The sequence below is a fragment of the Aliiroseovarius sp. PTFE2010 genome, from assembly GCF_049943335.1.
Lineage (GTDB): Bacteria > Pseudomonadota > Alphaproteobacteria > Rhodobacterales > Rhodobacteraceae > JBNFVY01.
The window spans coordinates 280,906-394,429 of record NZ_JBNFVY010000003.1 but is presented as its reverse complement, the minus strand read 5'-3'; the positions used below and the strand labels follow the sequence as shown (position 1 = coordinate 394,429).

Below are 113,524 nucleotides of genomic sequence, written 5' to 3'. Positions count from 1 at the left end.
CGGTGGCAGACATGATTCCCCCTCGCCGTTGGGCGTTAAGGCTCATAACAGCACATCAGATTGCATGTGCAAGGTCGGATTGCGGTCAGTCAAACCGCAGATGAGTATTATAATACGTCGCACCAAAATACGCGATAGGTTCTTTACTCGCGGATGGACATCCGCGTTGTTTTTGCAAGGAATCTCAAGCGCTACCGCCAACTGCGCGGGCTGACACAGGCCGCGTTGGCGGCGGCGATGGATGTCGACCGCGCCCATGTCAGCGCAATGGAACGCGGTCAGCAGAACGTCACATTGCAGACCCTTCAACGGGTCGCGGCACATCTGGATGTGGCACCGGCGAAGCTGATCGAAGAACGCGCCGAAGGAGATGTGCGTTCCCGATCATCGTGATCGATCGTCTGGGCGGTCAGCTTTCCGGGCGAAACGTGCAAGGTCAGGGCAGGGCATTAATTGGTTTTATTTCGCCATGCAGACTGCTTCTCGATAGCATCAATCCGCTATTCAGCGCAGAGTTCGGTCAGCTTCTGGCCAAGGCGGCGTTGCATCAAATCATCGCCGGGTGTGGTCTCCAATAGTCGCTGAAATGCCGTAATGGCCCAGTCCCGACGGTAGATCAGCGTGCTGCCGGTCAACAGGTGATCGACCGCTTCATCGATGTCGAACGGGCTGGGTTCATAGCCACGGCCCGCCAGCAGATGCCTGATGGCATGCAGAGCGACTTCGGCGGCGAAGGCGGGTTCCTTGATCGCGAAATCGCGGGCAGCCCGGATGAGCGTGTCCGGGGCGGTCTCATGATCGGCCGCGCAGTCGAGCGCGATGTCGAAATACGTCGCGGTCTTTGCCGCGGCGAACCATTTGCCCTTGCGCCCATGGAACGCGATCAGGTCTTACAGTAATGCACGAGCATCCCGGTCTGGGTAGCGTTTGACCAGATCGCGCCACATCGCCAGCCAGGTGTTTCCGCTCGCTGTGGGAAGGCCGAAACGGCGATAGGCCTCGTCTGCTTTGCTTTGGCGTACCAAAATCGCCTCGCAAAACCGGCAGATGTCGTGATGGCCCCATGCCTGCCGATCCCCCTCCAGAAGCGCCTCGGCATAGGCCAATGCGTCATCCTCGCGGCCCTGTCGAAGCAGGGCTTCTGCCCCGAACTTGTCATCGAACCACAGCCGTGTCTTCTTGACCGCGAGGAGCGCCAACAGTTCGTCATACCGTTCTGCCTCGAGCAGACAGGACAGCGTGAGCGTCGCGGTGCCGACGTGGGAATACCGCTCCCAATCCGACCAGGCGCGATGGATCAGGGCTAGATCACGGTCGGCATGCAGGGTCATGAGCGCGGGATACGCCGCGATCTCGCCGAACCGCTCCGAGATCGGGGCAAGGTAGTCGACGCCATCGTCCTCGATCGCAGTGCGCAAATGCTCCAGCCATTTTGCGCGCTTCTTTTCATCGGCAGGGGCGGCGATCAGGATCGGCACAAGGTCGTCCAGCGTGCGGCGCACGGCGGTGCCAAGCGCGCCCGAGGAGGTGTCGATATGCTCAAACGCGGGCCAGATCCGCGCGGCCAATGCGACCACGCCGTCCGCCGCTGTGACAGGATCCGCGCGATTGACGGCCCGGATTTCCGCTCTGGCCGATTTCAACCACTGGGTCGCCTTGGCGAAGCCGCGCCATCCAAAAGCGCTTGCGCGCGTGCCGGGTTTGCAGGCCCATTTGTGGACGGGTTTGCGTGCCATCCTGCTACCGCCCGCGCACTTTGCTGCGCGCGATCCATTCGGCCCCGGCATAGGTCACGGCGTGGATATGATCCTCGCGGGCATAATCGTCGACAGTGAAGGCGATCACGGCCTTGCGGCCTGCAGGGATGGCGCGAAGCTCGGGGGCGATCTCGTCCCGGCGGCTGCCCTTGTGCGGCAGGTCTGACGGGCTGGCGATGGTGGTTTGGATCTCGTCCAGTCGACGCGCGGCGGACTGCGGGCCGGCATAGTCGACCAACCAGCGCGTGATCGCGTCGAGATCATCCGCGACCGCCGGATGGAACCGGATGCGATAGCTCACGCCCTGCGCGCAGCCTGTTGTCGTGCCCTTGCAGCGGCAAAGGCGTCTTCGGCCGAGACATAATCGGCGCGCCAAGTGTCGAGCCGCGCCCGAATTTCCTCGGCCATCGCGTCAAGGGCCAGCTCGCGTTCTTCTTCATCGCGCATCATCTGTTCCAGCGCCGCTGCCACAGCCGCGCTTTGCGAGGCAAAGACGCCTTGGCCCACCTTGTCGGTCAGGAACCGGTGGTGACGATCGGTGAAGCTGAGGGTTGTCTTGACTGTCATTCTAGGCTCGGCGGTATGACCTAGTCATCTTAGCGAAGGCCTGTAGATTCGCAACATCGTCGGGGAGGATGGAGAACAGACCTGCGCGGCGCTTCAAACGTGCGGACTGGCAGCTTCATGGCGATGAATGAAAATAAGGAGAAACGCCCTTTTGCCATGGTTCGATCCTCCCGAAATTCTACCCTTGGGGAGCGGTGCATTGGACTGCCCCTTTTCCGGTAGACAAGCCCTGCCTCGTAAGGTGGGTTTGGATGGGTGACGCAGTTGTCTTGCTTTGTCAGTTTGGTAACATTCGCGCCTTTGCGAGCATCAGTTTTGTGTCAACTGGCGACGAATTTATCTTCCCGAACACAACCAATGATTGCTACCATCTCCGCAACTTACGGGGGACTGGATGCGTCTAGATAGTATAGCCATTCGAAATTTTCGGCGCCTGAATGATGTGTCTGTTGATTTCGAAAGCAAGGAAACTGTTTTTGTTGGCCCGAACAACAGCGGCAAGACTTCTGCGACGGCTGCCATTCGCAGCTTTCTCGGGAACCGGGAATTCAAGATTCATGACTTCTCCATTCTCGCAATTGCCTCTATCGACGCATACTCTCCGGGGAACGAATCCAGCCTACCCCAAATAGAACTTGATCTCTGGTTTCAGATCGATCCGGACTCAATTGCGTTTGGCCGGGTCTTTGCCCTGGCAACGAGCCTTTCCGCTGATTTCTCGGAAATCGGGATGCGCTGTTCGTTCGCTGTGGATGACCCAGCAGAACTCTGGAAGCATTACGATGCAGCTTTCCCGACAAAGGAAGACGGTAACCGCAAGCGCCCTTTGAGCTTCTTTCTTGGAATGGAAGGCAACTTGAAAAAGCATTTTGGCATCAAGGTGTCTTCGCTGGAAAAGCTGGAACAGGAATTCGTGGCAACGCCACTCTCCGCGCAAGAAGGCAAGAAGATTCTCAATTCTCTGCTGCGCGTCGATTTCGTTGATGCCCAGCGGAATATTGACGACGAGAATGCCGCGAGGAGCAACAGGCTGTCAGACGCCTTTGCGACGTATTACCGGAGAAACCTGGAGCAGGCGGAACTGGCCGAAGAAGCTATCGCGATCATTGAACAGAATAATGAAAATCTGACTAGGCACTACGACGAACGCTTCAGACCCCTGATGACAATGATCGGAGGTCTTGGCCTTCCATCCGACAATGACCGCGCGATGAAGGTCGTTTCGACACTCAGTTCGGAGGTTGCGTTACGTGGTAACACCGAACTCTTCTATGTAGATGCCAGCACCAGCCATGAGCTTCCCGAAGCCTATAACGGACTTGGTTTCAAGAACTTGGTGTTCATGGCCATTCAGGTGGATCATTTTTATCGGCAATGGCTCGCGACCGAAGACAGCCGTCCGTTGTGCCAGATGATCTTTATCGAAGAACCGGAAGTGCATTTGCACGCTCAGGTTCAACAAACATTCATTCGCCAGATGTGGGACGTGCTCACCGCCGACGCACCAGAAGGCGAAAGCAAACCCCAGCTCACAATCACGACCCACTCGTCGCACATCCTGGATACCGTAGATTTCTCAAAAATCCGCTGCTTCCGCCGGTGCCAGATCAACGGTGAACAGGAGGGAGTGACCTATCAGGGAACGACCGTGCACAGCCTTCGCCAATTTCAACCTGAGCCACTCGAATTGGGCGGCGATGTGATTGAGCCAGAGGAGTCACTTGCTTTTCTCAAAAAATATTTGAGACTAACGCACTGCGACTTGTTTTTCTCCGATGCTGCCGTACTCGTTGAGGGGTCTGCTGAAAAACTGCTTTTGAAGCGCATGATTGACATATCGGCGCAGGGACTGAACAAGAAGTATCTGACAATTCTGGAAGTAGGTGGAGCTTACGGGATGCGCTTCGCCGGATTGTTGGAATTCCTCGAAATTCCCTATTTGGTCATCACCGACATCGACTCCGTTGATCCCGCGACAAACCGGGCGAGTTGCGTCGCCACCCATCCGGGAGCCGTTTCGTCGAACGCGACTCTGGGATATTTCTTTGGAGAGACGGGAGTCGCCGCACTCTCCAGCAAAACCTTCGATGATTGTCTGCAAGCTGAAGGGATGCGTTTTGTAGCCTATCAAAAACCGGTAGAAGTTAACCGTCAGGACAATGCTCAAATCTTCCACGGGCGAACCCTTGAAGAAGCCTTTGTCTTCGAAAACCTCGACCACTTCCATGCCAATGGACTCAGTATCGGTATTGAATTTCCGGATGGTCGAGCCGAATTGCAGGAGGCTGTTTGGCGACGCATCAAAAGCGATACTTTCAAAAAAACCGAATTTGCTATGGATGTCCTTGCCTTCGAAATACCGGTAGGCGAGGACGAAGAACTTAATGCGGGACAGAACCAGGACTGGAATGTCCCCCATTACATCGACGAAGGCCTAAAATGGCTGGAGACACGTCTCTCCCAAAACCAGGGAGCCGGTGAATGACGGCAAAACTCAAGTCAACTGAGGCCGATAAGAAAATAGCTGAGTGCATCGCCAAGAACGTTTCATTTTCGGTTATCGCAGGCGCTGGGTCAGGCAAAACCACATCGCTCGTTGAAGCTCTGAATAGAATTCAGAAGTCTCGTGGAAACGACCTTCGGAAAAACGGTCAGCGCGTGGTGTGTATCACATACACAAACCGTGCTGTTGGAGTGATTTCGTCGCGTCTAGGTTTCGATGACCTTTTTTACGTTTCCACTCTGCACGGGTTTCTTTGGGCAGAAATCGCGCGCTTTCAAGATGCTATTCGTGAGGCCCTTCGTGATGTAATCATCCCGCGGCATATGGAAAAAGCCCATGAGAAAGACAACGGTGGAACGTCTCAGACCGCTCAAAAAGCGAGGAAAGACCTTGAGCGCCTGACCGCCCAACTTACTGCGCTAAACGCGAATAAACCGCCGGTATCCTACGAAGAAACCGTTATCAGCGACTATTCCAAATGTGTCCTGAACCATGATGATGTTATTGACGTTGCGGCCTGTCTGATCAGGAGACAACCGCTCTTGCGTGAAGGCCTCGGGTTCAAATACCCCTATATCTTTTTAGATGAAGCTCAAGACACCTTCCCGCAGGTCGTCGAGGCGCTCAATGCTGTTTGCGCGGGTGAGGGGTTACCAATCGTCGGATATTTCGGTGATCCAATGCAGCAGATTTACGATAAGCGTGCCGGAGATTTTGCCGGTCCAAAAGGCTCCGAAAAGATTCCGAAGGAAGAGAATTTTCGGAGCTCAACCTCGGTGATCGACCTTCTCAACAACTTCAGAACCGATCTGAAGCAGGTTGCGGGTGGGAAAAACGCCGACGTTAAGGGCAGCGTCTTGATTGCGGTCGCGCAGGCTCCCGACCCTGCCGGTCCACGGAAAACCTATACCGCTGAACAACTTCATGAAGTAACGGCCAAGTTCGAGGAGGCCGTCGAACAATGGGGATGGACCGATATCACTCCTGTAAAGAACCTTTTTCTGGCACGCCAGATGATCGCCCGGAGGCTCGGATTCGTCACACTGCACAAGCTCTTTACAGGTGACTATTCGTCGTCCAGATCCCAATCCGACTATGAAGACGGCACGCACTATCTTCTCAAGCCCTTTGTGGACGGCATTTTTTCGTTGATCGATGCATCCCGCTACAACGATCCTAAGAAGCTGATTGAAACACTCCGAAGAATAAGCCCTGCTTTTGACGACACTGGAGCGAATAAGAACAAAACCCTCAAACAGATGCTCAAAGAAGCTTCAAAACACGCCACTGCGTTGGCGGAAAAATGGGAAGGCAAAACGGTCAAAGAAATTCTGGAATACTGTAGCGCGAACGCGCTTTATCCAATTTCGGAGCGCCTTGCAGGTCAGTTGGCTCGCGTTCCCCGCGAAACTTATGACTCCAGCAATGAGGATCACCAAAGGGAGAAAGGCGATTGGCTGGCTGATGAATTCTTCAAGCTGAAGTCTGACGAACTCGAAGAATACATCGGTTTTCTGGATGATAATTCTCCTTTCAGTACGCAGCACGGCTCGAAAGGCGAAGAGTATGAAAACGTGCTGGTCATGATCGACGATATCGAGGCAGCTTGGAATACCTACAGCTTTTCGAAAGTTCTGACCCCTGGTGTTGCGGGCAATCCAACAGACCGGCAGCAAGAACTCACTCAAAAACTGGCTTACGTCTGTTTTTCACGGGCGGAAGTGAACCTCAGGATCTTGATGTTTTCGAGAGATGCAGACGCGGCAAAAAAAGAACTGGTCGAGCGCGGTCTGTTCCAGGACGGCCAGATTTCAATTTTGTAGGTGCCGGACAGATCCTTATGCAGATTCATTTTTTCACATCGATCATTTTCAGGAAGATTTAAAATCTATGCGTGTCCTCGTTTCAGCCGACATTCATCTTGGGTCGCCGATCCGCTCGGCCGCGATGCGCAATCCGGATCTGGGTGACCATCTGAAACAGGCAAGTCGGGACACGTTCATTCGCATTGTTGACCTGGCAATCTCGGAAAGAGTCGATGCACTGATTCTCGCTGGCGACATATTTGATAATGACCAACCAGACCTGAAGTCCCGGGCATTTCTGATCTCGCAGTTGGCACGCGCCGCTGACGCGGGTGTTCCCACAGTACTAATCCGCGGCAACCACGATGCCCTTCTCGATCACCGAGCCCACGGTAACCTGGGCCCGAATATTCATTTGCTGCACAAGAACGAGCCCAGCGTGGAAATCGGTGGCGTGTGGTTCCACGGGCTGTCTTTCGACACGGCGCATGTCTCAAAAAGCTTACTGCCCGACTACCCGGCGCCGGTGGCTGGCCGGAAAAACGTCGGACTGATGCATACGTCGCTGGATGGCTCGCCAGGTCACGATCCCTATGCTCCCTGCTCCGAGCAGGATCTGCTGGCACATGGCTATGACATTTGGTGCCTCGGCCACATCCATGCCCCCTTTGAGCGCACATCAGGCCCAGTTCTCGCTGTCATGCCGGGCATTCCGCAACCACGCCACTTCGGAGAACTTACCGGCGGTACGGTCGCGATTGTCGAGCTTGATGACGACACTCCGAATATCGAACGGCATCAGGTTGGACATCTGAGATTCACCGAATGCGCTCTGGATCTCAGTCAATCTTCAGATGTGCAGGAGGTGTTGAGCGCTCTTCGGTCCGCACTCCGAGGGGCACAGCATCCCGAACACCAAACAGCAGTCCACCTGCAGGTGACCACAGGCCATCATACCGCTGAGACGCTGACAGCCCTTGCGAGCGAATTGCTCGAAAACATAGAGCGCGTATTTATCGACAAAATCAAAGTGGCCGCCCCTAAGCAGCAGTTCGACGCGAAGGCGGATGACCTGGTGCGGCTGATGCGGGCCGAGCTCACCGAACCCGGCTTCCAGCTGGCAACCAAAGAGATCCTCGAAGAACTCAGAAACGCATTGCCCCGTGACATTGCCGACGAATTATCTGAAGACGCCTTGGATGACCTTTTGGAAGAGGCCATCATTGAAGTCACGCTGTCTCTGCACTCAGGAGCCGTGGAATGAGACTGAACCGACTTGATCTCATTCGCTATGGCCGTTTTGACGGCGCCGAGATCGTGCTTCCGGCACCAGCCCAGGGCAAACCTGATGTCACCGTAATCTATGGACCGAATGAATCGGGAAAATCCACGGCCTTTAACGGGTTTCTGGAACTTCTCTTCGGTATGAAATCAGGAACCCACCCGTACGCTTTCAGGTTTGAACGCAATGACCTTTTGGTCGGAGCGGAGCTGGGTATCCCCAGACGCGGTGTGACGGTTTTGCGCCGCAATGGCAAACGCACCCAGTCCCTGATTGATCATCAGGACCGCCCGGTCGACGAAGCCATTCTCTCGAGTGCGCTCCATGGCCTTAACATGGAGGGTTATGTCGAAAGGTTTTCACTCAACGACGAAGGACTCCGCAAAGGCGGTGAACGGATTGCTGAGGCAAAAGGCGATCTGGGCCAGCTTCTGCATGCGGGTGTATCAGGCCTGACCAGTATGGCGACGACATTGGAAGACATGACAGCCCGCGCCGAAAGGTTTCATAAGAAGAGTGGCCGAGGTACGGCGCTCAAGACCGGCAAAGACCGCTTGAAAGAGATCAATCATGCACTGCGAAAGGAACGTCTCACGCCGGATCGGGAACGCACTCTTCGGAAAGACAGAGAGACCGCGCAAAAGGCATTCGAACAGGCGGACACCGACCTCACGCGGGCCCGAAAACGGCAGGCAGCAGGAGCAGCGGCGCAGACCTGGTATGACAAATCGGAGGAAATTCGGAAAATCGACGGATTTTTTGCCAGTTTTCCGGAAGGCCCGAATTTGAAGAAGGGCACGGACGGGCAAGTCGCCACACTCGTGACAACCCTGTCGGAGAAAGCAGAGAGTATCGCAGGTGCCGATGACAGAATTGCGCGCCATGAAGCGGTCATTTCAGAAAATGAGGCTGACCCGGCTGCCAGTCATCTCGAAGCGGAACTCACAGAACTAGATCAAATCAGGATCGATGGGGCTTCCCTCACCTCCCGGGCGGACACGGCCAGATCGGATCTGGAAAAGCGCTCCGGTGAGCGCGATGACGCGGCACGCCAATTAAAACAGATTTTGACAGCGTTGGCGGTAAGTAACGAGCCTGCAGAGGCCTTGGTCCTGAAGACCGAAGAACTGGAGACACTCGCGGATGCGGTACAGGCCTGTCAGACCAGTGAAGGCGAGCTGCGAGCGGCTTCAAACGTGTTGAAGACGGCACGCGATCAGCTGGGGGATGCTCCAACTGAACCGAAGGACTTGTCTCACCTGCAGATCGCGTTTGACGCATGGCAGAAAGTTTCGGACGTGTCAGGTCTTGAACATAACCTCGCATCGGAACGCGCCCGGCTAACCAAAGCATTGTCGGGTCTGCCTGCTTCCTGGCAGACACTTATCGAGAACGGCCTGCCTGCCCCTGAAAGTCTCGATGAAATCCTCAGGGAATGGAACACCCTGTCTGCCACCATCGTTTCCGCCACAGAAGATTTGGAAGGTCGCGAAGCGGACTACAAGGCCGCGCGCGCGAAACGCGAATCCGACGAAAGCGCACCGGATTCGATTGACGCGGCAGCGACGGAAGAAACCCGTCGTCAGCGTGACACAGCTTGGCAATCCCATCGTGGCAGTCTCTGCGACGAAACCGCGGAGCGTTTTGAGGAGGCCATGTATGCTGATGATGGCGCACGAACGAGTTATCTGATGGGCACGGAGGCGCGTAAACAGCTTGCAAACTCGCGCGTACATGAAAGCGCCGCAAAAGCCGCACGTGACACGGCGAAAGACAAGCTCGAAGCACTCACCGGAAAACACGATGCTTTGACCAACCGGTGCGGCTCACTCGCGACGGCCCTGGGCTTTCCCGCCGCTACGGGGCCGAGTGCGTTTGCTGCGAGATTTACCAGCCTGACGGCAGCGGCTGAGATCGCAACTGAGGTCACGATTGCGGAGAATGCCTTTAAGGACCGCGCCAAGCGCCGCAAAGCAGCCTTTGACGAACTGCTGGCAGCAGCCCGCCTAGTCGCTATTGAAGGTGAAGAAAGTGACCTCCCTGAGCGGGTTGGCAAGGCTCTCACACTTCAGGAAAGTGTCCGTAGGACATGGGAGAACTGGTGTCGCGGGGAACGTAACATTGCCGACTACCAGAAAGCCGTATCCCAAGCCGAGACAGATCATAAGGTAGCCTTGAACCGGCTGGAAACGCTGACCTCGGCACTGCCTCTTTCTGATCGCTCGGCCATGGGTGTGAAGGCAGCGCTGCCGCAGCTGCGCTCGCTGCAACAGGTTCACAGCAATCACAGAAGCCTGGCGGGACGTGTTGAAGCCCTAGAACGCGCCGTCGCCACCCTGGCAAGGAGTGCCGCACGATTGGCGGAGATCCTGGAGGAGCCTTGCAATCCGAAAGACGATCCACTTCCCATCATCAACCGCGCTCGTGCGCGAGTAACCAAAGCCGCTGAAGCGGATCGGGTGAGAAAACGAGAAGAAGAGCTTCTCGGCGAAGAGGTCACAGGCCGAAAGCGTGCGCTAACTGCCCGCGACGAAGCGCAAACCCGGTTGGACGAGCTGTTTGAAGGACAAGGCGGTGATGATCTTTCACCGACTGAGCGCGTCGCGCTTCTGGCTGAACGCGACGAGTTGCGCAAAGACCGGGCCAATGCGGACAACAGCCGTAATGATGCGCGCGACGGCGTGGATCGTACGCTCTTTGATGAAGAGCTGACGCGATTACCCGATATAACGCGAGAAGCGGAACTACAGCAAGAACTTGACGATGCGCAAACGGCACGAGATGCCGCTTTGAAGGTATGTAATGAAAAAGAACGCCTCTATGAGGAAGCCTACAATTCCGCTGACAACAGCGATCTGATTACGGAACAAGCCACAATCCTCGAAGAGTTGCGAAACGGTGCACGGCAGGCGGCTGTCGCAAGGCTCGGGATCCTAGCAGCGAGGGGTGCCTTGAAGCGCTTGGCCACTGAACGAAGCAGCGCAATGCTGAAAGACGTGGAAGAAGCCTTTGTCACCATGACATCCAAGGAATGGGAAAAAGTTGTTGTATGGAGTGAGACCGAGGGCGAGAAGCTGGTCGGCATCAAACCTGGTGGCGACCCCGTGAAGGTGGAAAACATGTCCACCGGAACCATGGGCCAATTGTATTTTGCCTTGCGTCTGGCCGGTTACCGCAGCTTCGCGCGCGATCCGGGCCCCCTCCCCATGGTTCTCGACGATATTATGGAAACCTTCGACGATACCCGCGCATCTGCCGCATTGAGTCTCTGTGCCGAGATCGGACGGAGCGGTCAGGCAATCATTTTCACACACCATGCCCACCTTGTGGAGCTTGCTCGCAAGAGCATTCCGGGTGTTTCCGTCGTGGAGATGCCGCATTAGCATTCCGCTGATCACTCTTTCACCTGACATTCATCAATAAGCGCCGAAATGGCAGCAATGCGCCGAAATTGTCAGTTTCAGACATGACCCCGAGCCACTCGGCACCTGATAAGCGAGAGCAAAGTTCACCCCGCCCGGTGATCCCGGGCGGGGCGGTCTGTTGTCAGTCGCCGTTGCGGCGGGTGTTGGGGCGCGACCAGATGAGGCTGAAGGTCTCTTCGCCGCCTTGGATCACCGTGTCGTCGAAGAGGTTGGCGTAAATCGGCTGGGTGAAGCTCGGGTCGTCGAGCTTGAGGCTCAGGTAGTCTCGGCCCTCGGTCGAACGCTTGGACCAGGCGGCGCCGATCTCGGCACGGCCGACGAAGACGCGGTGGGAGGGGGCGTTGTCGTTCGGGGTGCTGTCCTCGGGGACGATGCGGACGGCTTTCGCCTGAACACTGAGGGTGACGATTTCTCCGACGTATTCGCGGCCGGTCTTCTTGAAGGTTCCGATGGTGGCCATGTCATATCTCCTTTTGGCTTGTCCGAGCCCGCGCCCTTCGCGGCCTCGATGGCGATCGTAAGGACCGGGGCGATCCGCCGACGCAGCCCCTGTGGCCCGCAGCGCCAGCGGAGGACGGCAAGACTGGTCTTTCTTGCTCCGCGAGGAATGGCGGGTATCCGCCAGGGGAAGAAAGTCCGGACGCGCTGTTGCGTTCAAGGCGGTCGAGGCGTCAGCCGGTCCCGGTCAGATCAGCCGCTGAGAGGCCCGCAAGGGACGCGTGGCGCAAGGCATGGGAGAGGGAATGACAGGCTACCTTTGGACCGCGCAAGACCCTGGCAGCATGCGTCGTGCAGAGACAGGTTTTAGCGTGCAGGCGGAAACGGTGCATGTCCCGCACGTGCCCCAAGATTCCGCGATTGCGCCCTCGCACCGTGTCTGTGCTTGTCGGCCGTGATGTTCGGTCTGCAGACGATCTAGGTGCATGCGCGACCGGGGCCATGTGCCATGACGTGGGGCTCAGTGATCTGGCTTTACTCAGCCGGTCCTGCCCAACTGCAATGCTGCGGTGACGGCGAGGATCGAGACCTCCTGCAGCAACCGGTTGCGGCGCACGCTGACGATGTGGCGGGCGGCACGCACCGGCGCGAGCTTCATAGAGCGTTCAGTGTTCGTCGAAAGACCTGTGCGGATGCGGGTCGGACATGGCGTTGACCTCGGACCAGCCCGATACCCGCGCCCACGCGGTCCCGCCCACAACCAGCGCGCCCAACCAGGACAAGAAGGTGATGGTCACAGCGCCCGCGCTGCCGAATTCAGCAAGACCCTTTGCTGCATGAAACCCGGCGATCCCGGCCGGGACCGCGTAGATCAGACCGATGGCGAGTTTGAGCGGGGCCCAACGGATGCGGTCGAAGGCGAATTCGCCGAGAGCGGCGATAAAACTGCCGATGAACAGGCCCGCAATGATCGACAGGAAGACGCCTTGGCCGGTTTCATACAGATACATGCCGGATGTCAGCCCGATGGCGAAGGGCAGGGCGTAGACAGCCAGATTGAACAGGATCCAGCAGAGGGCACCGAGGCCGAACAGCGTGAAGAGGGTGGATACAAGCATAGGGCACTCCTTTCGAGAACAAGGATCGCGCCGCCACCTCCTCCATTGGCACGGGCAGATCATAGCAGAAAACGGCCCGCCCCGGGAGAGTCCGGGGCGGGCGTCGGCGGAAAACCGGTCATGCCGGTGGGGCGGCTTTCGGCCGGAAGTCGAAGAGGGGAATACCCATCGCGCGGGCCTTGTCGGCGAGGTTTTCGGTGATGCCCGAGCCCGGGAAGACGATGAGGCCGATGGGGAGGGTGTCGAGTAGATGGTCGTTGCGCTTGAAGGGGGCCGATTTGCCGTGCCGCGTCCAGTCGGGCTTGAAGACGATCTGCGTTACGCCGCGTTTGTCGGCCCAGGCGGCGGCAATCCGTTCGGCCCCGCGCGGCGCGCCGCCGTGCAACAGGACCATGTCGGCGTGTTTCGCGTGGACGCGGTCGAGCGCCGCCCAGATGGCCGCGTGATCGTTGCAGTCCAGCCCGCCGGTGAAGGCGATCTTCGTGCCTTGGGGCAGGAGCGGTTCCAGATCGACCCGGCGCTTGGCGGCGATGTGATCGCGGCTGTCGATCAAAGAGGCGGTCAGGGTGCGGCGGTTCACATGGCTGCCCGTGCGCGGATGCCAGGTCTGGCCGAGATGCGCCTCGAAGCCCTCGGCCGCGAGATCACGCATGGCCTCAAAGGCATTGCGCCGCTCGATGAGCGTGAGGCCCTCCGCGATCAGGGTTTCCAGTTCGACCGAGCGGACCTCGGATCCGTCCTGCTCGCGCTGCGCCCGTTTCTGCGCCTGTTCGTTGCTGTCGAGTTCGCGGCCGGTGCGGGTCGCCATGCGGTGAAACATGTTCGTGGTGGACCAGAGCAGGTCTTCGAGGTCGGGCTCCAACCGCGTGTCGGACAGCGTCGAGACGAGCGCGTCGAAAATGTCGGCGACGGCGGTGCGAATGGCGTTGGGCTCCGGCAAGGGGCGGGGATCGGGTTCGTCGGTGAAGGGGCGCCAGCCGTAGAGCTGCAGTTCCTCGAGCACGACGGCGGTGGAAGATCGGGTTTGAAGATGTGTGTCGGTCATGATGTCGTCTCCGGTTGTCGAAGCCCGCGCCTCTCGCGGCCTTCCCGGGCAACGGAAAAGCGGGGGCCGGGCGGGTCTGCATTCTCAGGGGTCCCCGTCGCGCCCGCGCGATGGGGTGGAACCGGAGCGCAGCGGAGGACGGCCATGGCCGTTGCGGGCCCGTCCGGGCTCTGCTCCGTCTCGACCGCTCTCGGAAGGACGGAAGGCGTGGCTCTGCGGGTGGAGGCGCTGGCCGACTGCACCGATCCCGATCAGTCGATGGCGTGGTCGAGGAAGGTCACGGCATCCTCGGGAGCCAGTTGCGGACGCAGATGCGCGCGGAACGCGTCGCGGCCAATTGCCCGCAGATCGTCATTGAAATCGCCGAGACAGGGGGAGAGATGGACGGCGTCGATTCCGGCCTGTCTTGCGCGATACGCCAGTTGGTCCGCGGCGGACAGGCCTGCCGGGTCGGCATCGACGGCGATGTAGAGGCGGCGAAGATCGGCGGGCAGCTGCAGGGCTGCGAGATGATTGGCGGACAGAGCCGCTACCGCAGGCAACTTCGGCAGCGCAAGATGCAGGGAGAGCATGGTCTCCAGCCCTTCGCCTGCGGCCAGCATGCCGTTCGGTTCGCCTATGCGGACACCATGGCCGAGGAGATTGCCCATGGCCTTGCGCGGTGGAATGACCGGGGCCTTGTCCGCAGTGGCGGGGTCAAGCCAGGTTCGGTGCAGGCCGGTAAGCTGTCCATCGAGGTCCGTCACCTTGGCGAGCAGGGCGGGCCAGGCCTTAGGCGGGACTGTCAGCGCGTGATCCTCGCGCCAGTAAAAGCAACTCGGGTGAAACCGGAGACTATCGAGATCGCCCAGCCCAGTGAGGCCGCGCCCTGTGAGATAGCGTTCTACCAAGGTGCCATACATGGGCTGGCCCATGGCCCAGAGCCGCCGCGCCGCCTCGGGTGAGCCACGAGAGGCTGGCGGATTGGCGGCGCGGTCCCTGTCCGTCTGCGGCAGGCTGAGAAACCTGCGCGCTTCGTCCAGCGTGTCCCTCAGGTTGGTGATACCCATGTTCAGGGCGATCAGATCCAGAAGGTCCCCGTGCTGCCCGGTTGCGGAATCGGTCCATTTTCCGGCGGCACCGCGACCATAGATCGGACCGGTCAGTCTGACATAGAGGCTGCGGCCCGGTGTGTTCTGCACATCACCGACGATCCAGTACCGGCCCTGTTTGCGGCCGTTCGAGAGGTAGTGGCGGCAAACGATCTCCGCCTCCTCGGCAAGGCGGCGCGCGATGTCTGCGGCGGGGCTGTGCATGCTCTGGGCCTCCTGTCGTGGATAGATAAAGGGGCCCGCCATTTCTGGCGGACCCCGGCTGCCGGAGTTCGGGGGGAAGGAACTCCGACCTGCTCGTAGGTCACTCGGCGGCTGTCTTGGCGAAGGCGTCACCGGCGACGGGATCATCTTCCTCCATCGGGTGGGAGTCTCCGATAGCCGGTTCGCCGCCGTCTTCCGCCGATTGCGCTTCGCTAGCGTCGGTATCGTCTTCCTAAGGGTCATCGTCGGTGCGGTTCGCCTCGTCGACCAGCTCGATCTCAGGCGCGTCCTCTTCCGGCAGGGACGGCGTGCGCAGCGGGTCGGGTAGCCAGCCGGTGCCCGCAAGCAGGTCCTCTGCGGCAGTGACCATCTCCGGCTTCTTGAGGCCTGCGATGCGGTCCGCAGCGTCCGCCCCCTTCGCTTCGTGAACGGCCTCGAGGATGCGCGCCTTGGTCACGCGGCCCAGATAGCTGTCGCCGGTTACCACCCAGCCCGTCTTGGCCATGTCGAGCCCGACGGTCCCGGCCAGAACATCTGCATGCACAATCGCACGGGGGCGGCGCTGGTACGGATCATGGACGGCGTTGACGCTCATCGCCACGCAATGGGCGAACAGCGCCTCGCGGCTGCAGCTGTCGAACTCGGTCAAGGCCTCCCAAAGGTCTTCCGACGCTTTGGGCAGGTTGCGCGCCCAGGTCTCGTGCCGCTGGTCGATGGCCTGCGCATAGGCCATGTCGCCAAGGCCCGGCACCTGCGATCCGAAGGCTGCGTTACGAGGTTCGATCTCCACGCAGCTGTCGAGCCCGTAGCGGTAGAACAGGCGCAGGGTCATCGCATGGAGCGCCGCGAGGTAGGCGACCTGCGGGTCCTGCGCGAGTGCATTGCGCAGCGCCAGCGTGCGATGCGCCGTCAGTTCCATAACAAGGCGGTCAGAAAGTGGCTTGAGGCCGTCTTCTTCCTCCTCGTCTTCAGTGGTTGACGAGGCGAAGTCATCTGCATCCTCGACAATCGGCGCTTCGGCATCGGTGTCACCGGTCTCTTCCGATTGCTCAACCGGCTCGTCCTCAGCCCGGACATGGCCGCGCTCGACGCGAAGCCGGCCAGAGCTGTCGATGCTGACGAATGCACCCGCCAAGGCCAAGTCTTCCGCCTCGAACCGGATCGGGCGGTCCTGTAATGCTTCCATCGCCGTCTCGATTTCCCCGAGCCGTGCGTCGACCTCATCGGGCAACTCATCCACCTCGGCATGGTCGGCCTCGATCGCGTCGTATTCGGCTTTCAGTGCCTGATAGTCGGCGGCCTCAACGTCGCTCATCGGCTCTGCCTCGCCATGAATGCGCCGCATGCCAAAGGTGTGCCCATAGGGAAAGTCGATGTCGACCTCGACCCACTTCCAGCCCTCGGCCCGGATCACTGCGGCTTCCTCGGCCAGCTTTTCGGTCACCATGACGTCGAGTAGGCTGGCGTCTTGCAGCCAGCCGCCGTCATCCTGCTGGAACAGGTCGCGCAGGATCTCGCCCCCGGCTTCGACGTAATTGTCCAGCCCGACGAATTGCGCCCGCTTGTCCGAAGCCCGCACCGCGCCCTCGGTCAGCATGCGGCGGATCTCGTAGGGCTGCCGCGAATAGTGCCGCTGCAGCGCCTCCCAGACCTGTTCCTGCCGCGCGTGATCGGGATTGACAGTGAAGGCCATGAGCTGGTCGAGCGTCATTTCCTCCTCGGCATAGGCATCATGCAGCGATGGTGCCACGGCGGCGAGCTTCAGCCGCTGTTTGACCACGCTGGCCGCTACGAAGAAGGCCGCGGCGATTTCCTCCTCGGTCCGACCCTTCTCGCGCATCGCCTGGAAGGCGCGGAACTGGTCGAGCGGGTGTAGAGGCGCGCGCTGGACGTTTTCGGCGAGACTGTCCTCCTCGGCGAGGCCATCGGTGCGCACGATGCAGGGCACCAGCGCGGTCTTGTTCATGCGCTTCTGCTTCACGAGCAGTTCCAGCGCCCGGAACCGCCGCCCGCCGGCGGGGATCGTGTACATGCCGGTCTCGCCGCCGCTGTCGTCCAGCACGGGGCGCACGGTGATGGAGCTGAGCAGCGTCCGCCGCGCGATGTCCTCGGCCAGTTCCTCGATCGACACGCCCGCCTTGACGTGGCGCACGTTCGACTGGCTGAGCATCAGCTTGTTGAAGGGGATGTCGCGCGAGGCGCTGAGGGTGATCTTCTGTTGCTTGGTCATCGGGATATCTCCGCGACAGGCCAGCCGGGAGCCTCTCTCCCGACCTCCAAACCCGTCACGGAAAACCCGGCACCCCTCTTACTCTGGAGGCACCAAATAGGCCATATGGACTTGCAATACGATCCATATGGTCTTATATCATTTTTCACGCTAGGAAGGAGTGCCAACACATGGAAAACGTTGTTCTGGAACGTCCTGCGCCGGATCGGCAGGGGGTCGCGCTCAAGGCCTTCACGCGGATCGCGGACGCCTGGTCACTCACCTTGCGGGAGGCCGCGGCGCTGGCGGATATGTCGGAATCCACTTGGAAGCGGGCCAAGAAGCCTGATTTTGCCGGAGATCTGACGCGCGACCAGATGCTGCGCCTGTCCGCGCTCATCGGCCTCTACAAGTCGCTCGAGCTCTATTTCAATGAGCCGATCTCGCGCGACTGGGTGAAGCTGCCCAACCGGGGTCCCGAGTTCGACGGTGCGCGGCCTGTGGACGCGATGATCGAAGGGGGATTGCCCAAGATCCTGCGCGTGCGGGGCTATGTTGATGCGCTGCGGGGCGGGGTTTGAGAATCACGTCGGTCAATGACCGCGCCCTTGTCCGCCTGATCTCAGAGACCCATCACAAGCCGCCGGTGCTGCGGGGGCTGGTTGATAGCGACGAGGAGGCCGCGGTTCTCGCCGAGATCGAAGGCGAGACCAGTGCCCGCCTGATCGCCGAGCGCGAGGGCAGCCCCGCGCTCGATCGCCGGGAATTGGCCTTCGCGCGGCGGTCGCATGATCTGGCTCTCTACGGTCAGAGCCACATCAACGCGGCATTCACCTACACGCGACCCTCGGGCAACCGGTTCAACACCGGCGACCGCGGCGCGTGGTACTGCGCCTGGGATATGATGACGAGCGCGCAGGAAGTTGGGTTTCACCGGACCCGCGAGTTGGGCTTCATCGGCCGCTACGAAGACGAGGCGCGCTACGTCGAGTTGCTGGCGGACTTCATCGGGGATTTCCCGGATCTGCATGGCGAGGCCCATCCAGCGCTCGACCCAGACCCCGGGCATGGCTACCCGGCAGGGCAGCACCTCGCGGCGGATCTGAGAACAGAGGGGCATCGCGGGCTGATCTACCCCTCAGTCCGTCATTCGGGCGGGCGGTGCTTTGTCGCCTTCGATCCGGGGATCATCCAGAATGTCCGTCCGGGCGCGAGCTGGAAGCTTGTCTGGAAAGGTGCGCCCGAGTTTGCGATCGAGGGGCTGTGACGCCCCTCGAAATCTTCATTCAGTACTTAAGATTATATCTATAGCGCGTTGAATGTAATGTAAATTCAACGAATTCACGCGTGCTCCAGCAACAACTTTGCCTTCCCCTCCATCGCCAGCCGCGCATCCTGCTGCGGCTTCGAACGAGCCACCGCAGTGATCCCCTGCACGAAGTCGAAGACGCTCTCGGGCGGGCGGCCTTCCTCGGCCAGGACTGTCTCGACGATCCGCCCGGTCTCCGCCTTCGAGAACCCACGCTTGCGCAGGAAGTCCTGACGGTCCTCGTCCGACCGCGCGACGATCTTTTCCCGCGCCGCGCGGATGCCGTCGATGAAGGGCGCGGGAGAGGACTCGGCGAACCGGCTCAGCGCCGGGGCGGCCTCATGGGCGAAGCGGGAGGCAGCGTATTTCGAATGCCTGATGGTAATCTCCTGGAAGTCTTCGACGCCCCACAGGTTCCGGTTCTGGCAGACGGCGCGCAGGTAGAAACTGGCGATGCCGAGCGTCTTGGCACCCACCTCGGAATTCCAGCAATAAAACCCCCGGAAATAGAGGTCGGGCGAGCCGTCGGGCAGCAGCCCCGCCTCGATCGGGTTGAGGTCGTCGACGAGGAACAGAAACACGTCGCGGTCGGAAGCATAGAGCGTCGTCGTCTCCTTCGTGACGTCCACGCGCGGATTGTAGATGCCCGTCGACCAGTCGAGCACGCCGGGGACCTTCCAGCGGGTGTCGCCCGTGCCGTTGCCCGCGATGCGCTGCACGGCGGAGACCAGTTCATGGTCGTAGATGCGGCCATAGTCGGGGCCGGTCACGGCGCGCAGTTCGGTGCGGCCATCCGCGACCTCCATCGTCTTGATCTGCTCGGCCCGATGGTTCGTCAGCCCGTATTGCAGGTTGATCCCCGCGAGCGGCGCGGGCAGTTGCCGAAGATAGGCCGCGGGCGCGCCGACGAGGCTCGAGAGCTGGCCGAAAGACCAATGCGTCGGCGCGATGGGTTCATCCGCACCTGGCAGGACAAGGCCCAGCTTCTCCGGGTCGTCGCGATTGGCTTCGACCCGGATCGCCGCACTCTCCACCGTGCGCGTCCGGCTGCGATCGGCGCGGCCTTTTACGGATGCAAAGAGATCGTCGAGTGACAGGAACCGCTCGTCCTCGGGCCGCGAGAACCATTCGGACGACACGCGGTCCACATTCGTGCCGCGCGACACATCCACCTTGTAGCCGCGGCTGATGTCACGCCCGGCATCGATAATCTCGGTATTCATGGGTTTTCTCCCGCGACGGGCGGCCGAAAGCCTCTCTCTCAACCTCCAAACCCGTCACGGGCCGGGACGGCACCCCTCTGACTCTCCGATCACTCGGCTGCGCGGGTCGCAAGCGGGGAAGGGGCACGCGACGCGGCCAGCCGGTGCAGCGTTTCCGGGCGTATATGTGTGTACCGGCGCAGCATTTTCCAATCCTTGTGGCCGGTTACCAGCGAGACCTGTTCGATCGCGAATCCGGCCTCGAACAGGCGGCTTGTGCCCTCATGGCGCAAATCGTGGAAATGCAGGTCTTTTACGCTGACCTCGACGCAGGCGCGCCGGAAGGCTGTTCCGACGGATCGCGAATTATAAGGGAATATCCGGCCCTTGGCGCGGCTCAGCTCCTTGGCCTGAGCCGTGACCAGCGCCCAGGCGTCGAACCCAGTGGCGGCAAAGAGCGGGATCCGCTGGTCGTTGCCAGTCTTGTTGCGTGGGTCTTTCCGGTCGCGGATCAGGAGCATGCGCCGATCAAGGTCGAGATCCGTCCATTCGACCCGGCAAATCTCGTCGAGCCGCATCGCTGTGGCTACTGCAAACTGCACGATCCTAGTCATTGGCATGGTTAGCCGTTCGTTGTCATCGAAGCAGCGGAAGAGCCGGTTCAACTCATCTTTGGTGGGTCGGCGATCCCGCTCGGTGCCCTTGCCGATCAGCCCGAGACGCTTGAGAGCAACACGAGCCAGATCAACGGGTTCCGACGAGATGTCGAGGCCATGGACAGCAGCAGCATGGTTGATGATCATCTTGGTCACGCCGATATCGATGCCAAGCGTCACCGGACCCGCGCCTTGCTCCGCACGCATCTTGCCATAGTCGATCATCTTTAGGCGATCGAGGTGTCCGATCCGTTCCTTGCCCAGATCGCGCTTCAAGGCGGCAAGGGTCGCGGCCTTGCTGCGGCGCGGCGGTTTGCCTACCTCGCACATATCGATTATGTGAAGATCGATGAGATCGCCAAAAGTTGCGAGGCGGGACACGGATGATTTATTCGGGGCCAACCCCTGATCCACCCGGGTCTCCGCCTGACGCGCCCAGCGATGGGCGTCATCGCGCAGGAGAAACGTCTCGCTCGCGTAGCGGCCCTTTCGTCTGATCTGGACCCGGTACGCACCGGAGGGAAGTTTTGTGATGGAGGCCATTTTCGTGTGCGCTGTGTGTGCAATGAGTCGTCGTAGAGGGGCAAATTCGGGGATATTGGGGCGTAGTGCAGCGTAGCATCAACCGCCGCCAACAGTTTGAAGATACACAAAAAATGCAAATAAATCAACACGCTAGATTATCTATTGCCCCTATGATGGATTGGACAGATCGCCATTGCCGGTATTTTCACCGCGTGATGACGCGCGGGACGTTGATTTATACTGAAATGGTGACGGCGCCGGCGCTGGTGCGGGGCGGGGCGCGGCATTTGCTTGCGTTTTCAGAGGCCGAGCATCCTGTGGCGCTGCAGCTTGGGGGATCTGATCCGGCTGAACTGGCTCAGGCCACGCGAATGTGCTGTGACGAAGGCTATGACGAGGTGAACCTGAATGTCGGCTGTCCGTCCGACCGGGTGCAGTCCGGCACGTTTGGGGCGGTCCTCATGAAATCCCCTGACCTTGTGGCAGACTGCGTTGCGGCGATGATCGATTCTGCGTCGGTCGAGGTGACGGTGAAATGCCGGATCGGGGTGGACGATCAGGACCCCGAAGTCGTTTTACCCGAGTTTCTGCGCAAGGTGTCGGCGGCGGGCGTCAAGCGTTTCACGATCCATGCGCGCAAGGCGTGGCTGCAAGGTCTCAGCCCCAAGGAAAACCGCGATGTCCCGCCGCTCGATTATCCACTGGTGAACCGCATGAAGGCCGCGTTCCCGGATCTGCACCTGTCGATCAACGGCGGGATCACGGACCTGAGCCAAGCGCAGGCCCATCTAAAGGATCTGGATGGGGTAATGATCGGGCGGGCAGCCTATCACGATCCCGGTCTGTTGCTGGATGCGGATCGGCGGATCTTTGGCGTCGAACGCGCCCCCATGAGCCGTCACGAGGTGGTTCAAGCGATGGAGCCGTATATCAGCGACCACCTTGCATCCGGCGGTAAGCTGGCGCAGGTCACCCGTCATATGCTGGGGCTGTTTACAGGGCAGCCCGGCGCACGCCAATGGCGGCGCATCCTGTCCGAGCAGGGCCACAGGCCCGATGCAGGGTTGGATGTGCTGCGCGACGCCGCAGCGCAGGTGGCTGTTGCTGCTTGAGCTTGCGGCGCCTTGCCGCCAAGTTGCCGCAAACGGAGGGGCAGCGTGTTGGATATTTCGATCCTTTTGGTGATGGCGGGCCTGTTGCTGGCCATCGGGGCTTTGGCGGGCGTGCTGGCGGGGCTGCTGGGTGTGGGCGGCGGGATCGTCTTGGTCCCGGCGTTCTATTATGTTTTTGCGGGCCTGGGGTATGACGGCCCGCAATTGATGCAGATCTGTCTGGCGACATCGCTTGCGACCATCATTGTCACGTCGCTTCGGTCGGTCCACAGCCATAACAAGAAGGGTGCGGTCGATTGGGGCATTTTGCGGACCTGGGCACCGGGCATCGCGATCGGTGCGGCGATCGGCGTGGCAGTCGTCGCGCAGCTGCGCACGCCGGTCCTGCAGGCGATTTTCGGCGGTTTGGCAATCGTCGTGGCGCTTTATATGGGGCTGGGTCGCAGCGACTGGCGGCTTGCGCCTGCCATGCCCACCGGGGTTCGTCGCGCGCTGTATTCACCATTGGTCGGTGTTTTGTCCGTGATGATGGGCATCGGCGGGGGATCGTTCGGCGTGCCGCTGATGGCGCTGCACAACGTGCCGATGCACCGCGCCGTCGCAACGGCGGCGGGGTTCGGCGTGCTGATCGCGGTGCCGTCGGTCATTGGGTTCTTGCTGTTCGATCCGGTGCAAGCGGTGCCGCCCCTGACGGTCGGGGCGGTGAATATCCCGGCTTTTCTGTTGGTCATTTCGATGACGTTGATGACAGCGCCGCTCGGCGCGCGTCTGGCCCACGCCATGGACCCAAAACCGTTGAAACGTGTCTTTGCCGCGTTTCTGCTACTGGTGGCATTGAACATGTTGCGCAAGGCGCTGGCAGGTTAGCGTTTGAGGCGCGGTGCGGGACCGTCCTGCGGGCCGCTCAGGCGCGGGGCGCGCGTTGCAAGTTCGTCCATGATCTTGTGGCGCGCTGCGGGGCTCATCCTGCTCCAACCCGTGATCTCGTCGATCGACCGCAAGCATCCTCTGCACAGGCGGCTTTCAGGGTCGATGACGCAGATATCCACACAGGGGGTTTCGATCGCGCTCATGCCAGGTTTCCCAACCGGTCCAGTGCGCCTTGCAGGATCAAGCCGGCGGCGACCTGGTCAATCAGTTCAGCGCGCCGTGCACGGGACGCATCGGCCTCGAGCAGGGCCCGTTCAGCAGCCACCGTGGTCAGGCGTTCATCCCAAAAGGTGATCGGCAAATCGCTGGGTCCGGCCAGATTGCGGGCAAAAGCGCGGGTTTTCTGGCACCGTGGCCCTTCGCTGCCATCCATGTTGCGCGGCAGTCCCAGCACCAAACCCACCACCTGACGTTCATTGCACAACGCAAGCAGCGATTGCGCGTCCTGAGTGAATTTCCTGCGCTTGATCGTTAGGGTCGGCGTCGACACGCTGCGGCGCAGATCCGAGATCGCCACACCGATCGTCTTTTCACCGAAATCCAATCCGGCAAGCGCTCCGGATCGGGGCAGGACGGCGGCAAAATCGCTGATATCGTCATAGGTCATTCGGCGGTCATTCCGCAATCCCGATGGCGATTGCCGCATCGCGGATCAGGGCCAGCTCTTCGGGCCGGTCGTCAAAGCGTGTTTGCGCTTCCCCCCAGATCGTCCGCGCCCGTTCCAGATTGCCAAGCACGCCAAGCGCGTTGAGCAGCCGTGCCCATTCTTGCGCGCTGCCGCCGTCGTTGGCCAGCCGGTCCATCAAGCGAGCGACCATCCCCTGGATCATCTCTTGCCGATCCTCGGCTGACATATTTGCAGCATTGTCCATGTCTTGGTCTGAAGGGCCCGGCAGGGTGGTCTGGGGCGGCAGGTCATACTGCACGCCGGCCAGTTCGGCTGCGACACCGATGTTGCGCCGTGCCGCCTGCACCGACGGCAGCGACGGGTCGCCTTGCTCTACCAACGGGCGCCACAGGCGAAAGGCCATGTCCGGCCGTTTGTTCTGGGCGAACATCAGCCCCGTATAATACAACGCCGTCGGATGGTTCGGTTCACGTTTCAACGCCGCTTCCAGACTGCGCTCGGCCTCGGGCGAGATATACCCCCCCGCAGCCATCGCCAGCAGGTCAGCGTAATCGGCATAGTCCTGCGCGCTTGACGCATCGCCCTGCAAGCTCAGTACGCGGCCCTGCGCCCGGGCGGCGGCGCGAAAGTTGCCAAGCATCGCTTCGTTGCGGGCCAGCAGCCGAAAGCCCTGCAAATCGTCAGGGCGGTCGGCCAGTTTGGCGCGCAATTGTGCCATCAGTTCAAGGTGACGCGGGTCGGCGTCGGGAACGCTCTGGTCGGGCATCTCTGCCTCGGCGGCGGCCTGGCTGGGCCGATTGGCCAGCAACTGGTCGGCCGCGGCCAGTCGCGCCGCAAGCGGTTGGTCAGGAAGTGCGGGCGCGCCCAGTCGCTGGTACCCCCACACCGCCCCGACAAGCACGCTAGCGGCCAGCGCGCCCCCCAAAGCCAGCCGCGCTGAGCTGCCCAGTACATGGACCTGCCCGCCGCTTTGTTGCGAGCGATCAGCTTCAAGAATACGGCGCTTGATTTCCAGCCGGGCCGCATCCGCTTCGGCCGGTGCGATGGTGCCACGCGCCTCGTCCCGGTCAACTTCCGCCAGTTGGACGCGGTATATGCCCAGATCAGCAGTCGCGCGGGTCTGCGCGACGCGGCCTGCGCGAAGTACGGCGCGCATCAGCCCCGCCGCGACGATCGCCCCGATCGTGCCTGCGATCATCCAGAAAATGACAGTGTCGTTGTCGTTCACGCGCATCCCCTTGTTTGGCCCGTCTCTAGCGCGTCCGCCGGGGCCATGCAAAGCGGTATGGCGCAGATGTGATGTCGCGTGCGTCTGTGTCGCGCCTATTTCGCGCCCCGGCGACGGAGCCTAACGGAACTTTCGGGGCGCCATCGCCGTTGCCATGTCAATTGGACAGACAACTGAAAGGTACATGCTATGGACGCGTCAGCCCCTGGAGCGACACCCGCCAGACCAACACCAACACCGATGCCATGGATCCTTGCCGGCACGAGTGTGGGCGTCTTCGCGATACTCGCCATTGCCATACTCGCGCTTGACCCAAGCAGGAACGCGGAACTGGACAACCCGGCGATCACGACCAACACCACGACCAACACTGTGGAAACAGACGCCAATAGCGGGCGCAACGAGGTCGAGGCCGGCGGATTTCCGAACGTGGAAAGTTCGACCGATGCGACGATGCCCGCAGCCGATGGTGCGCGCGCCACAGACCCTGAAGCGACCGAGGCGGCCCCAACCGGCGACGAAGCGGCGGCCCCCGTTGTGGACAGCGAATTGGCCGACCCCGGGGCGCCCGGTGCGGCCCTGGCAGACGAGGATCTGCCACTGCCGGATGTGGACTGACCGCGCGCAACAAGCTTGTGGTAACATGGGCGCGCCCACTGGCGGGGGAAAGCAATCCTTGTCATTCCGCGCCGCTCGGGCAACAAGGATCGCCATGATAAGCGCGCGTCAAAACCGATCCCCGCTTGCAGGGTCCCGCCTTGATGCGGCATCTGCCCGGGGATGGGATATATGAGGCTTGCCCTGCCAATGCGGCGCGCACGCATGGTCGCGATTGGGGCGCTTGGCCTATACTTGGCGGGCAGCGTTTATGCATTGATCGGGCATCATGCCGATGCGTTTCAACGGTTTGGATCACTGGGTGTCGCCGCTGCAATCCTGTTTTTCACAGATCGCCTTGCGCAGGTCGAAATGTCGCGCCAGGTGTCTGTCGAGCGGGTGTTGCATGAATACGGGCTAGAGCTCGAGGTGATGAAAGAAGGGTTGGATCCGCGCGATTTGCCACGCACGGGGTTCGACACCGATTATCTGGAAGAAGAGCAGAAATTTACCCATCTGCGCCACACGGCCGACCGTATCAATTCGCGCAATATTGTCCTGCTGACGCTGGCGACACTGCAGTGGGGCTTTGGCGATCTGATGCTGCGTTGGGTCGCGACGCTATAAATACGGGCCGCGCCACTGAGAAGAAATCTACTGAGAAGAAACTTGCTGTAAAACAGGGCATTGGCGGATCAGGGCTTGACCACAAGGCCGCTTGGCCACAGGTATACCACAGCAGTTTAAACGCACCACAGAGGGGGTACTACCCATGGCATTCGAACTTCCCGATCTTCCTTACGCACATGATGCGCTGGCCGACAAAGGCATGTCCAAGGAAACACTGGAGTATCACCACGACCTGCACCACAAGGCCTATGTGGACAATGGCAACAAGCTGATCGCGGGTACGGAATGGGACGGCAAGTCGCTGGAAGAAATCATTGTCGGCACCTACGACAAGGGCGCCGTGGCGCAGTCCGGCATCTTTAACAACATCAGCCAGCTTTGGAACCACAACCAGTTCTGGGAAATGATGGGCCCGGGTGACAACAAGCTGCCCGGAGAGCTGGAAAAGGCGCTGACCGACAGCTTTGGTTCGGTCGACAAGTTCAAGGAAGAATTCAGCGCAGCCGGTGCAGGCCAGTTCGGCTCAGGATGGGCATGGCTGGTCAAGGACACTGACGGCGGGCTGAAAGTGACCAAGACGGAAAACGGGGTGAACCCGCTGTGCTTTGGCCAGACGGCGCTGCTGGGTTGTGATGTGTGGGAACATTCCTACTACATCGATTTCCGCAACAAGCGTCCGGCTTACCTGACCAACTTCCTCGACAACCTGGTCAACTGGGAAAACGTCGCTTCGCGGATGTGATGTAAGGCGGTAGCAAAGCGGTGCGGACCCGACAAGGGTCCGCGCAGGTCTTGTCCGGGCGCCCCTTGGGGCGCCCGTCCTGTTTTCAGACCCGGATCATGTATGCAGACGTCATCGGTTTCGCTGACTCCAGGGCGAAAGGCGCCGTTTTTCGTGGAAGGGCGTTTGTCGGCGTGGGTTTGTTCGGTTCAGTTGTGGTGATGTCGAGCCGCCGATTTCCGCGTTGCACGCCCGTGACCCGCATGATGCCATCAGGAAAGTCAAGGCGCACGACACCGGACCGGGCCGGTTGTTTCACGCAAGTCTCCGGGCCCCAGCAGGATCACACGCGGTCGCCTGACGCCTTCGTCGAAGTGTCCGAGCGTTTTAGCGCCGGACAATTGCCGCAAATATCGCCGTGTCGGGGCTGTCGCCAAGGCAAACCAAAGCAGGGATGCTGGTGCCCCCACGAATTTAGGCACGGTATTGGGCAGCATCGGTCAGGTTGCAGAAGGTGTGTGGGGTTCGATTTCTTTCACGGGTGACGGTGCCACACGCTGCAAGGCTGCGTTCGCCCTTTTCCCTCTGGCCACCCCTTGGAACAGCAAACTTGTTTAAACAGGGTGAAAAAAACCAAAGCTACGGCGGCACAAAAAACCAAGGCAATTGCCCCAGCCGTTTTCAGACGCGGCGACGGAACAGACCGGCCGCCTATGCGTTGTCCTTCTGACTCACACATCAAAACGGAGGACCAGACCATGGCTGAACGACATCGCTCGAAAGACGGTCAACGCGAAACCAAGGAAATCTTGGGGGACGCACCGGAAAATCTGGAAAGCCCATCGGGCGCAGGCCGCAAGGGCGGCAACATCGCGCGCAAGGTGGGAACCCGCGACGAAGGCAAACGCCATGACGAGACCTCGGCCGGGGCCACGCGCGTCTTGGCTCAGGATCAAGATGGCAGCGGCGACAAGGAGAAAGTGTGATGATCGAATTGACACATGCGGCTTGGGTCTTGATCGCAGATGGCGAAAAGGCGCTGTTTTTGCGCAATGTGACCGACGGCGCCGATCCGTATCTGGATGTTATTCGCAAGGAAGAGCAGGACAACCCCAAGGACATCGATCAGTCGGCCAACCGGCCGGGACGGATGGCCGATACCGGGCATGGCCAGCGTTCGGCGCTGGATGACACCGATTGGCACGAGCTGGCCAAGGAACGGTTCGCCAGCGATCTGGCCGATATGCTTTACAAACAGGCCCACAAAGGCGCATTCGATGCCATCGTGCTGGTCGCTCCGCCCGAAACGCTGGGCGAATTGCGGGCAAACCTGCACCAAGAGGTGAAGAACAAGGTCATTGGCGAAGTGCCAAAGACGCTGACCAATCATCCCGTCGATGAAATTGAGAAAATTGTCAAAAAAGAACTGGAGTCCGCTTAGAAGGCCCGCAAAGCGCGTTCAAGCGCGTCTACAGTATCGACAGGGGTAATGCTGTCGAGCAGGTTGATCGATGCAAAACCTTCGTCCACCACATGGGCGACCAGCCCGATCAGCTTGTCCCAGTAACCGCATGTATTCAAAAGATAGATCGGCTTGTTGTGCAGGCCGATCTGTCGCCATGTCAGGACCTCGAAAAATTCGTCGAGCGACCCCGCACCCCCCGGCAGAACCACGATGGCGTCGGCATTCATGAACATGACCTTCTTGCGTTCGTGCATCGTTTCGGTGACCACAAAGCTGGTCAGGTCGCGTTTGCCGACCTCTTTGCCCATCAGATGGGTGGGAATGACACCAAAGGTCTCTGCGCCGGCGGCCTGCGCCGATTGGGCAACAGCGCCCATCAGGCCGACGTCGCCCGCGCCGTACACAAGGCGCCAGTCGTGCCTGGCCAACATTTCGCCCACTGCGCGGGCATCGGCCGCATAGGCGGCCCGTGTCCCCAGCCGCGATCCGCAATAGACGCAGACAGACTTCTTTATTTCAGTCATAAGGCACCGGGCTTCAAAGGGTTTTGACCGGTTTAACCCGTGTTGTTATGCTTGCTCAAGCGCTATCACGGGACCTGGCGCAGGGGGGATCGATCCGACATGGAAAATACCAGTTCAGGGGTCGGTAGCGGGCGCATTTTGCTTTGGCTGTCCGCGTTGTTGGTGGCCGGGGCCATCGCTGTGGTCGCGTGGTTTTTTCGCCCCCAAGGGGAAGCGGACACGGCGCTGACGGACAACACGGCGCAGCAGGCAGCGGACGCCATTGCGACCGAATCTGGCGCAACGGCGCCGACCACCATTGCAGACGGTAAGTCTGCCCCACAGGTCAAACAGCGCCCGGATCCTATGGCCGTCGAAAACCACGCCCAGCCACAGGCCCTACAGACTGACCAGAGCGGAGGGATTGCACAGACAGACCCCGAAGCGGCGGCTGCCTTAGGCGGGGCCAGCATCCCCGATGAAAACGCCACCGGCGCCGGACCGGGCCGTGAAACTGCGGCCCCTGATGCGACCACCCCCACGCAAAACCCGATCGGCCGCACAGACCTGCACCGAATTGCACCGGACGGGGCCGTGACGATCGCGGGGCAAACGGGCGCCGATCAGACCGTTTCAATCCGCATGGGCGGGCAGGAAATCGCGACAGCGCGGGCAGGGGCCGATGGGTTCTTTACCGCCCTGTTCGATATTCCTGCGTCTGATCAAGCACGTGCGATGCGGGTCGGATTGATGAAAAATGATGGCAGTTTCAACGAGTTCGCCGTTGTCGCTATCGCGCCGGGGCAGGTTCGCGCCCGCGCCGTGGCCGTCGCTTCTGACACCGACGCGCAGATCGCGCCGCACGACCAAGCAGCACAAACGGATGAACCTACTCAGCCCGCCACGAGCGTCGGTTCTGAAACACGCGACAACGCCGGGCCGCACAGCGCAGCGCCGAACGTGATCGTTGCGGACGCCAGCGGTGTGCGCCTTGTGCAGCGCGCCGATTCTGCGGCTGGCCCCACGCGCGATTTGTCTATCGACACAATCACCTACGACGCCGTCGGCGAAGTTGAATTGTCGGGGCGTGCGGCGAACGGGGGATTTGTGCGTCTCTATGTCGACAACGCGCCGATCGGAACCGCTCAGGTACAGCCAGATGGCCAGTGGCGCAGCACGCTGCCCGGGGTCGATACCGGCGTCTATACCTTGCGGGTGGACCAGATCGATGACACGGGCCGCGTGACATCGCGCGCTGAAACCCCTTTCCAGCGCGAAGCTAGTGCGCAGTTGGCTGCCATGCAGCCCGATGCGCAGGCGCAGGCCGCGCGCGCGGGCATCGCGCAGATCACCGTCCAGCCTGGAAACACGCTTTGGGGAATTGCGACGGACAGCTACGGCAGCGGGTTTCTTTACGTCAAGGTCTTTGAGGCCAACCGCGACGCGATCCGCGATCCCGACCTGATTTATCCCGGTCAGGTTTTCGACGTACCGCATGACTGAGCCATGCCATGCATTGGCGCAGGCCAATTGTTTGGGCCGGGGTCTTTCCCTTGAGTGCAGAAGCGCTTAGCTAGGTGCTCCGTCAAAGGAGAGCCGCATGGCCCGTCGTCACGCCACACTGACCACCACCGAAATGCCCGCAAACAGTGGACAGATCGTTGCCAAGGTCTGGCCATATCTGTGGCCGGACGGGCAGGGGTGGGTCAAGCGCCGCGTGGTTCTGGCGATGCTGACATTGCTGGCGGCAAAGCTGGTCGTGGTGTTCACGCCATTCCTTTACAAGGCTGCCGTGGATGTGCTGGCGGGCGAGGCGCCGGCCCAAGGATTGGCCATGGGCATTGGCGCGATCGGGTTGACGGTCGCCTATGGGATGGCCCGCCTGATGAATGTCGGGTTCAACCAGTTGCGCGATGTGATTTTTGCGCCCGTCGGCCAAAGGGCGCTGCGCACGCTGGCATTGGAAACCTTTACCCATATGCACCAGCTGTCGATGCGCTATCACATCACGCGCAAGACGGGTGGGCTGTCGCGCATTATCGAGCGGGGCGTGAAGGGCGTCGAATTCCTGCTGCGCTTCATGCTGTTTTCTATCGGGCCGCTGATCCTGGAACTGGCACTGGTTGCGGTCATCTTGGCGTGGAAGTTCGATCTTTGGTATCTGGCCGTCGTGTCGCTCACCGTTGCGGCCTATGTCGCCTTTACCTTCAAGGTGACTGAATGGCGTGTGAAAATCCGCAAGGAAATGAACGATCAGGACACCGATGCCAACCAAAAGGCCATCGACAGCCTGCTCAATTTTGAAACGGTCAAGTATTTCGGCGCCGAGGCCCGCGAGGCACAACGCTACGATGCATCGATGGAACGCTACGTGGATGCGGCGCTTCGCACGTCTTATTCACTGGCTTTCCTGAACTTCGGGCAGTCGCTGCTGATCTCGGGCGGGTTGGTCGGGGTGATGATCCTGGCGGCCGTCGGGGTGCAAAACGGTCAATTGACCGTGGGCGACTTCGTCATGGTCAACGCCTACATGATCCAGATCACCATGCCGCTCAATTTTCTTGGCACGGTTTACCGCGAAATCCGCCAGGCGCTGGTGGATATGGGCGAGATGTTCAACCTGCTCGAACAACCATCCGAAGTGATCGACAAGGCGGACGCCCAGACGCTGCGCGTGCCGGACGGGCGGGTCGAATTTGACGACGTCAGCTTTGGCTATGATCCAGCGCGACCCATCTTGCACGGCGTGTCGATGTCGGTCGCGCCCGGGAAGACGCTGGCAATCGTGGGGCCGTCGGGTTCGGGCAAGTCCACGATCGGCCGGCTGCTATTTCGGTTTTATGACGTCACGGGCGGCGCGATCCGGATTGACGGGCAGGATCTGCGCGATGTCACCCAGCTCAGTCTGCACGACGCCATCGGGGTGGTCCCGCAGGACACGGTGCTGTTCAATGATACCATTCGCTACAACATCGCATACGGGCGCGATGGCGCCACCATGGCCCAGATCGAGGACGTCGCCAAATCTGCGTGCATCCACGATTTCATCATGTCCCTGCCCGAAGGGTATGACACCCAGGTGGGTGAACGCGGTCTGAAGCTGTCGGGCGGGGAAAAACAGCGCGTCGGGATTGCGCGCACCTTGCTCAAAAACCCGCCGATCCTGATCCTTGACGAAGCGACCAGCGCCCTGGACACGCAAACCGAGCGTGACATTCAGGACAGCTTGCGTCTGGCTGGTGAAGGGCGCAGCGTGATCACTATCGCGCATCGCCTGTCCACGATTGCCGATGCCGACGAGATCATCGTGCTGGACGCGGGCGAGGTCGTGGAACGCGGAACGCACGACCAGCTGCTGACGCAGGGCGGGCGCTATGCCTCGATGTGGTCCCGGCAGGCGGCCGAAAACGACGAAGCGGCCTGATTTCTCTGGTCGCGGAAAGTCTGCCTGTTTTTTGGACAATTTGGTATTGCGGGTTATCTTTGGGCGGTGGCGCGGATGCGCGCATGTCGCGTCCATCGCGTTACGAAAAAATAGTGAAACGAGGGAAATATGGCGTCGAATTCCGAAACCGGCCTGTTGATCGACACGATCGACTATGAGGTCGGACAGGACAATATTGAAACGCAAATCGGCCCGTTCGGCCTGGACATACACAATCCGGTTTTCATCATCGCGGGCGCGGGCATCGTTTTGTTCGTCCTGGGCACGCTTTTGGCACCCGAGGCGGCAACGGGCCTGTTCGCAGGAATGCAGAGCTGGGTGACCGGCAATTTCAGTTGGTTCTTTTTGTTGGCGGGCAACATTTTCGTGCTCTTTTGCCTGTTGCTGATCGTCACGCCACTGGGAAACGTTCGTTTGGGCGGCAAGGATGCGCGCCCTGACTATGGATACGTGGGTTGGTTCGCGATGCTCTTCGCCGCGGGCATGGGCATCGGGTTGATGTTCTACGGGGTATCGGAGCCGCTGACGCATTTCAGCACGTCCGTGGCCGAAGGGGCCGGCTCTGCCGACAGTTGGGCGCCGCTGGCCGGCGCACCCGGAGACCAGGCCGGCGCCGCCCGGCTGGGCATGGCCGCCACGATCTATCACTGGGGCTTGCACCCATGGGCGATGTACGCGGTGGTGGCGTTGGCACTTGGGTTGTTCAGTTACAACAAAGGCCTGCCCCTGTCGGTACGATCCGCTTTCTACCCGATCTTTGGAGAGCGCGTTTGGGGCTGGACCGGCCATATCATCGATACCGTTGCGGTATTTGCCACGCTCTTCGGGCTGGCGACATCGCTGGGTTTCGGGGCCGAGCAGGCCACGGCGGGGTTCACCTATCTGTTCGGCATGCCCGATGGAATCTGGCCAAAGGTCATTTTGATTTGCCTGATCACCGGTGTCGCAACCATTTCGGTGCTTGCCGGATTGGACGCCGGCGTCAAGCGCGCGTCAGAAATCAACATGGTGCTGGCCGCGCTGTTGCTGCTGTTCGTCCTGATCGTCGGGCCCACCGGGGACATTCTGTCGGGATTTGTCGGCAGTCTGGGGGCTTATGTGGTGGAACTGCCGGCGCTCAGCCAACCGTTTGGCCGTGAAGATGCCAATTTCAGCCAGGGTTGGACGGCGTTTTACTGGGCGTGGTGGATCAGCTGGTCGCCGTTTGTCGGCATGTTCATCGCGCGTGTCAGTCGCGGGCGCACGGTGCGCGAATTCATCATCTGCGTCCTTCTGATCCCGTCTCTGGTTTGCGTGCTGTGGATGAGCGTTTTTGGTGGCACGGCCATTGCTCAGGTCATCAATGACGGATTCATGGGCGCAGCCGAGGCGGCGTTGCCGGTACAATTGTTCGAAATGCTCAGCCACCTGCCGCTGTCCGGGATCACGTCGTTGATCGGGATCGTGCTGGTCATCGTGTTCTTTGTGACGTCGTCAGATTCGGGATCGCTGGTGATCGATACGATCACGGCGGGCGGCAAGACCGACGGTCCCCTGCCGCAGCGGGTGTTCTGGTGCGTGTTCGAAGGGCTGGTGGCAATCGCGCTACTGATGGGCGGCGGGCTGGCCGCGCTGCAGGCGATGGCCGTCACGACCGGGTTTCCGTTCGCTTTCCTTTTGTTGCTGATGTGCGTCGCAACATGGATGGGTTTGCGCCAGGAACGTAAACTGGGCAACTGATCCACGTTTGACCGCATGCGCCGCCCGGCATTGACGATCCGGGCGGCGCTGTTTTTTGCGTGATCCAATTGATAGCGCGTGGCGTATCCTGGGAAACACCGGAGATCCAATGAGCACCCCTGGCCCCGTCATCCTTTGGTTCCGCCGCGACCTGCGCTTGCGCGAGAATCCCGCGTTGATCGCTGCGGCGAAAGCGGGCGCCGTGATCCCGGTATTTGTCTTGGACGAGGTAGTCGAAACCCACGCGGCCGCGCCGAAATGGCGGCTTGGACTGGGGGTGGGGCAGTTGGCCGAAACCCTGCAGGGCGCGCAAAGCCGGCTGATCCTGCGGCGTGGAAAGGCGGCGGATGTTCTGCGCGCGCTGGCCCGCGAAACCGGGGCAAAGGCCGTGCATTGGAACCGGCTTTACGATCCCGACAGCATCGCGCGCGACAAAGAGGTCAAATCCACGCTGCACGATGCAGGGGTCGAAGCGGTGTCGCACAACGGCCATCTTTTGTTCGAACCGTGGGAGGTAGAAACAAAGCAGGGCGGGTTCTACAAGGTCTATTCGCCGTTCTGGCGGGCGGTCAAGGATCGCCACGTGCCCGGGCCGCGCCCCGCGCCCGATCTGGGTGCGCCAGCCGATTGGCCGGTCAGTGATACGCTGGATGACTGGAAGATGGGGGCGGAAATGCGGCGCGGTGCGCAGGTGGTTGCGCGGCACGTCCATGTTGGCGAAGACGCTGCCAGCGCGCGCCTGCACGCCTTTACCACCAACCAGATCGACCACTACAAGGCCAAGCGCGACTATCCTGCGTCGGGGGCTTGCTCGGGCCTTTCTGAAAACCTGACCTACGGCGAAATCAGCCCGCGCGCGGTCTGGCACGCGGGCCTGCGCGCATGGAACGAAGGCAAAAAAGGGGCTGAGCATTTCCTGAAGGAACTGGTGTGGCGCGAATTTGCCTATCATCTGCTTTTCCACACGCCGCGCATCACTGACCACACCTGGCGTGAGGAATGGCGCGCCTTTGACTGGCGCCCAGACAGCAACGATGCCAAAGCCTGGCGCCGCGGTATGACCGGCGAGCCGTTCGTCGATGCGGCGATGCGCCAGATGTACGTGACCGGCACCATGCACAACCGGGCACGGATGATCGTGGCCTCGTACCTGACTAAGCACCTGCTGACCCACTGGCGCGTCGGTCAACGGTGGTTCGAAGAGTGCCTGATCGACTGGGATCCAGCCAGCAACGCGCTTGGCTGGCAATGGGTTGCAGGCAGCGGACCGGATGCGGCACCGTATTTCCGGGTCTTCAACCCCGCCACGCAGGTCGACAAATTCGACCCAGACCACGCCTATCTGGATGCGTGGATCGCCGAAGGCCGCGACACGCCCAGCGATACCGCGTTGTCCTACTTCGACGCTGTACCGCAGCGTTGGGGTCTGTCCCCCGATCAACCCTATCCCGACCGCATCGTCGGCTTGAAAGAGGGGCGCGAGCGGGCTATTTTGGCCTATCAAGGCCTGAAATAGCCCGAAAAACCTGGAATTGATCAAATATTTGCCACAGTTTTCCGACAGGGTTTGCTGCACAATACCGATGAAACCATTGCGAAACGGGCGGCCGAACCGGGCCGGATAAGCACATGTTGACCTTTCCAAAAGCCGTTGCAGGCGTGTTTTTTGCCGCTTTGGCATTCTTTGCTTCGGGGTTGGTTGTGAACTACCTGCCCGAAGGTACGCAGCTTGGAATTTACTACTATGTGAATGCCACCGTGGGGTTCATCATGGGATGGAAATTCCTGGGCAAACGCGCCTATGACACGTTCACGCAAATGCTCGGGTTCGGGGTGACGACCAGCGTTTTGATTGTCTTTTGGTCTTTGCTGGTCTTTGGCGGCTACGAGATGTACGAAAAATCCATTCGGTTGCGGTATGACGGCCCTGTGGAAGCGCTGGTCGGCTGGGTTCAGAACGGGATGGAATACGGTCTGCTGGTTCTGAACGCGGATGTGATGTTGACGCTGCTGATCGGCGGTGTCATTGGCGGATGGATGGTACATTTCTTTGCTCAACGCACCTCTTGAACCGTGGTTTTTGGTGACCTGGTCCTAGGATCGGCCTTTCGCAACGATGGCTTGGCGCGCGCCGTTCTGGGCGACGTGACACTTGTCCCCGTCTCTTTGACCGGACTGAGAGAGGTTCCCTCAGGTGCTGTTTGCGGCCATGTCCCAGAAGATGGCGCCACTTGCGATGCCCTGATGTGCCCACAGTTGGTGGGCGAAGGCGGCGCCCGTCTCGATTGGCTGATGGCGGTGATGGGATTGGTCCCGGCGGCGGTATCGGCGGGGCAGGGCAGGGTCGTGGCCTATGTGCCAAAAACATCCCCCCGCCCACAGGTGAGGGTTGACCCGGGCGTGCTCGGCGAAGCGATGAGTGAACTGATGGCCTGTAAGGGGCGATTCAGCCCGTCGGCCAGTTTCGCGCGGCTTGACCAGATCCTTGTCCGCGCCGCCAGCCGGCATCGCGCCCGGACCGCGCCAGCAGTACCCGCGATCGATGCCGCGGCGCAGGTCGCACAGACCCGCCATCCCTACATGAACTACTTCACGCTGGTCGAACAGGATATCGCCTTTCCGCGTTTCGATGGCACGCTATCCAGCACCGTGACCCGCGCGGCCTTTGTCAGCGGTGATGCGGTGACGGTTTTGCCCTATGATCCGCCGCGCGACCGGGTTCTGATGATCGAGCAGTTCCGCTTTGGTCCTTGGTTGCGTGGGTCTGGCAATCCATGGTGCATAGAGGCGATCGCGGGTCGGATCGATCCGGGCGAAACCCCTGAACAGGCGGCGCGGCGCGAAGCGGTCGAAGAGGCCGGTCTGACTCTGGGGCGGTTCCATTCCGTCGGCAACTACTACCCGTCGCCGGGCGCGGTCACCGAATATCTCTATTCTTACGTGGCCGAGGCCGATCTGCCCGACGGTTGTGAAGGGTTGGGCGGTGTCGAGGGCGAACACGAGGATATCCGGTCGATGATCTGGAGCTTTGACGAATTGATGCATGCGGTGCGAACGGGTCGGTTGGACAATGGCCCGGCGTTGATGTCGGCGCTTTGGTTGCAAGCGCATCGCACGCGGTTGCAGACCGGGGCCTGACGTCGCGCGTTCCTTGCGGCGCGCCATTTGCGTACCGGCGTCCCAAACCACCCAGATCTTCTGGAACAGACCGTTCTTTCCGGCTGTGTTCTGCTTGAGTTTCTGCCGCGCCGCACCTACACATTCAAAGAACCGCACAAGAACCGGAGGGGGCCCATGCGCGTGAACAAGGATCTGGCCGAGGCCATCGGAAACACCCCGCTGATCCGACTGAACGGACCTTCGGATGCCACCGGGTGCGAAATCCTGGGCAAATGCGAATTCCTGAACCCCGGCCAGTCGGTCAAGGACCGCGCCGCTCTTTTCATTATCCGCGACGCGGTTGAAAAAGGGTTGCTGAAACCTGGCGGCACGATTGTCGAAGGCACGGCGGGCAATACCGGGATCGGCCTTGCGCTGGTGGGTGATTTCATGGGGTTCAAGACCGTGATCGTGATCCCCGAAACCCAAAGCCAGGAAAAAAAGGACATGATCCGCCTGGCGGGGGCAGATTTGGTGCAGGTGCCGGCAGCGCCCTACAAGAACCCCAACAATTATGTGCGCTATTCGCAGCGGTTGGCCGAACGGTTGGCACAGTCCGAACCCAATGGCGCAATCTGGGCGAACCAGTTCGACAACGTTGCGAACCGCCAAGCGCATATCGAAACAACCGGCCCCGAAATCTGGGATCAGACCGACGGCAAGGTTGACGGGTTCATCTGCGCGGTAGGATCGGGCGGCACGCTGGCCGGTGTTGGCATGGCGCTGCAACCGAACGGTGTCAAAATCGGGTTGGCCGACCCGATGGGGGCTGCGCTCTATAGCTATTACAAGACGGGCGAATTTGCGTCCGAAGGCTCTTCGATCACGGAAGGTATCGGTCAGGGCCGGATCACCGCGAACCTTGAAGGGTTCACCCCGGACATGGTGTATCAGATCCCCGACAAGGAAGCGCTGCCTGTCGTATTCGACCTGCTGGAAAACGAAGGTCTGTGCCTGGGTGGTTCGTCTGGGATCAACGTGGCCGGTGCGATGCGTATGGCGCGCGAAATGGGGCCCGGCCACACGATCGTTACCGTGCTGTGCGATTACGGCAACCGCTATCAGTCCAAACTGTTCAACCCCGCGTTCCTGAAGGAAAAGGGTCTGCCGGTTCCCCAGTGGCTGGATCGCCCGCCCCGGAACCTGCCCGAGGTTTTTCAGGATTGATGCGACGCCTGCACGCCCTGTTGCTGTGGGTTCTGGTCACGCTGGTGCCAGCAAATGGCTGGGCGCAAGACACGACCGGGCCTGTCGCTGAGGGCGCGCAGCAGCAAGACACGGGCAGTCAAGCGGGCGGGTCGGACGTCGAACCGAACGTTCCGATCAATGACGAAATCGCAGACCTGCCGGGCATTGATTACGACGCTTGGGAACGTTTGGCCACGCGCACCGAAGATGCCTTGCGCACCGAGCGCGCTTCAAATGCGGCCTTTGAAACGCTCAGGTCAGAACTGGTCGACGCACGGCAAGAGTTTTCCAATGCGCAAGACATCAACGCCACGCTGATCGACACGTTGCAGGCCCAGATTGACGCGTTGGGTCCGCCGCCCGCAGAGGGCGAACCAGACGAACCCGCTTCAATCGCGTCCCGGCGCGCGACGCTGACCGCCAGGATGGGCGAATTGACAGCGCCGCGCCGCGCCGCAAGCGAAGCCTATGCGCGGGCCGATGCGCTGATCGGGAACATCGATGCCTTGCTGCGCGAACGCCAAGCCAGTGAATTGTTGAAACTTGGCCCCAGCCCCTTGAACCCGACGACCTGGCCGGATGCGGTGGGGGCCGCGCTCGGGACTTATAGCGCCATCGCGCGCGAGGTGCGGACTGCAGCGGCATCGCCAGTGCGGCGCAACGAACTGCGCGAAAGCCTGCCTGCTGTGATTCTCTTTGTCGCGCTGGCGGCGATCCTTCTGGTGCCGGGGCGCAGGTGGGTTGAACGCATGGGCGACAAGCTCAAGGCTCGGGCCCGTGGGCGCACAGTCGGGCTGGGTGCTGCGTCTTTCGTGTCATCGGTGGCCCAGCTGACCCTGCCTTTGCTCGGGGCGGCGGCTCTGGTTTCTGCGGCCCACGCGACAGGGTTGCTGAACCTTCGCTCTACGGTGTTGGTCAACGGGTTGTTTTCGATCGCGTTCGGTTTCTTCGTGGCCCGCTGGGTCGCGCGCCGGATTTTCCCGGCCGTGGACAGTCCGCGTGAATCCTTGATCCCGGTCACCCCGATCCAACACGCCGAGGCCCGCATCTATGCCAGCTTGCTGGGCGCGCTGGTGGGTCTGTTGTTGCCGATCCAGGAGTTCGCAGACCTGGACGGCTATTCTGCCGGCACGCTGGCCGTTCTCAGCTTTCCGGTCACCGTCTTGGGCGGGGTCCTGTTGTTTCGGCTGGGCCAGATCATCGCGGCCGGAAGCCGCCCGGTGACCGAATCCGAGGCCGGATACGGAAGTTTCCGCATTACAGCCCTTCGCGCCGTTGGTCAGTTGGCGATGGGCATCGGGATCGTGGCGCCCGTGGTCGCGGCTGTCGGGTATCAGGGGGTTGCCGAAGCCTTCTTGTGGCCATCGGTGACCACGCTGGCCTTGATCGGCATTTGGGTCGTGCTGTCGCGCGTGGCGACCGAAACTTATGCTTTGGTCACGCGCAAGGATGAAGAAGCGCTGGAAGGGTCGCTGCTGCCGGTTCTGTTCACTTTCCTTCTAGCGTTCCTGGCGATTCCGTTGCTTGCCCTGGTCTGGGGGATGCGGGTTGAACAACTGATCGAACTGTGGACCCGTATCAAGGCGGGGTTCCAGGTCGGTGGAGTAACGATTTCACCGTCGAACTTCCTGACATTCGCCATCGTTTTCGCAATCGGGTATGTCATCACACGGCTGGTGCAACAGGCGCTGGCATCAAGCGTCTTGCCCAAGACCAAGCTGGATCTGGGCGGGCGCAATGCGGTCCGGGTCGGCGTGGGATATGTCGGGATATTTCTGGCCGCGCTCATCGCGATCACCACCGCCGGGATTGATTTGTCGTCGCTGGCCATCGTGGCTGGCGCCTTGTCGGTGGGGATCGGGTTCGGTTTACAGACCATCGTATCCAACTTCGTGTCCGGCATTATTCTGCTGGTGGAACGTCCGATTTCCGAAGGTGACTGGATCAAGGTCGGTGACCAGATGGGGTTCGTGCGCGACATTTCGGTTCGCGCCACACGGATCGAAACGTTCGACCGCACCGACGTGATTGTGCCGAATGCCGATTTAATTTCCGGGCAGGTCACCAACTATACCCACGGCAATTCCGTGGGGCGCCTGATTTTGCCGGTTGGCGTTGCTTACGGCACGGACACACGACTGGTCGACCGGGTGCTGCGCGAAATCGTGGAAGCCCACCCCTTGATTTCGGTGGATCCGGCACCTCAGGTGTTATTCGTAGGGTTGGGCGCGTCGTCTCTGGATTTCGAAGTGCGTGCAATCTTGCCGGATGTCAAAATGATCCTGACGGTTCAAAATGACTTGTTGCACGAGATTACCGCGCGGTTCGGGACCGAAGGAATTGAGATCCCGTTCGCCCAGACCGACATCTGGTTCCGCAACCCCGAAGACCTGCCCGGTGGCAGTGGCGCTGCGACGACGCAAACGCCGCACGCCGCCCAACCCAGCGACGAACCGCCGGTGCCGCCCAAGCCCGTGTCGATCCTTCCCGACCAAGACGATCTGGACAACGGCAGCCCACCAGACGACCCGGCAGGTGACGGGGATGACTGACAGGGACGGGTGGGCGCCCGTTCCAGGGCCCAAAAGCCAGCCCATGTCTGCGATCACCTAGGCGGGGTCCCGCTTCGCCGTCTGCACCTTTCTGGCATCGGCTTTGCGTACCAGCCGGTGGTCGCCCGTATCGAACCCGCGGATCACACCCGGCACGCAGAAAGTCACCTATAACAAACATTGGTGCCGGGTCCTCCACGGTTGGATCACGGCATGGCACGAATAGGATGATTTCAGGTGCTATGCGATGCGTCGACGAGGGATTTCAACATGCTGCTCGGGCAGGACATGTCGAATTTCGATCCTCTTGGGGATGATGACAAAACGGACGTCGGCTTGTCTTGGGATTCGCAAAAATCCAATCAATCACGTTTGGAAATTGAGCTGCGTGAATATGCTGGATGGTTTCGCGGTTAGCCGGCGCTATTGGGCGCGGCACAACCACGGCCCCTTGCGCGTTTTCCCGATGCGTTGGCCCCTTGATACAGGTCGCAAGACGGTTCGTGCGCAAGGATCGGACCAACATCTATTTGTCGCTTCTTTTTGTATTTTCTGATCCGGGCTTGCATTGCCGCACGCGTTTGGGCAAAACGCCCGTCACGGACAGTTGGCCGAGTGGTCGAAGGCGCACGCCTGGAAAGTGTGTAGGCGGGAAACCGTCTCGAGGGTTCGAATCCCTCACTGTCCGCCACTTTCCCCAGCGAAAGCGTTCTCCCGATCCGGCTGCGGCCAGATTTTCTCGTTGTTTTCGAGGGTTATGCGGTAGGGGCTGCTAACCGGTCCCGGTGCCAAGTGCCCCGGAAGCGGTCTCTCAGGGCCGATATTCTCCGAACCTGTTAACCGCATGCAATCCGGTTCAGAGCGCCATGTTATTGAAATCATGAGATTTAGATTGCACCAATACTGCGCACAGTTTGCAGTACTGTTCGCCAAGTTGCCGGAACCTGGATCGAACTATCAGCGCACGAGCCTATGCCGCCTGCGCGAAGCCACCATTCACGGCCTGTTGCCACACATGGGCGTAGACGCTTGCTGCAAGTGCTTTCTTTTCATCAGGCGTGAACGGCGGTGACGGTAGACTTGCGAAGACCTCGTCCAAGATGAAGACCTCGACGTCTGCCTTGGTCTGTTCCTTCTCCCAAAAGCGATCGAGTTCAGCCAAGCGCGTCTTTATGGAAGCCAGGAGGTCACGGCTTGCCTGCTTCACCCGCTCACGGGACGTCTTGTCCAGGTTATCGATCATCACGTCGACAGCGCCGGTCTCGACCAGCTTCTGGCGCACCTTCGCCTCATCCCGGCCCGCGCTGGACGCCTGTGACGACATGACGACGCCGGCACGGCCGCTGTCGTTCAGGTAGCTGTAGAAGTAGGACATCCACAGGTAGTTGGCGTTGGAGATCTTCTTGCCCTTGTTCACGCCGGGTAGACCGAAGGGCAGACGCGCGTCGCCTTTCACCTTGTCGGCGTCGACCTCGTCCACGTTGAACGGTGGATTGGCCATCACAAAGTCGCACTTGCCGACAAGTTCGTGCGGATCCTTGTAATAGGTGATGGCCTCGTTCCCGGCTCGGATGGTGCCCTGCAGACCGTGAACAGCAAGGTTGGTCTGGGCGAGCTTGGCGGTCGTTTCGTTCTTCTCGTGGCCATAGAAAGTCACGCGCTTCATCGTGTCCTGGCCTTCTTCCTCGATGAAGTGGCTGGACTGCACGAACATTCCTCCCGAGCCGCAGGCCGGGTCAAAAACGATACCATGGTCAGGTTCGATGACGTTGACGATGGTCTGGACGATTGAAGGCGGTGTGAAGAACTCTCCGTTGTCGTGGGCCCCCTGCTTGGAAAATTCAGCGAGGAAATACTCGTAGATGCGGCCAAAAACGTCGCCCGAGGCATTGCGCAATGCCTCGGTGTCAAACTTGCGCATCATGCTTTCAAGAAGGTCGTCGTCAAAGCGCGCGTAGTCCTTGGGAAGTTGACCCGCAAGCGGCGGGAAGTGTTCTTCCACGGCCTCCATGGCTGCAGTCAGCGCCCCGCCAAGCTCACCGTCCTTAGGCATGTCGAGGATCACATCGTAGCGGGCCGCTTCAGGCAACATCATCGCGCGGCGACGCCGGAAGTCTGCATCGACCAGGGGCCGATCTGGCATTTTTCCTGCAGCTTTGTCGGCTTCGATTGAGTCGAGAGCTGCGTAGTAGCGGTTCGTGGCCTGCCGCAGAAAAAGGAGCCCCATGATGGGCATGAAATACTCGTTGGATGCCAGCCCGGAGTTGGCCCGCAGATCGTCCGCCATCTTCCAAAGGTCTGCACCGAACTGCTCAATTCCGGTCAGGTGGTCTGCAATCATTCGCTTGTGTTCTTTCCTTCGCTATGGCGCTTTGAAGTGACGGTAGCCTCATCCAGCGCTTTCAACCGCTCGTATTCTTCGACTGACATCACGACGACGACAGTGCGACCGTGCTTGGCTACTGCGACTGGCTCAGCTCGGGCGAGATCAATCAACTTCCCAAAACCGTACTTCGCGTCCTTCGCAGTCAAGATCTGCATCTGGCTCTCCGCTTGTGTCCGGCGCATTTTGGCCAATTTGGCTAAAAACGCAAGTCGGCGCTTGGGCCGGTTTTGATCGTCAGAGACGCCGCCGGCACTCAAAGTCGCAGCAATGTACGCAACGCTTCCAATCCCCAAAGAGCTCTATCCACGGAGATTCCGGCGTCACGCTGGGCAGATTCTCCCCCTTGGGATGTCCACTTTCGGTCGGGAAGTGTATCGAAGGCTGGGACCGTTGCCGCGATCGCGAAGATGCTTAGAACAATGCTGGTTGATCTGTTTCGTCAACCCGAAGAACGCCGAGCAACTGCCATGTCTGCGGGCGCTTACGCAACCGACTGTGCAAGCCGCTTATCGTCCGCTCCGCCTATCGCAGCCCGGAGCATAACCGTGCCGTCGGCGGCGCCACCCGGTCGAAGCACATGGACGGCGCGGCGTTCGACATCGCCATGGCGAACCACGACCCAGCGGCCTTCGAAGCGGCGGCACGGGAGGTCGGCTTCCTCGGGTTCGGCTTCTATCCGCGCTCAGGCTTCATGCATGTCGATCTTGGCCCATCCCGCCAATGGGGCGAACGGTTCCCCATCCGCGCGACAGCATTTGCTGCCGAAACGCCACCCGCGCGCGAGGTGCTGGCACAGAGCCGCACCATGAAAGGTGGCGGGGCGGCAGGTGTCGCGACGCTGGGCGCGGCCGGGGTCGAGGTGGCGCAGAGCGTACTTGCCGAGACCCAGGCGGCCGTCCTGCCGCTGGTGCCATACCTCGACACGCTACGCTGGGTGTTCATCGCGGTGGCGCTCGCGGGCGTCGCGGTCGCGATCTATGCGCGCCTTGATGACTGGCGCCGGGGACAGAGATGATCGCCAGCATTCTCGGCGGGATCGCCGCCAATCCATGGACGAGGGCCGCGCTTCGCTACGGTGCAATCGCCGTCGCCATTGTCCTGTTCCTGCTGTCGGTCCGCTGCTCCGGTGAACGCGTCGGGCGAATGGCAGAACGCCTTGAAACCAGGGAGAAGGCCAATGAAATCCAACGCCGGATGCTTGAGGCGGCGGCTCGCCGTCCTCGTGATCGGGGCGAACTGGTTGACCGGCTGCGCGACGGCGGGTTTTGAAGCGAACGGCTTGGCGGCATGTCCGCCTGTCGTGGAATACAGCGGGGAGCTACAGGCGCGAGCCGCCGAAGAATTGGCGATGCTGCCGGACGGATCGGCCATCGCCGAGATGCTGAGCGACTATACCGTGCTGCGCGACCAGGTCCGCGCGTGTTCTCGCAACTGACTGTCAGCCTTGCCGTCTCAGTGGTCAGGCAGCCGAATAGCTGGCATAGACTTCGGTCGAACCGTCGCGTCGGATCAGGAACACTTCATAGGCTTCGCGCTTGCTCTCCGGTCCCATCCCCGGAGAGCCGTAAGGCATCCCAGGCACGGCAAGTCCAACGGCGTCAGGGCGTTTTTCGAGAAGACGACGAATGTCGGAAGCAGGCACGTGACCCTCGATCATGTAGCCCTCGATCCTGCCGGTATGACAGGAGATCATCTCCTGCGGGATGCCGTTGTCGAGCTTGTAGCGGGCAAGCAGCGTTCCCATGCTCGCCTCGACCGTCACGTCGAACCCTTCGGACTGCAGAACCTCGACCCAAGCTCCGCAGCATCCGCAATTTGGGTCCTTGAGGACGTGAATCGCCAGTCTGCTTTGTGCCGCAGCGGGCAGCGTTGTCGCGACCGAAGCCGCACAAGCGCCCAGCAGCAGGCCGCGGCGGGACAATGATAATCGCATGGGGGAAAATCCTTCCTCAAATCGGTTTGTTGCGACGTACTGCAGCCACGCCGCAAATCGCACCTCGTGCCGTCTACGCCTTGATTGTCGAATTGGGACGCCCGATCCAACGCGGCGCCTGCATCTTATAGTCAAGATAGGGCGCGCCAAGAGCCGTTTCCAGCACACGCTCTTCGGAACGGATCTGTGCATTTGCAGAGAGCCAGAACAAGAAGACTGCTATCACGGCAGGAAGCGACGGAATGGCCAGAGCGACACCTGCAAGCAACATCAGTTGTCCTGCAAAGGTCGGATTGCGACTGACTTTGTAGAGCCCTACGGAGACGAGGCTGCCCACCGCCTCCGGATCGACGCCAACGCGCCATGACGCGCCCATCGCCATCTGAGAGGCGAAGGCAATCATCGCACCCAGAATGGCCAGAAGGTGACCGGCGAAGCTCGCAACCGGTGCCCCCTGATCCGTCCAGAGCGGATCGAGCGTCTGGAGTTGCGGCACGGTCAGCCACAAGAGTGGCCCAAGGATGGCCAGACCGAACGCTGCGCGGAATCCGATTGCGGCCAATCGATCATACCCTGTCGCCTGCCCGAAGAGCCAGATGGATCTTCCGACCGCGCGAGAGGTCATAGCGCCGCCCCAAAAGAAGAGAGCGAGATAGAGCAGCAGGACCGCGAGGGCGCTCCAGCCGAAGGGCGTGATCATCTCAAGTCTCCTTTTCGGGATTGAAGGCCAGCAGGCGCAGAGCGTTCAGCGTGACAAGCACCGTGGCACCGGTATCGGCAAGGATCGCGAGCCAGAGCCCGGTCACGCCCAGCACCGTCGTGACTAGGAACACACCCTTGAGGCCGAGCGCGATCGCCACATTCTGGCGGATGTTCGCCATGGCCGCGCGGGAAAGCCGAATCGTCCCGGCAACATCCGTGACGTGGTTGCGCAGCAGCGCCGCATCGGCGGTCTCGAGCGCCACATCGGTGCCCGAGCCCATGGCGACCCCCACATGGGCCGAGGCCAGCGCGGGGGCATCGTTGATGCCGTCGCCCACCATCATGACGCGGCCATGCACCACCATCTCGCGGATTGCGGCGACCTTGTCTTCCGGCATCAGTTCGGCGCGGTGATCCATGCCGAGGGCTTGCGAGATCGCCGTGGCGGTGCGGGCGTTGTCGCCGGTCAGCATCACCGCATCAATGCCAAGCGCCTTCAGCTGGCGCACCGCTTCGCCTGCGTCCGGGCGCGGCTCGTCCCGCAGCGCCAGAAGACCGACCAGTTGATCCGACCGGAAGACCACGACGACGGTCTTGCCCTCGTCCTCAAGCATCGCAGCAGTCTGGCGCGCGGCATCGCCGAAAACGCCGGACGCCTCGGCAAAGCGCGGCGAGCCGACCCACGCAAGGCTGCCGCCAATCATCGCTTCGGCGCCCTTTCCGGGCAGAGCGCGGGCGCCGGATGCGGGCAGCGGAGCAACACCGTCCGCCTCGGTACGGGCCAGGATCGCCTCGGCCAGCGGATGGCTGGAGCCGGCCTCGATTCCAGCGCCCAGCGACAGAACCTCCGCTTCTGATCCGCTGATTGGCACGATGTCGGTGATCCGGGGGCGCCCAAGGGTCAGCGTGCCGGTCTTGTCGAAGGCCACATGCGTGGTTTGGGCTGTTGTTTCGATGACCGCGCCGCCCTTCATCAACAACCCGCGCCGTGCCCCGGCCGAAAGGGCCGAGGCGATGGAGGCCGGCACCGAGATCACCAGCGCGCAGGGACAGCCGATCAACAAAAGCGCCAATGCGCGGTATATCCACGTGTCCCACGGCTGTGTGAAAGCAAGTGGCGGCACGATGGCCACCATGAGGGCAACGCCCACCACCGCGGGCATGTAGATGCGGCTGAACCTGTCGATGAACCGCTCGGTCGGGGCACGGGCGCTTTCAGCCTCCTCAACCAGTCGGATGATGCGGGCGATCGTGTTGTCCTCGGCCGCCTTCGTCACCCGTACGCGCAGGGCCGCTTCGGTGTTGATCGATCCTGCGAATACCGGCTGGCCTGGCTCCTTCAGGTTGGGCACGCTTTCGCCCGTGACCGGGCTTTCATCGACGCCCGAGACGCCCTCGATCACCTCGCCGTCGGCGGGCACTCGGTCACCCGGGCGCACCAGAACCATCTGACCGATCCTCAGGTTTTCGGCGGGCACCTCGCGCGTTTTGCCGGAAACCTCAAGAAGGGCTGTCTTGGGAACCAACCGGGCCAGCGCCCTGATCCCGTCGCGCGCCTTGTTCGCCGCGACCCCTTCCAGCACTTCACCCACCGCAAACAGGAAAACCACCAGAGCCGCTTCCTCGGCAGCGTCAATGACCAGCGCACCGACGGCCGCGATGGTCATCAGCATCTCGATGGTGAATGGCATGCCCGCGCGCGCCGCATTTATGGCACGTCGGGCAATCGGTGCGACACCGATCAGCGTGGCCAGGACAAAAGCCCAGTTGGCGATGCCGCCCGAGGCCAGAAGCTTCACCGCCCACGCCGCGACCAGCAGGGCGCCGGTGCCGATCACCAGGCGGCCCTTGCCAGTCTGATGCCAGGACGGGTCGCGTACGACCGAGCCGTCGGAAGGACCCAAAGCGCCTTGCGGAGTCTCCGGTGCAAGAGCGGCATCGCCGGTGGAGCTTGCAGGCAAAGCGCCATCGGGCAGAACGAAACCCCTGCGTGTGGCGGCACTCTCTTTGGGGGCAATGCCGAACCCCAACTTTTTCACTGCGGTCTCGACGTGATCGCGGGACGTCTGATCCTCGTCCAGCGTAAGGCGAAGCCGCTCGGCCATCAGCGCCACGTCGACATCGGCGACTCCCGGCAGACGCTCGAGCGCGCCCCTGACCTTGCCGGCGCAGGACCCGCAGTCCATGCCGGTGACCGTCCATTCACAGCTTGTCGCATTGCTCGTCGTCATCGTGCTTTTCCGTCCCGTCAAACGTGGCGATTGTCTCCATTGAGTCGATAACCTAATGTCTCTAGCAACTATAGCTTCAAGAGGTATTCGATGCTGACCATCGGAAAATTGGGCGAAGCGACGGGCGTCAAGGTTCCGACCATTCGCTATTATGAGCAGATCGGGCTTCTGCCGGAACCCGAACGCAGCGCCGGGAACCAGCGGCTCTACGGAGCAAAGACGCTCGACCGACTGGCTTTCATCCGTCACGCGCGCGAACTCGGATTTCCGCTCGAGGCGATCCGCGACCTGCTCAGCCTTTCCGACAAGCCCGACCAGTCCTGCGCCGCGGCTGACATCATCGCGACCGCGCAGCTCGCAGCCGTGAAGGCCCGAATAGCACGGCTGACAGCGCTGAGGGCGGAGCTGGAACGGATGATCGCGCAATGCGCCCAGGGTACGATCGCGGATTGCAGGGTGATCGAGGTGCTGAGCGACCATACGCTTTGCGCCGATGACCATCGTACCGAGCCCGGGCCGGGGGCGGCGACATGACCGCGATCCCGACCTTTGCGGTCTATGCCGCCGCGGCGCTGGCCGAAATTGCCGGATGCTTCGCCGTCTGGGCGTGGATGCGGCTCGGAGCCTCGGCGCTGTGGCTGCTGCCCGGACTCATGGCCCTTGCGGCGTTTGCCTGGCTCTTGACGCTCGCGCCGTCCGACTTCGCCGGTCGGGCCTTTGCCGCTTATGGCGGGGTCTACATCGGGTCCTCTCTGATCTGGCTCTGGGCGATCGAGGGACAGCGCCCGGATAGCTGGGACATGACCGGAGCCTTGCTCTGCGTGATCGGGGCCGGAATCATTCTGTTTGCGCCACACGTCGCCTGAAGGGTTAACGTCATGCTCCCATTGCTCGCCAACCGCGCCTATTGCCACCTGTTCGCGGCGCAGGTTCTTGCACTTCTGGGAACCGGCCTTGCTACGGTGGCCCTTGGCCTGTTGGCCTACGATCTGGCGGGGGCGGATGCGGGTGTGGTGCTGGGCACCGCTCTGGCGATCAAGATGGTGGCCTATGTTGGGCTGGCGCCGATCGCTGCGGCCTTTGCGGAACGTCTGCCGCGTCGGGGGATGCTGGTTTCGCTGGACCTGATCCGCGCAGGGGTCGCGCTCGCCTTGCCCTTCGTGACCGAGGTCTGGCAGGTCTATGTGCTGATCTTCCTGTTACAGGCAGCGTCGGCCGGGTTCACGCCGACGTTCCAGGCCACGATCCCCGACATTCTGCCCGACGAGAGGGACTATACCCGGGCCCTGTCGCTGTCGCGGCTGGCCTATGATCTGGAGAACCTGATCTCGCCCATGCTGGCGGCGGCCTTACTGACGGTGGTGAGTTTTCCCGCGCTGTTCGGCGGCACGGTCTTGGGATTTCTCGCCTCGGCGGCGCTGGTGGTCTCGGTCGTGCTGCCCAGTCCGAAGCCAGGAACGCCGCGCGGGATATGGGACCGTACGACACGCGGTATCCGCCTCTATCTGGCGACGCCGAGGCTGCGCGGGCTGCTGGCACTGAATCTTGCCGTCGCGGCCGCGGGCGCGATGGTGATCGTGAATACGGTGGTGATCGTGCAGGCCGGTCTGGGCCTTGGGCAGTCACAGGTAGCCTTGGCACTGGCCGCGTTCGGGGGCGGGTCGATGCTGGCAGCGCTGACCCTGCCGCACCTGCTCGACCGCGTGCCCGATCGCCCAGTGATGCTCACAGGTGCCGCGGTGCTGGTGGCAGGGCTGATCGCAGGTCCATTTCTCACCAGGTCCGGGCTCGCTGCGTTGATGGTGCTGTGGGTCATTCTGGGCCTCGGCTATTCAGTCGTGCAGACTCCCTCAGGGCGGCTCTTGCGCCGCTCGGCCTTGCCCGAGGATCGCCCAGCGGTGTTTGCCGCGCAGTTCGCATTGTCGCATGGCTGTTGGCTGATCACCTATCCGCTGGCGGGCTGGCTAGGCGCTTGGGCAGGATTGGGACCGACATTCGCCGTGCTGGCGTTGATCGCTGCCGCGTCGGTCGTACTGGCCCTGGCCGTCTGGCCTGCAGCGGATGAAGAACCGGTCCCGCATCGGCATGAAAATTTGCCGCCCGATCATCCGCATTTGCGCGAGGGGAGCCGCCCGCGCGATCATTCGCAGCCTGAATGGCGATGCAAAGATCATCGAAACGACCCATTCCAACGTACCGGCCGAGGCGATCCTGGACACCGGCCTGTTCGACTTCGACACGGCGCAGGAACATCCGCTCTGGGCGAAAGAGCTCTACGGTTTCGCCAACCACACCCCCGAGGACGAGGAACATGGCATCACGTCTTTCGTCTACCACGCCCGCGCCCCGTTTGATCCGGCAAAGCTCCATGCGGCGCTGAACGGCCCGCTACCTGGCACGATCCGCGCAAAAGGGCATTTCTGGATCGCCACGCGCCCTGATTGGGCAATCGAATTCAGCCTCGCCGGCGCGATATCTTCGATTACTCCGCTCGGTCGCTGGTGGAGCTCGCTGCCCGAAGATCGCATGCCGACCCACCCCGAGGTGCAGGCCGAAATCGCCCGCAACTGGGTCGAACCCTGGGGCGACCGCCGACAAGAGATCGTCTTTATCGGCGTCGGACTGGACCAGGAGGCGATCAGCGCCACGCTGAATGCCGCGCTGATGGACTGCACCGATTTCACGCCCGAGGCCTGGACAACCCTTGCCGATCCATTTCCAAGCTGGGGCGCAAGTTAATCGTCAGGGCCCTGCGTGACTGCAGACTTGGGAAAAGGCGCCGTTCTTGGCGCCGATTTCGCAAACAACGCATTCCAGGTGCAAGGCGCTGCGGTGGCCGGGTCTGGTTTGGCACGAAAGAAGCGGTTGCTTTACTTATTGGCACCGTTAGCGTTGCAAGGACCTCGGATTGAGTGAGATCGATCCGGAGTCCGAGCCACACCAAGGTCCCAGGACACGCCCAGGATACGCGCATGACCCCAACTGATATCATTCCAGATATTCACGGCCAATCTGACAAACTCGACGCCGCCCTTGCTGGGCTGGGGTGGCGGCGGGGCGCGCTCGGTTGGACCCACCCGGATCCGGATCGACAGATCGTCTTTCTGGGAGACTTCATCGATCGTGGTCCGGACAATCGGGCGGTCCTCAAGACCGTCCGTGACCTTGTCGATGCTGGCAAGGCCACGGCGATCATGGGCAATCACGAACTCAACGCGCTGCACTTCCACACGACGCACCCGGATGATGGCCAGCCGCTTCGTGCGCATTCGCCCAAGAACATCCGACAGCACCGGTCGTTTCTGGATCAGTTCCCGCCGGGCGATCCGCAGACCCGCGACGTTCTGGACTGGATGCAAAGCCTGCCGCTGTTTTTGGAAGAGGACGGGTTTCGCGCCGTGCACGCCTGCTGGATCGACGCCTCATTGGATCGGCTCAAGACGCTGACCGGAAATGGCGTGTTGACCGAGGATCAGCTGATCCGAGCTGCAGATCGCAATGAGGCCGACGAGATGTTCATCTTGGCCGAGCAGATCACCAAGGGACCCGAGCAGCGGCTACCAGAGGGTTGGTGGTTCACGGACAAGGACGGGACAGAGCGGGATCATGTGCGCTTGCAATGGTGGAACGCGGCCGCTCGCACTTGGCGCGACATTGCGATTTCCGTGCCATCGGTTGAAAACCTGCCTGACGAAAACTTGCCGGAAACGCTTTCGGCGCAGACCTATCCAGCCACGGCGCGACCGGTGTTCTTCGGGCATTACTGGCTGAGCGGCGATCCGATCCTGCAGGCCCAGAATGCGCTTTGTCTCGACTATTCCGCGGGCAAGGAAGGGCCACTGGTCTCTTATGATCTGTCCGACCCGACCGGACCGCTTTCGACGGACAGGATCCGGGTGCATCCGGCAATCAGCTAGAATGGTGGCCCGCAGTCAAACACATTTTGCGGCTGCCCGGCCCCCGGCAATCCGGCTTTCCGCGATGTCACCGCGCGCCAGGAAACCCACGGCCCACAGCCATAGCAAGGCGCGCCGCAGCCGCGACGCCGTCGATCAGCGGTAGGTCTGTGCGTGCGCTCAGGGCAGGTTCGAGCGGCGCCATCCCGGCGCAGCCGAGCACGGCGCAGGTTGCCATATCCTGTTGCGCCGCCGCGTTGATTTCAGCAGCGATACGGGCAATGGCCTTGGGCCCGCCCGCGTCGATGGTCAGGACCGGCAGGTTGGCGGCGCGCACCGATGCGCAGGTCCCGGCGAACCCCTGCTCGCGGAGGTTTTGCTCAATCACCGGGATCGAAACCGCCAGCGACGTGATGACTGAAAACCTCAGACCCAGCAGCTGTGCCATCATATAGCTCGACTGCCCGATCCCAAGCACGGGGCAGCGTGCGGCCAGGCGCGCTTGGGCCAGGCCGGTGTCGTCGAAACAGGCGATCACGATGGCATCGGCGCCGCGCTCTTGCGCTTCTGGCAGCAACGACAAAAGCCCGGGCACTGCGGCCTCGCCGTCTTTGCGGCCTTGAATGGCGGGCGGACCATGCGTGTTGGTCAGGCCAAATAAATCGACCTCTGGCGTGGCCGCGCGTGCATGCATGACGATGCTTTCGGTCATGCCTTCGGTGGCGTTGGGGTTGATATAGGCCAGCCTCATACGCCCCTGCCTGCGTCTGACCCAAGGCGTGCCCGGCGTTTGGCAATGATCCATGCGCCGAAAAGGAAAGCCAGGATGATGGCCAAGGAAAACGCCGTGGTGAGGGTTCCGAGCGCGTAGATCACGGGCGTCGTTACGTTGGTGGTCATGCCGAAAATCTCAAGCGGCAAGGTATTGTAGCTGCCCGCGGTCAGCAGGGTGCGGGCGAATTCGTCATAGCTGAGCGTGAAGCCGAAAAGCGCCACCCCGACAAGCGAGGGCGCAATTATCGGCAGCACCACATATCGGATCGTTTGCCAGGCGCTGGCCCCTTGATCGCGCGCGGCCTCTTCATAGCTTTTGTCAAAGCGGTTGAAGACGGCAAACATGATGAGCAGGCCAAAAGGCAGCGTCCATGTCAGTTGCGATCCAAAGCCCGAGGTTGCCCAGTGAATCTTCAACCCAAGCTGATTAAAGATCAGCCCGACTCCCAGTGAAATCAGGATCGACGGGATCACCAGCGACGTGATGGCCGCGTAGAACAGGATGCCCGATCCCAAGAACTGTTTGCGAAAGGCCAGCCCCGCCATGACCGACACGACGACGGTCGTGACCATGACCATGAGTCCCAGGGCGGAACTGCGCCCGAAGGCGCCCCAGATGTCGCCCACCGCCTGTTCTTGGAACAGATCGCGGAACCAATGCAGTGAGACACCGTTCATCGGAAAGGTAAGCCCGCCCTGTGGTCCCTGAAAGCTGAGAATGCCAATGGTCAGGATCGGCCCGTAGAGGAACAGGACAAACAGCGTAAAGAAGGCGGCAAGCACATAAAAACTGCGGGGGCGACGGTCCATATCATAGCTCCTTGCGGATATTGACAAAGCGCAGAAGGGTCGCGATCACGATCAATACGGTGCACAGCAGCACGACGGCGGTTGCCGCGGCCGACGGATACTGCAGAAGCGAAATATCGTTCGAAATCAAACGTCCCACATTCGCCCGCTGCGAGCCGGACATGAACCGCACGGTAATGAAATCGCCCATCACCAGCGTGACCACGAAGATGGTGCCAATCATGATGCCGGGTTTGGTGAGCGGAACAATCACATGCACCAGCGTCTGCAAGCCCGACGCGCCATTGTCACGGGCGGCTTCCAACAACGACGTGTCGATCCGCATCATGGTGTTAAAGATCGGCACCACCATGAAGAGCGTGTAAAGATGCACGAAGGCCAGGATCACCGAGAAATCGGAATAAAGCAGCCACTCCAGCGGCTCGTCGATCACGCCCCACGATATCAGGGTCTGGTTGGCGATGCCGTTGCGCCCCAGAAACGGGATCCAGGAAATCATGCGAATGATGTTCGAGGTCCAGAAGGGAATTGTGCAGACAAGGAACAGCGCGACCTGCAGGGTTACGCTGCGCACATGAAAGGCGAGGAAATAGGCGACGGTGAAGCCGATGGCGAGGGTCAACGCCCAGGTGATCAAGGCGTATTTCAGCGTGGCCAGGAACACCCGGTAAGTGACTGGCGAGCCAAAGAGAAATTCGTAATTGTCGAACTGAAAGGCCGGATAGATCGAAAATTCGGTCGCGCCCCAGAAGCTGACGATGACGATCATGACAATCGGTGCAATCAGAAAGCCGAGCAGCACCAGCGTCAGTGGGGCCGCCTGTAGCCACGCCGACAGGTGTCGGTTCTTGAAAATACTTGCCGCCATAGGGTGCTTGCGCAGCTGCGCCTCTTTATTAATCGTGTGTTTTCAGGGGAACCGGGGGGCAGGGTGCCCCCCGATTTGGTGCCGCGCCCTGGGCGAAGCGAAGCTGGCCTATGCCGCGATAAATTCGTTCCACTTGCGGACCATGTATTGGTTTTCATCCATCACCGCGTTCCAGCACGCCACGCTGCCCATGCGATCGTAGAATGATCCGCCGTCGCGGGTGTCGCCCGCCTTGGCCAGCGTGTCGCCCGTCGGCGAGGTGATGTCACCCGTGGCTGGCTTGCCTTCGAACCAATAGCCCCATTCGTTTTCTGACATGAAGTTCTTGGACGTCTCGGGCACGGCCGAATAATAGCCCTGGCGCATCAGGTAACCGCCGACCCACCCGGACAGATACCAGTTGATGTAGTCATAGGCTGCGTCCAGCTCCATGCCTGACAGCGACGACGACAGGCCGATCCCGCCGCCCCAACTGCGGTAGCCTTCCTTCAACGGCTGATACACACAAGGGATGCCGCGCGATTTCACGGCCGTGATTGCGGGGGACCACATCGATTGGATCACCACTTCGCCGCTGGCCATCAGGTTTACGCTTTCGTCGAAGGATTTCCAAAAAGCACGGAACTGGCCGGCCCGCTTGGCATCGGTAAAGATCGCCATGGTCTTGTCGATCTCTTCGCGGGTCATGTTGCCTTTGTCACCGTATTGGACTTCGCCCATGGCTTCGCAGACCATCGCCATATCCATGATCCCGATCGACGAGATGTCCAGGATCGATGCCTTGCCTTTGAATTCGGGGTTCAGCAGTTCGGTCCAGCTGTTGATCGGGCGCCCGATCAGGTCGGGGCGGATGCCCAGCGTGTCGGCATTGTAAATGGTCGGGATCAGGGTCATCCAGCCGGTTTCACTGTCCGCAAATGTCGTGCCGCCAGGCCCGTCGACAAAGCCTACGCTGTGCGGTGCGGTGCCTTGTGCGATGGTGCTTTGCGGTGTCAGTTTGCCCGAACGGAAAATCCCGACGATCTTGTCGTAGTTGGCAATCTTGGACGTATCCATGGCCTGCAGGTTGCCGGTGGGCCAGACTTTTTTGCAGATCCAGTATTCGATATCGGCAATGTCGAAACTGTCGGGTTGGGTGGCCGCGCGTTGGGTGACGCTATCGGAATCAAGCGCTGTCATTTGCAGGGTGAAACCAAGGTCTTCCTTCACCTTGTTGGCCACATCATTGAGGTTCGACACGCCGGTGCCAAACTGGCGCAAAACGATGTCTTTCGTGTCCTGTGCCCAGATCATTGGGGCCGGCAACGCCGATGCGGCCAGCGCCGCGCCCCCGGTTCTGAGCAGTGAGCGGCGCGTATATCCGACCTTGGGTTTTGCAAGCTTGGTCATGGTTGTCCTCTGTGTTGGTGTAAAATTGGCGCGTGGAAGGGGCGCCGTCAGGCACGAAGGCGGTGCAGCCGCCTTTCGTCCCAGGCGAGCTTGACCGCGTCGCCGGGGGATTTGGGTGCATTGAAGAACTGGGCCTCGGGAACCAGGGCCAGCACTTCGTCGCCGGTTTCCGTCCGGCTGGTTACGGCGACCAGGGCGCCCTGGTATTCGACGGCTGTGACAGTGGCGGCCACACCCTGTTCGCCCAGTGTTACCGCGTCGGCGCGCACCGTCGCCTTGCCCTGATCCAGCGGGATCACGTTGTGCCCGCCGATGAATCGCGCGACGAATTCGGTGCTGGGCGCGGCCCAAACCTCGCGCGCGGGGCCGGCCTGTTCGATCACCGCGTCGTTCATCACGACGATCTCGTCGGCCAGGGCCAGCGCTTCGTCCTGACCATGCGTGACGTGGATAAAGGTGATCCCCAGCTCGCGTTGCAGGGTCTTCAATTCGCTGCGCATCCGGATCCGCAGGAACGGGTCAAGCGCCGAAAGCGGTTCGTCCAGCAGCAGCACCTTTGGTTTTGTCACCAAGGCGCGCGCCAGCGCCACGCGCTGCTGCTGACCGCCCGACAGTTGCGCGGGCAGGCGGTCGGCCAGGGGCGTCATGTCGACCAACTCAAGAAGCTCATCCGCGCGGGCATGGCGCGTTGGCTTGTCGATGCCCTTCATGCGCAGCGAAAAGGCGACGTTGTCGCGCACCGACAGGTGGGGAAAGAGTGCGTAGTTCTGGAACATCATCGCCGTGCCCCGCTCTGCCGGGGACAGATGCGACACGTCGCGCCCGTCCAGCAGGATCGCGCCATCACTGACCGCTTCGTGGCCGGCAATCATCCGCAGCGTCGAGGATTTGCCGCAACCTGACGGGCCAAGCAAACAGACATAGCTGCCCGGCGCGAAGATATGGTTGAGATCGCGCACCGCCACCGTGTCGCCGTAGCGCTTGGTCAGGTGAACAAGTTCCAGATCATATCCGGTCCGCATCAGGGGCCTCCAGGGTGTGATGTGCTGGAGCAAGCCTGTGCCGTGATGTGCCGGGAAGGGCAGATTTTTTGCGTTGTCGCGGTCGGAAAAACGCGTGTCGCTCGGTTTTTAACCTTCTGCGCGCAGGGTGTGCACAGAAAACGACGCAATTTTGTATACAATCCGGTTGTGAGGCTTGTGATGGGCGCTTGGCTCTTGTGCGGCTGCGCAAGAATCGGGAAACAGAAGGCCCTGAGGTGAATGAGTGCGATAGTGGCCATGAGCGAAACCGACAAGAAAACCTGGACCAGTGACGTCGTTGTTTTGGACCTTGAGCGGGCTATTCACGAACACCGCCTGCCACCCGGAACGAAACTCGGCGAAGACGAGCTGAGCGAGGTTTACGGCATCAGCCGCACCATCGTGCGCGCTGCACTGCTCGGGCTTTCACATCGCCATATCGTAGAGTTGAAACGCAACCGTGGTGCTTTTGTCGCCCAGCCGTCCGTGCGCGAGGCCCGCGAGGTTTTTGAGGCACGAGCGCTGCTTGAACCACGCACGGCGCACTCGGCCGCCCTGCGCATGACCGACGCCAACCTTGCAATCCTGCACGAAAACATCCGCGATGAACACGCCGCGCTGGATGTGGGGGACAACGGGCGCGCGCTGTTTTATTCGGGTCAGTTCCATTTGGAAATCGCGCGCATCGCCGATCAGGCCACCATAGAGACCTTTGTTTCGGAACTGATTTCGCGGTCTTCGCTGATCATCGCGCTCTACTGGCGACGCCGCGCCGCGCTGTGCGAGACGCAGGCGCATCACGCGTTGCTGGAAGCCTTTGCGCAGAAGGATGGCGACGCGGCTGAGCAACTGATGAAAGGCCACTTGCTGGATCTTGTCGCGTCGCTGGATCTGCGCAACGTCACCCAAGCGCCCACGTCCTTGCGCGAGGCTTTGCAGCGATGAGCGGTCCGGTATGTCGCACCGCAACGCCGCGCGAAGTTGCGCAGATGCTGGACTGGGCAGCTGACGAGGGTTGGAACCCGGGGCTTGACGATGCAGCTGCCTTTTATGGCGCGGATCCGGGTGGCTTCTTTGTGGCCGAAATCGCGGGCGCTCCGGTAGCGGCCATATCGGTCGTCAATCATTCCCGCGATTACGCCTTTCTGGGGCTTTATCTTTGCCGCCCAGAGCACCGTGGCAAAGGGGTCGGCTTTGGCCTTTGGCAGCACGCTTTGGATCATGCTGGCGCTCGGACGGTAGGTTTGGATGGTGTGCCCGAGCAAGAGGCGAATTACGCCCGGTCTGGTTTCGTTCTGACGGGTCGCACGCGGCGGTTGATTGGCAGACTTTCGGCCAAGCCCCTGACCTTGCCGCCAGCGCGGCCCGAGCATATCGCGGGTCTGATGGCGCTGGATGGCGCGGCCAACGGCGTCATCCGCCCCGCGTTTCTGGATGAATGGCTGCGCAATGGTCCGACGCGCAAAACGGTCGTGTTGCAAAACGGCGCCGAGATCACCGGTTTTGCCACCGCTAGGGCCTGCCATGAGGGCTGTAAAATCGGCCCAATCGTTGCGCCCAACGCCGATGACGCACTTCACCTTGCGCAGCAGGCAGCCGCGGCCTTGGGCATTCGGGACGTCATCATCGATGTGCCCGACCATGCGGTGGGCTTTGGTGGTCTCCTTCGCGGCATCGGTTTCAACGAGACTTTTGCGACGGCCCGGATGTATCGCGGCGCCCCAGCCAGGATGAGCGGCGCGCTTTGCGCAGTTGCCACATTGGAATTGGGCTAGGCGCCGGCCAATCGCAACGAAACGGTCAACCGGGAATCCAGCGGCGTCAGACCGGTGGAAACCCGTAGTGCGGACGCCGTTCGCGCAATTTCAAAGGGCGGGCTGAAAGTGTCGGCGGACCAGTTCCAAGGGGTCCCCGGCGCAAAAACCCCCTGCGTACTCTACAGATCCCCCGATGCCGCCGCCGATTTGACAGAGGCCCCGGTATCACGACAGTCGCAAAAACGACCAAGGATTAAGCCCTGATACCATGGAAAAAACGGCCTCAGATCGCAGAAACCGGCTTTTCACCTGCACTTAAACGAATCTTCATGACTTGGCTGCCAATTTGCCGCTCGAAGCCCTTTTGTACCGTCAGACCGGCGCAAGGGGTGAGCAAGAGGTTGGACCTCGCAACGTTGGAGACCCAGTTGCTAAACCGCGTCAAACTGTCAGTAAAACTGCCCGCCCTCATGATCCTTCTCATCATGGTCGCAATAGCGGTGACAAGTTTCGCCTCTTACAGGACGGCTGCAAGGTCTCTTGAAGCGGCGGCGCGCGATCAGGCGCTGGTGGTTGGGTCATCGCGCAAAAAGGCATTGGCGGCATGGGCAGATACGATGGACAACACGTTGTCCGCAGCAGCGGTGTCTCCGGTGTCAGTGGAAGCTTTGCGGTCTTTTGGGTTCGCCTGGGGCCTCTTGGGGCGAGACCGGACGCAATACCTGCAACGTGTCTGGATCGACGAAAACCCGTTTGATGCGTCTGAACGCCTTAAGTTGAAAGCGTCCAGTGACGAGGCGACCTATTCGTCTGTCCATGAGCAGTTCCACTATTATTTTACGTCAATCCTGCAGAACTTCGAACTCAATGATGTGTATTTGTTCGATGACCGCGGGAACTTGGTTTATTCGGCCTTCAAGGCCCGCGACTTTGCGACGAATTTGGCGGATGGCGAATTCAGCGCGTCGGGGCTTGGACAAGCGTTTCAGGCCGCGATAAGTGGTGATGCCGGCACCAACTATTTCATCGATTTCCAATCCTATGCGCCCAGATCCGGTGCCGCCGCGGCATTCCTGTCGACCCCGATCGTCAACAAAGACGGGGTCAAAAAGGGCGTTCTGGCTTTCCAGCTGCCCGTCGATCGGATCGACACGATCATGCACAACGAAACCGGGTTGGGCAAAACCGGCGAGGCGTTTCTGATCGGAAACGACGGTTTCCTTCGTTCTAATCTTCGGTTCGGGCCGGATGAAGAGGATGAGATTCTAAGACTGCAGCTTGATAGCGAAGCCATCCGTCGCGCGTTGCGAGGCGAGACCGGCGTTCTGAGTGACACGGCCGACACCAGCGGCGACATGCAGGGTCACTTGTCGTTTCACGATCAACTGGATTTCTTTGGCACCGACTTCGGCGTGATTGTTGACCGCGATCTGTCGGAAATCCTGAAACCCGCACGCGAACTGGCGTTCCGGATTCTTTGGCAGGGGGCGTTGCTGGTTTTGACTGTTGCAGCGCTTGGAATTCTATTGGCGCGCAGCATTTCCAAACCGCTCACCCGGGTCGAAGGCGCGATGCGGCTTGTGTCGGATGGAAGCTACGACATTTCCGTCCCCGGAACCGAGCGCGGCGACGAGATTGGTGGAATATCAAAGGCGCTTGACGAATTTCGCGGGGCCTTGAAACGCGCTGAGAAAGCGACAAGCGACGGTCTGTTCAAGGGCGCAGCATTAGAAGGTTCGTCGGCGGCTCTCATGATGGTCGATCAGGATTTCAACATCGTTTTTACAAACGCGGCGGTGAGAACCCTGTTCGCTGAATATGAAACGCTGTTCCAGACCGAAATTCCGGGATTTGAAACGGCCGATGTCGTGGGGGCCAATATTGATATTTTCCACCGCAACCCAGAGCAGGTCCGTCAACTTCTCAGTGATCCAGACAAATTCCCAATTCATTCGGAAATGAAGATCGGACCGGCATATTTTTCTTTGGATATCAATATTGTACGTGACTTTGACGGTCAGCAAATTGGCTGTGTTCTGGAATGGCGCGACGTCACCAAGGAACGCAAGAACAACGCGGTCATTGACGCGATCGAGGTCAATCAGGTCAAGGCCGAATTTGAGCTTGATGGCGCGCTGGTCGAACTCAATGAACCCTTTGCCAAACTGTTGGGACACAGCAGTTCGCAAGCTGTGGGCATGCGGCACAGCGATCTGTTCGATTTCGATCCGGATCTGGCAAAGCAGAATGGGTCCGTCTGGGAACGTGTTATGCGAGGCGAAGCTGTCGTCGGTCGTTTCCGGACGCGGTGCGCCAACGGCGAGGCAGGATTCATTGATGGCGCGTTCTGTCCGGTCAATGATTTCACCGGCAAGACATTCAGGATCATTCTGCTTGGTAACGATGTCACCGCGTCGCAGTTGGCACTCGAAAATGCGCGCATCGAACGGCGTGCCATGCAAGCCGCACAGGATGATGTCGTAAATGCACTGCGGGACGGGTTGCGAGAGCTCTCGTCGGGGGATCTGACGGTGCAGATCGACCAAACCTTTTTGCCCGAATACGAAAACCTGCGCCAGGATTTCAACTCCACAGCGCAGAACTTGTCCCATGCCATGATGAGCGTTGTTGAGAACGCTGGTTTGATCGGCAGAGAAACGCACGAAATTGCCAACGCAGCTGAGGATCTTTCGAAACGCACCGAGCAACAGGCAGCAACCCTAGAGGAAACGGCCACCGCTCTCGATCAACTGACATCTTCGGTGCGGTCGGCCTCAGACGGTGCGGGCCAGGCCAGCGAAATGGTGACTGGTGCCAAGGCAGACGCTGAAAAAGGTGGCGCGGTGGCCCGAGAAGCCGTGTCCGCAATGAGTGAAATCGAAACATCTTCCAACCAGATTTCCAAAATTATTTCGACCATTGACGATATCGCTTTTCAGACCAATCTATTGGCTCTCAACGCGGGGGTAGAGGCCGCACGTGCCGGTGAAGCTGGTCGCGGTTTTGCCGTTGTTGCCTCTGAAGTTCGTGCGCTGGCGCAGCGCTCGTCCGTGGCAGCGCGCGAGATCAACGATCTCATTTCAAAATCTGGTGGGCACGTCAAACGCGGTGTCGAACTGGTAGATGAAACCGGCAAATCCTTGGACAGGATCGTTCAAGTGGTGTCAGACATTGCATCGCATGTCAGTGGAATAGCGATTTCCGCGCGTGAACAGTCTTCTGGACTTGCGGAAATCAACGATGCAATGAACCAACTTGACCAGGTCACCCAACAAAATGCAGCGATGTTCGAAGAAACAACATCTGCATGCCATGCTTTGACGAAAGAAGCCGGGACCCTAAACGCCACGGTCTCTGAGTTCACCATAACGGAGGCCAGGAAAAAAGCACCTGATCGCAACGTCCCAAACTACCAGACCGGCAACAGGGAAGCACCAGCATCGGCCCAAGTGGTCAACGGCCCCGTGCAACAGAATGACGCGGTGTCTGACCCAGGCTGGGAGGGTTTTTGAGCCGCATGATCGAGCATGGTGAAACGGGCCTTCCAAGGCGGAAGAAAATCCGCGTCCTTGTAGTTGATGATTCACGCACGATGCGGCAGATCATTCGTGCCTGCCTGGAAAAGGACCCTCAGCTTGAGGTGATTGCCGAGGCGTCCGGCGCTTCTGAAGCACGCGATGCAATCAATGCCTATTCACCTGATGTCATGACCTTGGACGTTGAGATGCCCAAAATGAACGGGCTTGAGTTTTTGAAACGGGTTATGCGGCACCGTCCCATGCCGGTGATTATGGTTTCATCCATGACACAAAAAGGGAGCAAGGCTGCGATTGCGGCGCTTGCAAACGGGGCAGTTGAATGTGTGGAAAAACCTTGTGCAGTGGGCAGTTCGGGCAGTTTTGCGAAATTGCCCGCGTTGATCAAAGTCGCAGCCGTGGCGCGGACGGGACAAATTAGGGGCCCGATATCGCAGGCGGCCAAACAACACACCGCCGGTCACAGTGGGGATGGGCGCTATGTTTTTATTGGTGGATCGACCGGCGCTGTAGAGGCAATTGAACGGATATTGTTGAGTTTTCCGCCGACTTGTCCGCCTACGTTGATCACGCAACACATGCCAAAAGAATTTTTGGCAAGCTTTGCAGCTCGCTTAAACCCACGGGTCGAACCAATGGTGAAGCTCGCGCAAGACGGTGAAAGCCTGGAAAGCGGAAAGGTTCTGATCGCACCAGGCGGAGATACACACCTGGCGATTTCGGGCAAGGGTGCGCCGCGGGTTTCGCTGGTGGAGGCCCCGGAAAGAAACGGTCATCGTCCTTCGGTCGATATTCTATTTGAGTCGGCCGCTTCACTTGGCAGTAAAGCAGTTGGCGCGATACTGACTGGGATGGGCAATGACGGAGCCGCAGGTTTGCTCAAGATGAAAGCCGCTGGGTCCCGAACCGTGGCCCAGAGTGAAGACAGTTGCGTGGTCTTCGGGATGCCGCGCGTTGCAGGTGAATATGGGGCGGTTGAGCATTGGTGCGATATCGATGCCATGGCATCGTATTTATTGCATAGCTGCTGGGAAAAAACTGGGAGGTCCTAATGAACTCGATCGAACAAATGTACACATATATTTCCCAGGGTGAATACGTGGTGGGCAAAGAAGCTACTGACGTCATTACGACCATCTTGGGATCATGTGTTGCAACTTGCCTATGGGATCCCCACGCGCAGATTGGGGGGATGAACCACTTCCTTTTGCCCGATGGCGGCGGCGCCAACGACGAATCCTCCCGGTTTGGCGCTCATGCTATGGAGTTGCTGATCAACGACATGATCAAGTGCGGTGCAAGCCGAAATCGTATGCGCGCCAAGGTGTTTGGTGGGGCCCAACTGCGCGCCGGTTTAACAAATGCGGGCGAGAAGAACGCCCGATACGTCTTAGAATATCTTAAAAAAGAAAAAATTCCTTGTGACGGAAGCAGTCTGGGTGGCCCCCACGCACGCCGCATCGAATTCCGGCCCTACGGCGGTAGTGTCAGACAGAAGTTTGTGTCCGATGCGCAGGTGGCACCACCTGCAATCGTGATGCCTGCGCCGATATCGGATATAGAACTGTTTTAAGAGTGTTTCGCGCGCCTAGACCGGCTGAGGCGAATTCTTAAAACCAACTAATTTCGCCCGGGTGATTATCGTCATTCAAGAAAGATGTGTCGTGGTCGTCCATGAGTTTAGAGCGCAGGTGTTTTAAAACCATAACTTGTTCCAGCGGACCGCGGGGTATCGAATGTGCTGGCGCAAAATCTGACACGACGGCCATTAGGCTGGCAACGTCGCGTAGCGTCTGCTCGATCCGGTCAATTCCTTGGAAGGCACGAAGCGTGCGAGACGAAATACCCTTTCCTGTCTTGATGCTTGGCCCAATTTCCGACTGAATTTCGGCTGAAAGACACGCCAAAGAAGCGCACTCTTCGCTCAAGCGAGATGTCAATTGGGACAATTGGACCTTGTCCTCACTTGTACATTTCGATCCTTGAGGTTGCTCGCTGTCAATCAGAGGGTATGATTTTGGCGTCATAACCGGCCCACAATGGCTTCGATTGCCCCTTTCAGGCCCGCGTTGTCGAAGGGCTTTTTCAAAAAGTTGTTCATACCCAGCTGCTTGCCGCGTTCGATCATTTCGCGATCCGCCCGTCCCGTGATGAGCAGAAACCCCACATTGCGGGTAGGGCCGTGGCTACGAAGCGCGTGGAGCAGCTGTAAACCGTCCATCCCTGGCATGTTAAAGTCGGAAATGACGAGGTGAACCGGGTAACTCGCAAGTTTTTGCAATGCGGAAGGTCCGTCTGAAGCGCTTGCGACATTCTGAATGCCGTAAGCGTCAAGTGCGTTTGTGATCAGGCCTCGTGAGGTTGACATATCGTCTACAACCATGACGCGGAGTTGGTCCCTGAGTGCCATTAAATACCTCCTCCATGCTGTATCGCCCCACTTTGGGCAAAAGGTGATACGAGTGTTTTCTTATTGTACGCCGTCACTCCCAGGCTTTCGAAATCGTTGGCAATTTCGTCGGGAATTCGTTCTGAATGACCTAGGAATAGCCACCCTTGCGGCCCTAGAAACTTGTGGAAGTTCCGACACACTTTCTGCTGTGTGTCTTCATCAAAATAAATCAGAACATTTCGACAGAATATTATGTCAAACACCCCTGACATTGGCCATTCCGACACAAGGTTGAGGCGGCGAAATGTAATCATTGCGCGAAGTTGTTCACTGGCTTGGAAAGCCTTTTCGCCGATCGTTGACGTCATGTGAAAATATTTGTCCCGCGTCGCATCGTCTAGACCAGAGAGCATTGGTCCTTCGTAGATACCCTGTTTTGCCACTTTCAAAACAACCGGATCGATGTCTGTGGCAAGGATCTTTACGTCGTAGTTGGCGATTTCCGGTGTTGAGTCGAGAAGTGCCATGGCGATCGAATAGGGTTCTTGTCCATTCGAGCACGCAGAAGACCAGATACGGACACGTCCGCCAGCTTTCGATTTCTCAAGCAACACTGGTGCGATTGTCTTGCGGAGTGTCTCGAAATGGTGCGGTTCCCTAAAAAAATGAGAGACATTGGTCGTAAGAGCGGAAATGAACCGCTCTCGTTCGTCGGCACCTTCGTGGGATTGTACCAGCGCGACATATTCGTCGAACGACGACAGTTTCAATCGTCGTAATCTTCCGGACAACCTGGACTTCACCATGGCCACTTTCGATTCGGCTATCGAAATGCCAGCCTCGGACCTTATCAGCCCTGAAATGACGCCAAACACCTCGGGCGACATCGAAAAGTCAGAGGTTTTCATGGAATTGATAGGCATAGGCGTGTTCACGCTGCCTCCTCGTTCTGCGGTGGCAGTACGGAGTTCAAATCCAGAATTCTGATCATGCGTCCTTCCACGATTGTAAGCGCACTTACAAACGTGTGCGCCTCGTCGGCAGCGAGATCTGGGGGGGGCTGCATTTCGCTCTCTGGGATTGCCAGAATGTCTGACACAGCGTCGACCATCAGACCGGCGGTTCGTTCACCAAGGTCAACAACGATGATCACATTGCGTTCGGTTTCTGCGCCGGTTTCGATGCCAAGGCGCGCAGCTAGGTCTATAATCGGCAGCACCGTACCCCGCAGATTTATAACACCTTTCACGAAGGCAGGCGCGTGGGGCAGGGAGGTGGCTTTTGCCGACCCCCTGATTTCGCGAACGGCCATGATATCTACCGAATAGTCTTGGCCCCCGACGCGGAAAGAAAGGAGCTCGATTGCAGATTCAGTTTGTTTTGTGTTCTCAGTCATATCGTTATCCAACTTTTGCGAGAAAGGTGCCGGGGACGCGGGTTCGGCCCGAGGCCTGGCTGACGAGATCCGCTGGATCCAGGATCAGAGCGATCTGCCCATCGCCCAGTATGGTCGCTGCGGCGATACCGGGGACTCGGCCGTAGCTGGCCTCCAGCCCCTTGATGACCACTTGGCGCTGATCTTCGATGGCATCTACGACAAGGGCAGCACGATTCCCGTCTTCCTGGCCAATCAAAAGAACCACCCCACCAACATAGCTGCTCTTGGGTTTCCGGTAGCCAAGCTCGGCGCCGAGATCGAGCAGCGGAACGAAGCCGCCTCGAATTTGAACCACATGGGTGCTTGGTCCGAGTGCACGCAGGTCCTCGTCGGTCAACGTCAAGGTTTCCAAGATTGTATTCAGCGGCACAACAATGGTCTCATCTTCGATCTTGACGACCATGCCGTCGAGGACAGCCAGTGTCAGGGGAAGTGAGATGGAGAAAGTTGTGCCGACACCGGATTCAGATGTGATCGACACCCGTCCGCCCAAGGCCTGGATAGAGCTCTTGACGACATCCATGCCGACACCGCGTCCCGACAGGTTCGAGATTTCGCTGGCTGTCGAAAACCCGGGCAAGAACAGCAGGTTGTCAATATCCGAGTCGGATAATGGCGCGTCTTCTGGAACCAGACCTTTGTCGATCGCGATTTGGCGCACTTTGGGCCGATTGATTCCCCCACCGTCGTCCGACACTTCGATCAGAATGCGTCCCGATCGATGGCTGGCAGTGAGAGAAACCCGCCCCTGTTCAGGTTTCCCGGCCGCAATGCGATCTTCGGTGCTCTCGAGGCCGTGATCAACTGCGTTCCTGATCATGTGCGTCAGGGGATCGGCAAGGCGTTCGATGACGGTCTTGTCGACTTCTGTGTTCTCGCCCTCCGTATGCAAACGAACGTCTTTGCCGACGGCGGCAGACCCTTCGCGTACGATACGACCCATCCGCTGGAAGAGCGACTTGATTGGCTGTGCCCGGATCATCATGACGCTTTCCTGAATGTCTCGCGTCAGTTGCATGAATTCTTCCAGCCCGGTTGCCACCGCCGAATTGGGGGGCAGCCCGGCTTCGGTCACCGATTGGCTGAGCATGGCCTGGTTGATGACCAGTTCGCCTACCAGGTTTACGAGGCGGTCGACACGTTCGAGATCAACGCGGACCGTCGCGCGTGGCTGGGTCGCCGGCGTCAATTTTGCGTCTGCCTTGGGGGCGGCGGCTTTGGCGGAAGCGGCTGGCGGTGTGCCCGTTGCCGGGGCGGCCTCAGAAGGGGCCGGTTTTTGCGCAGTGGTGCGTTTTGAAGCGGGAGGGGTGACGATGTCGTCTACCACCGCAGTTTCCGGGTAATTCGCGGGTGCAGCGGCCTGTTCAGAGACGGACAACGCGGGCGTGACCGACGCGGCGTCCAGCGCTGGTGGGGCCGCGGGCTCACTTGCGCCGGCGGGCGCAAGCTTGGTGATCTCAAGCGAGCAGAGGCCATCGACGAATTCAAAAACCTCGCGTACGGCTTGTTCGGATTCTTCTGTCGCCAGGGTCAACTCCCAGGCCAGGAACCCTTTGTCGGGTTCAAGTTGATCGAAGTGCGGAAGTTTGGCCGTGTCGCATTTTACCGTCACATCACCCAGGTCGCGCAGGGTCTTGAACAGATAGATCGGTTCGTTGCCGCTGGCATACAGCGAGTCATCGGGTTTGAACGCGATTTTGTAGGTGGTGCCATTTGAATTGCCGTCGGCGAGAGCGCTGTCATCTGGAATATCCAGAGGCGGAAGGGGGGGCTGGTCCCCGGTCATCTCGTCCAATGGGGGAAGGTCCGGCAGGCTAGAAGCGGGTTCTGTTGCATCAAGCGGCGGCAAGTCGAGTGGTGGCAGGTCGAGCGAAATTCCGGTGACTTCGAAATCGACTTCCTCTTCCGCTTCTTCCAAGCCGACCAAGTCTTCGAGCGCCTTGAGAACCGGCGCGGTGACCGCATCTGCGACCACGTCTTCGTCGCGGGCTGCGCGAACCAGATCAGCCAGGATGTCAGCGCACTGAAAGAAGAGTTTGAGCGCGGCCGCATCGGGGGTAAACCGGCCTGCGCGAACTTCGTCCATCGCGGTTTCGAACTTGTGTGCAAAGTGAACGAGATCATCGAGACCGAAGGCACCTGCACCGCCCTTGATCGAGTGGACAGCACGGAACACCACATTGATTGTTTCGCCGTCACTGTCGCCGTCATTCATTGTCTGCAGGCCGTCCTGGAGACCTTCCAGAAGCTCTTCACATTCGATGAAGAATGACGCGCGGATCTCTGCCATTGGATCGGACATGAGTCTTCCTTCAGCCAGCTACCATTTGCAGTGCTTTGACCAGTTTCGCCGGGTCAAACGGCTTTACGATCCACCCGGTTGCCCCGGCAGAGCGTGCTTTGGTCTTCAATTCCGACGCGCTTTCGGTGGTCAGCACCAGGATCGGGATCCGGCTCCATTTGTCCTTGGCGCGGACGGCATCAATGAACCCGAACCCATCAAGGCGCGGCATGTTGATATCCGTAATGATGACGTCGGGCGCGATGTCTTCGAGGACTTCGAGCCCGTGCACGCCGTCTTCGGCAAGGTGCGCTTTGAAGCCTGCGCCATTCAGAGCGAGGTTCAGCATGTCGCGCATGGTACGGCTGTCATCCACCGCAAGAACTTCGATGCTCATGTCCATGTCTCCGGGTTAGTCAGAGTTTCGGGGCTGAAACCAAACAGCCCAAGTTGATCCACGCAGGTGTCAGTGGCATTTACCAAACGGGTTGTTTGGCCGGCTGAGGCGCGGGCCTTGACCATGCTCAGGACCACTTGCAGGGCAAGCGCGCCCACGTGGACGACGTGCCGCGCGTTCAGGATCAGATCATCGTCTTTCGCGTCGGCCAATTGACCAACCAGCGGTGCAACGGCCTGATAGTCCAGCCGGGGATCCAGTTCGATTTCGGCACTCATCTAGTGCCGCCTTTTCGGGTTCCGCCCAAATTCATAGCGTGTAATTCCCCTGCTTTTCGTCTTGGTCCGACGTGTTTAGGGGCGATTGCGTTAAGACTGGGTTACGGACGAAAATTTTTCCGAAATCAGGTTCTGTGGTCCAGATACGCGGCGCACCCGATGAGCGCTGCGTAGTCGTCTTCGATCACGTAAATCGGGAAATTTTGCATGAAACCTGCAAAGCGGCCCTTGTCGCGAAAGGCGTCGACGAACCCGAATTCGCTCAGGTAGGGCGTCATGGCACGCGCGACGCCGCCGACCAGATAGACCCCGCCGAATGGCAGTTGGATCAACGACAGGTTGCCGGCCACGGTGCCCAGGATTCGAATGAAAAGGCGCACCGCCTCGATCGCCCGCGGATCGCTCTTGGTGTCGAGCGTGGCCATGATGGCTTTCGCGTCGATTTCGCGTTCGTCCCCGGCTTCGTGCCCCAGAAACCGGTAGACACGTTCCAGGCCGCGGCCCGACAGCACATCTTCGACGGCCGGAAAACCATGCGCGGTCGATACGTATTGGCACAGGCGTAGCTCGGCTTCGGTGCGGATGGGAAGGTTGGCGTGGCCGGCTTCGGATGGGGTGACCAGGCGTCCGGACTCGGCGTTATAGACTGGGGCCATATTGAACCCGGTCCCGACGCCAATCACGATCTGCGCCGCGCCGGGCGATGCCTGTGTGTTGGCGGCAACAATTTCGCGGATATTTGCAGGATCAACATGGCCAAGCGCATGGCCCTGAGCCTGCAGATCATTCAGGATGTTGCAATGTTCGGCCCGCGTGGCCCGCGCGACCGTGTCGCGGTCAAAGCTCCAATCCAGGTTTGTCATCGACCCGACCCCGTCGCGCACTGGCCCCGCGATGGCGACGCAGGCCGCCTTGCAGTCCACGTCGCCTTCGTCCGAGATGTATTGGCGCAGGGCGGTTTCCAACCCCGGAAAGGCGGCGTTGGAATAGCGGCGGATGGTGGAAGGCAAAATGCGGGTCCCATCGGCAAGGGCGACGCGCGTGTTGGTGCCGCCGATGTCCGCGACCAAAGACAGGGTGTTTTCCGGGTGGGTCACTTCGCAATCAGATCCTTCAGCATAGAGTAGGACGCCTTGGGCGTTCGCACTTGTGTCTGGTAATCGACGTGAACGATGCCAAACCGTTTGTCATAACCTTCGGCCCATTCATAATTGTCAAGCAAGGACCAGTAGAAAAACCCCCTGAGATTGGCCCCATCGCCAATGGCCTTGTGCATCGCGCCAAGATGGCGCTGGATAAAGTCCATACGTTCAGGATCAAAGACTTTGCCGTTTTCAACCCGGTCGTCCCGCGCCATGCCGTTTTCCGTCACGAAGAGCGGCAGATCGCCCACGTAGTTTTGCGCCAGCCATGTCAAGAAATGGTGCAACCCTTCGGGGTAGATTTCCCAGCCCATTTGCGTGGTGGCCAGGTGGCCAGGCACTTCGCGGGTCCGCGGCCAGGTGGGCGCGGCCGGATCGGCGGCGTAGATATGGCGCGTGTAATAATTGACCCCCAGCCAGTCCAGCGGTTGCTGGATCGTGGCCATATCGTTCTGCCAGCCCTGCGGCATATGGGGGGCAAAGCCTTCCATCGCCTCGTCCGGGTAGGTGCCGTGCGTGATCGCCTGGATGAACCAACGGTTGAAAATCGCATCGGCCGTGGCGGCGGCGGCCAGATCTGCAGGGCTGTTGCCGGCAGGTTGCGCGTATTCGAAATTCAGCACGATCCCCAGATTATCGCGCCCCCTGGCGCGCAAGCGGGTCATCGCTTCGCCATGCGCCAGCAGCACATGATGCATGGCACGGGCCGCTGCACGGATGTCGCGCAGGCCGGGGGCATGCAGCCCAAGGAAGTGGGACAGGTAAGCAACGCACCAAGGTTCATTGATCGTGGCGATCTGATGGACGCGGTCCCCGATGGCGTCGTCGATCACCTCGACGTAGTCGCCAAACCAGCCCGCCACGTCGCGATTTGTCCAGCCGCCCAAGTCTGCAAGCGTCGATGGCATTTCCCAATGGTACAAGGTGTGGATGGGTTTCAGCCCACGTTCCAGCATCCCATCGACCAAACGGTCATAAAACGCGATGCCTTCAGGGTTCAGCGCGCCGCGCCCCTCGGGCAGAACGCGCGCCCAGCTGGTGGAAAAGCGATAGGCATCCATACCAGCGTCGCGCAGCAGGTCCAGATCCTGTTGCCAGCGATGGTAATGGTCACAGGCGACGGCGCCGTCTTCGCCCCCTTTGACGTTGCCCATGGTGGCTGCGAAGCTGTCCCAATGGGTGGGGCCGGCCCCGCCGAACCCGTGTCCTTCGATCTGGTAGGCGGCTGTCGCTGCGCCGAACAGGAAACCGTCAGGAAAGTCGGAACGTGTCAGCGGCATGGCAAGAGCACCCTTTCAGTCAGGACGTAACGCAGGGACCGGTCGTCTGGCCGATGATCAGCTCGGCGCTCAGCAGATGGTTGGGGCGCGGGGCCGACTGGTCATGGATCGTCTTTAACAAGTTCTGCGCCAAGATCGACCCGGCCTCGCGGACCGAGCTTTTGACGGCAGTGTAGATCGGCTGTTCGATGCCGTTTCGCAAATAGCTCAGATCATCGTCATACGTCACAAGCGACACATCGGTTCCAAGTGACAATCCGCGCGTCTGAACAAGCCTGCGCACGCCAATCGTCATGATGATGGATGACGCAATAATGGCCGTGGGCGGGTTGGGATGGTCAAGGCAGGCCCGCGCGTTGCGATAGCCTTCGTATTCGGTCATTTCGCCGGCGAACATGATGTCTGGATCGGGGTGCAGACCGCGCGCTTCCAGCGCGTCGCAAAACGCGCGCCGGCGTTGCTGGGCAAAGTCGATCGTTTCAATGCCGTTCAGCAAGGCAATGCGCGTGTGCCCAAGATCCAAAAGGTGGTCCGTTGCCAGGCGGATCGCGCCGTAATTATCGACATCGACCCAGCAATAATCGGGTGACTGCTGGCCCGCCCGTCCGTGCACCGCAAAGGGAACGCCAATGTCTTCCAGATAAGCGATGCGCGGGTCGTTCTGCTCGGGCGCGTGGATCACCACCCCGTCGACAGCGCCGCGTTGGGCCAGATCGCGATAGGTTTGTTCCTGTTCGTCATCGCGTACCACCGACAACAGCAAGTCATAGCCATTTTCGCTATAAACTTCGCCGGCCCCGGATATGAAATCGGCAAAGATCGGGTTGACGATCTCGTGCTTGCCCGATGTCGGGATCACATGCCCGATGGCCATGGTGCGGCCCGTGGCCAACTGCTTGGCGCGCAGGTTGGGGCGGTAATTATGCGCTTTGGCGAACTCTCGAACGCGTTTGCGGGTGGCTTCGGACACCTCGGGATATCCATTCAACGCACGGCTGACCGTCGTTTGCGACAGTCCCAGAGCGGCTGAAAGTTCTTTCAAATTCATGACAGTAACATCGCACCTGTTCTTCCCGACATCGGGGTGGCAATTTGCGCCTTGCGGGCAACGACAGTGCTGCAATGACATGGCTGCAAACGCGGCCCGGGCGGTTGACCTGCGGGTCAATCTGGGGTGGAAATTTGGCCTGCGTACGCTACTGTCAATTGACAACAAAACCGTTTCCACTCAGTCTAGCGCCATTCAAAGCGCTTTGGAAGTGAATTTGGGTTTTAGTTTTCTTGGTCCGGGCGATACTCTTAAAACGGGAGGAAGATTGATGAAACACAACTTGCTTGCAGGGGCGGCGTCTTTTGCGCTGATCGCGGGCGCGGCCCATGGCGAAAGCCACATGCCATTCACACCGGGTGACGGCGATTTCAACTGGGACAGCTACACCGCGTTTGCCGATGCGCATGATCTGTCCGGCAAGACGGTCAATGTGTTCGGCCCGTGGCGCGGCGAAGACCAGGTATTGTTTGAAGGCGTTGTGGCCTATTTCGAGGCCGCGACCGGGGCGAGCGTGAACTATGCGTCGTCCGAAAGCTACGAGCAGCAGATCGTGATCGACGCCGAAGCGGGCAGCCCGCCGGACGTTGGCATCCTGCCGCAGCCAGGACTGATCCAGAACCTTGTGTCCAAGGGATTCATTCAGCCGCTGGGCGAAGACACCCAGACCTGGCTTGGTGAAAACTATGCAGCGGGCGACAGCTGGGTGTCGCTGGGCACCTTTCGCGGACCCGACGGCACGGACCGTCTCTATGCCTTCCCGTACAAGATCGATGTGAAATCATTGGTCTGGTACGTGCCCGAAAACTTTGAGGACGCCGGCTATGAGGTGCCTGAGACGATGGAAGATCTCAAGGCGCTGACCGAGCAGATCGTTGCCGAAGGCGAAACGCCGTGGTGTATCGGTTTGGGATCGGGCGGCGCCACTGGTTGGCCTGCCACCGATTGGGTCGAAGACATGATGCTGCGCACCCAGCCACCGGAAACCTATGACGCTTGGGTGACCAACGAAATCCCGTTCACCGATCCCGCTGTGATCGGCGCGATTGAAGAATTTGGCTGGTTCATCGAAGACGGCCGCGTGGCGGGTGGGCGCGGTGCAGTCGCATCGACCGACTTCCGTGACAGCCCCCAGGGTCTCTTTGCCTCGCCGCCGCAGTGCTACCTGCATCACCAGGCCTCGTTCATCCCGTCCTTTTTCCCAAAAGGGACGCAAATGGGTGTGGATGCAGATTTCTTCTATATGCCCGCTTACGAAGGGCAGGACCTTGGCAATCCGGTTCTGGGGGCAGGTACGCTGTTCTTCCAGATGACCGAAAACGAGGTTGGCGATGCGTTGATCGAATTCCTCAAGACGCCGATCGCGCATGAGGTCTGGATGGCCCAGACCGGGTTCCTGACGCCCTACACGGCCGTCAACACCGACCTTTACGGTGACGGAACGCTCAAGAAAATGGGCCAGATCCTGCTGGAAGCGACCACGTTCCGCTTTGACGGGTCCGATCTGATGCCGGCAGGCGTCGGCGCCGGGTCATTCTGGACGGGTATGGTGAACTATGCGGGCGGCAAACCTGCCGCCGAAGTGGCCGCTGATATCCAACAGAGCTGGGACGCGCTGAAGTAACGCGCCCGTTGCCCGGTCCGGTTCGCTCCGGGCCGGGTTTTGGTTTCAGAGAGGGGACAACATGCCACCGGTCGTGCAGGGTTTGGTCATCATCATTCTGGGTGTTGGCGGATGCGTCGGCTATTTCTGGCTGTCGAACATCGCGCTTGACCGTGTGTTGTTTCCCCCCAAAGGGCCGAATGCCGGGCGCAACATCAACCGCGCCAACCTGATCCGCCCCTGGCTGTTCCTGTTTCCAGCGCTTTTCGCGCTGACACTTTACCTGGCCTACCCGGTGGTTGCGACGCTCTGGCTTTCGCTGACAGACCGGGACCAGGGCGGGGCCTTTGTGGGCCTGGACAACTACACCGCCATGGCCGCGGATCCCGAATTCTGGGAGGCGATGCGCAACAACGTGTTCTGGCTGATCGTTGTGCCGGCCTTGTCCACGGGCTTTGGATTGCTGGCCGCGCAACTGACCGATCGTATCCGGTGGGGGAATATCGCCAAATCGCTGATTTTCATGCCGATGGCGATTTCCTTTGTCGGCGCGTCGGTGATCTGGAAACTGGTCTATGATTATCGCCCCGAAGGCAGTGAGCAGATCGGTATCCTGAACGCGGTCGTGGTCGCCCTGGGGGGCGAGCCGCACACTTGGTTGACCATTACACCTTGGAACAACTTTCTGCTGATGGTTGTGCTGATCTGGATCCAGACCGGCTTTGCCATGGTGATCCTGTCAGCGGCCCTGCGCGGCATTCCCGAAGAAACGGTCGAGGCGGCCATCGTCGACGGGGCATCGCCCTGGCAGATTTTCTTCAAGATCAAGGTGCCGCAGATCATGCCAACCATCGTAGTGGTCTGGACCACGATCACCCTGGTGGTGCTCAAGGTATTCGACATCGTGTTCGCCATGACCAACGGGCAATGGGAAACGCAGGTTCTGGCCAACTACATGTATGACAAGATGTTCCGGTCCTTCGACTGGGGCGTGGGATCGGCTGCGGCGATGGTGATCATGTTGCTGGTGCTGCCGATCCTGATCTGGAACGTGCGCAATGCGCGCCGTGAAATGCGCTGAGCGAGGGGCAGAGATATGGACAATATCGCCGGAACCAAATCCTCGCTTCAGTGGGCGGTGCATATTTCGGTCGTGCTGCTTGTGGCGCTCTGGCTGTTTCCCACTGTGGGCCTGCTGGTGTCATCTTTTCGCACGGGCGAGCAGATTTCAGCCTCGGGGTGGTGGTCGGCGCTGACCACCCAAGAACGCCAGGTGCCTGCGATCCGGGTCGCGGGTGAGCCGCGCCGGGACGGCGACCTTTACGTGATCACGGGCGACTTGTTCGCCGGGCAGGACGCCACCGTATCGGCCTGGGGGACGTCGTCACGCGCGCCCGAAGCCTATGGTCCCGGTGACGTGGCCACGTTGAAAAACGACTGGACGCTGAGCGTGGATGAAACTGGCGCCTACCGGCTGGCCAGCCCTGCGCCCTTTGATGATGTGCGCCTGCCGCGTATTTTCAGCACCGCAGAAACCCCGCCTGAATTCACGCTCGACAACTACCGCAACGTGCTGTTCAGCTCGACCGCCACGGCGGGGGTAGGGCAGGCGTTCATCAATACAGCCACTGTCGCCATTCCCGCCACGATCATTCCCATCCTGATTGCCGCCTTTGCCGCCTACGCGCTGGCCTGGATGGACTTCAAGGGCCGCGCGCTTCTTGTGGCCTTTGTCGTCGCGCTACTGGTTGTTCCGCTACAACTGGCCCTGATCCCGCTGTTGCAACTGCACAACGCGGTGGGCATCGGCAAGGGCTATCTGGGCGTCTGGCTGGCACACACCGGGTTCGGCCTGCCGTTGGCAGTCTATCTTTTGCGTAACTACATGGTCGGCTTGCCCAGGGACGTGATCGAAAACGCGCGGGTCGACGGCGCGACCGAATTCCAGATCTTTACCCGGATCATCCTGCCGCTGTCCTTCCCGGCGCTGGCCAGTTTCGCGATATTCCAGTTCCTGTGGACATGGAACGATCTGCTGGTGGCGCTGGTGTTTCTGGGCACCGACGACGACACCTTGGTGCTTACGGGCCGGTTGGTGAACCTGATGGGCTCGCGCGGCGGAGAATGGGAGATCCTCGCCGCATCGGCCTTTGTTTCGATCGCCGTTCCGTTGGCGGTCTTCTTCGCATTGCAACGCTTTCTCGTACGCGGCCTTCTGGCCGGTTCGGTCAAGTAAGGACCCTTATGACTCTACAGGTAAAACCCGACTCGAACGTATTGGCAAAGGACGCCGACTGGTGGCGCGGCGCGGTGATCTACCAGATCTATCCGCGCAGCTATCAGGACAGCAACGGCGACGGTGTGGGTGATTTGTTGGGGATCGTGAACCGGCTGCCCTATATCGCCTCGCTCGGGGTTGACGCTGTGTGGATATCGCCGTTTTTCACGTCGCCCATGAAGGATTTCGGCTACGACGTGCGCGATTACTGCGATGTCGATCCGATGTTCGGCACGCTGGCCGATTTCGATGCGGTGATCGAAACGGCGCATCGCTATGGTCTCAAGGTAATGATCGATCTTGTGCTTTCGCACACATCAGACCAGCACCCGTGGTTTGTCGAAAGCCGCGCATCGAAAGACAATCCCAAGGCGAACTGGTACGTCTGGGCCGATGCCAAACCCGACGGGACAGCGCCCAACAACTGGTTGTCGATTTTTGGTGGCAGCGCGTGGCAGTGGGACACGCGCCGCTGCCAGTACTATCTGCATAATTTCCTGGCCGAGCAGCCCGATCTGAATTTCCATGAACCGGAGGTGCAGGACGCGTTGCTGGACGTGGCCAGGTTCTGGCTTGATCGGGGGGTCGACGGGTTCCGTCTGGACACGATCAACTTCTATTTTTGCGACGCCGCGTTGCGCGACAATCCCGCGTTACCCCCCGAACAGCGCAACGCCACGATCGCGCCGGCGGTGAACCCCTATAACTGGCAGGACCATTTATACGACAAGAACCGGCCCGAAAACCTGGCGTTTCTGCGCCGGCTGCGCGCGGTCATGCAGCCCTACAATGCCGCCGCCGTGGGCGAGGTGGGCGATGCGCAGCGCGGGTTGGAAATCATGGGCGAATATACCGCCGGCGATAGCCTGATGCACATGTGTTATGCGTTCGAATTGCTATCGGGCGACCGACCCACAGCGGCCTATATCGACGATGTCATGACGAAAGTGGACACGCTTGCGCGTGGCGGCTGGGCTTGCTGGGCCTATTCCAACCACGACGTGGTACGTCATGTTACCCGCTGGGGGCTGACGCATGCCGCGGCCCGTGTCTTTACCACGCTGATGATGTGCCTGCGCGGATCGGCCTGTATTTATCAGGGCGAAGAACTGGGCCTGCCCGAAGCGGACCTTGCCTTTGATGATCTGCAGGACCCATATGGCATCCGCTTCTGGCCCGAGTTCAAGGGCCGTGACGGGTGCCGCACGCCCATGGTCTGGGAGCAGTCCAACCATCACGCAGGGTTTTCCGACGCGCCGCACACCTGGCTGCCGGTTCCAACTGAACACACGCAGATGTCGGTGGCGCAATCCGAAGAGGACCCGGCATCGCTGCTCCATCATTACCGGCGCGCCATCGCATTTCGCCATGCCCACGAGGCCTTGGCCAAGGGGGAACAGACGCCGACAACGGTCACGGGCGATGTGTTGTCGTTTCGCCGGGCCAGTGCAGACGAAGAGATCTTCTGCGCCTTCAACCTGTCCGATCACCCGGCCAGTATCGACGCCCCGCCCGGCACATGGCACGCTGTTGGCGGCGAATTGAACGCGGCACATGCCGGTGCCGATGGGCAAATCCATTTGGGGCCATGGCAGCCGGTGTTGCTGCTACGGGCCGAAGGGTAGGGGAACGCAATGGCTGATCTGAAACTGACGGATGTCGAAAAGACCTACGCGGGCAAGATCAACGTCCTGAACAACATCAACCTGGAGATCAAAACCGGCGAGCTGATCGTCTTTGTCGGCCCGTCGGGATGCGGGAAATCCACCCTGCTGCGCATGATCGCGGGTCTGGAAAAGGTAACCGGCGGCACGCTTGAAATCGACGGGCAACGCATGAACGACGTCCCGCCCGCGCAGCGCGGCATCGCCATGGTATTCCAGAGTTATGCGCTCTATCCGCACATGACCGTGCGCGACAACATGGCCTTCGCTCTCAAGATCGCTGGAAAATCAAAGGATGAGATCAACGCCGCGGTGACCCGCGCGGCAAACATCCTGCAACTGGGTGACTACCTGGACCGGTTGCCCAAGGCGCTTTCAGGCGGCCAAAGGCAGAGGGTTGCGATCGGGCGGGCAATCGTGCGCGACCCCAAGGTGTACCTGTTCGATGAGCCGCTTTCGAACCTCGATGCGGCGCTGCGGGTCGCCACGCGGATCGAGATCGCACAGCTGAAGGAAGCGATGCCGAATTCGACCATGATTTACGTGACCCACGATCAGGTCGAGGCGATGACACTTGCCAGCCGCATCGTGGTCTTGGCGAACAAGGGAATTGCCCAGGTCGGCACGCCGTTGGACCTCTATGAACGCCCCGAGAACGAATTTGTCGCGCAATTCATCGGGTCGCCCGCCATGAACCTGCTGCCCGGCGAGGTGATCGAAACGGGCGCGCAAACCACCGTCAGGTTGGACGGTGAAGGTATCGCGGTGTCGGATGTGCCGACGACGCCGGGCGACATGGGCCTGAAGGTCAATGTGGGTGTGCGGCCTGAGGATCTGGTCGCGGCGGATGGCGATGCCTATCTTTATGACGGCAAGGTCAACATCACCGAGGCGCTCGGCGAAGTGACGCTGCTCTATTTCGAGGCCGAGCGCGGGCGCGATCCGGTAGTCGCCAAATTGCCCGGCATTCATCAGGACAAACGCGGCGGGTTGGTGCGTCTGAACGCGGCCCCCGGCAAGGTGCACCTGTTTGCTGGCGGCAAATCCTTGCTTTACCGCGCGCAAGGGGGCGCCTGATCTAGAGCAGGCTTGGCAACCAGAGCACGATCCCCGGAAACGCGATCAGCACCGCCACCGTCACCACATCGGCGATGAAGAACGGCGTGGCCCCCCGGAATACGTCCTGTACGCTGATCGGCATGCGCGCGTCCTGCGCCACGCCCGCCACAACAAAGCAGTTGAGCCCTATGGGCGGTGTGATCAGGCACAGCTCTGCCATCTTCACCACGATGATCCCGAACCAGATCGCGCATTGATCGCCCGACATGCCAAGCGCGCTGGCGTCGGCGGTCACGTTGGCCCCGCCATTCAGCGCCATGACGGCTGGAAAGGTGATCGGCAGCGTCAGGATCAGCATCCCGATGGCATCCATGAACATGCCCAGCACCACGTAAGCGCCCAGAATGATCAACAGCGTGACATAGGCGGGTTGGTCCAGCCCGCCGATCCAGTCGGCAAAGGCCGAAGGTAGCTGCGCGAATCCCAGGAACCGGACATAGATCAAAACGCCCCAGATCATGGTAAAGATCATCACGGTCAGCTTTGCCGCCTCCATCAGCGCGCCGCGCATCTGGCCCCATTTCATGCCTTGCCACAGCGCCATGACCAACACCACGAAAGCCCCCAATGCCCCGGCCTCGGTGGGTGTCGCCCAGCCGAAGTAGATCGAATAGACGATGATCGCGACCACCAGAATGATCGGAAGCGTGCCGGGCAAGGACTGGAACCGCTCGGCCCATGTGAACCCGCCCACCGGCGGGCCCAGATCCTTGCGCCATGTGGCCAATCCGATCACCAGCGCCGCATAGATCACCGCCGAAACCGCCCCCGGCAGGAACCCGGCCAGCAGCAGTTTTCCGACGGATTGTTCCACGATAATGGCGTAGATCACCAATATGGCCGACGGCGGGATGAGCGAGGCCAACGTGCCCCCCGCCGCCACCACCCCGGCGGCAAAGCGTTTGTCATAGCCTTCTTTCAGCATTTCGGGGATCGCGATACGGGCAAAAACGGCCGAGGTCGCGACCGATGCGCCCGACACCGCGGCAAACCCCGCAGTCGAAAAAACCGTGGCCACGCCCAGCCCCCCGGGCACCCATCCGACCCATCGTTTGGCGGCCTCGAACAGATAGCGCGTCAGGCCCGCGTAATAGGCCAGATACCCGATCAGGATGAACGTCGGGATCAGAGACAGGGAATACTGCGTGGATTTGGAATGGGGGACCTGGCCTGCCAGTTTCATGGCCGTGACCAGCCCTTTGTCGAACCCTTGCTTTTGCATGAAGAACAGGCACAGCCCGACAAAACCGATAAAGGCTGTGGCAAAGGCCACCCGCACCCCGATGATGACCAGAACCAGCAGCAGGCCCGACAACCACAAGGACACGTTGAAAATATCGACGCCGTCCAGCAGCGCCTTCATGTCGATCAGACTATCCATTGCCGCTCTCGACGCCCTCTGCTTCGGCCATGGCTTGCTCGGCGGCGCCCATCACGATGGGGACGGCGACGGGGCGGTCATCGTTCCGGCGGATGGCCCGGCCAAACCCCCAAAGTTGCACCCACAGGCGCAACCAGAGCACGACCATCGAAATTGTCACCACCAGTTTGGCGGGCCAAAGGGGCAGGGCGATGTCGATGGAACTGTCCGATGACCAGAGCGGCTTGGTCACATCGAAACTGCGCTCGAAGTGGAAATATGTCCCGTAAATCAAGGCGGTGGTGATAATCAGCATGATCAGGATCGACAAGAATTCGGCGATCCACAATGGCCGGTGTTTGAGCCGGCCAATCACGATGTCCATACGGATGTGCCCGCCCTCACGCTGGCAATAGGCCAGCCCCAGAAAGGCAAAAAGCACCATGAATTGCTGGGTCCAGTCAACATAGCCGGGGACCGGCGCGTTAAAAAACTTGCGCGAAAGGACATGAACCACCGCCAGTGCCACCAACGCAAAGATCGTGATCCCCGCCAACAGGTTCATGAACTCTTCCAGCCGCAACAATGCCCGGTCGACGCGGCTGACCGCGCTGTCGTCGCTCAGAACTGGGGAATGAGACATGCATCACCTGATCGTAAAGCGGCGCCCCGCGCGCGACACGCGGGGCGCGGGGTTGGCTCAGTTCTCGCTCAGGGTGGATTGCACCAGGTCATACAGCTCTTGGCCCGGAATGCCCTGCGCTTCCATCGTCTTGATCCAGTCGTCGCGGATCGGGCTCGCCGCAACTTCGCGGAATTTGGCGATTTCGGATTGCGGGATTTCGACCACGGTCTTGCCCTGTTCTTCCAAAAACTTGTCCCAGGTGGCCAGGACGTTGGTGGTGTAGTTGTCGATATAGTGGTCCAGAGCCTCGGCGACAGAACTGTCGAGCGCCTCGCGCTCTGCATCTGACAGGGCCTGGTAGGCGTCGGTGTTGACCACCACGGGGCAGTTCACCGTGCCGGGGTTCAGGTTGCTCGTCCACCAGTCGGCGATATCGATGGTGCGAAAGGCCTGGTGGGCATGCTGGGCAAAGGACACCGTATCCACGACCCCCGATTCAATCGCGTTGTAGGCTTCGGTCGCCGTAACCGACGTAGGCACCGCGCCCACCGCAGCAAACGCCTTGCCCAGCCCGCCCGTGGCGCGCACGCGCATGCCGTCGAATTTTTCGAGCGTATCGCGCGGCGCGCCGGTGCCCACAATGTTGTACTGGGGCATGGGCGTCGGCATCAGCACCGTCGCATTCCAGCGGGCCAAATCAGCCTTGGTCGCGGGGTGATTGTAGACTGCGTTCGAAACGGCCACTTCTTCGTCCAGGGTGCTGACGCCCAGAAAAGGCAGTTCCAACACGGTCAGGGTCGGGTTCTTGTCGGCATGATAACCGGCACAGAACTGGGCCATTTCGAATGCGCCGATTGAAATCCCGTCCAGATTTTCAGTGTTTTTTGACAGCGTGCCGTACCCGATATTGATGGTAAATTCGCCGTTTGTCTTTTCGCTGACCAGTTCGGCCAATTTTTCGACATGTTCGGTAAAGGCGCGCCGCTTGCCCCAGACGCTGGCATTCCATTCCGTGGCCGACGCTTGGGCGGCAAAGCCGAGCGCAATCGCACCAAGTGTGCAGGTTTTCAGAATATTTTTCATTGGGGTCCTCCCTAGGGTCTTGTTTCGATCCCATTGGTGAAAGCCTAACGGTGCTTCAGAATGGGTCAATTGAAATTTATTTTCGCTGGGCGAAATAGCTGACGGGTCATGTCAAACGAATTCCCAAGCGCATTGGGCGCGGGCGACGCCCAGATGGCGGGTTCATTCCGGTCACGGCCGGCCCTGTGGCGGCGGAAATTGCGCCGCCTGCGGGCTATGACCGGCTGTGGATCGATGGCAAACACGGTGCGCGTTCGAATGGGGGCGACCAGGGACCAAACTATCGTTCGTACGCAAACGACCGGGCTGGTAGCGGCCATTTACCTGGCGGTCAGGGCAGGGTAGATTCCTTTCGCGCCCAGGGTGTGGTCATGGCCGCCGCGGACAGCGACACGGCCCTTTTTGTACAAGGCGCAGCGAAACCTGTTGGCTGGCGCGCGGGGCTGGTCACGCTGCGCATCAGATGCAATAAGGTGAATGTGATTAACTCCAAGAGGACGCCATGAGCCAGCCGAGCAAACAGCCACCCGCCTTTCAGGCGCAATCGCGCCCAGGGCTGTGGGCGCGCACGCCGCCCGCGATCTTTCCGGCAATATTGGGGGCATTTGGCGTCGGGCAAGGGTGGCGGTTGGCTGGCCAAAGGCTTGGAGCGCCCGAATGGATCGGCGAAATGCTGTTAGGCGCGCTGTCGCTGCTGTTCGTATTTGCCGCTGTTGCAATGCTGAGCAAATTGGCGCGCCGTCCGTCGGTCCTTCTGGACGATCTGAAAATTCTGCCGGGTCGGGCGGGGATGTCGGCCAGCACCATGACGATGATGCTTTTCGCTGTCGCGCTTGTGCCGGTTGCTCCGGGGCTGGCCAGGGCGGTGCTGGTGCTGGCGCTTATCGGGCATACCATTGTGGCGCTTTCGGTGCTTCGCGTTCTGACCACCGGGCCAGCGGTGCAGCGCAGGGTGACGCCCGTCTGGCACCTGACGTTCGTGGGGTTTATCGTGGCCCCGCTTGCCGCGATCCCGTTAGGGTGGGTGGGGCTGTCGCAGGCCATTCACGCCATGACGCTACCGGTCGCGATCCTGATCTGGGTGATCAGTGCGCGCCAGTTTGTGCAAGACGACGTGCCGCCGCCGCTGCGTCCGCTGCTGGCCATCCATTTGGCCCCTGTTGCCCTGTTTGCCACGGTGTCGGGGTTACTTGGGTACGCGGTGATGGGCGCGGTCTTTGCGGTGCTTGGGCTGGGGTTGCTGGCGCTGTTCCTCATCAATGGGCGATGGATGACCAAGGCGGGGTTCAGTGCGCTCTGGGGCGCCTTTACATTTCCCAAGGCGGCCATCACCAACGCGGTCTTTGTCAACGCTGCCACCCTGGGCCACTGGTCGGCTGTTCTGGCCGGGGTGATGCTGGTGGCGGCGACGCTGGCCGTTGCGGCGATCTTGTTCAAGATCATGCAGCTCTGGGCCAAAGGGGCGCTGGCCGTGGCCACGAATGCGGCGACGGCTTGAGCCCCGCTTTTAGGGCTTTCCCCCGCCGCGAATGCATGAGATAGGGACGTGCCAAACGAAGCCATCTCAGGAGTACTCCCATGGAGATTCGCGAGGCCCTCACTTTTGATGATGTTCTGCTTGTTCCCGGCGCCTCTAGTGTGTTGCCCAGCACGGCTGACACGCGCACCAAGGTGACCCGCGATATCGCGATGAACATCCCGCTCTTGTCTTCGGCCATGGATACGGTGACCGAAGCGCGGATGGCCATCGCCATGGCTCAGGCGGGCGGGATCGGCGTGATTCACAAGAACCTGGACATACAGGAGCAGGCCCGCGAAGTGCGGCGTGTCAAACGGTTCGAAAGCGGGATCGTCTACAACCCGATCACCCTGACGCCCGATCAGACGCTGGCGGATGCCAAGGCGTTGACGGAACGCTACGGTTTCAGTGGCTTTCCGGTCGTCGATGAACAGCACCGTGTCGTGGGCATCGTGACCAACCGCGACATGCGGTTCGCCGAACATGACGATACCCCCGTCAAGGTGATGATGACACAAGACAATCTGGCCATCTTGCGCGAACCGGCTGACCGCGATGAAGCGATCAGCCTGATGAAGTCGCGCCGGATCGAAAAACTGCTGGTGACCGACAAGAACGGCAAACTGACCGGTCTGCTGACGCTGAAGGATACCGAAAAAGCCGTTCTGAACCCCACCGCCTGCAAGGACGAATTGGGCCGCTTGCGGGTAGCGGCGGCCACCGGGGTCGGGGAATCCGGGTTCGAGCGCGCCGAAGCCCTGATCGACGCGGGCGTGGACATTGTGGTGGTGGATACGGCGCACGGGCATTCGCAAGGTGTGCTCGAAGCTGTCACGCGGGCCAAGAACTTATCGAACAGCGTACAGATCATCGCCGGCAATGTGGCCACCGCCGATGCAACCAAGGCGCTGATCGACGCGGGCGCTGACGCGGTCAAGGTGGGCATCGGGCCCGGGTCGATCTGCACCACGCGGATGGTTGCGGGGGTGGGCGTGCCCCAGCTGACCGCCATTTCCGATTGCGCAACCGCCGCAGGCGATGTGCCGGTTATCGCGGATGGCGGCATCAAGTTCTCGGGCGATTTCGCCAAGGCCATCGCGGCGGGCGCGTCCTGCGCCATGGTTGGCAGCATGATCGCGGGCACCGATGAAAGCCCGGGCGAGGTGATCTTGTGGCAGGGCCGGTCCTATAAATCCTACCGCGGCATGGGCAGCCTGGGCGCTATGGCGCGCGGCTCGGCCGATCGGTATTTCCAGAAGGACGCGGCCAGTGACAAGCTGGTGCCCGAAGGGATCGAAGGGCAGGTGCCCTACAAGGGCAGCGCAGGCGCCGTCGTGCACCAGCTGGTCGGCGGACTTCGCGCCGCAATGGGCTATACCGGTTGCGCTACGGTCGAAGAAATGCGGCGCGACTGCAAATTCGTCAAGATCACCGGGGCAGGGCTGAAGGAAAGCCATGTGCACGACGTGCAGATCACGCGCGAAAGCCCGAACTACCGGATCGGGTGATCGGCCAGACTGCTCGAACGGGGCGCCTCGGAACCTCAGGCGAACATTTGGGCATTGTTGGTCTTTTTGACCATGCTTTGATGGGCACTTTTTGGGGTCCATGCCCAATGCTTTGACCCAGACCCAAGGCTCTGGCCCTGGGCGGCCGCAGGTTCGGGCTGTGTGAGCGCCCCTTACCGGTCAACAGCAAGCGCCGGGAATGCGATCGAAACAGGCCGGCCGGTCAAACTCTGGCCGTCTGCCACGACGCTGGCGCACCCTTGGGCAATAGCGAAACAGGGGGCGTAAAGCGCCGAGCTGAGTGATTTGAACACGGATCACTTGCAACGCGCCGCTGCGCGCGCAAAATGGAAAGAACGCTGCAACCAGGAGGGAGAGCCATGACACAGAACGTACGGCTGGACGTTGGAAAGTTATCAATCACAGTCTTGACCGATGGGGCGACCGAATTTGAGCCCGAGCAATTTCTGAATACCTCCGAGGACGAGATAGACACGATCCTTGCCGCCTGTCATGCCGATGCGATCCAAACCAATTTCAACGCGTTCCTGATCGAGGGCGGCGATGGAATCACGCTGGTGGACGCAGGCGTGCGCGATTTGTTCGGCCCCGTGGCCGGACATTTGCCCGAGACGCTGGCCAAGGCCGGTGTCCGGCCCGATGAGATCACGCGCCTTGTCTTTACCCATATGCATCCCGATCACGTGGCCGGTGCGATTACCGCCGATGGCGCGGCCGTGTTTACCAACGCCGAGGTGGTGGTCAACGAAGCCGAACGTGATTTCTGGGCCGATCCCGCAAATGTCGCGGGCAAGGGCGAAACATTGGAAGGCTGGCAGCAGGTCGCCGCGGCCGTTTTGTCGGCCTATGGGGACCAGGTCTCGGCCGTCAAAGGCGCCGCCACGATTGCATCCGGGATTGAAGCGATGCCGTTGCCCGGCCACACGCCCGGACACATGGGTCTGAGGGTATCGGATGGCGACGCACAGGCCCTGATTGCGGCTGACATCGTGCACGCACAGGTCCTGCAACTGACCAACCCTGAAATCGGGATCGGTTTCGATCTGGATCCGGATGCGGCGCGCGACGCACGCAAGGCAATTCTGGATCAAATGGCGTCCGACGGCGTCGTCTTTACTGGCGGGCACATTCTGGGACCGAACAAATTTGGCCGCGTCGAGCGCAAGGGCACCGGTTATGCCTTTGTTCCCGTGACTTGACGCCCGCTGCGCGCCATGCCGCGGCGATCGACCTGTTGGAGCAAATCCTGGTCGGCGACCCTGCCGAGAAATGCCTGACCAGATGGGCGCGGGGCAATCGCTATGCCGGGTCCAAGGATCGTGCAGCGATCCGGGATCTGGTGTTCGACGCCATCCGATGCCAGCGCTCGTATGCCTGGCTGGGCGGGGCGGGGCACCAACCCACGGCGCGCGCCGTCATCCTTGGCAGTTTACGCGCAAAGGGTCAGGATCCGGCGCTGGTGTTTACCGGCGACAAATACGCGCCTGATCCGTTGGGGCCCGAAGAATTGGCGGCCCCGGGCCTGGAAGATGCGCCGCGCGGGGTGCAGCTGGATTGCCCGGACTGGCTGTTGCCGAAATTCGACGAAGCGCTCGGCGCGCAATGCGACGATGTGCTAAGGCTGATGCGTCAGCGCGCGCCCGTGTTCCTGCGGGTAAACCTGCGCAAAACAGACGTGTCCACGGCAATTGAGGCTCTGGCCCGCGACGACATCGACGCGCAACCCCACCCATTGTCGCCATCGGCCCTGGAGGTGACGCGCAATTCCCGGCGGATTGCACATTCAGCGGCCTTCGCGCAGGGGTTGGTCGAATTGCAGGATGCGGCCAGTCAGGCGGTTGTCGACATGGTGCCCTTGTCGAGCGGGATGTCGGTTCTGGATTATTGCGCGGGGGGCGGTGGAAAGCTCTTGGCGATGGGCGCGAAACACGACATCGCCCTGACCGCGCATGACGTGGACGCGCGTCGCATGTCGGATATTCCCATGCGCGCCGGTCGGGCCGGTTTGGACCCTGTGACGATCGCCGCGCCGGGGTCTCCGGGGGGGGATTACGATGTCGTTTTCGTCGATGCGCCGTGTTCCGGATCAGGTGCCTGGCGTCGCACGCCCCAGGCCAAATGGCTGTTGGATACGCGCCGCCTTTCCGAATTGGTTGCGCTGCAAGGTGATGTTTTGCAGCAAGCGGCCGGTTGTTGTCGCCCCAGCGGAATGCTGGTCTATGCCACATGTTCGCTGTTCAAAGCCGAAAACGACGGTCAGGTCGACGCATTTTTAAGCGACAACCCTGAATGGCAAGAGCGCGATCGGCGCCATTTCACACCGTGCGATGGAGGGGATGGTTTCTTTGCAGCGGTATTGACGCGCGGCTGACGACAGGCATACTCAACCTATGCGGGAAACTCTGTAATTTCATCCGCCGTTAAGGGGAGGTTAACCATAGCTTTGCGAAACTGGTTTTCAGGAATCGTTAACGGAACTTCTCCCTTGTCTGATCAAAGCCTAAATCCATCGCCTATGGTGCGTGCCGCCGAAAAACTGGCGCCGCGCGTTTTCCTGATCGCCATTGCAGGCCTGGCCTTCGTGATTGCCGCCTTTGCCGCGCCAGATCCCAGGATCGGGGTGTTCCTGTTGGCCTCTGGGTTGGTGCTGATGTGGGTTGGATCGCTGGTGCGGGCGCTTGTGGGGCGCGAAAAGAGATCGCGCGCCAAGCTTCGCAGCATTTTGTCCCGCTTTACCGAAAATGATGCAGCACCGGTGTTTGCGACGGATGACGACGGTGTCATCAGGTATCGCAATCGCGCGGCTGTCGACAGGTTCGGGCCGACGGGCGAAACGCTCTTGGCCGCAATGGGGGATCTGTTCGCATCACCGACGGCGACACTTGGTCGCTTGCAGGACCGCGCGTTGGCCCATGGCTCGGCCCGTGAAGATGTCGTGTCACGGCGCGGTCATGTGCGCCTGTCCGTGCACCGTATAAATGCAGAGGGTTACGTGTGGCGGATGGAAGACCTTGCCGGGGCATTGCCCGGTCAAAGTGCCGACACCATCCATATCCCGATGATGGCAGTCAGCAAGACCGGCACCATCCTGAACATGAACCAGGCAATGCGCGATATCGTTGGCAGCAAGGTGGGGACCTTGGATCGGATCATAAACGATCTGCCTCTGCGCCCTGGCGACATTCATGAGATCGTCGGTGCGACGTCCAAGTTTCGTGCCCGCATCGCACAGGTTCAAGACGACGCGGGGCGCCGGGAACTTTATATCCTGCCAAGCGAAAGTGGCCCGACGGGCGATTGGGAATTGCTTGATGCGCTTCCCGTCCCGCTGTTGAAGATTTCACCGAAGGGTGCGCTGTTGCTGGCCAACCGGCCGGCGCGCCATCTGTTGGGTATTTCGTCTGTCGCGGGTGATCCTTTTGCCAGCCTGGTGGAAGGGCTTGGCCGTTCGGTATCCGATTGGGTGCGCGAAGCGGCCGAAGGGCGCACCGTCTTGAAGCCCGAAATCATGCGCGCCAGCCGGGCGTCCAAGGAAACCTACATCCAGGTCACCTTGAACCGGGTGATCGAAGGCGACGAAACAGCGCTCATTGCGGTGCTGAACGATTCGACCGAACTCAAAACCCTGGAAGCACAATTTGTTCAAAGTCAGAAAATGCAGGCCATCGGTCAGTTGGCAGGCGGCGTTGCCCACGACTTTAACAATCTTTTGACAGCGATTTCAGGGCATTGCGACTTGTTGTTGCTGCGTCACGACCGGTCTGACCCGGAATATGCGGACCTGGTGCAGATTCACCAGAATGCCAACCGTGCGGCTTCGCTGGTCGGGCAACTCCTTGCGTTTTCGCGCAAGCAGACGCTAAAGGCCGAAACGGTCCATTTGCGCGACACCCTGTCCGATCTGGCACATTTGCTGAACCGACTTGTCGGTGAAAAGGTCTCATTGAAGCTTGAGCACGACCCCGACCTGCGCCCGATTCTTGCTGACAAACGGCAGATCGAGCAGGTTTTGATGAATTTGGTCGTCAACGCGCGCGACGCGATGCAGGACGGCGGAGAAATCGTTATTTCCACCCGCGCCGAGCATTTGTCGCAACCGCTCGAGCGTGACCGGGCGAAGGTTCCAGCGGGTGATTATTGCGTTGTGTCCGTCAAGGACCAGGGCAAGGGAATCCCCAGCGACAAGCTGCAGGCCATCTTCGAGCCGTTCTTTACGACCAAGAAAACCGGAGAGGGGACGGGCCTGGGCCTTTCGACGGCGTATGGCATCGTCAAACAGACCGGCGGGTTCATTTTTGTGGATTCAATTGTCGGGCAAGGGACTGAATTCCAAGTCTACCTGCCCGCACCGGAAATCGTGGAAACCGCGACGGTTGAAGCCCCAAAGTCGCAATTGGAAGAAACCACCAGCTTCGACTCGGGCACGATCCTTTTGGTCGAAGACGAAGCGCCGGTGCGCGCTGTGGCGTCGCGGGCGTTGCAGATGCGCGGGTACACGGTCATTGAAGCGGATTGCGCGGAAGAGGCGCTCGAAATCCTGAAAGACGACACCCTGGACATTGATGTGTTCGTGACCGACGTGATCATGCCCGGCATGGACGGTCCCAGTTGGGTCGCCAAAGCACTGGTGGGCCGGCCCGGGGTCAAAGTGGTGTTCATGTCAGGCTACGCAGAAGAGAGCTTTTCCAGCCAGCAGGCCGAAATTCCCAATTCGGTGTTCTTGCCGAAACCGTTCAGCCTGGCGGACCTGACGTCGACAGTGCAGGGGCGCGAACATTAGCTTTGGGCTATAGGGTATTGTGATCCCTTGTAAAATTGCGAAATCCTCGGCGATCCAGTGTTTTGCGCACTGATATCTCTGGGCGATAAGGTTTCATTAGCTAATCGTAAGCCATACTCGAATTACGTTGAATTTAGTTGAAATGTTCTCTTTTTGTGCTCATAACCAAGGGCAAGAACAAGAGGCGAACATAAGCAGCATTGCCGCCCCGGTCGGGGTGTGAAATAAGGACCACAGGTATGGCATCAGCATCAGTTTTGGACATGGCAGACAAACGCGACAGCGAAAAACAGAAGGCGCTGGATTCGGCGCTGGCCCAGATCGAGCGGCAGTTCGGCAAAGGGTCAATCATGAAGCTGGGCGCGGACAATCCCGTGCAGGAAATTGAAGCGACATCGACCGGTTCTCTGGGGTTGGATATAGCGCTCGGGATCGGCGGTGTGCCCAAGGGGCGAATCGTCGAAATCTATGGGCCTGAAAGCTCGGGCAAAACGACGCTGACACTGCATTGTGTGGCCGAGGAACAGAAAAAGGGCGGGGTCTGCGCCTTTGTCGACGCCGAGCACGCGCTTGATCCGATCTATGCCAGGAAACTGGGTGTAAACCTTGACGAGCTGCTCATTTCGCAGCCCGACACAGGTGAGCAAGCGCTGGAAATCGTCGACACGCTGGTGCGCTCTGGTGCTGTCAATATGGTCGTGGTCGATTCGGTTGCGGCGCTGACGCCGAAGAGCGAACTGGAAGGCGACATGGGTGACAGCAACGTTGGCGTTCAGGCCCGCCTGATGAGCCAGGCGATGCGCAAGCTGACAGGCTCGATCAGCCGGACCAAATGCACCGTGATCTTCATCAACCAGATTCGCATGAAGATCGGCGTGATGTTTGGTAGCCCCGAAACCACAACCGGCGGCAACGCGCTGAAATTCTATAGTTCTGTGCGTCTGGATATCCGTCGCATCGGCGCGATCAAGGACCGCGACGAAGTGGTCGGCAACCAGACCCGAGTCAAAGTCGTGAAAAACAAGGTCAGCCCGCCGTTCAAGCAGGTGGAATTCGACATCATGTATGGCGAAGGCATCAGCAAGATGGGCGAACTTCTTGACCTTGGGGTCAAGGCGGGTGTCGTGGAAAAATCCGGCAGCTGGTTCAGTTATGGCGACGAACGGATCGGTCAGGGGCGTGAAAACGCCAAACAGTTCCTGCGCGAAAACAGCCAGATTGCGTACCAGATCGAAGATAAGATCCGCGCGGCGCATGGGCTGGAATTCGACATGCCCGAGCCCCCGGCGAATGATGGTACGGACGATGCGCTGATGGAAGAATGACGCATCATCCGCTCTGATCAGAACACAAGGCCGGGCCTGTGCGCCCGGCCTTATCTTTTTGAACCTGTGGACAGGCACGGCGCGCGCGCGTAAATGGGTTCGAACGAAATTTGAACCGCAAGAGCCCGCCCACATGGCAAGCCTTAACGATATCCGCTCGACCTTCCTCGATTACTTTGCGCGCAACGGCCATACGGTCGTCGACAGCTCGCCGCTGGTGCCGCGCAACGATCCCACTCTCATGTTCACCAATTCTGGCATGGTGCAGTTCAAGAACTGTTTTACCGGGGTCGAAAAACGCGACTATGTGCGCGCGACGACGTCGCAGAAATGTGTGCGTGCGGGTGGCAAGCACAACGATCTGGACAATGTCGGGTATACGGCCCGACACCATACGTTTTTTGAAATGCTGGGAAATTTCAGTTTCGGGGACTACTTTAAAACCGAAGCCATTCCCTTTGCCTGGGAACTGCTGACGAAAGATTTCGGTATTGATGCCTCGCGTCTGCTGACCACGGTCTACCATACCGATGAAGAAGCATACGAGATGTGGAAGAAAATCGGTGTGCCCGAAGACCGGATCATCCGTATCGCCACGTCTGACAATTTCTGGCAGATGGGCCCGACCGGCCCCTGTGGTCCCTGCACCGAGATTTTCTACGACCACGGCGATCATATCTGGGGCGGCCCCCCCGGCTCGGCCGACGAAGACGGCGACCGGTTCATCGAAATCTGGAACGTTGTGTTCATGCAGAACGAGCAGTTCGAAGACGGCAGCATGGTCGATCTGGATATGCAGTCGATCGATACCGGCATGGGGCTGGAGCGGATCGGTGCGCTCTTGCAAGGCAAGCACGACAATTACGATACCGATCTGATGCGCGCGTTGATCGAAGCCAGCGCCAATGCGACCGATGGGGCGCCCGATGGCGAAGGCAACGTGCATCACCGTGTGATCGCGGACCATCTGCGTAGCACGTCTTTCTTGATTGCCGATGGGGTCATGCCGTCGAACGAAGGGCGCGGCTATGTGCTCAGGCGGATCATGCGCCGGGCCATGCGCCACGCGCATCTGCTGGGCGCCAAGGATCCGGTCATGCACCGTCTGGTTCCCGCGCTGGTGGCGGAAATGGGTGGCCATTACACCGAACTGCGCCAGGCCCAGTCGTTGATCGAAGAAACGCTGAAACTGGAAGAAACGCGGTTCCTGACCACGCTGGATCGCGGGCTGAAATTGCTGGATGCAGAACTGGCCGATTTGCCCGAAGGGGCCGCGCTGCCGGGCGAGGCGGCGTTCAAGCTCTACGACACCTACGGGTTCCCGCTGGACCTGACCCAAGATGCCCTGCGCGAGAAATCACGCGAGGTTGATACCGACGGATTCGACGCGGCCATGGCCGAGCAAAAAGCCAAGGCGCGGGCGGCTTGGTCGGGGTCGGGTGAGACCGCCGACGCGACCATCTGGTTTGATATCGCCGAAGATAAGGGCACGACCGAATTCCTGGGCTACGACACGGAAAAAGCCGAAGGGCAGATCGTAGCCATCGTTGCCGACGGCGCTCGGGTCGATTGCCTGAAAGAAGGTGCGACCGGCCAGATCATCGTCAACCAGACGCCGTTTTATGGCGAAAGCGGCGGCCAGATCGGCGATACCGGCGTGATCCGGACCGAAGATGGCATGGCCGTGGTGACGGATACGAAAAAGGTTGCCGGCGTGTTCATCCACATGGTCGACGTGCGCGAGGGCACGATAACACTGGGTTCCCCGGCCAAGCTTGAAGTTGACCACGCCCGCCGCAGCGCCATTCGGGCCAACCATTCGGCGACCCATTTGTTGCATGAAGCCCTGCGGGAAACGCTGGGTGATCATGTGGCGCAACGCGGCTCTTTGAATGCAGCGGACCGGCTGCGCTTTGATTTCAGCCACGCCAAGGCCCTGAATGCGGAAGAACTGGCCAAGGTTGAAAGCGATGTGAACGCCTTTATCCGGCAGAACACGTCTGTGGAAACCCGGATCATGACACCCGATGACGCGCGTGCGATCGGGGCCCAGGCGCTGTTTGGTGAAAAGTATGGCGATGAGGTTCGGGTTGTATCGATGGGCCGCGCGCCCACCGGCAAGGGCGCTGATGGCGACACCTATTCGATCGAACTGTGCGGGGGCACGCATGTCGCGCAGACCGGCGACATCGGCCTGTGCGTCATTTTGGGTGACAGTGCCTCGTCAGCTGGGGTGCGCCGGATCGAAGCGCTGACGGGCGAGGCCGCACGCGCCTATCTGGTCGAGGCCGCCAACCGCGTGAATGAAGTCGCAGGGATGCTCAAGGCGCAACCGGGCGAGGTGGTCGACCGGGTCAAGGCCCTTTTGGACGAACGCAAGAAGATGGACAATGAACTGGCCACATTGCGCCGACAACTGGCCATGTCTGGCGGCGCCGGACAGGGCGGGGGCGCGCAGGCAAAGGATATTGGCGGGGTGCCGTTTCTGGCCCAGGTGTTGTCCGGTGTTTCTGGCCGCGATCTGCCCGCGCTGATCGACGAACACAAGCAACGTCTTGGTTCGGGGGCGATCCTGCTGATTGCCGAAGCAGACGGCAAGGCCGCCGTCGCCGCCGGCGTGACCAAAGACCTGACGGATAGGGTCAGCGCCGTGGATCTGGTCCGCGCGGCGACCCCGGAACTGGGCGGCAAGGGGGGCGGTGGCCGCCCGGATATGGCGCAGGGCGGCGGCAAGGATGCCACCAATGCCGACGCCGCGATCAAGGCCGCTGAAGCCATCATCGGAGGATAACATGCCCGCACTCTGGATTGCCCATGTCACGGTCACCGACCCTGAATCCTATGGAAAATATGCCGAACTGGCTGGCCCGGCCATTGCCCTACACGGCGGCAAGTTCATCGCGCGCGGTGGACGGTACGTGCAACTGGAAGGGCAGGACCGGTCGCGCAATGTCGTGGCCCGGTTTCCGTCGGTCGAGGCCGCGGTCGACTGCTACCACAGCCCCGAATACCAGCAGGCGCTGAGCCACGCCAAGGGTGCTTCGCAACGCGAATTGATGGTTGTCGAAACCGACGAATGACTTGCCAAACGCGCCGACCCTGACGCATTCTGCCAGTCAGGAGGAGCAATGGCCATCGACGACGCCGCATTAATCGCCGAAACGCGTGACAATGGCGTTCTGACGCTGAGTCTAGGTGCGGCCCCGGCCCATGCCCCGTCACTTGGAATGATCCGTGACCTGGATGGAGCGCTGGATCGCGCGGCCAACGATCGCGACGTTCGCGTCGTTGTCATCCGCGGTGAAGGCCGCATTTTCTGCGCCGGCCATGACCTAAAGGAAATTGCCCGCCACCGGACCGATGCCGATCAGGGCGAAGCGTATTTGCGCACGCTCTTTACCGAGTGCAGCGCGATGATGCAGCGGCTGGCCACGCTGCCGCAACCGACCCTGGCGGTGGTCGAAGGCGTCGCGACGGCCGGCGGGCTGCAATTGATGTGTTCGTGCGACATGGCTTTCGTGTCGGATGCAGCGCGGTTCTGTCTGCCGGGTGTGAACAACGGCGGGTTCTGCACAACGCCATCCGTGGCGGTGTCGCGCAAATTGTCCCCCACGCATATGGTTGAATTGGCTTTTTCGGGCGAAATGTTCGATGCCGACTGGGCGCTGCGCACCGGGTTGGCAACGCGGGTCTACAAGGCCGCGGCGCTTGGCGCTGCAGTAGATGCCTTTGCGGCCCTGCTGGCAACGCGCCATGCGCCCGCGCTCCAGGCGGGCAAAGCCATGCTTTATGCGCAGATGGCGATGCCCCTGGATCGTGCGTATGCTGAAGCGACCGGCGTCATGATCGGCCATTTCATGGATCCTGTACGGATCGCCCGCGATCTGGCCTGACCTGCGTCGCAACACGCCGGTGCGACGGCCGCTGTTTTGAATGCGGCGTCGTGTTCAGGCAGTTCTCGCCCTGCGTTTGCGTTCGTGCGGATCAAGATAGCGCTTGCGCAAACGGATCGCATTCGGCGTGACTTCGACCAGTTCGTCGTCGTTGATATAGGCGATGGCCTCTTCCAGCGACAAGGTGATCGGCGTGGTCAAGCGCACCGCATCATCGGTGCCCGACGCGCGCACGTTGGTCAGTTTCTTGCCTTTCAGCGGGTTCACTTCCAGATCGTTTTCGCGGCTGTGTTCGCCAATGATCATCCCTTGATAGACCGGGGCCTGTGCGCCGATCATCATGCGACCGCGATCTTCCAGGTTCCACAAGGCGTAGGCCACAGCATCGCCGTTTTCCATGGAAATCAGCACGCCCGCGCGGCGTCCCGGAATGGGACCCTTGAATTCGGTCCAACCGTGGAACACGCGATTCAAAATGCCCGTGCCCCGTGTGTCGGTCAGGAATTCGCCGTGATACCCGATGAGCCCGCGCGATGGCACATGCGCAATGATCCGGGTTTTTCCGGCACCAGCGGGCTTCATTTCGACCAGCTCGCCCTTGCGCGCGCCGGTCAGTTTTTCGATCACCACGCCCGAGTATTCGTCATCGACGTCGATCGTGGCCTCTTCGACAGGCTCAAGGCGTTTGCCGTCCACTTCTTTCATGATCACCTGCGGGCGCGAGATTGACAGCTCGAACCCTTCGCGGCGCATGTTTTCGATCAGGACGCCCATTTGCAGTTCGCCCCGCCCGGACACTTCAAAGGCTTCGCCGCCGGGCGTGTCTGCGATCTTGATCGCGACGTTGCTTTCCGCCTCTTTCATCAGGCGGTCACGGATAACGCGCGACTGCACCTTCTTGCCATCGCGGCCCGCCAGGGGGCTGTCGTTGATGCCGAAGGTCACGGTGATGGTTGGCGGATCGATCGGTTGGGCGTCCAGAGGTTCTTCGACCTCAAGCGCACAGATCGTATCGGCCACGGTGGCCTTGGACATGCCGGCCAGCGAAACGATGTCGCCGGCAACGGCTTCGTCGATCTCTTGCATGGAAAGACCACGGAACGCCTGGATCTTGGTGACGCGGAATTGCTCGATTTTCTGGCCAACCCGGCTGAGGGCCTGCACGGTCGCACCGACCTTGAGCTTGCCGGTCTCGACCCGGCCGGTCAGAAGGCGCCCGATGAACGGGTCGGCGCCCAGCGTGGTGGCCAGCATGGTGAAGGGTTCGTCCTGATGGTTCAGCTGCTTGGGCTTGGGCACGTGGTTGACGATCAGGTTGAAAAGCGCGGACAGATCCTTGCGCGGGCCGTCAAGTTCGGGATCGCACCAGCCTGATCGACCCGAAGCATAGAGATGCGGGAAATCCAGCTGGTCTTCATCTGCGTCAAGGTTGGCGAACAGATCGAAACATTCATCCAGTGCCCGGTCTGGTTCGGCGTCGGGCTTGTCGACCTTGTTGAGCACAACGATGGGGCGCAACCCAAGGGCCAGCGCCTTTGACGTCACGAACTTGGTTTGCGGCATCGGCCCTTCGGCGGCGTCGACAAGCAGGACAACACCGTCCACCATCGACAAGATACGCTCAACCTCGCCGCCGAAATCGGCGTGGCCGGGGGTATCGACAATGTTGATCCGCGTGCCTTTCCATTCGACCGACGTCGCTTTGGCAAGGATGGTGATGCCCCGCTCGCGCTCCAGATCGTTGCTGTCCATGGCCCGTTCGGCAACAGCCTGGTTGGCACGAAACGCGCCCGATTGCTTGAGCATTTCGTCCACGAGGGTGGTTTTGCCATGATCCACGTGGGCGATAATGGCGATGTTGCGAATTTCCATATAAGGCGTCCGTCCGTATGCGTTTGCGCGGGGCCTATACTGCGCCCGGCAAAAATACCAGCATCAATTGTCGCGCCGCAGCGTGATGGAACCGATGCCCAAGCGCACCGTTGGCTCTGCGACAGGGGCCAAGTCCCCGTAACCGAAAATGGAGGACGATATGACTGCGATTTCATCTGCGAACATTCTGATCATTGCCACCAACGGCTTCGAGCAATCCGAACTTGAGTTTCCGCGCGACCAATTGCGCGTCAAGGGGGCCAGCGTGCATGTCGCCACACCTGATGGTCAGGCGATCAAGGGCTGGGAAGGCAGCGACTGGGGTCGCGAGGCCGAGGCCGACCTGAAGATCAGCGATGCCAAGGTTGACGACTATGACGCGATCGTTCTGCCCGGCGGGCAGATCAACCCCGATATCCTGCGCACCAAGCCAGAGGCCGTCGAACTGGTCAAAGCTTTCTTTGACGCTGGCAAGACTGTCGCCGCGATCTGCCACGGTCCGTGGTTGTTGGTGGAAGCCGGGGTCGTGAAGGGCCGCGATGTGACATCCTACCCGTCGATCAAGACCGATGTCGTCAATGCTGGCGGCACTTGGCACGACAAGGACGTAGTGACTGACAAAGGGCTGATCACCTCGCGCAATCCGGGCGATCTGAAGGCGTTTGTGTCCAAGATCGTTGAGGAAGTCGAAGAAGGTGAGCATCAACGCTCTGCCGCATGACCTGTTGCGGGGCGCCTAACGCCGGGGTGCTGTAGGCGCCTGCAACATTAGGACGTGGCCCAAAGCCTGGCGCTTTGGGCCATTCCTGTAATGATTTACGTGTTTCTCATGATGCGCGAACAAGGGTGGCCGTTGCGGCATTTGTCGTGGCGATGACCAATCCACCTTGAGGGCCGCCCACGTATCTGCAACCGTCTTGGATTGCGCAAATCTGTCAGTTCATGTCATCGCGCGACGTAACGGTCCCGACGATGATTGAGAATGATAATCCCGTTCAGCACAACCGCCCCAACCAACGACCAGAGTACCGTTTCCCAAGGGAAAAGGGCCAAGGCCAAGGCGAAGACGGCGATATCGAAGACAAGCTGGGTGCGCCCCGCGCGTATGGCGAAATTGTCTTGTAGATACAGCGCGATGATGCCGACGCCACCGAGCGACGCGTTATGCCGAAATATCGCCAAAAGGCCGGGGCCGGCCGTGACGCCCGCCAATACCGCGGCAAGGGCAGGGTGCCCGACGTTGATCGTGACTGTTGCGTCAAACAGTTCGGACAGGACCGAAATCAGACCCACAGCGACAAAGGTTTTCAGACTGAATGCCAGCCCCATGCGGCGAAAGGCAAACCAGTAGAACGGCAGGTTCAGGGCGAAAAACACGGGCCCGAACGCGATCCCCGCAGCATAGGATACGACCAGGGCCAACCCTGCGGTCTGCCCGGTGATCAGATCTTCGGCGCGCAGGAACTGGATAGACAGTGCCACAAGGGTGGTGCCGACAATCAGCGCCAACGCATCTTCGTAGGGCGCGTGGGCGACTGGATCTTCATCTATTGGGACAGGGGCTGGCATGGGCGCAACCTATGTCAGACGCCGGGGCGTTTCAAAGCGCCTTTTGCAGGTTCTCATCGATCTTTTCCAAAAAGCCCATCGTGGTCAGCCATTTTTGATAGGGGCCCACCAATAGGGCCAGATCCTTGGTCATGAAACCGCTTTCAACAGTGTCCACGACGACCTTTTCCAGGGTCTCGGCAAACCGGCCCAGCTCGGCGTTGCTGTCCAGTTTGGCGCGGTGCTTCAGCCCGCCTGTCCATGCATAGATCGACGCAATCGAATTTGTCGACGTGGCTTCGCCCGCCTGGTGCTGGCGGTAATGGCGGGTGACGGTGCCATGGGCGGCTTCGGCTTCGACTATTTTGCCATCGGGCGTCATCAATTGACTGGTCATCAGGCCCAGCGACCCAAAGCCCTGCGCTACGGTATCAGATTGTACGTCGCCATCGTAGTTTTTGCAGGCCCACACAAATCCACCTGACCATTTCAGGCAACACGCCACCATGTCGTCGATCAGGCGGTGTTCATACCAGATGCCGGCTTCTTTGAATTTCCGCTCAAATTCTTCTTCGTAGACTTGCTGGAAGATATCCTTGAACCGACCGTCATAGGTCTTGAGGATCGTGTTCTTGGTGCTGAGATAGACCGGCCAGCCGATATCCAGCCCATACATCAGCGATGCGCGGGCAAAGTCGCGGATGGAATCGTCGCGGTTGTACATCCCCATGAAAACCCCGGACGACGGTGCGTCATAGACGTCTTTTTCGATTTCGGTGCCGTCTTCGCCCACGAATTTCATGGTCAGCTTTCCCGCGCCGGGAAAGTGGAAATCCTTGGCCATATACTGATCCCCGAAGGCATGGCGGCCCACAACGATGGGCTGCGTCCAGCCGGGGACAAGGCGCGGCACGTTCTTGCAAATGATGGGTTTGCGGAACACAACGCCGCCAAGGATATTGCGGATCGTGCCGTTGGGGCTGCGCCACATCTCTTTCAGGCCGAATTCCTCGACCCGTTGCTCATCGGGCGTGATTGTGGCGCATTTGACGGCCACACCGACGGCGCGGGTTTTTTCGGCGGCATCTATGGTGATCTGGTCATTGGTGCGGTCGCGTTCTTCGATCCCCAGATCGTAGTACAGCAGGTCGATGTCCAGATAGGGCAGAATTAGCTTTTCCTTGATGAAATGCCACATGATGCGGGTCATTTCGTCGCCGTCCATTTCAACAATGGGGTTGTCTACCTTGATTTTGGACATCGGACACTCGCGGTTGGATTGTTACCTGCAGCCTAGCTCATGGTCTGCAGCAATCCAATGTCCAAACCAAGACGCGGGGCGCTAACCGATCAAAGCGCCGACAAGATAAGCAACTATGGCACAAATGCCGCCGATCAACACGGCTTCGCCAACGCATTTTTCAACCCGTTCGCCGGTGGCAAGCCACCGCAAGAGCCCCAACAAAACAAGGGCCACAAACGTCGCGATGATGGACAGCGTCAGTTCCGAGCCGGACGTGAAGGGCACCAGATATGGAAGCAGCGGAATGACCCCGAACACGACAAAGGAAAAGAAAGTCGCCCAAGCCCCAACCACCAGATCGCCGCCGTTGGGCGGCTCCATTCCATAGACGCGGGCCATGATCAGGTCGCTGGTCAGGTCGGGATTGCGGGCCAGAATGGATTTGAGACTGTCCAGATCGTCCGGGCGCACATTCGCGTTGGCAAAATAGGGCACCAACGGATCCACAGCCGTCGACCCATGCGTGGCGATCATGTTCATCTGGGCCCGTTTGCGGGCCCGATAGAGCCCGTGACGGGATCTGCCCGACAGGAATTCACCCAGCCCCATAGACACCGCGTCAGCGAAGAGGTTGGCAAAGCCGAAGACCAACACGGCCACAGCGCCGATTTGCGCCGCGCCTTGGGCGTTGGCACCCGCGAACCCTGCCACAATTGCAAAAGTCGTGACGATACCGTCGTTGCCCCCGTAGACAATCTGTTTGAGAAAATCGCGCGGGGCGCTCCGGGCACGGGTCGGTGTCGAACCGGAAGTTTGGGTCATGGCAGATCTCCTGAGGCGCCACGGTAACAGGGCACCGCACCAGTACAATGAGATAAGTCAAATGCGCCCGTGTTCGACAAACCACGTCAGGCAAAGGTCTTTGACATGGGCCCAGATGGCAGGCGCGCCGCGTGCAATCTTGGTGCCGACGCGCGCGTCAAGCTGGGCGAAAGTCACATCGTAATCCACCCACGATCCACCGCCGTTTGCCAGGTTGCCCAGAACCGGCTGCACCCGGTCGATGGATTTGGCAAAAATGGAATCTGGGGTTTCGGCGGCTTCGAATTCTTCCCACAGCGTCCGGAATTGGGTGGCGATGTCGGTGGGCAAAAGGCCAAACAGCCGGTCTGCAGCGGCGCGCTCGGCGGCTTCCAGTGCGACGGGATCGTGATCGCCGTGGATCGGCGCATCGCCGGCGTCTATTTCGACAATATCGTGCAGGATCAACATTTGGATCACCCGCGCGATTGCGACCCCGTCTGCCGCCTGATCCCCAAGGACCAGCGCATAAAGGGCAATGTGCCAACTGTGTTCGGCTGAGTTTTCATGGCGCGACCCGTCAATCAGCCGCGAGGCGCGCAATTCGCACTTGAGCTTGTCAACCTCGCCCAGAAAGGCCAGCGATTGACGCAGCCGCGGCGTGACCTGTCGGTTGTCGGCCCATGCCCGTGTCACCTCAAGCAAGTCAGGCACATGTTGCGCGGAGCGGCTGACCCGCCCGTCCCGCAGATTGTCGGTGCAGATAGCCATTTCTTCGCTGTCGCGCGGCACGCTGGCCAGGGCCAACCAGACCGAGGACAGATGATCGATCGCCTTGGCATAGCGTGCAGTCGCGGTTCGGGCGGTTTCGAATTCTTCCCACTGGGCACGCAGGTGGGGGCCGGTGTGCGGTAGCAGCCCGTACAGCCGGTCCGCGCCTTGCGCTTCGGCCAAAGCGACAGCGGCAGGGTCGTGGGGCAGATGGATCGGGTGATCGCCCGCGTCGATTTCGACAAGGTCGTGCAGCAGCGCCATGCGCAACGCGCTGTCCAGATCAACGCCCGGTTCGGCATGTTCGGCCATGACCATCATGGCCAGTGCAACATGCCAGCTGTGTTCGGCTGCGTTTTCTGGGCGGGATCGGTTGGTCAGCCAGTTGGCCCGTTCGACGGACTTAAGACGATCCGCTTCGTTCAGGAAGGTGAACTTCGCTGAAAGCGGGTCGGTCATAGGTTGACGCTTGTGCGGGCCATGAGGATCAACGCCATGATGGCCAGCAGCCCGAACGACGCCAGCAAGGCCTGCGCGCGGGCCCGGCGCAGGCGCAAACCTGCGCGCGTTTCGTGAAAAATCGCCTCGCCTTGCGCGTCGAAGGGTTGGGCGTTGCGCCGCTCTGAGGCGCTCATGTTGGCCCAGTCCGCATTCGGATAAGTCTTGCGCAGGTTGTCCCGCAGGTCGCGCACGTCGCGATAATAGTGGCGCGTCAGATAGACCGCGCCCGCCGCCCAGACCAACGCAACAGCGCCGGCCGCAACGATCAGGGCTACCACCACGACCCGCGCGCCCTCAGCGCGACGTCTCGGTCAGGCGGCGGCGCACATAGGCATCCACCGTACCGATCATCTGTTCCATATGCGGATCCTCAAAGAAGTGACCGGCGCCTTCGACCTCTTCGTGGGTGATGGTGATCCCTTTTTGCTCGTGCAGCTTTTGCACCAGCGCGTCGGTATCCTTGGGCGGGGCCACACGGTCGGCGGTGCCATTGATGACCAATCCCGACGACGGGCAGGGCGCAAGAAACGAAAAGTCATACATGTTCGCAGGCGGGCTGACCGACACAAATCCGGTAATTTCGGGGCGTCGCATCAAAAGCTGCATCCCGATCCAGGCACCAAAGCTGAACCCGGCGACCCAGCAATGCTTGGCATTGGCGTTCATCGATTGCAGGTAATCCAGCGCCGATGCCGCATCCGACAGCTCACCCACGCCCTGGTCGTATTCGCCCTGGCTACGCCCGACACCCCGGAAATTGAACCGCAGAACGGTGAATCCCATTTGGTGGAAGGCATAGTGCAGGTTATACACGACGCGGTTGTTCATCGTGCCCCCGAACTGAGGATGCGGGTGCAGGATTATGGCAATCGGCGCGTCTTTTTCCTTTTGCGGATGATAGCGGCCTTCAAGACGGCCTTCAGGGCCGGGAAAGATAACTTCGGGCATTCTTTGTCCCAATCTCCTCGGGGGTCCCGGCCATTCTTGACGAATTTGCTCGGACACCTTAGAACAATTCTAAATTTGCCCAAATCGGGCAAACAGCGGCACGGGCCGCATGGGCGGATCGGATACTGACGTAAGCGTCTGACGGTCCAAGGTCAATCTGTTTGCGGGGGCAAGCGTCATGAAACTGAGCACGAAGGGTCGTTATGCGATGGTTGCGCTGGCTGATCTTGCGCTCCAGCCTGAAGGTACGCTGTTGTCGCTGGCCGAGCTGTCCAAGCGTCAGGATATCTCATTGCCCTATCTTGAACAGCTCTTCGTCAAGCTGCGCCGGGCCGAACTGGTCGAGTCGGTGCGCGGCCCGGGTGGCGGGTATCGTTTGGCCAGGTCGCCATCGGACATTCGTGTTTCGGACATCATGGAGGCCGTGGATGAAACCGTGTCGGCCATGCACACGGGGGCGGGCGCATCAGGCGGGGTGTCGGGCAGCCGCGCCCAGTCGATGACCAACCGCCTGTGGGAGGGGCTGTCGGCCCATGTCTACGTTTTCATGCACCAGACCCGGCTGGCCGACGTGGTACAAAACGAATTGCGCCCATGTCCGGCCGTTCCCACCCTGTTCGAGGTGGTCGACGAGTGAGCAAACCGCGCACATATCTTGACTGGAACGCCACGACGCCCCTGCGCCCCGAGGCGCGCGCTGCCATGATCGCGGCGATGGACGTTGTGGGCAACCCGTCGTCCGTGCACGGCGAAGGGCGCGCAGCCAAAGGGCTGATCGAACGCGCGCGCGGCCAGGTGGCGGCCGCTGTCGGCTGCAAACCCTCAGAAGTGGTTTTCACTTCGGGCGCGACCGAAGCGGCGATGATCCTGGCCCGCCAGCCCGACGAGTGCCGCGTGATCGTAGATGACACTGTCCATGATGCGGTTTGGTCGCATTTTGATCTGCCCGTCGGCGAACTGGGCGAACGGGGGTCAAGCCACACCTTGGCGATGGGATTGGCGAACAATGAAACGGGTATCATCTCACAGCCACCGACGCGCGAAGACGGGCTGTTCGTGTACCGCAACGTCCAGGCGAAACGGCTGTTGCTGGACCTGACACAGGCGATCGGGCGGATCGCGTTTGCGTTTTCCTGGTCGGATGCGGATTTCGCCATCCTGTCGGCGCACAAGCTGGGCGGGCCGAAAGGTGTCGGAGCCTTGATTGTCCGCGAAGGGCTGGATATTGCGCCCCTGGCCACGGGGGGCGGGCAGGAAATGGGGCGACGTGCGGGAACGGAAAACCTGATCGGGATCGCCGGTTTCGGCGCCGCCGCCGAAGCTGCCGCCGCGGATTTGGCAGCCGGCGTGTGGGACGCAGTGGCACAGCGCCGCGATCAATTGGAACAGCGTATTGCAAATGATGCGCCGGAAACCATCTGTGTAGGCAAGGATGCGGCGCGTCTGCCCAATACGTCGTGCCTTTTGTCGCCGGGGTGGAAAGGCGAAACCCAGGTCATGCAGATGGACCTGGCCGGATATGCGATCAGTGCCGGGTCGGCCTGTTCTTCGGGCAAGGTGCGCGCCAGCCGCGTGCTGCGCGCGATGGGATATGACGAAGCCGACGCCGCTTGTGCCATTCGCGTGTCGATCGGCCCAGAAACCACGGACGCGCAGTTGGGCGGTTTCGCTGACGCCTGGATCGCCGCACATCAAAGACACCGCGCCCGCGCGGCTTAACACGATAACGCACCGGGGTGCACCGCCCCGAAGGAAGGACAGAACATGGCATCGGTCGATGAGTTGAAAGCAAAAGACGGCGTCGAAGAAGAAACCGTCGAAGCCGTCAAGTCTCTGGCGGGCAAGTATAAGTACGGCTGGGAAACCGACATCGAAATGGAATATGCCCCCAAGGGGCTGTCCCCCGACATCGTCAAGTTGATTTCGGAAAAGAACGGCGAGCCTGAGTGGATGACCGACTGGCGTCTGCAGGCTTTTGAACGTTGGACCGGGTTGGATGAGCCTGACTGGGCAATGATCGACTATCCTGAAATCGACTTTCAGGATCAGTATTACTATGCCCGGCCCAAGAGCATGGACGTAAAGCCGAAATCACTGGAAGAAGTCGATCCCAAGCTGTTGGAAACCTATGAAAAACTGGGCATTCCGCTGAAGGAACAGATGATCCTTGCCGGTGTCGAAGGGGCCGAAGACCTGCCCGCCGATGGCCGCAAAGTGGCCGTGGACGCTGTGTTCGACAGCGTGTCGGTCGGCACCACGTTTCAGGCGGAACTGAAAAAAGCTGGCGTGATCTTCTGTTCGATCTCTGAAGCGATCCGCGAGCATCCCGACCTGGTGAAAAAATACCTCGGGTCGGTGGTGCCGGTGTCGGACAACTACTATGCGACGCTGAATTCGGCAGTGTTTTCAGACGGATCCTTTGTGTACGTCCCGCCCGGCGTGCGCTGCCCGATGGAACTGTCGACCTATTTCCGCATCAATGCCGAAAATACCGGTCAGTTCGAACGCACACTGATTATCGCCGACAAGGGCAGTTTCGTATCCTATCTGGAAGGCTGTACCGCCCCGCAGCGCGACACCTCTCAGTTGCACGCGGCCGTGGTGGAAATCATTGTCGAAGAGGACGCCGAGGTGAAATACTCGACCGTTCAGAACTGGTTCCCGGGGGACGAGGACGGCAAAGGCGGCATCTACAATTTCGTGACGAAACGGGCCGATTGCCGCGGTGATCGGTCCAAGGTCATGTGGACGCAGGTTGAAACCGGTTCGGCCGTGACGTGGAAATACCCGTCGTGCATCTTGCGCGGCGACGACAGTCAGGGCGAATTCTATTCGATTGCCATCACCAATAACTGGCAACAGGCTGATACCGGCACCAAGATGGTGCATCTTGGCAAAAACACCAAGAGCCGGATCGTGTCCAAGGGGATCAGCGCGGGTCAGGCCCAGAATACCTACCGTGGGCTGGTCAGCATGCATCCCAAGGCCAAGGACAGCCGCAATTATACCCAATGTGACAGCCTTTTGATCGGCGGCAACTGCGGGGCCCATACGGTGCCGTATATCGAGGTCAAGAATAACTCGTCACGTGTGGAACACGAGGCGACGACTTCGAAGGTGGATGAGGATCAACTGTTCTACTGCCGCCAGCGTGGCATGGATGAAGAAGAGGCCGTGGCGCTGGTTGTCAATGGGTTCTGCAAAGAGGTCCTGCAAGCCTTGCCAATGGAATTTGCCATGGAAGCCCAACAACTTGTGGCGATTTCCCTGGAGGGGTCAGTGGGGTGACCTACGGCGACCTGCAACTCTATGCCATTGGCGCGCTCGGACCGGCAATCGGGGTGTTTCTGGGGGTGCTGATCGGCCTGTCGATTAGCAAACGCGCTGGCAAGACCAACTGGCTCTTCCGCGAGTCGGTCTATGCGACCGCATTTCTTGCCTCGGCACTGGCTTTTGGCGTGGCCATACTTGTGCGTATGCTCATGGGGGGCGGCGCAATATGATCTCTTGTCATCCATACGGTGCCGTCAAGGCGGCAATTTCCCAAACTCTTCCGCAATTTTGCCAGATTGCGCGATCAGGATTGCGTCAAAGCAATTCGACGCAAGAGGCACATCATGGGATCCAGCCCGGGAACCGCGCAACAGTCTGGCTTCCAAGAGCGCTTGAAGCGCATCGAACAGCGCGGGCCGAATACGCTGGGCAAGGTCTATGTCGGGGACGGCGGTTCGGTCGACGCCAAAAAGTCCAGAAAAGCCAAGAATACCGTGGCCAAACCCCAAAAGAGCCGCCGCAGTTTTGCTGCCAAATTGGTCGGGGTCACAATTGCGGGAACACTGGGCTTTGGCGCGGTGCTGATCGCGCGCGTGGCCCTGTTCCATCTGCTTGGATTGCGCGACCCGATGGCCGACCCGGTGACACAGCTTTGGCAAGAGGGCGGTGCAGCGCTCGGCGCCGGGTTTCTGCTCGCGCTCATTTTCGGAACCCTGCGCAAAGGGCAACTCTTGATGCTGGTATTTGGCTTGGGGGCGGGTCTGACGCTGGGTCACAATACCGTGCACATGGCGCCACACCTGTGGGATCAGGCCACATCGCCGGTCTATACGAACAAGGTCATGCAAAGTGCCATGCCACGCTCGGCCGTTTTGCTGGACAAAATGATCCTGTTCTGAGCCTTGGCTCGGACGCACTGCGAACCTTAGACGAATATATCAACACCACACAAAGGGTCCTGCCGAACGCAGGGGCCCTTCTACCGCTTTGACGAGGAAAAAATGCTGAATATCAATAACCTCCACGTAAAACTTGAAGAAGAGGACAAGCAGATCCTGAAAGGTGTGGACTTGACGGTCGAGGCTGGCAAGGTTCATGCGATCATGGGGCCGAACGGATCGGGAAAATCGACGCTGTCTTATGTCCTGTCGGGGCGCGATGGCTATGAAGTGACCGAAGGCAGCGCCCATCTGGACGGCGAGGATCTGTTGGACATGGAGCCCGAGGACCGCGCCGCTGCCGGGCTGTTCCTGGCGTTTCAATACCCGGTCGAGATCCCGGGTGTGGGGAACATGACCTTTCTTCGCACAGCCCTGAACGCGCAGCGCAAGGCGCGTGGGCAGGACGAGCTGTCGGCGGGTGATTTCCTGAAACTGGTGCGCGCGAAGGCCAAGGATCTGAAAATCGACGCTGACATGCTCAAGCGTCCGGTGAACGTCGGATTCTCGGGTGGTGAGAAAAAGCGCAACGAAATCCTTCAGATGGCAATGCTTGAGCCGCGGATGTGTATCCTGGATGAAACCGACTCGGGGCTGGATGTCGATGCCATGAAACTGGTCGCAGACGGGGTGAACGCCCTACGCGACGAGGGCCGTGCATTCCTGGTGATCACCCACTACCAGCGTCTGCTCGATCACATCAAACCCGATGTCGTGCACATCATGGCCGATGGTCGCATCGTCAAAACGGGTGGGCCTGAACTGGCGCTGGAGGTTGAACACAACGGTTATGCCGACATTCTGGCGGAGACGGCGTGATGGCCAAACGAAACCTTGCACTGATCCAGGCGAAACGGGACGCGGCGGATGCGCGCTTGTCCGCGATCCCCCAAGGGGGCGCTTCATGGGCACAAGAGGCCCGCAAGGCGGCCGAAACGCGGGTTCGCGATATGGGCTTGCCGGGGCGGCGGGATGAATACTGGAAATACACCCGCCCCGACGATCTGACGGCGCCGCAGGCGCCCGAAGCGCCCGTGTTTGACCCGCAAGAAGCACCCGTTTTCGATGCGATCGACCGGTTGAAAATTGTGTTCGTTGATGGGGTTTTTGACGCTGATGCATCGGACGATCTGGCCCTGGCCGGGATCGAGATCGAGCGTTTGCAGCCCGCTATGCAGGCCGATATCCATTGGGCGGGTGATGTCTATGGCGTGCTCGAAACGGCTGGACACGATCCGGTCGAACGCCCCTTGGCCGCGCTCAACACCGCTTTGGCAACAGACGGTATCGTGATCCGCGCAACCGGCAAGGCCGCCAAACCGGTGAACTTGATTTATCTGCATCAGTCGGACAGGTCGGACGCGACGCTTCACCACGTCATCCGGGTCGAAAAGGGCGCTGAACTGACGGTTCTGGAAAACGGTCCGGCCGCGGCCCGGTTCTCAAAGGTGATGGAGGTTGACGTTGCTGATGGTGCCGCCTTTCATCACGTGCGCACACAGGGCCGCGATCACGAACGGCGCGCCTCGACGCATCTGTTCACGCGGCTTGGCACACAAAGCACGTTCAAGAGCTTTACCCTGACGGCCAATGGCGTGCTGACCCGCAACGAGGTGGTGATCGAACTGACCGGCGACGACGCGGTGGCCCACGTGGCCGGCGCTGCGATGGGAGACGGTGATTTTCATCATGACGACACGGTGTTCATCACGCATGACGCGGTGAATTGCGAAAGTCGTCAGGTGTTCAAAAAGGTGCTGCGCAACGGCGCCACCGGTGTGTTCCAGGGCAAGATCCTGGTGAAGCAAGGCGCGCAGAAGACCGATGGGTACCAGATCAGCCAATCGCTGCTTTTGGACGAGGACGCGCAATTCTACGCCAAGCCAGAGTTGGAAATCTACGCCGACGATGTCGCTTGCTCGCATGGCTCGACAAGCGGCGCGATCGACGAAGAGGCCCTGTTTTACCTGCGTTCGCGCGGTGTGCCAGAGTCCAATGCGCAGAACCTTCTGGTACTGGCGTTCCTTGCCGAAGCGATCGACGAAATCGAGGATGAGATGATCGCTGAGGATATTCTGTCGCGTTTGACGCAGTGGTTGGAGCGTCACGGGCGCGGATGAGTATCGTCACTGACATTGCCAAGACCTGGCGTGCACCACGTCAGGGCTTGCGCCGCCGGTTGGCCGGCGCGGACGAGGTGATGGCCATCGTCACCGTCATGCTGGGGTGCCTGATGATCTTTGTCTCGCAGTGGCCCGTGCACGCCCGCGCCGCGTATCTGGACCCCGAAGTACCACTGGGCGGACGTCTGGCCGGGGCAGGGGTGGCGCTGTTCATGGTGTTGCCAGTGCTGCTGTACGGGTTGGCGGCACTGTCGCGATTGATCGTTGGATTTTTCGGCGCGAAAGGCAGCTATTTCGGGGCGCGAATGGCGCTCTTCTGGGCGCTGCTTGCCGCCTCGCCGCTGTGGTTGCTGAATGGGATGTCGGTCGGGTTTGTCGGGCCGTCACCGGCCAGCACCATTACCGGCATCGCGGCACTTGGCGTCTTTGGCATCTTTTGGCTTGCCGGCCTGATCGAAACGCAATTTCCAGGCAAGGGGACTGCTCATGTATGATGTCGCTGCCATCCGGGCAGATTTTCCGATCCTGTCGCGCCAGGTGAACGGCAAGCCGCTGGTCTATTTGGACAATGGCGCCTCTGCCCAGAAACCAAAGGTTGTGATCGACGCGATCACCCATGCCTATACCCATGAATATTCGAACGTGCATCGCGGGTTGCATCATTTGTCCAACATCGCCACCGATCAGTACGAAGCGGTGCGGGGCAAGGTGGCGCGTTTCCTCAATGCAAAGTCGGAAGACGAAATCATTTTCAATTCCGGGGCGACCGAGGGGATCAACATGGTCGCCTTCAGCTGGGCGATGCCGCGTTTCGAGGCAGGCGACGAGATCGTTCTGTCGATCATGGAACATCACGCCAATATCGTTCCGTGGCATTTTCTGCGTGAACGCCAAGGCGTGGTGATCAAGTGGGTGGACTGCGCCGCCGACGGCAGTCTGGACCCGCAGGCGGTGATCGACGCAGTCGGCCCGAAAACCAAGCTGGTGGCCATCACTCATGTGTCGAACGTGCTGGGGACGGTGGTTGATGTGAAATCCATCTGCACCGGCGCGCGCGCCAAGGGCGTTCCCGTTCTGGTCGATGGCAGTCAGGGTGCGGTTCACATGCCCGTCGACGTGCAGGATATCGGTTGCGATTTTTACGCGATCACAGGGCATAAGCTCTATGGCCCGTCGGGGTCCGGCGCGATCTATGTGCGCGCCGATCGTCAGGCGCAGATGCGCCCCTTTATGGGGGGCGGCGACATGATCCGGGACGTGTCGCGCGATACCGTGATCTACAATGATCCGCCAATGAAATTCGAAGCCGGAACGCCCGGCATCGTTCAGACCATCGGCATGGGCGTTGCGCTGGATTACCTGATGGGCATCGGGATGGACAAGATCTCAGCACATGAGGCGGGGATTGCCGCCTATGCCTCGGAACGATTGCGCGGGTTGAACTGGGTCAATGTGCAGGGCAGCGCGCCCGAAAAAGCCGCGATATTTTCCTTTACGCTGGATGGGGCCGCCCATGCGCATGATCTGTCCACGGTTCTGGACAAGCGCGGGGTTGCGGTGCGGGCCGGCACCCATTGCGCCATGCCGTTGATGGAGCATCTGGGGGTGGGGGCGACCTGCCGCGCGTCCTTCGGCATGTACAATACGCAGCAAGAAGTGGACACGCTGATCTCGGCATTGGAGCTGTGCCATGAGTTGTTCGCCTGAGCCTTTTCATCGCCGGGCATCCATGCCAGTCTGACCGCGTTCAGTCACGAGGGGCAGATATGAGAATTGCAATTTTCGCGGGCGCGTTTGCGGTCTTGAGCGCGCCGGTTTCTGCCGACATCCAACCCAACGACGGCACTTGGTCGGGCACGTGGATCTATGTCGGATCGTCCGGGTGCCCGAAAGATGTCATCGATCAGATGATTTCCGCGCCTGCAGCCGATCGTTCGTACACGCACGCTCTGACATTTCCTGATCCCTTTGATCCGGCCGCCCTGTCCGCCGCTGGCGTGGGGGATTTCACCTGGACGCGGCTGGACGAGGATCTCTGGCACGCCAGTCACATCGACGCACAAGCGACACCCATGGGGCCGATCAGCACCGAAATGGAAATCGTGCTGCGCGTGACCAGCGCAGATACGATGGCGCAGGACGTCGATGCCAAGGTGGTTTTGCCACCTGCGATCGCATCGATGATGGGGATGGGCGGGGCCTGCAATTGGCAGGCGCGCGTCGATCACAAACGCGGTGCCCCTTAGGCGCAGCAAACCCATTGCGCGTGCCCGCCGCTTGTCCTAATAGAGGCGCACGCACCCGTAGCTCAGCTGGATAGAGCGCTGCCCTCCGAAGGCAGAGGTCATAGGTTCGAATCCTATCGGGTGCGCCATTTCCAAATTTCCACTGCAAATATCCCCTAACGCCTTGAACGGTAAGGATATTTCTGGTGTTCGAAAACCGGATTCCCGGCAGTACGCTAACTGGTCCGCAAATGCGAGTTTCAGCACCGTTTGACGGTGCTCGATGCTGCCATTTTCCCAAAGTTTCCAAGGGTTTGCGAGAAACGTCATCGAGTGTTCGAACGTATCCTCGTAGGTGGCCAAGGGTGTACCGCATTTTTCGATCCGCTCACGGATGACCATGCGATCCGTTTCGAGGTCGCCAATGCGCTTCTCGTAAGCGCGAACGACGGATTCGCTGTCCGTTTCGACGAGACGATCCATAAGCTGCGCAATCTTGCGTTCGATCTGTGAAAGCTCAGCCTTCATCGACTTGCCGTGATCTTTCATGGCGTTCGCGCGTTGCTCCCATAGGTCTTTGAACAGTGAAGAGGCAAACTCGAAGAGTTCTTCGGTCGGACGCAATGCTTTCAAGAGCGCTTCGAACTCTTGCTCTACCAGCTCTCGGCGGATAGACTTGCCTTTTGCTTCACAGTCCTTCTGACGGCACAGATAGTAGGGATAATGTGCGGCCTTACCTTTTGACCAGTTCGCGGTAAGCGGATTGCCGCAACAATCGCACAGGACGAATCCCCGCAACGGGAAATCCTCGCTGATGTCTTTGCGTGCAGGAACCCGCGCGATGCCGTTCAAACGGTTTTGGATCGTCCGATAAGTTTCGAGACTGATCAGCCCTTCATGCTTCGCAGGGCGGAAGGAGACATCCCATTTCGGCAATTCGAGGTAACCCGCGTAAAGAGGCTGCGTCAGAAAATCGTTCACGCGCTGGTTCGTAACTTCACCGCGCGGTGTCTTCGGGAAAACTGGCTGCGTTTCGAGAAAGCGCTTCACTTCAGCCTGTGTCGAAAAACGCTCGCAGGCATAGCCTTCCAGCGCTTCTTTCAAGATTGATGCAAGCGGCTCGTGAGGATGCAGAACCTTGCCTTGGCCGCTAATTCGCTCATAGCGATAGCCAACCGGCGCTTGGAAGACCCAGTAACCATTCAGCGCCCGAGAGCGCATACGGTTGAGCGTTTGCTCACCGTTTTTCTGCCGCTGGTGCTGCGAGACACTGGCCAGAAGGTTTTCGATAAGCAGACTGTCGCTATCCTCGCCAAATTCAAGAGAGGGTGATTCCAGAATTCCGCCAGCCTTACTAAGAGCTGCGCGTAACTCAAGGTGCGCCTGCACGCCGCGCGCAAGGCGGCTGATATCGTCAATGATTACTACATGAGGCTTTTTGCGGTGTTTCCGCAAAAAGCTGAGCATGCTCTGCATGCCAGGCCGGTTGATCAGCCCGCCAGAAGCGTCGTCGGTAAAAACCTGCACGACTTCATATCCACGAAAAGAAGCAAACTCCCGGCAACGGGTTTCCTGAGATTGCAAGCCAGTGCCGCGCGTCGTCTGTTTAGTGTCGGAGACACGGCAGTAGATAACGGCTTTGCTGTTTCCTTTCGTTGGCTTCATCGAATCCATCATTCCTCCGCAGGCGAGGCCGCAGGGCCTTTCGTATCAATATGTTTTGGTTTCGTTCTGATTCTAGCACATTGGCTTGGCTCAGAAAGGCTTTTCTTGTCGCGCTCATGCATGCTCAACTGCGCAGGATGGACTCCCCACGCGGCATCGATGAATGCTGACATGATGGCCGATAGTCTGTGGATAAGATCGTCGGCTTGATCTTCGGTGTAACCTAGCGCCTTTACGGATGCGCGGTGCTTTTTTAGTATCTCTT

At 60.2% G+C, this 113,524-nt stretch carries 108 protein-coding genes, 2 tRNA genes and 2 pseudogenes (2 of these 112 running past the window's edge); 65 read left to right on the top strand and 47 right to left on the bottom strand.

Going from position 1 to position 113,524, the window contains the following annotated elements; all coding sequences use genetic code 11:
* A protein-coding gene (locus ACP2AV_RS07955; RefSeq protein ID WP_299790768.1) for a DNA -binding domain-containing protein crosses the window boundary here: on the bottom strand, window positions 1–13 show its beginning. Its footprint begins 260 nt before the window's first position; only the first 13 of its 273 coding nucleotides appear in the window; the start codon lies at window positions 11–13; the stop codon falls past the left edge of the window.
* 140 nt (window positions 14–153) lie between these two features.
* On the opposite strand from ACP2AV_RS07955, the gene ACP2AV_RS07950 reads away from it, so the two are divergent.
* Both ACP2AV_RS07950 and ACP2AV_RS07945 read left to right on the top strand, forming a co-directional pair.
* Complete coding sequence (locus ACP2AV_RS07950; RefSeq protein ID WP_426372159.1) at window positions 154–393, top strand: helix-turn-helix domain-containing protein; 240 nt, start codon at window positions 154–156, stop codon at window positions 391–393.
* A 245-nt stretch (window positions 394–638) separates the two neighbouring features.
* Window positions 639–899, top strand: a complete 261-nt coding sequence (locus tag ACP2AV_RS07945; RefSeq protein ID WP_426372158.1) for a hypothetical protein — start codon at window positions 639–641, stop codon at window positions 897–899.
* Here the strand turns inward: ACP2AV_RS07945 and ACP2AV_RS07940 are convergent.
* The 3 genes from ACP2AV_RS07940 to ACP2AV_RS07930 are packed head-to-tail and all read right to left on the bottom strand — an operon-like array spanning window position 891 to window position 2,324.
* A complete protein-coding gene (locus tag ACP2AV_RS07940; protein WP_426372157.1) occupies window positions 891–1,736 on the bottom strand; it encodes a hypothetical protein in 846 nt (281 codons plus the stop codon). The genes ACP2AV_RS07945 and ACP2AV_RS07940 overlap by 9 nt on opposite strands.
* A 4-nt stretch (window positions 1,737–1,740) precedes the next feature.
* Window positions 1,741–2,058: a type II toxin-antitoxin system RelE/ParE family toxin gene (locus ACP2AV_RS07935; protein ID WP_426372156.1), complete on the bottom strand. Its 318-nt coding sequence runs from the start codon at window positions 2,056–2,058 to the stop codon at window positions 1,741–1,743.
* Window positions 2,055–2,324, bottom strand: coding sequence for a hypothetical protein (locus ACP2AV_RS07930; protein WP_426372155.1), 270 nt, complete (start codon window positions 2,322–2,324; stop codon window positions 2,055–2,057). Before ACP2AV_RS07930 ends, ACP2AV_RS07935 begins: the two co-directional genes overlap by 4 nt.
* 394 nt (window positions 2,325–2,718) lie before the next feature.
* On the opposite strand from ACP2AV_RS07930, the gene ACP2AV_RS07925 reads away from it, so the two are divergent.
* The 4 genes from ACP2AV_RS07925 to ACP2AV_RS07910 all read left to right on the top strand — a co-directional run bounded on the left by ACP2AV_RS07925 (window position 2,719) and on the right by ACP2AV_RS07910 (window position 11,297).
* Window positions 2,719–4,809 (top strand): ATP-dependent nuclease, encoded by a 2,091-nt coding sequence (locus tag ACP2AV_RS07925; protein ID WP_426372154.1) that lies wholly within the window; start codon window positions 2,719–2,721, stop codon window positions 4,807–4,809.
* Window positions 4,806–6,650 carry a UvrD-helicase domain-containing protein gene (locus ACP2AV_RS07920; RefSeq protein WP_426372153.1) on the top strand — a complete coding sequence of 615 codons (1,845 nt, stop codon included), beginning with the start codon at window positions 4,806–4,808 and terminating at the stop codon, window positions 6,648–6,650. Before ACP2AV_RS07925 ends, ACP2AV_RS07920 begins: the two co-directional genes overlap by 4 nt.
* Window positions 6,651–6,717: 67 nt before the next feature.
* Window positions 6,718–7,896, top strand: a complete 1,179-nt coding sequence (locus tag ACP2AV_RS07915; protein ID WP_426372152.1) for a metallophosphoesterase family protein — start codon at window positions 6,718–6,720, stop codon at window positions 7,894–7,896.
* Window positions 7,893–11,297, top strand: coding sequence for an AAA family ATPase (locus tag ACP2AV_RS07910; RefSeq protein ID WP_426372151.1), 3,405 nt, complete (start codon window positions 7,893–7,895; stop codon window positions 11,295–11,297). Before ACP2AV_RS07915 ends, ACP2AV_RS07910 begins: the two co-directional genes overlap by 4 nt.
* A gap of 163 nt (window positions 11,298–11,460) precedes the next feature.
* Here ACP2AV_RS07910 and ACP2AV_RS07905 read toward each other — a convergent pair whose 3' ends face one another.
* The 5 genes from ACP2AV_RS07905 to ACP2AV_RS07885 all read right to left on the bottom strand — a co-directional run bounded on the left by ACP2AV_RS07905 (window position 11,461) and on the right by ACP2AV_RS07885 (window position 17,465).
* Complete coding sequence (locus ACP2AV_RS07905; RefSeq protein WP_426372150.1) at window positions 11,461–11,799, bottom strand: DUF736 domain-containing protein; 339 nt, start codon at window positions 11,797–11,799, stop codon at window positions 11,461–11,463.
* 643 nt (window positions 11,800–12,442) lie between these two features.
* Window positions 12,443–12,895: a hypothetical protein gene (locus ACP2AV_RS07900; protein WP_426372149.1), complete on the bottom strand. Its 453-nt coding sequence runs from the start codon at window positions 12,893–12,895 to the stop codon at window positions 12,443–12,445.
* A 118-nt stretch (window positions 12,896–13,013) separates the two neighbouring features.
* Window positions 13,014–13,940: a DUF2493 domain-containing protein gene (locus ACP2AV_RS07895; protein ID WP_426372148.1), complete on the bottom strand. Its 927-nt coding sequence runs from the start codon at window positions 13,938–13,940 to the stop codon at window positions 13,014–13,016.
* Between the two features lie 251 nt (window positions 13,941–14,191).
* Window positions 14,192–15,235 carry a DUF7146 domain-containing protein gene (locus ACP2AV_RS07890; protein ID WP_426372147.1) on the bottom strand — a complete coding sequence of 348 codons (1,044 nt, stop codon included), beginning with the start codon at window positions 15,233–15,235 and terminating at the stop codon, window positions 14,192–14,194.
* A 232-nt stretch (window positions 15,236–15,467) separates the two neighbouring features.
* Entirely contained in the window at window positions 15,468–17,465 is a 1,998-nt protein-coding gene (locus ACP2AV_RS07885) for a ParB/RepB/Spo0J family partition protein (RefSeq protein ID WP_426372146.1), read from the bottom strand.
* 170 nt (window positions 17,466–17,635) lie between these two features.
* Here ACP2AV_RS07885 and ACP2AV_RS07880 point away from each other — a divergent pair, with 170 nt between their 5' ends.
* Window positions 17,636–18,025 (top strand): antitoxin Xre-like helix-turn-helix domain-containing protein, encoded by a 390-nt coding sequence (locus ACP2AV_RS07880; RefSeq protein ID WP_193142242.1) that lies wholly within the window; start codon window positions 17,636–17,638, stop codon window positions 18,023–18,025.
* Entirely contained in the window at window positions 18,022–18,711 is a 690-nt protein-coding gene (locus tag ACP2AV_RS07875; RefSeq protein ID WP_426372145.1) for an RES family NAD+ phosphorylase, read from the top strand. Before ACP2AV_RS07880 ends, ACP2AV_RS07875 begins: the two co-directional genes overlap by 4 nt.
* A gap of 74 nt (window positions 18,712–18,785) precedes the next feature.
* On the opposite strand, the gene ACP2AV_RS07870 is transcribed toward ACP2AV_RS07875, so the two are convergent.
* Window positions 18,786–19,976, bottom strand: coding sequence for a DUF932 domain-containing protein (locus tag ACP2AV_RS07870; RefSeq protein ID WP_426372144.1), 1,191 nt, complete (start codon window positions 19,974–19,976; stop codon window positions 18,786–18,788).
* An 89-nt stretch (window positions 19,977–20,065) separates the two neighbouring features.
* On the bottom strand, window positions 20,066–21,154 hold the full coding sequence (locus ACP2AV_RS07865; protein WP_426372143.1) for a site-specific integrase: 1,089 nt from the start codon (window positions 21,152–21,154) through the stop codon (window positions 20,066–20,068).
* A gap of 113 nt (window positions 21,155–21,267) precedes the next feature.
* Between ACP2AV_RS07865 and dusA the strand changes: the two genes are divergently transcribed.
* Both dusA and ACP2AV_RS07855 read left to right on the top strand, forming a co-directional pair.
* Complete coding sequence (gene dusA / locus ACP2AV_RS07860) at window positions 21,268–22,248, top strand: tRNA dihydrouridine(20/20a) synthase DusA (RefSeq protein ID WP_426372142.1); 981 nt, start codon at window positions 21,268–21,270, stop codon at window positions 22,246–22,248.
* 72 nt (window positions 22,249–22,320) lie between these two features.
* The gene (locus ACP2AV_RS07855) at window positions 22,321–23,115 is read left to right on the top strand and encodes a sulfite exporter TauE/SafE family protein (protein ID WP_426372177.1); all 795 of its coding nucleotides are present in this window, start codon (window positions 22,321–22,323) and stop codon (window positions 23,113–23,115) included.
* On the opposite strand, the gene ACP2AV_RS07850 is transcribed toward ACP2AV_RS07855, so the two are convergent.
* From ACP2AV_RS07850 to ccmI, 3 genes are read right to left on the bottom strand one after another with little or no spacing between them, the layout of a single operon-like run.
* A complete protein-coding gene (locus ACP2AV_RS07850; protein ID WP_426372141.1) occupies window positions 23,112–23,321 on the bottom strand; it encodes a DUF1289 domain-containing protein in 210 nt (69 codons plus the stop codon). The two genes, ACP2AV_RS07855 and ACP2AV_RS07850, sit on opposite strands and share 4 nt — an antisense overlap.
* Window positions 23,318–23,785: a Holliday junction resolvase RuvX gene (ruvX, locus tag ACP2AV_RS07845; RefSeq protein ID WP_426372140.1), complete on the bottom strand. Its 468-nt coding sequence runs from the start codon at window positions 23,783–23,785 to the stop codon at window positions 23,318–23,320. Before ruvX ends, ACP2AV_RS07850 begins: the two co-directional genes overlap by 4 nt.
* Window positions 23,786–23,792: 7 nt before the next feature.
* A complete protein-coding gene (gene ccmI, locus ACP2AV_RS07840; protein WP_426372139.1) occupies window positions 23,793–25,034 on the bottom strand; it encodes a c-type cytochrome biogenesis protein CcmI in 1,242 nt (413 codons plus the stop codon).
* 240 nt (window positions 25,035–25,274) lie between these two features.
* On the opposite strand from ccmI, the gene ACP2AV_RS07835 reads away from it, so the two are divergent.
* The 5 genes from ACP2AV_RS07835 to ACP2AV_RS07815 all read left to right on the top strand — a co-directional run bounded on the left by ACP2AV_RS07835 (window position 25,275) and on the right by ACP2AV_RS07815 (window position 28,423).
* Entirely contained in the window at window positions 25,275–25,652 is a 378-nt protein-coding gene (locus ACP2AV_RS07835; RefSeq protein WP_426372138.1) for a hypothetical protein, read from the top strand.
* Between the two features lie 189 nt (window positions 25,653–25,841).
* Window positions 25,842–26,258 carry a hypothetical protein gene (locus ACP2AV_RS07830; RefSeq protein WP_426372137.1) on the top strand — a complete coding sequence of 139 codons (417 nt, stop codon included), beginning with the start codon at window positions 25,842–25,844 and terminating at the stop codon, window positions 26,256–26,258.
* Window positions 26,259–26,403: 145 nt separating this feature from the next.
* The gene (locus ACP2AV_RS07825; protein WP_426372136.1) at window positions 26,404–27,003 is read left to right on the top strand and encodes a superoxide dismutase; all 600 of its coding nucleotides are present in this window, start codon (window positions 26,404–26,406) and stop codon (window positions 27,001–27,003) included.
* Between the two features lie 737 nt (window positions 27,004–27,740).
* Window positions 27,741–27,968 (top strand): hypothetical protein, encoded by a 228-nt coding sequence (locus ACP2AV_RS07820; protein ID WP_426372135.1) that lies wholly within the window; start codon window positions 27,741–27,743, stop codon window positions 27,966–27,968.
* Window positions 27,968–28,423: a host attachment family protein gene (locus tag ACP2AV_RS07815; protein ID WP_426372134.1), complete on the top strand. Its 456-nt coding sequence runs from the start codon at window positions 27,968–27,970 to the stop codon at window positions 28,421–28,423. Before ACP2AV_RS07820 ends, ACP2AV_RS07815 begins: the two co-directional genes overlap by 1 nt.
* On the opposite strand, the gene ACP2AV_RS07810 is transcribed toward ACP2AV_RS07815, so the two are convergent.
* Window positions 28,420–28,971 carry a TIGR00730 family Rossman fold protein gene (locus tag ACP2AV_RS07810; RefSeq protein WP_426372133.1) on the bottom strand — a complete coding sequence of 184 codons (552 nt, stop codon included), beginning with the start codon at window positions 28,969–28,971 and terminating at the stop codon, window positions 28,420–28,422. The two genes, ACP2AV_RS07815 and ACP2AV_RS07810, sit on opposite strands and share 4 nt — an antisense overlap.
* A 99-nt stretch (window positions 28,972–29,070) precedes the next feature.
* On the opposite strand from ACP2AV_RS07810, the gene ACP2AV_RS07805 reads away from it, so the two are divergent.
* The 10 genes from ACP2AV_RS07805 to ACP2AV_RS07760 all read left to right on the top strand — a co-directional run bounded on the left by ACP2AV_RS07805 (window position 29,071) and on the right by ACP2AV_RS07760 (window position 41,704).
* Window positions 29,071–30,453, top strand: a complete 1,383-nt coding sequence (locus tag ACP2AV_RS07805; RefSeq protein ID WP_426372132.1) for a LysM peptidoglycan-binding domain-containing protein — start codon at window positions 29,071–29,073, stop codon at window positions 30,451–30,453.
* A 97-nt stretch (window positions 30,454–30,550) separates the two neighbouring features.
* Window positions 30,551–32,374, top strand: a complete 1,824-nt coding sequence (locus ACP2AV_RS07800) for an ABCB family ABC transporter ATP-binding protein/permease (RefSeq protein WP_426372131.1) — start codon at window positions 30,551–30,553, stop codon at window positions 32,372–32,374.
* Window positions 32,375–32,503: 129 nt separating this feature from the next.
* Window positions 32,504–34,114, top strand: a complete 1,611-nt coding sequence (locus ACP2AV_RS07795) for a BCCT family transporter (protein ID WP_426372130.1) — start codon at window positions 32,504–32,506, stop codon at window positions 34,112–34,114.
* Between the two features lie 109 nt (window positions 34,115–34,223).
* Complete coding sequence (locus tag ACP2AV_RS07790; protein ID WP_426372129.1) at window positions 34,224–35,630, top strand: cryptochrome/photolyase family protein; 1,407 nt, start codon at window positions 34,224–34,226, stop codon at window positions 35,628–35,630.
* Between the two features lie 113 nt (window positions 35,631–35,743).
* Window positions 35,744–36,184, top strand: coding sequence for a TrgA family protein (locus tag ACP2AV_RS07785; RefSeq protein WP_426372128.1), 441 nt, complete (start codon window positions 35,744–35,746; stop codon window positions 36,182–36,184).
* Window positions 36,185–36,187: 3 nt separating this feature from the next.
* Window positions 36,188–37,252 carry an NUDIX domain-containing protein gene (locus ACP2AV_RS07780; protein WP_426372127.1) on the top strand — a complete coding sequence of 355 codons (1,065 nt, stop codon included), beginning with the start codon at window positions 36,188–36,190 and terminating at the stop codon, window positions 37,250–37,252.
* A gap of 156 nt (window positions 37,253–37,408) precedes the next feature.
* On the top strand, window positions 37,409–38,440 hold the full coding sequence (locus tag ACP2AV_RS07775) for a cysteine synthase A (protein ID WP_426372126.1): 1,032 nt from the start codon (window positions 37,409–37,411) through the stop codon (window positions 38,438–38,440).
* On the top strand, window positions 38,440–41,013 hold the full coding sequence (locus ACP2AV_RS07770) for a DUF3772 domain-containing protein (protein ID WP_426372125.1): 2,574 nt from the start codon (window positions 38,440–38,442) through the stop codon (window positions 41,011–41,013). Before ACP2AV_RS07775 ends, ACP2AV_RS07770 begins: the two co-directional genes overlap by 1 nt.
* Window positions 41,014–41,283: 270 nt before the next feature.
* The gene (locus ACP2AV_RS07765; protein WP_426372124.1) at window positions 41,284–41,430 is read left to right on the top strand and encodes a hypothetical protein; all 147 of its coding nucleotides are present in this window, start codon (window positions 41,284–41,286) and stop codon (window positions 41,428–41,430) included.
* 184 nt (window positions 41,431–41,614) lie between these two features.
* Window positions 41,615–41,704, top strand: a tRNA-Ser gene (locus ACP2AV_RS07760).
* A gap of 279 nt (window positions 41,705–41,983) precedes the next feature.
* On the opposite strand, the gene ACP2AV_RS07755 is transcribed toward ACP2AV_RS07760, so the two are convergent.
* Together ACP2AV_RS07755 and ACP2AV_RS07750 are read right to left on the bottom strand one after the other, a co-directional pair.
* The gene (locus ACP2AV_RS07755; RefSeq protein ID WP_426372123.1) at window positions 41,984–43,354 is read right to left on the bottom strand and encodes an N-6 DNA methylase; all 1,371 of its coding nucleotides are present in this window, start codon (window positions 43,352–43,354) and stop codon (window positions 41,984–41,986) included.
* Window positions 43,351–43,554, bottom strand: coding sequence for a type II toxin-antitoxin system Phd/YefM family antitoxin (locus ACP2AV_RS07750; RefSeq protein ID WP_426372122.1), 204 nt, complete (start codon window positions 43,552–43,554; stop codon window positions 43,351–43,353). The genes ACP2AV_RS07755 and ACP2AV_RS07750 overlap by 4 nt, the downstream gene beginning before the upstream one ends.
* 326 nt (window positions 43,555–43,880) lie before the next feature.
* Between ACP2AV_RS07750 and ACP2AV_RS07745 the strand changes: the two are divergent.
* The 3 genes and pseudogenes from ACP2AV_RS07745 to ACP2AV_RS07735 all read left to right on the top strand — a co-directional run.
* Window positions 43,881–44,414: pseudogene (locus ACP2AV_RS07745) on the top strand (YcbK family protein); the annotation flags it as partial.
* Window positions 44,411–44,668, top strand: a complete 258-nt coding sequence (locus tag ACP2AV_RS07740; protein WP_426372121.1) for a hypothetical protein — start codon at window positions 44,411–44,413, stop codon at window positions 44,666–44,668. The pseudogene ACP2AV_RS07745 and the gene ACP2AV_RS07740, both read left to right, overlap by 4 nt.
* A gap of 31 nt (window positions 44,669–44,699) precedes the next feature.
* Entirely contained in the window at window positions 44,700–44,834 is a 135-nt protein-coding gene (locus ACP2AV_RS07735) for a hypothetical protein (RefSeq protein WP_426372120.1), read from the top strand.
* Window positions 44,835–44,858: 24 nt separating this feature from the next.
* On the opposite strand, the gene ACP2AV_RS07730 is transcribed toward ACP2AV_RS07735, so the two are convergent.
* From ACP2AV_RS07730 to ACP2AV_RS07720, 3 genes are all read right to left on the bottom strand, one after another.
* Window positions 44,859–45,332 (bottom strand): DUF411 domain-containing protein, encoded by a 474-nt coding sequence (locus tag ACP2AV_RS07730; RefSeq protein WP_426372119.1) that lies wholly within the window; start codon window positions 45,330–45,332, stop codon window positions 44,859–44,861.
* A 73-nt stretch (window positions 45,333–45,405) separates the two neighbouring features.
* On the bottom strand, window positions 45,406–46,032 hold the full coding sequence (locus ACP2AV_RS07725; RefSeq protein ID WP_426372118.1) for a methyltransferase family protein: 627 nt from the start codon (window positions 46,030–46,032) through the stop codon (window positions 45,406–45,408).
* 1 nt (window position 46,033) lies between these two features.
* Entirely contained in the window at window positions 46,034–48,265 is a 2,232-nt protein-coding gene (locus ACP2AV_RS07720; protein WP_426372117.1) for a heavy metal translocating P-type ATPase, read from the bottom strand.
* A 90-nt stretch (window positions 48,266–48,355) separates the two neighbouring features.
* On the opposite strand from ACP2AV_RS07720, the gene ACP2AV_RS07715 reads away from it, so the two are divergent.
* The 5 genes from ACP2AV_RS07715 to ACP2AV_RS07695 all read left to right on the top strand — a co-directional run bounded on the left by ACP2AV_RS07715 (window position 48,356) and on the right by ACP2AV_RS07695 (window position 52,182).
* Window positions 48,356–48,799 (top strand): MerR family transcriptional regulator, encoded by a 444-nt coding sequence (locus ACP2AV_RS07715; RefSeq protein WP_426372116.1) that lies wholly within the window; start codon window positions 48,356–48,358, stop codon window positions 48,797–48,799.
* Complete coding sequence (locus tag ACP2AV_RS07710; protein WP_426372115.1) at window positions 48,796–49,131, top strand: YnfA family protein; 336 nt, start codon at window positions 48,796–48,798, stop codon at window positions 49,129–49,131. Before ACP2AV_RS07715 ends, ACP2AV_RS07710 begins: the two co-directional genes overlap by 4 nt.
* Window positions 49,132–49,143: 12 nt before the next feature.
* Window positions 49,144–50,619, top strand: coding sequence for an MFS transporter (locus ACP2AV_RS07705; protein ID WP_426372114.1), 1,476 nt, complete (start codon window positions 49,144–49,146; stop codon window positions 50,617–50,619).
* Window positions 50,582–51,004, top strand: a complete 423-nt coding sequence (locus tag ACP2AV_RS07700; protein ID WP_426372176.1) for a GTP-binding protein — start codon at window positions 50,582–50,584, stop codon at window positions 51,002–51,004. The genes ACP2AV_RS07705 and ACP2AV_RS07700 overlap by 38 nt, the downstream gene beginning before the upstream one ends.
* 233 nt (window positions 51,005–51,237) lie before the next feature.
* Window positions 51,238–52,182: a metallophosphoesterase gene (locus tag ACP2AV_RS07695; RefSeq protein WP_426372113.1), complete on the top strand. Its 945-nt coding sequence runs from the start codon at window positions 51,238–51,240 to the stop codon at window positions 52,180–52,182.
* Window positions 52,183–52,249: 67 nt separating this feature from the next.
* Here the strand turns inward: ACP2AV_RS07695 and ACP2AV_RS07690 are convergent, their stop codons facing one another.
* The 5 genes from ACP2AV_RS07690 to ACP2AV_RS07670 form a co-directional block, all read right to left on the bottom strand.
* Window positions 52,250–52,912 carry an aspartate/glutamate racemase family protein gene (locus tag ACP2AV_RS07690; RefSeq protein WP_426372112.1) on the bottom strand — a complete coding sequence of 221 codons (663 nt, stop codon included), beginning with the start codon at window positions 52,910–52,912 and terminating at the stop codon, window positions 52,250–52,252.
* Window positions 52,909–53,745 (bottom strand): ABC transporter permease, encoded by an 837-nt coding sequence (locus ACP2AV_RS07685; protein WP_426372111.1) that lies wholly within the window; start codon window positions 53,743–53,745, stop codon window positions 52,909–52,911. Before ACP2AV_RS07685 ends, ACP2AV_RS07690 begins: the two co-directional genes overlap by 4 nt.
* Window position 53,746: 1 nt before the next feature.
* Entirely contained in the window at window positions 53,747–54,613 is an 867-nt protein-coding gene (locus tag ACP2AV_RS07680; RefSeq protein ID WP_426372110.1) for an ABC transporter permease, read from the bottom strand.
* A gap of 108 nt (window positions 54,614–54,721) precedes the next feature.
* A complete protein-coding gene (locus ACP2AV_RS07675) occupies window positions 54,722–56,002 on the bottom strand; it encodes an ABC transporter substrate-binding protein (RefSeq protein WP_426372109.1) in 1,281 nt (426 codons plus the stop codon).
* Between the two features lie 47 nt (window positions 56,003–56,049).
* A complete protein-coding gene (locus tag ACP2AV_RS07670) occupies window positions 56,050–57,024 on the bottom strand; it encodes an ABC transporter ATP-binding protein (RefSeq protein WP_426372108.1) in 975 nt (324 codons plus the stop codon).
* A gap of 258 nt (window positions 57,025–57,282) precedes the next feature.
* On the opposite strand from ACP2AV_RS07670, the gene ACP2AV_RS07665 reads away from it, so the two are divergent.
* The 5 genes from ACP2AV_RS07665 to ACP2AV_RS07645 all read left to right on the top strand — a co-directional run bounded on the left by ACP2AV_RS07665 (window position 57,283) and on the right by ACP2AV_RS07645 (window position 63,890).
* Window positions 57,283–57,969: a GntR family transcriptional regulator gene (locus tag ACP2AV_RS07665; RefSeq protein ID WP_426372175.1), complete on the top strand. Its 687-nt coding sequence runs from the start codon at window positions 57,283–57,285 to the stop codon at window positions 57,967–57,969.
* A complete protein-coding gene (locus tag ACP2AV_RS07660; RefSeq protein ID WP_426372107.1) occupies window positions 57,966–58,799 on the top strand; it encodes a GNAT family N-acetyltransferase in 834 nt (277 codons plus the stop codon). Before ACP2AV_RS07665 ends, ACP2AV_RS07660 begins: the two co-directional genes overlap by 4 nt.
* Before the next feature lie 452 nt (window positions 58,800–59,251).
* Window positions 59,252–62,293: a methyl-accepting chemotaxis protein gene (locus tag ACP2AV_RS07655; protein ID WP_426372106.1), complete on the top strand. Its 3,042-nt coding sequence runs from the start codon at window positions 59,252–59,254 to the stop codon at window positions 62,291–62,293.
* Between the two features lie 5 nt (window positions 62,294–62,298).
* Window positions 62,299–63,369, top strand: coding sequence for a protein-glutamate methylesterase/protein-glutamine glutaminase (locus tag ACP2AV_RS07650; protein ID WP_426372174.1), 1,071 nt, complete (start codon window positions 62,299–62,301; stop codon window positions 63,367–63,369).
* On the top strand, window positions 63,369–63,890 hold the full coding sequence (locus tag ACP2AV_RS07645) for a chemotaxis protein CheD (protein ID WP_426372105.1): 522 nt from the start codon (window positions 63,369–63,371) through the stop codon (window positions 63,888–63,890). The genes ACP2AV_RS07650 and ACP2AV_RS07645 overlap by 1 nt, the downstream gene beginning before the upstream one ends.
* Window positions 63,891–63,927: 37 nt before the next feature.
* On the opposite strand, the gene ACP2AV_RS07640 is transcribed toward ACP2AV_RS07645, so the two are convergent.
* The 10 genes from ACP2AV_RS07640 to ACP2AV_RS07595 form a co-directional block, all read right to left on the bottom strand.
* Window positions 63,928–64,266 (bottom strand): hypothetical protein, encoded by a 339-nt coding sequence (locus tag ACP2AV_RS07640; RefSeq protein ID WP_426372104.1) that lies wholly within the window; start codon window positions 64,264–64,266, stop codon window positions 63,928–63,930.
* A gap of 74 nt (window positions 64,267–64,340) precedes the next feature.
* Window positions 64,341–64,727: a response regulator gene (locus tag ACP2AV_RS07635; RefSeq protein ID WP_426372103.1), complete on the bottom strand. Its 387-nt coding sequence runs from the start codon at window positions 64,725–64,727 to the stop codon at window positions 64,341–64,343.
* The gene (locus ACP2AV_RS07630; RefSeq protein WP_426372102.1) at window positions 64,727–65,617 is read right to left on the bottom strand and encodes a CheR family methyltransferase; all 891 of its coding nucleotides are present in this window, start codon (window positions 65,615–65,617) and stop codon (window positions 64,727–64,729) included. Before ACP2AV_RS07630 ends, ACP2AV_RS07635 begins: the two co-directional genes overlap by 1 nt.
* Before the next feature lie 23 nt (window positions 65,618–65,640).
* The gene (locus tag ACP2AV_RS07625; RefSeq protein WP_426372101.1) at window positions 65,641–66,105 is read right to left on the bottom strand and encodes a chemotaxis protein CheW; all 465 of its coding nucleotides are present in this window, start codon (window positions 66,103–66,105) and stop codon (window positions 65,641–65,643) included.
* 4 nt (window positions 66,106–66,109) lie between these two features.
* Complete coding sequence (locus tag ACP2AV_RS07620) at window positions 66,110–68,449, bottom strand: chemotaxis protein CheA (RefSeq protein ID WP_426372100.1); 2,340 nt, start codon at window positions 68,447–68,449, stop codon at window positions 66,110–66,112.
* Between the two features lie 10 nt (window positions 68,450–68,459).
* The gene (locus tag ACP2AV_RS07615) at window positions 68,460–68,825 is read right to left on the bottom strand and encodes a response regulator (RefSeq protein ID WP_426372099.1); all 366 of its coding nucleotides are present in this window, start codon (window positions 68,823–68,825) and stop codon (window positions 68,460–68,462) included.
* The gene (locus ACP2AV_RS07610) at window positions 68,822–69,103 is read right to left on the bottom strand and encodes an STAS domain-containing protein (protein ID WP_426372098.1); all 282 of its coding nucleotides are present in this window, start codon (window positions 69,101–69,103) and stop codon (window positions 68,822–68,824) included. The genes ACP2AV_RS07615 and ACP2AV_RS07610 overlap by 4 nt, the downstream gene beginning before the upstream one ends.
* 125 nt (window positions 69,104–69,228) lie before the next feature.
* Complete coding sequence (locus ACP2AV_RS07605) at window positions 69,229–70,200, bottom strand: glucokinase (protein WP_426372097.1); 972 nt, start codon at window positions 70,198–70,200, stop codon at window positions 69,229–69,231.
* Window positions 70,197–71,525 (bottom strand): GH1 family beta-glucosidase, encoded by a 1,329-nt coding sequence (locus tag ACP2AV_RS07600; RefSeq protein WP_426372096.1) that lies wholly within the window; start codon window positions 71,523–71,525, stop codon window positions 70,197–70,199. The genes ACP2AV_RS07605 and ACP2AV_RS07600 overlap by 4 nt, the downstream gene beginning before the upstream one ends.
* 19 nt (window positions 71,526–71,544) lie before the next feature.
* The gene (locus ACP2AV_RS07595) at window positions 71,545–72,573 is read right to left on the bottom strand and encodes a LacI family DNA-binding transcriptional regulator (protein ID WP_426372095.1); all 1,029 of its coding nucleotides are present in this window, start codon (window positions 72,571–72,573) and stop codon (window positions 71,545–71,547) included.
* Between the two features lie 271 nt (window positions 72,574–72,844).
* Here ACP2AV_RS07595 and ACP2AV_RS07590 point away from each other — a divergent pair, with 271 nt between their 5' ends.
* The 5 genes from ACP2AV_RS07590 to ACP2AV_RS07570 all read left to right on the top strand — a co-directional run bounded on the left by ACP2AV_RS07590 (window position 72,845) and on the right by ACP2AV_RS07570 (window position 79,195).
* Window positions 72,845–74,197: an ABC transporter substrate-binding protein gene (locus ACP2AV_RS07590; RefSeq protein ID WP_426372094.1), complete on the top strand. Its 1,353-nt coding sequence runs from the start codon at window positions 72,845–72,847 to the stop codon at window positions 74,195–74,197.
* Window positions 74,198–74,258: 61 nt separating this feature from the next.
* Window positions 74,259–75,257, top strand: coding sequence for a carbohydrate ABC transporter permease (locus ACP2AV_RS07585; RefSeq protein WP_426372093.1), 999 nt, complete (start codon window positions 74,259–74,261; stop codon window positions 75,255–75,257).
* A 15-nt stretch (window positions 75,258–75,272) separates the two neighbouring features.
* A complete protein-coding gene (locus tag ACP2AV_RS07580) occupies window positions 75,273–76,412 on the top strand; it encodes a carbohydrate ABC transporter permease (protein WP_426372092.1) in 1,140 nt (379 codons plus the stop codon).
* An 8-nt stretch (window positions 76,413–76,420) separates the two neighbouring features.
* On the top strand, window positions 76,421–78,079 hold the full coding sequence (locus tag ACP2AV_RS07575; RefSeq protein WP_426372091.1) for an alpha-amylase family glycosyl hydrolase: 1,659 nt from the start codon (window positions 76,421–76,423) through the stop codon (window positions 78,077–78,079).
* 9 nt (window positions 78,080–78,088) lie between these two features.
* Window positions 78,089–79,195, top strand: coding sequence for an ABC transporter ATP-binding protein (locus ACP2AV_RS07570; RefSeq protein WP_426372090.1), 1,107 nt, complete (start codon window positions 78,089–78,091; stop codon window positions 79,193–79,195).
* A gap of 1 nt (window position 79,196) precedes the next feature.
* On the opposite strand, the gene ACP2AV_RS07565 is transcribed toward ACP2AV_RS07570, so the two are convergent.
* Genes ACP2AV_RS07565 through ACP2AV_RS07555 form a run of 3 tightly spaced genes read right to left on the bottom strand, consistent with a single transcriptional unit; the run spans window position 79,197 to window position 82,305 of the window.
* Window positions 79,197–80,618, bottom strand: coding sequence for a TRAP transporter large permease (locus tag ACP2AV_RS07565; protein ID WP_426372089.1), 1,422 nt, complete (start codon window positions 80,616–80,618; stop codon window positions 79,197–79,199).
* Window positions 80,611–81,240, bottom strand: a complete 630-nt coding sequence (locus tag ACP2AV_RS07560; protein ID WP_426372088.1) for a TRAP transporter small permease subunit — start codon at window positions 81,238–81,240, stop codon at window positions 80,611–80,613. The genes ACP2AV_RS07565 and ACP2AV_RS07560 overlap by 8 nt, the downstream gene beginning before the upstream one ends.
* A 57-nt stretch (window positions 81,241–81,297) precedes the next feature.
* Window positions 81,298–82,305: a C4-dicarboxylate TRAP transporter substrate-binding protein gene (locus ACP2AV_RS07555; protein WP_426372087.1), complete on the bottom strand. Its 1,008-nt coding sequence runs from the start codon at window positions 82,303–82,305 to the stop codon at window positions 81,298–81,300.
* A gap of 502 nt (window positions 82,306–82,807) precedes the next feature.
* Here ACP2AV_RS07555 and ACP2AV_RS07550 point away from each other — a divergent pair.
* From ACP2AV_RS07550 to ACP2AV_RS07510, 9 genes are all read left to right on the top strand, one after another.
* Window positions 82,808–83,803 (top strand): tellurium resistance protein, encoded by a 996-nt coding sequence (locus ACP2AV_RS07550; protein WP_426372086.1) that lies wholly within the window; start codon window positions 82,808–82,810, stop codon window positions 83,801–83,803.
* Window positions 83,804–83,883: 80 nt separating this feature from the next.
* On the top strand, window positions 83,884–85,332 hold the full coding sequence (gene guaB, locus ACP2AV_RS07545; RefSeq protein ID WP_426372085.1) for an IMP dehydrogenase: 1,449 nt from the start codon (window positions 83,884–83,886) through the stop codon (window positions 85,330–85,332).
* A gap of 380 nt (window positions 85,333–85,712) precedes the next feature.
* Entirely contained in the window at window positions 85,713–86,552 is an 840-nt protein-coding gene (locus tag ACP2AV_RS07540; protein WP_426372084.1) for an MBL fold metallo-hydrolase, read from the top strand.
* On the top strand, window positions 86,549–87,724 hold the full coding sequence (locus ACP2AV_RS07535) for an RsmB/NOP family class I SAM-dependent RNA methyltransferase (protein WP_426372083.1): 1,176 nt from the start codon (window positions 86,549–86,551) through the stop codon (window positions 87,722–87,724). The genes ACP2AV_RS07540 and ACP2AV_RS07535 overlap by 4 nt, the downstream gene beginning before the upstream one ends.
* Window positions 87,725–87,868: 144 nt before the next feature.
* On the top strand, window positions 87,869–90,133 hold the full coding sequence (locus ACP2AV_RS07530) for an ATP-binding protein (RefSeq protein ID WP_426372082.1): 2,265 nt from the start codon (window positions 87,869–87,871) through the stop codon (window positions 90,131–90,133).
* Between the two features lie 239 nt (window positions 90,134–90,372).
* On the top strand, window positions 90,373–91,458 hold the full coding sequence (gene recA, locus ACP2AV_RS07525) for a recombinase RecA (protein ID WP_426372081.1): 1,086 nt from the start codon (window positions 90,373–90,375) through the stop codon (window positions 91,456–91,458).
* Window positions 91,459–91,591: 133 nt separating this feature from the next.
* Window positions 91,592–94,249 (top strand): alanine--tRNA ligase, encoded by a 2,658-nt coding sequence (alaS, locus tag ACP2AV_RS07520; RefSeq protein WP_426372080.1) that lies wholly within the window; start codon window positions 91,592–91,594, stop codon window positions 94,247–94,249.
* Between the two features lies 1 nt (window position 94,250).
* Entirely contained in the window at window positions 94,251–94,538 is a 288-nt protein-coding gene (locus ACP2AV_RS07515) for a DUF1330 domain-containing protein (protein ID WP_426372079.1), read from the top strand.
* Window positions 94,539–94,586: 48 nt separating this feature from the next.
* A complete protein-coding gene (locus ACP2AV_RS07510; RefSeq protein ID WP_426372078.1) occupies window positions 94,587–95,351 on the top strand; it encodes an enoyl-CoA hydratase-related protein in 765 nt (254 codons plus the stop codon).
* Between the two features lie 54 nt (window positions 95,352–95,405).
* On the opposite strand, the gene typA is transcribed toward ACP2AV_RS07510, so the two are convergent.
* Window positions 95,406–97,223 (bottom strand): translational GTPase TypA, encoded by a 1,818-nt coding sequence (gene typA, locus ACP2AV_RS07505; RefSeq protein ID WP_426372077.1) that lies wholly within the window; start codon window positions 97,221–97,223, stop codon window positions 95,406–95,408.
* Between the two features lie 160 nt (window positions 97,224–97,383).
* On the opposite strand from typA, the gene ACP2AV_RS07500 reads away from it, so the two are divergent.
* On the top strand, window positions 97,384–97,944 hold the full coding sequence (locus ACP2AV_RS07500) for a type 1 glutamine amidotransferase domain-containing protein (RefSeq protein WP_426372076.1): 561 nt from the start codon (window positions 97,384–97,386) through the stop codon (window positions 97,942–97,944).
* Between the two features lie 224 nt (window positions 97,945–98,168).
* On the opposite strand, the gene ACP2AV_RS07495 is transcribed toward ACP2AV_RS07500, so the two are convergent.
* The 6 genes from ACP2AV_RS07495 to ACP2AV_RS07470 all read right to left on the bottom strand — a co-directional run bounded on the left by ACP2AV_RS07495 (window position 98,169) and on the right by ACP2AV_RS07470 (window position 103,035).
* Window positions 98,169–98,792: a YitT family protein gene (locus ACP2AV_RS07495; protein ID WP_426372075.1), complete on the bottom strand. Its 624-nt coding sequence runs from the start codon at window positions 98,790–98,792 to the stop codon at window positions 98,169–98,171.
* A 31-nt stretch (window positions 98,793–98,823) separates the two neighbouring features.
* The gene (locus tag ACP2AV_RS07490) at window positions 98,824–100,032 is read right to left on the bottom strand and encodes an NADP-dependent isocitrate dehydrogenase (RefSeq protein ID WP_426372074.1); all 1,209 of its coding nucleotides are present in this window, start codon (window positions 100,030–100,032) and stop codon (window positions 98,824–98,826) included.
* An 81-nt stretch (window positions 100,033–100,113) separates the two neighbouring features.
* On the bottom strand, window positions 100,114–100,836 hold the full coding sequence (locus ACP2AV_RS07485; RefSeq protein WP_426372073.1) for a VIT1/CCC1 transporter family protein: 723 nt from the start codon (window positions 100,834–100,836) through the stop codon (window positions 100,114–100,116).
* Between the two features lie 57 nt (window positions 100,837–100,893).
* Window positions 100,894–102,045, bottom strand: coding sequence for an HD domain-containing protein (locus ACP2AV_RS07480; protein WP_426372072.1), 1,152 nt, complete (start codon window positions 102,043–102,045; stop codon window positions 100,894–100,896).
* Window positions 102,042–102,368, bottom strand: a complete 327-nt coding sequence (locus ACP2AV_RS07475) for a hypothetical protein (protein WP_426372071.1) — start codon at window positions 102,366–102,368, stop codon at window positions 102,042–102,044. The genes ACP2AV_RS07480 and ACP2AV_RS07475 overlap by 4 nt, the downstream gene beginning before the upstream one ends.
* Window positions 102,369–102,381: 13 nt before the next feature.
* Entirely contained in the window at window positions 102,382–103,035 is a 654-nt protein-coding gene (locus ACP2AV_RS07470) for an alpha/beta hydrolase (RefSeq protein WP_426372070.1), read from the bottom strand.
* Between the two features lie 178 nt (window positions 103,036–103,213).
* On the opposite strand from ACP2AV_RS07470, the gene ACP2AV_RS07465 reads away from it, so the two are divergent.
* The 12 genes from ACP2AV_RS07465 to ACP2AV_RS07410 all read left to right on the top strand — a co-directional run bounded on the left by ACP2AV_RS07465 (window position 103,214) and on the right by ACP2AV_RS07410 (window position 112,107).
* The gene (locus ACP2AV_RS07465; RefSeq protein WP_426372069.1) at window positions 103,214–103,672 is read left to right on the top strand and encodes an Rrf2 family transcriptional regulator; all 459 of its coding nucleotides are present in this window, start codon (window positions 103,214–103,216) and stop codon (window positions 103,670–103,672) included.
* A complete protein-coding gene (locus ACP2AV_RS07460; protein ID WP_426372068.1) occupies window positions 103,669–104,754 on the top strand; it encodes a cysteine desulfurase family protein in 1,086 nt (361 codons plus the stop codon). Before ACP2AV_RS07465 ends, ACP2AV_RS07460 begins: the two co-directional genes overlap by 4 nt.
* 45 nt (window positions 104,755–104,799) lie before the next feature.
* The gene (gene sufB / locus ACP2AV_RS07455) at window positions 104,800–106,323 is read left to right on the top strand and encodes a Fe-S cluster assembly protein SufB (protein ID WP_426372067.1); all 1,524 of its coding nucleotides are present in this window, start codon (window positions 104,800–104,802) and stop codon (window positions 106,321–106,323) included.
* Window positions 106,320–106,538: a hypothetical protein gene (locus tag ACP2AV_RS07450; protein WP_426372066.1), complete on the top strand. Its 219-nt coding sequence runs from the start codon at window positions 106,320–106,322 to the stop codon at window positions 106,536–106,538. The genes sufB and ACP2AV_RS07450 overlap by 4 nt, the downstream gene beginning before the upstream one ends.
* 114 nt (window positions 106,539–106,652) lie before the next feature.
* Entirely contained in the window at window positions 106,653–107,207 is a 555-nt protein-coding gene (locus ACP2AV_RS07445; protein WP_426372065.1) for a hypothetical protein, read from the top strand.
* 102 nt (window positions 107,208–107,309) lie between these two features.
* Window positions 107,310–108,065 carry a Fe-S cluster assembly ATPase SufC gene (gene sufC, locus ACP2AV_RS07440; RefSeq protein WP_426372064.1) on the top strand — a complete coding sequence of 252 codons (756 nt, stop codon included), beginning with the start codon at window positions 107,310–107,312 and terminating at the stop codon, window positions 108,063–108,065.
* Window positions 108,065–109,366 carry a Fe-S cluster assembly protein SufD gene (gene sufD / locus ACP2AV_RS07435; protein ID WP_426372063.1) on the top strand — a complete coding sequence of 434 codons (1,302 nt, stop codon included), beginning with the start codon at window positions 108,065–108,067 and terminating at the stop codon, window positions 109,364–109,366. The genes sufC and sufD overlap by 1 nt, the downstream gene beginning before the upstream one ends.
* On the top strand, window positions 109,363–109,863 hold the full coding sequence (locus tag ACP2AV_RS07430) for a YIP1 family protein (RefSeq protein WP_426372062.1): 501 nt from the start codon (window positions 109,363–109,365) through the stop codon (window positions 109,861–109,863). The genes sufD and ACP2AV_RS07430 overlap by 4 nt, the downstream gene beginning before the upstream one ends.
* Window positions 109,856–111,076 carry a cysteine desulfurase gene (locus tag ACP2AV_RS07425; protein ID WP_426372061.1) on the top strand — a complete coding sequence of 407 codons (1,221 nt, stop codon included), beginning with the start codon at window positions 109,856–109,858 and terminating at the stop codon, window positions 111,074–111,076. The genes ACP2AV_RS07430 and ACP2AV_RS07425 overlap by 8 nt, the downstream gene beginning before the upstream one ends.
* Before the next feature lie 59 nt (window positions 111,077–111,135).
* Entirely contained in the window at window positions 111,136–111,615 is a 480-nt protein-coding gene (locus ACP2AV_RS07420; RefSeq protein WP_426372060.1) for a hypothetical protein, read from the top strand.
* A gap of 51 nt (window positions 111,616–111,666) precedes the next feature.
* Window positions 111,667–111,743 (top strand) — tRNA-Arg (locus tag ACP2AV_RS07415).
* 184 nt (window positions 111,744–111,927) lie between these two features.
* Window positions 111,928–112,107: a hypothetical protein gene (locus ACP2AV_RS07410; protein ID WP_426372059.1), complete on the top strand. Its 180-nt coding sequence runs from the start codon at window positions 111,928–111,930 to the stop codon at window positions 112,105–112,107.
* Window positions 112,108–112,236: 129 nt separating this feature from the next.
* Here ACP2AV_RS07410 and ACP2AV_RS07405 read toward each other — a convergent pair.
* Together ACP2AV_RS07405 and ACP2AV_RS07400 are read right to left on the bottom strand one after the other, a co-directional pair.
* Window positions 112,237–113,259 (bottom strand): annotated as a pseudogene (locus ACP2AV_RS07405) (recombinase family protein); the annotation flags it as partial.
* Window positions 113,260–113,267: 8 nt separating this feature from the next.
* Window positions 113,268–113,524: the 3' portion of a hypothetical protein gene (locus ACP2AV_RS07400; RefSeq protein ID WP_426372058.1), read on the bottom strand. 4 nt of this gene lie beyond the right edge of the window; 257 of the gene's 261 nt are visible here — the last part of the coding sequence; the start codon falls outside the window, past its right edge — the gene reads right to left on this strand; it ends in the stop codon at window positions 113,268–113,270.

Coding starts and splice junctions, on each gene's coding strand:
- ACP2AV_RS07950 (WP_426372159.1), top strand. CDS start 154: ATGGACATCCGCGTTGTTTTTGCAAGGAATCTCAAGCGCTACCGCCAA.
- ACP2AV_RS07940 (WP_426372157.1), bottom strand. CDS start 1,736: ATGGCACGCAAACCCGTCCACAAATGGGCCTGCAAACCCGGCACGCGC.
- ACP2AV_RS07930 (WP_426372155.1), bottom strand. CDS start 2,324: ATGACAGTCAAGACAACCCTCAGCTTCACCGATCGTCACCACCGGTTC.
- ACP2AV_RS07925 (WP_426372154.1), top strand. CDS start 2,719: ATGCGTCTAGATAGTATAGCCATTCGAAATTTTCGGCGCCTGAATGAT.
- ACP2AV_RS07920 (WP_426372153.1), top strand. CDS start 4,806: ATGACGGCAAAACTCAAGTCAACTGAGGCCGATAAGAAAATAGCTGAG.
- ACP2AV_RS07915 (WP_426372152.1), top strand. CDS start 6,718: ATGCGTGTCCTCGTTTCAGCCGACATTCATCTTGGGTCGCCGATCCGC.
- ACP2AV_RS07910 (WP_426372151.1), top strand. CDS start 7,893: ATGAGACTGAACCGACTTGATCTCATTCGCTATGGCCGTTTTGACGGC.
- ACP2AV_RS07905 (WP_426372150.1), bottom strand. CDS start 11,799: ATGGCCACCATCGGAACCTTCAAGAAGACCGGCCGCGAATACGTCGGA.
- ACP2AV_RS07900 (WP_426372149.1), bottom strand. CDS start 12,895: ATGCTTGTATCCACCCTCTTCACGCTGTTCGGCCTCGGTGCCCTCTGC.
- ACP2AV_RS07895 (WP_426372148.1), bottom strand. CDS start 13,940: ATGACCGACACACATCTTCAAACCCGATCTTCCACCGCCGTCGTGCTC.
- ACP2AV_RS07890 (WP_426372147.1), bottom strand. CDS start 15,235: ATGCACAGCCCCGCCGCAGACATCGCGCGCCGCCTTGCCGAGGAGGCG.
- ACP2AV_RS07885 (WP_426372146.1), bottom strand. CDS start 17,465: ATGACCAAGCAACAGAAGATCACCCTCAGCGCCTCGCGCGACATCCCC.
- ACP2AV_RS07880 (WP_193142242.1), top strand. CDS start 17,636: ATGGAAAACGTTGTTCTGGAACGTCCTGCGCCGGATCGGCAGGGGGTC.
- ACP2AV_RS07870 (WP_426372144.1), bottom strand. CDS start 19,976: ATGAATACCGAGATTATCGATGCCGGGCGTGACATCAGCCGCGGCTAC.
- ACP2AV_RS07865 (WP_426372143.1), bottom strand. CDS start 21,154: ATGGCCTCCATCACAAAACTTCCCTCCGGTGCGTACCGGGTCCAGATC.
- dusA (WP_426372142.1), top strand. CDS start 21,268: ATGCAAATAAATCAACACGCTAGATTATCTATTGCCCCTATGATGGAT.
- ACP2AV_RS07855 (WP_426372177.1), top strand. CDS start 22,321: ATGGCGGGCCTGTTGCTGGCCATCGGGGCTTTGGCGGGCGTGCTGGCG.
- ACP2AV_RS07850 (WP_426372141.1), bottom strand. CDS start 23,321: ATGAGCGCGATCGAAACCCCCTGTGTGGATATCTGCGTCATCGACCCT.
- ruvX (WP_426372140.1), bottom strand. CDS start 23,785: ATGACCTATGACGATATCAGCGATTTTGCCGCCGTCCTGCCCCGATCC.
- ACP2AV_RS07835 (WP_426372138.1), top strand. CDS start 25,275: ATGCCATGGATCCTTGCCGGCACGAGTGTGGGCGTCTTCGCGATACTC.
- ACP2AV_RS07830 (WP_426372137.1), top strand. CDS start 25,842: ATGCGGCGCGCACGCATGGTCGCGATTGGGGCGCTTGGCCTATACTTG.
- ACP2AV_RS07825 (WP_426372136.1), top strand. CDS start 26,404: ATGGCATTCGAACTTCCCGATCTTCCTTACGCACATGATGCGCTGGCC.
- ACP2AV_RS07820 (WP_426372135.1), top strand. CDS start 27,741: ATGGCTGAACGACATCGCTCGAAAGACGGTCAACGCGAAACCAAGGAA.
- ACP2AV_RS07815 (WP_426372134.1), top strand. CDS start 27,968: ATGATCGAATTGACACATGCGGCTTGGGTCTTGATCGCAGATGGCGAA.
- ACP2AV_RS07810 (WP_426372133.1), bottom strand. CDS start 28,971: ATGACTGAAATAAAGAAGTCTGTCTGCGTCTATTGCGGATCGCGGCTG.
- ACP2AV_RS07805 (WP_426372132.1), top strand. CDS start 29,071: ATGGAAAATACCAGTTCAGGGGTCGGTAGCGGGCGCATTTTGCTTTGG.
- ACP2AV_RS07800 (WP_426372131.1), top strand. CDS start 30,551: ATGGCCCGTCGTCACGCCACACTGACCACCACCGAAATGCCCGCAAAC.
- ACP2AV_RS07795 (WP_426372130.1), top strand. CDS start 32,504: ATGGCGTCGAATTCCGAAACCGGCCTGTTGATCGACACGATCGACTAT.
- ACP2AV_RS07790 (WP_426372129.1), top strand. CDS start 34,224: ATGAGCACCCCTGGCCCCGTCATCCTTTGGTTCCGCCGCGACCTGCGC.
- ACP2AV_RS07785 (WP_426372128.1), top strand. CDS start 35,744: ATGTTGACCTTTCCAAAAGCCGTTGCAGGCGTGTTTTTTGCCGCTTTG.
- ACP2AV_RS07775 (WP_426372126.1), top strand. CDS start 37,409: ATGCGCGTGAACAAGGATCTGGCCGAGGCCATCGGAAACACCCCGCTG.
- ACP2AV_RS07770 (WP_426372125.1), top strand. CDS start 38,440: ATGCGACGCCTGCACGCCCTGTTGCTGTGGGTTCTGGTCACGCTGGTG.
- ACP2AV_RS07765 (WP_426372124.1), top strand. CDS start 41,284: ATGCTGCTCGGGCAGGACATGTCGAATTTCGATCCTCTTGGGGATGAT.
- ACP2AV_RS07755 (WP_426372123.1), bottom strand. CDS start 43,354: ATGATTGCAGACCACCTGACCGGAATTGAGCAGTTCGGTGCAGACCTT.
- ACP2AV_RS07750 (WP_426372122.1), bottom strand. CDS start 43,554: ATGCAGATCTTGACTGCGAAGGACGCGAAGTACGGTTTTGGGAAGTTG.
- ACP2AV_RS07740 (WP_426372121.1), top strand. CDS start 44,411: ATGATCGCCAGCATTCTCGGCGGGATCGCCGCCAATCCATGGACGAGG.
- ACP2AV_RS07730 (WP_426372119.1), bottom strand. CDS start 45,332: ATGCGATTATCATTGTCCCGCCGCGGCCTGCTGCTGGGCGCTTGTGCG.
- ACP2AV_RS07725 (WP_426372118.1), bottom strand. CDS start 46,032: ATGATCACGCCCTTCGGCTGGAGCGCCCTCGCGGTCCTGCTGCTCTAT.
- ACP2AV_RS07720 (WP_426372117.1), bottom strand. CDS start 48,265: ATGACGACGAGCAATGCGACAAGCTGTGAATGGACGGTCACCGGCATG.
- ACP2AV_RS07715 (WP_426372116.1), top strand. CDS start 48,356: ATGCTGACCATCGGAAAATTGGGCGAAGCGACGGGCGTCAAGGTTCCG.
- ACP2AV_RS07710 (WP_426372115.1), top strand. CDS start 48,796: ATGACCGCGATCCCGACCTTTGCGGTCTATGCCGCCGCGGCGCTGGCC.
- ACP2AV_RS07705 (WP_426372114.1), top strand. CDS start 49,144: ATGCTCCCATTGCTCGCCAACCGCGCCTATTGCCACCTGTTCGCGGCG.
- ACP2AV_RS07695 (WP_426372113.1), top strand. CDS start 51,238: ATGACCCCAACTGATATCATTCCAGATATTCACGGCCAATCTGACAAA.
- ACP2AV_RS07690 (WP_426372112.1), bottom strand. CDS start 52,912: ATGAGGCTGGCCTATATCAACCCCAACGCCACCGAAGGCATGACCGAA.
- ACP2AV_RS07685 (WP_426372111.1), bottom strand. CDS start 53,745: ATGGACCGTCGCCCCCGCAGTTTTTATGTGCTTGCCGCCTTCTTTACG.
- ACP2AV_RS07680 (WP_426372110.1), bottom strand. CDS start 54,613: ATGGCGGCAAGTATTTTCAAGAACCGACACCTGTCGGCGTGGCTACAG.
- ACP2AV_RS07675 (WP_426372109.1), bottom strand. CDS start 56,002: ATGACCAAGCTTGCAAAACCCAAGGTCGGATATACGCGCCGCTCACTG.
- ACP2AV_RS07670 (WP_426372108.1), bottom strand. CDS start 57,024: ATGCGGACCGGATATGATCTGGAACTTGTTCACCTGACCAAGCGCTAC.
- ACP2AV_RS07665 (WP_426372175.1), top strand. CDS start 57,283: ATGAGCGAAACCGACAAGAAAACCTGGACCAGTGACGTCGTTGTTTTG.
- ACP2AV_RS07660 (WP_426372107.1), top strand. CDS start 57,966: ATGAGCGGTCCGGTATGTCGCACCGCAACGCCGCGCGAAGTTGCGCAG.
- ACP2AV_RS07655 (WP_426372106.1), top strand. CDS start 59,252: ATGATCCTTCTCATCATGGTCGCAATAGCGGTGACAAGTTTCGCCTCT.
- ACP2AV_RS07650 (WP_426372174.1), top strand. CDS start 62,299: ATGATCGAGCATGGTGAAACGGGCCTTCCAAGGCGGAAGAAAATCCGC.
- ACP2AV_RS07645 (WP_426372105.1), top strand. CDS start 63,369: ATGAACTCGATCGAACAAATGTACACATATATTTCCCAGGGTGAATAC.
- ACP2AV_RS07635 (WP_426372103.1), bottom strand. CDS start 64,727: ATGGCACTCAGGGACCAACTCCGCGTCATGGTTGTAGACGATATGTCA.
- ACP2AV_RS07630 (WP_426372102.1), bottom strand. CDS start 65,617: ATGAAAACCTCTGACTTTTCGATGTCGCCCGAGGTGTTTGGCGTCATT.
- ACP2AV_RS07625 (WP_426372101.1), bottom strand. CDS start 66,105: ATGACTGAGAACACAAAACAAACTGAATCTGCAATCGAGCTCCTTTCT.
- ACP2AV_RS07620 (WP_426372100.1), bottom strand. CDS start 68,449: ATGTCCGATCCAATGGCAGAGATCCGCGCGTCATTCTTCATCGAATGT.
- ACP2AV_RS07615 (WP_426372099.1), bottom strand. CDS start 68,825: ATGAGCATCGAAGTTCTTGCGGTGGATGACAGCCGTACCATGCGCGAC.
- ACP2AV_RS07610 (WP_426372098.1), bottom strand. CDS start 69,103: ATGAGTGCCGAAATCGAACTGGATCCCCGGCTGGACTATCAGGCCGTT.
- ACP2AV_RS07600 (WP_426372096.1), bottom strand. CDS start 71,525: ATGCCGCTGACACGTTCCGACTTTCCTGACGGTTTCCTGTTCGGCGCA.
- ACP2AV_RS07595 (WP_426372095.1), bottom strand. CDS start 72,573: ATGAATTTGAAAGAACTTTCAGCCGCTCTGGGACTGTCGCAAACGACG.
- ACP2AV_RS07590 (WP_426372094.1), top strand. CDS start 72,845: ATGAAACACAACTTGCTTGCAGGGGCGGCGTCTTTTGCGCTGATCGCG.
- ACP2AV_RS07585 (WP_426372093.1), top strand. CDS start 74,259: ATGCCACCGGTCGTGCAGGGTTTGGTCATCATCATTCTGGGTGTTGGC.
- ACP2AV_RS07580 (WP_426372092.1), top strand. CDS start 75,273: ATGGACAATATCGCCGGAACCAAATCCTCGCTTCAGTGGGCGGTGCAT.
- ACP2AV_RS07575 (WP_426372091.1), top strand. CDS start 76,421: ATGACTCTACAGGTAAAACCCGACTCGAACGTATTGGCAAAGGACGCC.
- ACP2AV_RS07570 (WP_426372090.1), top strand. CDS start 78,089: ATGGCTGATCTGAAACTGACGGATGTCGAAAAGACCTACGCGGGCAAG.
- ACP2AV_RS07565 (WP_426372089.1), bottom strand. CDS start 80,618: ATGGATAGTCTGATCGACATGAAGGCGCTGCTGGACGGCGTCGATATT.
- ACP2AV_RS07560 (WP_426372088.1), bottom strand. CDS start 81,240: ATGTCTCATTCCCCAGTTCTGAGCGACGACAGCGCGGTCAGCCGCGTC.
- ACP2AV_RS07555 (WP_426372087.1), bottom strand. CDS start 82,305: ATGAAAAATATTCTGAAAACCTGCACACTTGGTGCGATTGCGCTCGGC.
- ACP2AV_RS07550 (WP_426372086.1), top strand. CDS start 82,808: ATGAGCCAGCCGAGCAAACAGCCACCCGCCTTTCAGGCGCAATCGCGC.
- guaB (WP_426372085.1), top strand. CDS start 83,884: ATGGAGATTCGCGAGGCCCTCACTTTTGATGATGTTCTGCTTGTTCCC.
- ACP2AV_RS07540 (WP_426372084.1), top strand. CDS start 85,713: ATGACACAGAACGTACGGCTGGACGTTGGAAAGTTATCAATCACAGTC.
- ACP2AV_RS07530 (WP_426372082.1), top strand. CDS start 87,869: ATGGTGCGTGCCGCCGAAAAACTGGCGCCGCGCGTTTTCCTGATCGCC.
- recA (WP_426372081.1), top strand. CDS start 90,373: ATGGCATCAGCATCAGTTTTGGACATGGCAGACAAACGCGACAGCGAA.
- alaS (WP_426372080.1), top strand. CDS start 91,592: ATGGCAAGCCTTAACGATATCCGCTCGACCTTCCTCGATTACTTTGCG.
- ACP2AV_RS07515 (WP_426372079.1), top strand. CDS start 94,251: ATGCCCGCACTCTGGATTGCCCATGTCACGGTCACCGACCCTGAATCC.
- ACP2AV_RS07510 (WP_426372078.1), top strand. CDS start 94,587: ATGGCCATCGACGACGCCGCATTAATCGCCGAAACGCGTGACAATGGC.
- typA (WP_426372077.1), bottom strand. CDS start 97,223: ATGGAAATTCGCAACATCGCCATTATCGCCCACGTGGATCATGGCAAA.
- ACP2AV_RS07500 (WP_426372076.1), top strand. CDS start 97,384: ATGACTGCGATTTCATCTGCGAACATTCTGATCATTGCCACCAACGGC.
- ACP2AV_RS07495 (WP_426372075.1), bottom strand. CDS start 98,792: ATGCCAGCCCCTGTCCCAATAGATGAAGATCCAGTCGCCCACGCGCCC.
- ACP2AV_RS07490 (WP_426372074.1), bottom strand. CDS start 100,032: ATGTCCAAAATCAAGGTAGACAACCCCATTGTTGAAATGGACGGCGAC.
- ACP2AV_RS07485 (WP_426372073.1), bottom strand. CDS start 100,836: ATGACCCAAACTTCCGGTTCGACACCGACCCGTGCCCGGAGCGCCCCG.
- ACP2AV_RS07480 (WP_426372072.1), bottom strand. CDS start 102,045: ATGACCGACCCGCTTTCAGCGAAGTTCACCTTCCTGAACGAAGCGGAT.
- ACP2AV_RS07470 (WP_426372070.1), bottom strand. CDS start 103,035: ATGCCCGAAGTTATCTTTCCCGGCCCTGAAGGCCGTCTTGAAGGCCGC.
- ACP2AV_RS07465 (WP_426372069.1), top strand. CDS start 103,214: ATGAAACTGAGCACGAAGGGTCGTTATGCGATGGTTGCGCTGGCTGAT.
- sufB (WP_426372067.1), top strand. CDS start 104,800: ATGGCATCGGTCGATGAGTTGAAAGCAAAAGACGGCGTCGAAGAAGAA.
- ACP2AV_RS07445 (WP_426372065.1), top strand. CDS start 106,653: ATGGGATCCAGCCCGGGAACCGCGCAACAGTCTGGCTTCCAAGAGCGC.
- sufC (WP_426372064.1), top strand. CDS start 107,310: ATGCTGAATATCAATAACCTCCACGTAAAACTTGAAGAAGAGGACAAG.
- sufD (WP_426372063.1), top strand. CDS start 108,065: ATGGCCAAACGAAACCTTGCACTGATCCAGGCGAAACGGGACGCGGCG.
- ACP2AV_RS07430 (WP_426372062.1), top strand. CDS start 109,363: ATGAGTATCGTCACTGACATTGCCAAGACCTGGCGTGCACCACGTCAG.
- ACP2AV_RS07425 (WP_426372061.1), top strand. CDS start 109,856: ATGTATGATGTCGCTGCCATCCGGGCAGATTTTCCGATCCTGTCGCGC.
- ACP2AV_RS07420 (WP_426372060.1), top strand. CDS start 111,136: ATGAGAATTGCAATTTTCGCGGGCGCGTTTGCGGTCTTGAGCGCGCCG.